We start from the raw sequence: 115,343 nt of genomic DNA on the forward strand, positions 1-115,343 counted from the left end.
TAGTCAAGAACAGTTAGAAGGTACAAAATATTTACAAATATTCGAACAGACTTTTGAGGATTTAGAAGGGTTACGTCCATTTGAATTAAAAAAAGAAGAAGCCCAAAAAATTTTGAGAGATATTACAACAGTTCCGTTCGTCGCAGGGCAAGAAAATTATGAAGTTGTAATTGCATATATTGAACAATATAATGAAGCGAAAAAATTGAAGCAATATAACCAAATGAAAAAAATTCAAATTGATATGGAACGATACTTGATTACAGTAAATCCGTATCGTTTAAAAAATCAAAAGAAAAACGAAAATTTTCAATTAAATAAATTTGCCTATCGAGATTTTGAACATATTTATTTTTCAACAGAAGTATCTTATTCAAAAGAACAAGGATTAGACCTAGTGTTAGATGAGAAAGTAAATAAAAGTTGTGAATAAATAGAATCAAGACTCTTTATATGTAAAAGAAATTCAAAAATTACGTGAAGGAATTGGAAATGCGAAAAGTGTAGCGCAATTAATGGGATTAGAAGGTATGATGAGACAAAACTATTACCGAACATTAGATGAACTAATTCCAAAAGAGTTTTCCTTTATGGAACGCACAAAACGTCCACCTAAAGATGCTTTTAATGCACTCATATCTTTTGGTAATACAATGATGTACAAGACTATTCTAAGTGAAATTTATAAAACGCAACTGAATCCAACGATTAGTTATTTACATGAACCTTCCCAAAAACGCTTTTCATTATGTTTGGATTTAGCCGAAATTTTCAAACCTCTTTTTGTAGATCCTTTAATCGTTGCTCTTGTGAATACTAAACAGATTCAATTAGAACATTTTGATTTTGAAGAAGGTTTTGTCTACTTATCTGAACAAGGACGTAAAATCTTCATTCAAGCATTCGATAAAAAATTAAAAGATTCAATTCAGCATCGTCAATTGAAAAGAAAAGTAACCTATCGCTACTTTATTCGTTTAGAGTGTTACAAATTAATTAAGCATGTCATTGGTGATACAAGTTATAAACCGTTGAAAGCGTGGTGGTGAAATGTTTGTCATTATCACATACGATGTAAATGTAAAAAGAGTAGGGAAAGTTTGCAAAAAATTAAAGGAACATCTTACATGGACACAAAATTCTGTATTTGAAGGAGAAATTACAAAAACACAATTTTTAAAGTGTAAACAAGCAATCGAGTCTATTATTGACCCTGCACAAGATAGCTTATATTATTATGTGGTAGAAAATCCAAGACATATAAAAAAAGAATTATTTGGATATGAAAAAGGAGATATGGATTTATTTTTTTAATTGGTGCATTCTGGTATAATATTAGCAAATGCGAATGAAGTGTTGATATATTAGTGTTTGTGATATTGTTTTAAGAATGTTACTTTACACGACTAGAGGTTCACTGCAAAACCGCTCTTAAAAACATTGGTATTATCATGTTTTGGGTCGGTATTTTATCTGAACATAGAGGGATTTAAAGGTTACAACAGACCCAGAACCACAAGCAGACCCAGAACCATTTTATCTGAACATAGAGGGATTTAAAGTTAATGGGTGGAGAATCGCACGCTCAACCGTACGAATTTTATCTGAACATAGAGGGATTTAAAGACAGATACATTCATAGAATCAGAAAATGTATGGCAATTTTATCTGAACATAGAGGGATTTAAAGTGTAGAATTGTAAGTTTGGTACTGTTCCTAATACATATTTTATCTGAACATAGAGGGATTTAAAGTCGGTTGAATCAGATGATTTGTAGTTTTTCACATAATTTTATCTGAACATAGAGGGATTTAAAGTTTGAGATTGCGTTAATAACATTCGCTAAACCGATTTATTTTATCTGAACATAGAGGGATTTAAAGGATCATATTGTTAATGAAGATTTTATTAGTGTTAGTATTTTATCTGAACATAGAGGGATTTAAAGTTAATTACTAATGCCATTAAACCGACGATTACTGCATTTTATCTGAACATAGAGGGATTTAAAGTTTGGTCGAGGTTTAGTTATCACTTCGGGGCATAGAATTTTATCTGAACATAGAGGGATTTAAAGACAATACACACATCAAAAAGCAAACGTCATTGATCCGATTTTATCTGAACATAGAGGGATTTAAAGAAACTAAGTAACTTGCAAGAAGTTGTCTATGCTGTTATTTTATCTGAACATAGAGGGATTTAAAGCACTATCCTTAGCGCTTTTTACAACTGACAATTCATTATTTTATCTGAACATAGAGGGATTTAAAGTTGAAAATTTCTATAAAGCGTTGACGGTGAAGCACAAATTTTATCTGAACATAGAGGGATTTAAAGTCATTTCAATTGTATCTTCAGAATCAATTTTAACGATTTATTTTATCTGAACATAGAGGGATTTAAAGTCGCTCTTTTTTAGTTCGCTCGGTTCTTGACCGAATTTTATCTGAACATAGAGGGATTTAAAGTACTCTGTTCGTAAAGTTGCTTTTTGAAACTCCATTCATTTTATCTGAACATAGAGGGATTTAAAGCCCATTGATAAGCCGCCTTGCTCATCGCCGTTGGAATTTTATCTGAACATAGAGGGATTTAAAGTTTAGAGTGATTTTCACTAGTGTCGCATAAATTTTGACTGAATTTTCTGTTTTCTTGTTTTTTACTCATGAGAAGAAAAACAAAGACATTTGAATAGAGGTAGTTAACATCCATTTTTTTACTATAACCTTTGACGAGTGCAACAGACCTGTGAAATTCTTTAGGGCACGGTTTTCCCTACGATTTTTCGTAGCCATAAATGAGCGGATTTCCATGGAGCCGCTTTGAGTAAGCGACTAATTTGTAAGTAAGTCCTTGAACTATTCGTGTTCAGCTGTGCCAGTACATGTAGGCAATATACAATCATTGCGATATACACTTGATTATGTACGCCTTGTTCGCTCTGTGCGTAGAACTTTTTGATGTTCAGGTGCTGCTTCAACCATTTGAAAAATAACTCGATTGCCCAGCGCGATTTGTACAATTCAGCGATATCATCGGCGCTTACATCAAATCGATTCGTAACTAGATGCAGTTCGTTACCTTTTGAATCGAGCACTTTGATGAGGCGAAAGACGTTTTCTGCACGATTTTGTGTGGTGCCAATCAACATCATCTCATCAGATAATACAGTTGAATCATTTGGTAGTTCAAACGGCTCGATAACTCGAGTGACAGCGTTTTTTCGTAAGCGTGAGACAAAGAAATAGCCGTCATCTGTCATGCGGTCAAATCGCTCATAATCTAAGTAACCACGGTCAAAAACGTACATGCATTCTTTGTCGTCAACGAGTACCTCTAGTTGGCCACGATCATGTTCTTTCGCGTTTGTCAGCACCGCTTTGTCTGGATACGAACACCCTTTCTCTGCGTATACAAGGCACAAATGGAGCTTGATGCCCGACTTTGTTTTGCAGAATTCAGCCCATTTGTGATTATTCAAATTGAGTGGCAATGTACTCGAATCAATGATTTTCAGCGGTGTTGTCGTTTTCCGGCGATGCTCATATTGAGATTTCTCATGAATCTGAGCGACTAAATCGAGAAAAACTTGCTGGAACACGTCTGTTGGAATTTGATTTAATCGGCGACCTAATTGCGAAAAGCTAATCGATTCTAAATCCGTTGCTTTTTGAAGGTCGTCTGAAAACAATGTCTCACTGACAGCACGTAAACTTTCGATTTCGTTGAGTTGTGCAAACAGCAGTAATTTCAAGAAGGAAGCGATCTGTAGCTTCTTTGTATAGTAATTTAATTGATGGGATTCTACCAATTCCTCTAATTTTGTCGAGGATATCGGTAAAAACCATTGTTCAAATGATGTTTTTCGTGTAAACTTATCCATGCTTATGTCCTTTGTTTTGGATTTGGATGGTTTACTACCGCTCAACCAGTATAAAGGATTTTTTTATGCTTGGATTATGTTACAGAAAATTCAGATTTTTAGAAAGCGTTGAATTATTTTAATGCGACGCTAGTGAGTGATTTTGATTGTTGAATTTTCTTGTGAAATTTTATCTGAACATAGAGGGATTTAAAACACTCTTTATGAGTAAGCGGATTGAAATATATCATTCATTCATGCTAACGTAATTCTTTCCGCTTCACCAAAACAAGCAGGTAAATCAATACGATTTACCTGCTTGTTTATCACATACTCATATGAAGTTTTTCACCTCCACTACATCTCGTCATGTAGTGGCTTTTTTGAGTTGTTCGAGCTGTGTATAGAGCTTGCTTGCGATGGCGCTGTGCGTGTGTGTATTCAGCCAGTCGCACCAAGCGATACCTGCTTCATATAACGCCTCCATCCATACATTCATTTCTGCTTCCACTGTTTGTTCGTCGATCGTGCAGCGAATCATACGTGCACGTTGTTGTTCCATCTTGATCATAACCGGTGTATTTGGAAAATATCTTTCTGCTGTGCCGCGTTCTATACATTCAGCAAAACCATCTACGATATATTGCCAGAGTGTATGTAATTCATCGGGTGCATGTTCGGTTGAGAGGTGTTTGGTAGCTGTTTGAATGGTGAGAAAGCCTTCAGCATTTGAAAAGCCACCTTGCAAACGAACATGATGCGCCTGATGAAGCAGTTGTGGTTGATTTTCTTCATCATAGACATATGTTTGGATCTGCATTCTCTGTACCTCCTACACGAGCATGGTTTGTCGTTTCATCTTCTCCCATAATTGTACACGACTACGCGGGTAGTCGGCGAGGTTCTGAATGCCTAGTTCTTTCGCTACTTCAAAGAGTAGCGGGCGTTCTAAGTGTGCTGCTTGTAAAATCGCCTGTTCTTCAAAGAGGGCGACAGGATCCCCCATATACGTCATCTGTCCGTCTTGCATAACGAGTACGAGGTCAGCCCATTCATATGCGAAGTCTACGTCGTGCGTCGATAAAATAATCGTCCGTTCTTCCGTATGAAAGTCATTCAAATGTTTCATAATTTGATTGGCATAGTAGCGGTCGAGTCCTGCAGATGGTTCATCTAAAATTAAAATATGGGGTTCCATTGCGAGAACACCTGCAATCGCCACGCGTTTTTTCTGTCCCAAACTTAAAAAGTGAATGGGCTTTTTTCGTAATGATTCGAGTTCAAGTTGCGTAATTATGTGTTCAACCTGTGCATGTATTTTGTCAGAAGACCAGCCGAGGTTGGTCGGGCCAAATGCGATGTCTTGTTCAACCGTTCCAGAGAAGAGCTGTGCGTCTGGATCTTGAAAGACGATACCGACCTGTCCACGTAATGCTTGAAGTCCTTTTCGGTTATATTGATAGGGCATATCATGCATAAAAATTGTCCCAGTCGTTGGTTGAAATAAGCCATTCAGATGTTTAAATAGTGTGGATTTTCCCGCACCATTATTGCCAAGCAGTGCAATTTTTTTCCCTTGCGGTAACGTGAATGATAGGTCGTGTAATGCGATTGTACCGTCAGGATATTGGTACGATACATGGTCAAATGTAATCATAAATAAAAACCTCCTAGATAAACTGCGCCGAGTAGGCATAAACTAACGCCAATACCAAGCCAGTTTCTGCGTTCGGTTTGGTACGTTACATAATGGCTTGAAATATCTTCGTTGTAGCAACGAGAAGCCATCGCCTCATGAAGTTGTTTTGAACGTCGAAAAACATCTTTAAACATGGCCGTCACTAAATAACCGACAGATTGAAACCAGCGGCGCTTTTTTTGATAGCCAAGACGGGATTGCTGGGCTTCATAAATGGCCTGCATACTTTGTAAAAAGACAAAAATAAAGCGATATGTGAGTTCACATAGTTCAATAAAAATAATCGGTATTTTTAATTGACGCATCGCATATGTGATGGCACTAATCGGCGTTGTGAGTGCAATAAAATAAAGACAACTAATACTTGCGAGCACCGAGAAGAAAAGGTGAAACGCTGTATCGACACTCGCTTTTCCGATAAAAAGTTGTACACTTCCAAATGACATACTCCAATAGTGAGGGGGAAGTGTAGACGTTGTAAATGAAATAAGAATCGAAAAAATACTTGTCAGCAAAAAGAAACCAGGCAAAAGAAGTAATTTACAATAGAGTGATAATGGTATTTTAGCGGCAAATAAAATAAAAGTACTCATTACGAAAAACGTAATGAGTGAAATAAGTACATCCTTTGTGATGACAGCGAATAGCAAAAAACTCAGTGCCAATACCATCTTCTCTAAAGGATGTACGTTGCTTAAACGATTCGTATAAGCATATTGATCAATTGGAATCATGCGAAACCTTTTCTTTTTTCGTACGACCACGCATTAAACCGAAGAAGTAGCCGATAAAACCTGCACCAATTGCCGCTTGTAGTGCAAATAATAAACTTTCGATTTCGCCACTTGGTGGTTCCCAAATGCTCGAGAACCATGGTTCATAGCTTTTGTCGATTTCGGTAATGGCTGCTTCTGCTTCACCATCCGCACCGCCAAATTCAGCACCCTTTTGAATAAATAAAGGGAAGATGGCAAGGGCGATGACGATGAAAAGGAAGAATAGGTTCTTTTTCATTATTCAGCTGCCTCCTTTTTCTTCGTAAAAATATTTAACATACGTAACTCTGCCACATTGTATTTTCGTAAGAAGTTCATAACAATGACCGTTAATAAACCTTCACTAATCGCAAGTGGAATTTGTGTGAATGAGAAAATACTTGCGAATTTTGCGAATGAAGCAAGCATGCCGCCCGCTTCTGATGGGAAGGCAAGTGCTAATTGGAATGATGTAATTGTATATGTACCGAGATCACCAAGCATTGCGGCTAAAAAGACAGCAACGGAGAATGACCAACCTGCTTTTTGAGCGCCTTTGAATACATACCATGCGATAATTGGACCAGCAACTGCCATTGAGAAGGCATTCGCGCCAAGTGTTGTAAGTCCGCCATGTGCAAGTAGTAATGCTTGGAATAGTAACACGATTGAACCGACAACACTCATCGCCAGTGGTCCGAATAATACAGTACCTAAGCCGACACCTGTTGGATGTGAACAACTACCTGTAACCGATGGGATTTTTAATGCGGATAAGACGAAAGCGAAAGCCCCAGATAATCCAAGCATCATCTTCGTTTCAGGATGTTCTTTTACAGTTTTTCGAATCGAACGAATCCCCATAATGATAAATGGTAGGGAGATGGCCCACCAAAAAATCGCCCACTCAATCGGTAAAAAGCCTTCCATAATGTGCATCGCATTCGCACGATTTGGCACGATTAAGAGAATGGGTAAAAAATAAACTAGCTTTAATAATTTCTTCAACACGTTCAAACGTCCTCCTTTTTCTTTGAGAATGTGCACAAAAAAACCTATTCTACAATATAGAATAGGTTAAAAAAGACATAGCAAAAAAAGCTGTCTTTCATACGCCTATCCTCGTAGGGTGAAATCAATCTTCGGTGGCAGGTCTCCTGGCTTCGCCTCATCATGTATCAACACCTTCCCGTTCATTGAACAGTGGCATATCGTTCATACACTCCGCTTCACAGTTGCGGGACAGCATCGGATTTACACCGATTTCCCTTTTAAGTAAGTTCATCAAAAACTTACACCATCGAATCGTTAAAATTATTTGATATTTCTAAAAAAGCTTATCATAAAACGCTAAATTTTGACAATACGTATTTTTTTTAACAAAAATTTTTTATGTAAGAATACTGGATAAATGCAGAGATTTCAGTGTTTTTTCAAGGTAAATAAACTTTAATAATATTCTATCAAAATGAATTTTCAGAAAAGTGTCTTGAAAGTTAGACAAATTATGGTTATGATTATAACCAAGATTTTGAAATTACATATAACGATTGTATTTTAGGAGTGCCTATTATTTTTAGGTTAAAAGGGAAAATGGTGAGATGCCATTACAGCCCCCGCTACTGTATAAGTGTCGAAACAGTCAGATCCATTGGCGAATTGCTGAGAAGGGACTGCGTTCGGATACACTTGAGTCAGGAAACCTGCTTCTAAAATCGGACAAACTTTTCGGTGGGAAGAGATTTGGACAAACTAGTAGTTGGGCTACGTTTATTTCGTTATGCTCATTTTTAGGATGTTCAACCTCTATTCGCCTAGAATAGAGGTTTTTTGTTTGCGCAAAAGCGGATCGTTCGGATACATACGAGGGGGATGTTAGACATGACAACTTGGAATTTGAATGGTGTGCAATCACACGTATTAATTTGTAATGGTAGTAGCTGCATGCGTAAAGAGGGAGAAGAGATTACACAAAAAATTCGCGCGGAAATTACAGCGCGTAACTTGGATGAGCAGATTCATACATCACGTACACGTTGTAACGGACGTTGTAAAGATGCATGTGTCGTTGTGCATTATCCAAAAGGCGATTGGTATAGCATTACGTCGGAAGAAGAAGCGACACGTTTTGTAGCGCAACTTGCAGGTGAGCAAAAAACGGTTGTACCGCGTATTACATTTGAAAATGGCGCGTTCGTTCGTAATGAAGATACACCAGCGATTAAGGGGATTTCAAAAGTGAAGGAGGAAGTTTAATGACACAACAAGGAAAATTGTATGTCGTTGGCTTCGGTCCTGGAGACTTTCAGCATATTACGAATCGTGCAGTAGAAGTATTAAAATCATGTGACGTTGTCATCGGTTATAAAACCTATGTCGATTTGATTCAAGATTTAATTACAGCGACAGCCGTAATTAGTACAGGGATGACAGAAGAAGTGTCGCGTGCGCAAGAAGCAGTAAAACAAGCAGAGGCAGGTAAGTCTGTTGCCGTTATTTCAAGTGGCGATGCAGGTGTGTATGGTATGGCAGGACTTGTGTACGAAGTGTTAATTGAACAAGGTTGGACGGAGAAAACAGGTGTACCGATTGAGATTGTGCCAGGAATTTCAGCTATTAATTCATGTGCATCATTACTAGGCGCACCCGTCATGCATGATGCTTGTACGATTAGTTTGAGTGACCATTTAACACCATGGGATCTAATTGCAAAACGAATTGAAGCAGCTGCGATGGCAGACTTCGTTATTGCTTTTTATAACCCGAAAAGTGGTCGTCGTACACGTCAAATTGCGGAAGCACAGCGCATTTTACTGATGTATCGTCATCCAGATACGCCTGTAGGTCTAGTGAAAAGTGCTTATCGTGAGACGCAGCAAATTCAGATGACGACGCTACAAGAGATGTTGGAATACGATATTGGGATGTTGACGACCGTTGTCATTGGGAATTCGTCGACATTCATGTATGACGGGAAGATGATTACACCGCGTGGTTATCAGCGTAAATATACACTTGGTGAAGAAAAACAACCGTTAAAGCCGCATCAGCGTTTGAAAAAAGAAGCAGAACCATGGGCGATGGATCAGGAAACAGGAAAGTCATACGCGCCACAAGCGATTGCTACAGTGGAGCCGAAAAAGCCTGAAGTAGATACGTTAGCACTTGCAGAGGAAGCGCTTGGCTATCTTGGTGGAACCGTTGTTGAACCGAAACAATATGTTCACCAGAAGATGGAGGCAATTTTCGAGTTTGCGGTCAGCCCAGGCGTAGCGAATAAGAAGATTACACCACAGCAAATGCTTGTGTTAGCCGAAGTAGTGGGTGAAAAAGGTTCGATGGAATATACGCCAGACCATGAATTTATTCTTCGTATTCCAACCACATCACCTGAACGTATTACCGATCGTTTGCGAGAAGTCGGTCTCATAATCGCACCGGTTGGCGATGTTGTGAAAATGAAGGCATGTGATTTCTGTGACGGTGAAAAAGCCGATGCGATTCCATATGCAGATGCACTGCAAGAGGCATTTGGTGGAATGAGCTTACCGAAAACATTAAATATTGGTTTTAATGGCTGCGGAATGGCTTGTTATAAAGCAGTGATGGATGATATCGGAATTGTTTACCGAAAAGGTGCATTCGATGTCTTTATCGGCGCAAAACCTGTCGGACGGACAGCGCACCCGGGTCAACCTGTAGTTGAGGGACTAGACAAAGAACAGTTAGTACCTCTTGTAGAATCGATTATTCAAGAATACAAAGCAAATGCGCATCCGAATGAGCGCTTATTCAAATATTTTAAACGTGTGAAGAAGATTGGAAACTTTATTTATCAAGATCTCACACCAAAAATCAAAATTGCCCCTGCACCTTGTGGGGATTAGGAGTGTTGAAGATGAAAACAGCAGTATTAATCGTAGGTCATGGTAGTCGTCTACCAGCAGGAAATGAAGAAGTACGTCAATTTGCAAAGCGTATTGAAGCGCAATTACCAGAGCAACTTTTAGTGGAAACATGTTTTTTAGAATTTGAAAGTCCAAATATTGCACAGGGAATGAAGGCGTGTGTCGAGCGCGGCGCAGAAAAAATTATTACGATTCCAATTATGCTTTTACAAGCAGGGCATTCAAAAATTCATATTCCAATGGCGATTGATGAAGCGAAAGAATTGTATCCACATGTATCGATTACATATGGTCGTCCATTAGGCATTCACCCAAGTTTAATTGATATTTTAGAGTACCGTTTAGCAGAGAGTGGTTTTGTAAAAGACGAACAAGATGAAGATACGACGGTCTTATTAGTAGCACGCGGCGGTAGTGATTTAGATTCAAATAGTGATGTTTATAAAATCGCGCGCTTATTGTCAGAGCAAATTGGTGTGCGTAATGTAGAGCCTGCGTTTATGGGTGTGACCTATCCAACAGTGGATGAGGGGATTGCACGTTGTGAAAAATTAGGTGCGAAAAAAGTATATATGCTACCGTACTTCTTATTTACAGGTATCTTAATGGAGCGCATGACTGATTGGAAAGCGCGCTATGATACGGAATACGATATGGATATTACATTATGCGAATACTTTGGCTACCATTCATTACTTGAAAAAGTGGTGATTGAGCGTATTGAAGAGGCGTTAGCTGGCGATGTGAAAATGAACTGCGATACGTGTACATATCGTATTAATGCATCTGAATTTGTCGACCATCATCACCATCACGACCATGATCATGGGCATCACCACCATCATCACAATCACGACCACAGTCATGACCATGCGCACGAACATAAGGAAGTGCATCAATAATGTTTTTTCTAGCAGGAACGAGTGATGCGCGTGCGTTAGCTGTTCGACTGAATAACCATCACGATGTTTTAGCAACAGTAGTGACAGATTCAGCGGCTGCGAGTTTGCAAGCAGAGGGAATTGCGACACATGTGGGGCGCTTAACAGCAGAAGAGATGGCTGAAAAAGTGACAGCACGCGGTGATCAAATCATTGTCGATGCAAGTCATCCCTATGCAGAAGAAGCATCAAAAAACGCACAACAAGCGGCACAGTTAGCAGGTGTCCCGTATTGTCGCTACGAACGGATGTCTGAAGATTATGAAAATGACTTGATTACAGTTGTTGAAACATATGAAGAAGCAGCGCTTGAAGCGAAAAAGCGTAAAGGGAATGTGATGTTGCTGACAGGGAGTAAGACGCTACAGATTTTCACGAAGCATTTACTTGGTGAAGAAGAGATTACATTAATCGCACGCATGTTACCGCGCATTGACAATATGGAAAAATGCGAAGCACTTGGTTTACCGCAAAAGCAGATTATTGCGATGCAAGGACCGTTTACAGCAGAGCTAAATACGGCGTTATACAAACAATACGATACGACATTGATGATTACGAAAGAGAGCGGGAAGGTTGGTTCGGTTGATGAAAAAATCACGACAGCTTTAGCACTTGGAATTGAAGTGATTTTGATTGCACGTCCGAAAATGGATTATCCGAATATGTTCCGTAACTTTGATGATATTGAGCAATTTATAGGAGGCATTTGATCATGACAAATGAGCAACAAGAAAAAGAATTATTTATTAATACCGACAACTTTAATACGGATTTCACACCTTTAACAGTAGAGCCGAACCGTATTTATGAATATAGTTTTGAAACGATTTTAGAAGAATATGGTCCGCATGATTATTCAGAAGATGAGTGGTCAATTATTCGTCGTATCGTGCATGCATCAGCCGATTTTGAATTAGGAAAAAGTGTCATTATTCATCCAGATGCGATTCGTGCAGGTATTGAATCGATTCGTGCTGGACGACCTGTGATTGCAGATGTACAGATGATTCAAAGTGGTTCAGGTCGTAAACGATTCCAAAAACATGGTGGCGACCTATATTGTCACATTGCAGACGAAGATGTATCGAAAATGGCGAAGGAACATAATACGACGCGTGCGATTATTTCGATGCAAAAAGCAGCGCGCTTACATGAAGGTGGTATTTATGCGATTGGGAATGCACCAACTGCACTACTAGAACTAATTCGTCTCATTCGTGAAGGAATTGCAAAGCCCGATTTAATCATTGGTATGCCAGTTGGTTTCGTGTCAGCAGCTGAATCAAAAGAGGAATTATCGAAAGTGACAGAAGTGCCTTTCATTACGAATTTAGGTCGTAAAGGCGGTAGTACGGTAACCGTTGCGGCACTAAATGCAATCTCGATTTTAGCTGATCGCCAAGACTAATGGAAAAGAAGAAGAAAAAAGACCCGAAAGATATGCGCCATGGCTATACGACAGGCGCATGTGCCACTGCAACAACGAAAGCAGCTCTAATTGCTTTACTTTCGGGTGAAGAACAAGAATCGGTGACGATTTTTTTACCGGTTGGAAAATATGCCACATTTACGATGGAGCATACCGTACGAGAAGGAGAGGCTGTTCGTTGTGGCACGATTAAAGATGCAGGAGATGATCCTGATGTGACGCATTTAGCACTGATCGAATCGACTGTATCTTTTATTGAAGGTGATGCCATCGTTTTAGATGGTGGTGTCGGTGTAGGACGTGTAACAAAACCAGGGCTTCCTGTGCCTGTTGGAGAAGCAGCGATTAATCCTGTACCGCGTAAAATGTTAGAGGAAGTTGTGAAAGAGACACTCGAACATTTCGGCGTGAAGCGAGGTGTGAAAGTCGTCATCTCGGTTCCAGCTGGTGAGGAGTTGGCGAAAAAGACATTGAATGGTCGCTTGGGAATTGTCGGTGGTATTTCCATCTTAGGAACGAGAGGAACCGTTGTACCGTTTTCAAGTGCAGCTTATATGGCGAGTATTGCTGAAGCTGTTAGTGTTGCACATGCAGCAGGACAAAAACATTTGATTTTAACGACAGGTGGACGGAGTGAGCGCTATGCGATGGCGCTTTTTCCTGATTTAGCTGAAGAATGTTTTATTGAGATGGGTGATTTTGTCGGTCATGCATTGAAGCACTGTAAAATACATGACATTCCGCAAGTGACATTGGTCGGTATGATGGGGAAATTCTCAAAAGTGGCACAAGGGGTCATGATGGTTCACTCGAAAAGCGCGCCAATTAACTTTGAGTTTTTAGCAGACCTTGCAGCAGAGAGTGGTGTACCGCCCGCATTACAAGAAGAAGTGAGGCATGCGAATACGGCTTCGCAAGTAGGCGAGATTATGCTAGAACATGGCTATCAAGCCTTTTTTGATCGTCTTTGCATGGCGTGTTGCCATGCGTCGATTCAACATGTGAAAGGAAACATCAATGTGAGTACCTACATTTATTCAATGAAGGGCGAGCAATTAGGAAGGGCTGAACAAATTGACAGCATCGATTAAATTAATCGGGATTGGTGATGGGGGAAAAGCAACCTTAAACCAGCAAACAACCGAATGGATTGAACAAAGTGATGTATTAGTCGCAGGTGAGCGTGTTCTTGCCTTTTTCGATACATATGAAGGACAAAAAATCGTCATTAAAGGCGGTTTAAAACAAGTTGTGGAACAGATTCAAGCAGCTACAGGTAACATTGTCGTACTAGCTTCAGGCGACCCTCTTTTTTACGGAATTGGGCAATATCTTTCGAACAAAATGCCATTAGAGATTTATCCGCATGTGAGTTCTGTTCAACTTGCCTTTGCACGTTGTCAAACGAGCTGGCAAGATGTAAAAGTCATTAGCTTGCATGGGCGTTCAATAAAAGGGCTTGCTCAAAAGATGAATGGTGAAAAGAAAGTGGCGCTTTTAACAGATGAAGTGAATTCACCGAATGCCATTGCACAGTATTTACTTGATTTTGGCTTCCATGAATATCGTGCTTTTGTCGCTGAAAATTTAGAAGGTGCAGAGGAGCGCTGTCGTCATTTCACATTAGAAGAGATGAAAGAAGCAGCATTTTCGCCACTGAATGTGGTCATTTTAATCGCACAGGAAACACCGCACGTATGGCCGCTTGGTATTGAAGATGAGGAATTTTCACAGCGCAAGCCAGATAAAGGGCTGATTACGAAAAAAGAGATTCGTGTATTATCCATTCAACAATTAAATGTGAAGCCAGATTCGATTATTTGGGATATTGGCACATGCACAGGTTCGATGGCGATTGAAGCAGGGCGTATTGCAAAAGAAGGAGCAGTCTATGCAATTGAGAAGAATGAGCCTGATTTAGCAAACTGTCTTGAAAATCAGAAGAAATTCCGCGTAGATGTGACGGCAATTCATGGGAAAGCACCTGAGCGTTTAGACGAATTTCCGAATCCAGATGCGGTCTTTTTAGGCGGTACAGGCGGAAATATTCGTGATTTATTGACGATTTGTTCAGAGCGCTTAAATGAAGGTGGGCGCATCGTTTTAAATGCGACAACAATTGAAAATTTAGCAAAGGCCGTTGAGATCTTTAAAGAATTGGGTCTACACGTACATATTATCCAAGCGCAAATCGCACGCAGTAAGCCGATTTTGGATATGACACGTTTTGTTCCACTCAATCCAATCTTTATTATTACAGCGAGCAAGGGGGAAAATTAAGATGGCAACATTGTTCGGCTTAGGGGTAGGTCCAGGAGATCCCGAATTAATTACAGTGAAAGCTTTTCGTGTGATGAAAGAATCACCTGTCATTGCCTATCCAAAGAAAATGAAGGGCAAAAAAAGTTACGCACAGCGCATTGTTGATGTCTATGTGAATGGCATGGATAAGGAGATGCTTGGGCTTGTGTTCCCAATGACAAAGCATCAGGAAACATTAGACCGCGAATGGAATAAAGCAGTTGATGAAGTATATGCGCGTATTGCGGAAGGAAAAGACGTAGCATTCGTAACAGAGGGCGACCCAATGCTCTTTAGTACGTTCATTCACTTGATGACATTGATGCAAGAACGTCATCCAGATGTCGACATTCAAATGGTTCCAGGGATTTCATCATTTAATGCCTCTGCTTCAAGATTAGGTATTCCACTTGGTGAAGGAGACGACCATATCGCGATGATTCCAGCAGTCGACGATTACGATGCGATGCGTCGCGCGATTGAAAATCATGATGCCATCGTCTTTATTAAAGTGGCAAAAGTGATTGATTTAATGCTTCAAGTGTTACGTGATTTAGACTTATTAGACCGCGCACATGTGGTCACAAAAGTAACGTCCGATGAAGAAATCATTTGGAAAACATCTGAACTTGATGGTGTCGAGCTTGAATATCTTACATTAATGGTGGTGCGTAAATAATGAAAAAAATTTATATTGTGGGCGCAGGTCCGGGAGATCCTGATTTAGTAACAGTAAAAGGATTACATATTATTCAAACAGCTGATGTTGTGATGTATACAGATTCTTTAGTGAATCAAGAATTAATTGCGAAGGCTAAGCCAGAAGCGGAAGTTGTGAAAACAGCAGGTATGCATTTAGATGAGATGGTACAAGCGATTGTTGATCGTGTAAATGAAGGGAAAGTGGTGGCACGTGTTCACACAGGAGATCCAGCGATGTACGGTGCAACCATGGAACAGATGGCGATTTTACAGCAACATGATATTACATGCGAAATTATTCCGGGTGTGAGTTCTGTATTTGCGTCTGCTGCAGCAGTAGGAGCCGAGTTAACAATTCCTGATTTAACACAGACACTTATTTTAACGCGTGCAGAAGGTCGTACTCCTGTACCTGAATTTGAAAAATTACGTGATTTAGCAAGTCATCATTGTACGATTGCACTATTTTTAAGTGCGACATTAACGAAGAAAATCGTGCGTGAATTACAAGATGCAGGTTGGTCGGATGATACGCCAATCGCAGTAGTACAACGTGCAACATGGCCAGACCAAAAGATTGTACGTACGACATTAGTGAATTTAGATGAAGCGATGCGTACGAACGGAATTCGTAAACAAGCAATGATTTTAGCTGGTTGGGCATTAGATCCACATATTCATGAAAAAGATTATCGTTCGAAATTATATGATAAAACATTTACGCATGGTTTCCGTAAAGCGGTGACAGAGTAATGGTCATCGAGTTACGTGATGATGTATTAGCGCCAATTGAAGTGAAGCATCCGTATGCGATTGTCGCAATTACTAAGCATGGTGTGGAGATTAGTCGTAAACTACACGCGGCATTGCCAAACACAGATGTCTATTATATGAGTAAGTTTGAACGTGGTGATGAGCGCGCGCATAATGTTCAATTATTTAGTGGTAGCGTGCGTATGTTATTCCCAGCATTATTTAAGCATTATCAAGGTATTATCACCATTATCTCACTCGGTGCAGTCGTACGCATGATTGCACCTGTGTTAGTCGATAAAAAGGTCGATCCAGCTGTCGTTGTCATCGATGACCGCGGTGAGAATGTCATCAGCATGTTATCAGGGCATCTTGGCGGTGCAAATGCTTTAACGCATACGGTAGCAGAAGCTCTACAAGCGAATGCGATTATTACAACAGCATCTGATGTTCAAAAGACCATTCCAGTTGATTTATTCGGTGCGAAATTTGGCTGGCAGTGGGATTCTGATACACATTTGACACCTGTATCGGCTTCAGTTGTCAATGAGGAACATGTGGCGATTGTACAAGAGACAGGTGAAAAAGATTGGTGGATGCATGATACACCGATGCCGACGAATCTAAAACAATATGACACGATTGCAGAAGCGATGGATGCAAAACCACAAGCAGCACTCGTAATTACACATCGTCTCTTACAACCAGATGAATTGATTGAAAATGCGGTCGTCTACCGTCCGAAATCATTAGTCATTGGTATGGGGTGCAATCGTGGTACATCAACAGAAGAAGTAGAACAAGTCATTCAAGAAACATTACAAGAACTCGGCTTATCCATCAAAAGCGTGAAGGCACTTGTGACATTTGAATTGAAAAAAGATGAGCCTTGCTTCCATGAGGTTACGTCAAAATATGACTGGGAATTTAAGTGGTATTCAAAAGACGAGTTGAATGCAGAACAAGTGACAGCACCTTCGGATACGGTTTTTAAATATACAGGTGTTTATGGAGTAAGTGAACCAGCTGTACGTCGTTATAGCGGGAACAGTGAACTATTATTAGTGAAGAAAAAATCAGGAAATACAACCATTTCGGTTGCGGAAATTGTTTATGAGGATGTGAGAGAATGAATCGTTTTGTCATCGCAGGGACGAATAGTGGTGTAGGAAAAACAACACTTACAATTGGTTTAATGGCAGCATTACAAAAAAGGGGGTTGACGGTACAGGGATTTAAATGTGGCCCCGACTATATTGACCCATCATTCCACCAAGCTGTAACAGGTAGAACATCGCGTAATATTGATAGTTTCATGTTTGAAGAAGACGTTGTAAAAGACATCGTCATGCGTGCAACTGCATCAAGTGATGTCGCGATTATTGAAGGTGTTATGGGATTTTACGATGGGAAAAATCCATTGTCAGACGTGGGTTCAACAGCGGACATTGCAGCGATTACAGAATCGCCTGTTATACTCGTTGTGAACTGCGCTGCGATGGCAAGAAGTGCAGCAGCGATTGTGAAGGGATTCCAACTTCTATCGAACCAACCGAAGATTGTTGCGGTCGTTGCGAACCAAGTGGGAAGTGCAAGTCATTTTCAAATTGTGAAAACAGCAATCGAAGCAGAATGTCGCATACCGGTCATTGGTTATATGAAGAAACAGCCTGATTTACATATGCCAAGTCGCCATCTAGGGCTAATTCCTGCTTTGGAACGCGGTGAGATGCAAGATTATTTTGATCAATTAGCTACGCTTGTAGAAGAAACGATTGATCTCGATCAATTATTAGATGTAACGAAGGCCGCGCCATTAGCTGTAACATCTTCTGTTTTTACAAAACAAACTGAACAGACTTGTACCATCGCAGTTGCAAAAGATGCAGCATTTAACTTTTACTATGAAGAAAATTTAGAGCTTTTACAGGCAAATGGGGCCAAGCTTGTTTATTTTTCACCTTTAGCAGATGAGGAAGTGCCAGAAGAAGCAGATGGTTTATATATTGGCGGGGGCTTCCCAGAAGAATTTGCGGAGAAACTTTCAAAGAATGAACGCGCAAAACAATCCATTCAATCATTCATTGCTTTAAAACGCCCAACCTTTGCTGAATGTGGAGGCTTTATGTATTTAACAGAAGCGATTGAAACATTGGAGGGAGAACGTTTTGACATGGTCGGTGCCATTCCAGGATGTACGAAGATGCAAGGAAAACGTGTGGCACTCGGTTACCGAGAAATCTATGGCAAAAAAGATAACTTTTTAATTAAAGAAGGTATGGTTGCAAAAGGACATGAATTCCACTATTCAACATATGAAGGGGAAAGTGAAAACCATGCATATGATACGAAGGGAAAATTCAAAGCAAAAGGCGAAGGTTATTTACGTGACAATATCGTTGCGGGCTATACACATTTTCACTTCGCATCAAATCCAGCAGTAGCAGCACGCTTTGTTAGCGCATGCTCGGAAAGGAAGGTCTTATGTACGGAAAAGTCTATTTAGTAGGTGCGGGGCCTGGCGATTTAAAGTTAATTACCGTAAAAGGGCTGGAATGCGTACAGGAAGCAGATGTCATTGCATATGACCGACTAGTAAATAAAGAGTTATTGAAATATGCTAAACCAGGTGCTGAATTGATTTATTGTGGTAAAGAACCTGGTCGTCATCATTTTATTCAAGAAGAAATTCATGCATTACTCGTTGAAAAGGCGAAAGAGGGAAAAGTAGTGACCCGTTTAAAAGGCGGTGATCCATTCGTATTCGGACGTGGTGCAGAGGAAGCGCTCGTACTAAGACAAGAGCAAATTCCATATGAAGTCGTTCCAGGTATTACAGCGGGAATTGCAGCGCCAGCTTATGCAGGAATCTCAGTGACACATCGTGAAATGGCATCAAGTTTTGCGATTATAACAGGGCATGGGCGTGATTCAAAAGGACAAGACACGATTCAGTGGGAACATATCGCAACAGGTATTGATACACTTGCTTTTTATATGGGTGTTGGGAATTTACGTTATATTTCCGAACAGCTAATAAAACATGGTCGACCTGCTACAACACCGGTTGCCATTATCGAAAAAGGTACAACAGCTGAACAGCGTACGATTGTATCCACATTGGAATGTATTGCAGATGAAGCAGTCGAACAAAATATTAAAAATCCAGCGATGGTGCTCATTGGTGAAGTAGCAAGCTTACATGAAACACTCGTATGGGTAGAGGAGGAACAACAATATGTCAGTCATTCAGTCTATTAAAGAAAGACGTGCGATTCGAAATTATACAACACAACCTGTAGAACGTGAAAAAATCGAACAATTAATTGAAGTGGGAACATATGCACCAACGGATCGTTTGCGCGAACCATGGCATTTTTATGTTTTTGGTGAAGAAAAGAAACAAGCATATGAACAACTAGCAACAACATACTTAGAAGAACGTTTTCCAACGAAGCCACATTTAGTTGAAAGCTCACTAAAAGTCGTGCGTACAACACCGGTTGTCATCGTTGTAACATCGAAGGCTGTTGAAGGCGATGCAGATGCGACAATGGACGACCTTTGTGCAACAAGCTGTGCCATCCAAAATATGTGGTTAGCGGCATCTGAACTCGGTCTTGGGTTTGTATGGCGTACACGTGGTGTCGGTCTTGTACATGATGAACGTTTACATACATTTATTGAAGCTTCGTCTGATGAACGAATCATCGGGACGATTTTTATTGGTTATCCAGAAGGCGATACACCAGAACCGACAAAACGCACACCAGCTGTAGAAAAGACGACGTGGTTATAATGGCAAGACAGGGATTATTCTTACTCTATACAGGTGATGGCAAAGGGAAGACAACCGCCTCTTTAGGTGTGACATTACGTGCGATTGGTCGTGGATTAAGCGTTACGTATTTACAATTCATTAAAAATCCAGACCGTACATATGGCGAAAAGCTCGCTTTAGCGAAGCTGGGTGTTGAGATGAAGCAGATGGGCATTGGTTTTACATGGACGAAAACACCAGAAGAACATCGCGAAGCACTGAAAAAAGCATGGGCTTTAACAAAAGAGAAGCTACAAGATGATACAATTGATGTACTCGTATTAGATGAATTAAATAATGCACTCGCAATTGACCGTTTTCCGATTGATGACGTACTACCACTTGAAGAAGTCGTCGAAGCCATTCGAAATCGTCCGAAAACGATGCACCTTGTCGTAACAGGTCGCAGTGCAAAGCAACCATTAATTGATTTAGCTGATCTTGTATCTACAATTGAACCAACAAAACATTATTATGATGAAGGTATTCCAGCAGTGAAAGGACTTGAATTTTAAAGGGGGAATGACGATGCCAGCAAAAGCAGTCATGATTCAAGGAACGTCATCGGATGTGGGAAAAAGTATGTTGGCGACAGCTCTCTGTCGTCATTTTTCAAATGCAGGTTATCGCGTCGCACCATTCAAATCACAAAACATGGCACTGAATTCCTATGTAACTGTGAGTGGTGGCGAGATTGGTCGTGCGCAAGGGGTGCAAGCAGAAGCAGCGCGCGTCGAAGCGACAACGGATATGAACCCAATTCTGTTAAAGCCAAAGCAAGATATGATGTCTGAAATTATCGTACATGGAAAACATCATCTCAATATGACAGCTAAGTCGTACCGCAATGACTTTGTTGATGAGGCATTACCCATTGCAGTAGAAGCAGTGCAACGTCTAAAAGAATCCTATGATGTTATTGTTTTAGAGGGTGCTGGAAGTCCAGCCGAAATTAATTTAAAAGCACGTGACATTGCCAACATGAAGATGGCACATGCGGCAGATGCAGCTGTCATCTTAGTGGCTGATATCGACCGCGGTGGTGTATTCGCTTCAATCGTCGGAACACTCGCATTACTTGATGAAGACGAACGTGCGCGTGTAAAAGGTATCATCATTAATAAGTTTCGTGGCATGAAAGAATTACTAGATGATGGTTTAGAATGGCTAGAGCAGTATACAGGCATTCCTGTCCTCGGTGTCGTTCCATATATGGATGTACAGATTGAAGCAGAAGACTCTCTTGCACTCTCGGCACTACGTTTAAAACGCCCGAAAGACAATGAATTCGACTTAGATGTTGCAGTCATTCAATTACCACGCATTTCGAATTTCACAGACATCGACCCGCTCATGGACGAACCAGGTGTTGGCGTACGTTTTGTGAAAACAGTCGCAGAATTGAAAAATCCCGATGTCATTATTATACCGGGGACAAAAAATACGATTGACGACCTCGCATGGCTGCGTGCGCAAGGTTTTGAAGAAGAACTGACGACGCGTGATGTCGCCATTGTCGGGATTTGTGGTGGTTATCAAATGTTAGGGCAGTCTTTATATGACCCTGATTTTGTGGAGGGGAATGTAGACTATACAGAAGGTCTTCGTTTATTACCGATTGAGACGACTTTTGTCGGTGAGAAGAAGACCGTTCAAAATAGCGGCATTCGTTTTGGCACAAATGAACGTCTAACAGGCTATGAAATTCATCTCGGACGTACAAAACATACACATCTCTGTGAGCCATTTCTTCTATTAAATGATGGACGAACAGATGGCGCAGTTGTTGGACGTATTCTCGGCACATATTTCCATGGAATCTTCCACAATCGCACATTTACACGCCAAATGGTCAATGAATGGCGAATTTATAAAGGACTTGCGCCACTCGATGCAACTGTAAAATCAGAAAAAGAATTACGTGAACACGCCTATAATGTAGCAGCCGAACAATTTGAACAAGCAGTCGATTTAGAAAAGCTGTATGAAATAATGGGGTTAGAACGTGTTGCTACAATAAGTGAATAAAGATGTAACCAGAACAAAGTTTAATATGTTCTGGTTTATTTTTGTTAGTATTTTGATTTATTTACGTATATTTAAATGAAAAATGGTATGATGTATGAGGTTTTAAAAGGAGGAAGAAATAAATGATTAAAAAAATAGGTTTATCGATGGTTTTATTCATCATGGCTACACTTATTTTTACACCAAAAATATTTGCTAATGAACAAGACTATACATATATTATTGAAGATGATGCTATTACAATTACAGGATATATAGGAAAAGAAAAAAATATTCAAATTCCATCAAAAATCAATGGTATGCCTGTAAGGAAAATAGGGGAATTAGCTTTTGCACATAAAAATATAGAAGCAGTTTCTTTTCCAAGTACAGTAGAAGTTATTGAACGTGCAGCGTTTTTTTCGAATGAACTTCAGACATTAACGCTACCGAATACTATAAAAGAAATAGGCGAAAGTAGTTTTGATTATAATCATATAGCGGAAGTGAAATTATCAAATCAATTAAAAGAAATCCCAAAAAGCGCATTTAGTTCGAATCGTTTAATAAAAGTTGATATTCCTAATTCAGTAAAAATAATTGGTTCGTCTGCATTTGAGCGTAATCGATTGACAACAGTGAAATTGTCTAATCAGTTAGAGATAATTGGTGATCGAGCTTTTAAATCAAATTATATGAAGCAAGTACAACTACCAAAGACTCTGTATAAGATTGGGAATTTTGCATTTGAATATAATCAACTAAAAAGTCTGATTATACCTAGTAAAGTCACAACAATTGGTCGTAATGCATTCAAATTAAATCAATTAGAAACAATCTCACTTTCAAACAGCGTTCAACAAATTGGAGAGTCTGCTTTTGCAAGTAATCGATTAAAAGAAATAACGCTTCCTCAATCACTTCAAGTAATTGAGAAAAGTGTGTTTCATAAGAATCAACTTACAAAAGTAGTTATAAATGAACATATTAAGACAATTCAGAGTGGTGCTTTCAGTGACAATCACCTTACGATATTTGATTTATCGCATGTTCAAGAAATAGGTGCAGGTGCATTTAGTAGTAATAAATTAAAAACAGTTAATTTAGCGCATATGACGTCTGTTGGTTCACATGCTTTTGAAAAGAATCAAATTGTTAATTTCATCTTACCAACTAATATGACGAAAATACCGGACTCTTTATTTGAAAATAATAAATTAAAAACCCTTCAATTGTCTGAGAAAATCACAGAAATAGGTGCAAGTGCATTTGCAGCGAATTATTTATCGCAAATTCAGTTAAGTAACGAAATGCATACGATTGGTTCTCGAGCATTTAAAGATAATCAACTTACAAATATAGACTTACCATTAAAGCTTAAAAAATTAGGTGAAAGCTCATTTAAAAATAATCATTTGACTACAGTTGTGGTACCAGAAGGGCTTCAAAAAATTGGATCTAACGCTTTTGAAGATAATCAGTTAAAACATGTTACATTACCCGATAGTTTAGAAGTCATCGATTATGCTGCTTTTCAAGAAAATTTAATAGAAACCATACAATTGCCAGAAGGAATTAAACAAATTGATTCATATGCTTTCTCAAATAATCAATTGAAAAAGCTAAAAATCCCATCTGCAATGATTAAAATTTCTTCAGATTCCTTCTCGAAGAATCAGCTTAAGACTTTAACAATTCCTAAAAATATTCAAGTCATAGATTTAAGAGCTTTTAAACAGAATCAACTACAGAATGTGACGATTGAAGAAGGCATAAAAGTATGGGGAGAAGAAGCACTTTCACAAAACCCTATTGAAAAAATCACATTTTCAGCAGACGAAATGCCTACATTTGAAAAAGCAATGTCGCAACAGAATCAGATGACAAAAATGGATGGGAACATGTTAAAAGGTCATATTGCTTGGATGACGGATGAACAGTTAACAACGAAGTGGGATGGCAAAACTGCGAATACAACTATTTATCGCAAATGGGGTTATTTACCAGAAATCAAAGGGTTAGAAGATGCCTATGTGACAATAGGAGAAGATTTTGATTTCCTAAAGGATGTTGAAGCTTTTGATGTAGAGGATGGCAATCTTACGCAAAAAATCACGTGGGACGTAAACAGCCTATATAAAAGTAAAATCGGCAATTATACCATTCAATATGTTGTTAAAGATTCAGATGGTCTCGTTCGCTTTTATAATCGTAAATTGAATGTTGATACGAACACAAAACCAGTGATTACAGGTAAATCAAAAGAGATTATTCCATACAATAAGTATTTTGATCCGTTCGAAAATGTACAAGTAACTGACCAAGAAGATGGGAATTTACAAGAAAAAACGACTGTGACAGGGTGGGACTTTGACACAACGAAGCCGGGTATTTATAAACTCACATATCGTGTGAAAGACGCACGTGGAAACGAAGCTGTGTTTTATAAAACGGTTCATGTTAAGCCGTATAAAGTGTATTGGAATAAACAAACATCAGCAACAGCGAGGACGATTCCTGTAGCTTGGGATCAAGTAGTCGGCGCAAGTGGATATGAGGTGTTGTTATATGATCGTAATGGAAAGTATTTACGAAAATATGATACCAAAAAAACAGTTTATACATTTAAAGAATTAGAGCCATTAACTTACTATTCCTTCCGCGTGCGTGCATATAAACAAGTAGGATCACAGCGTATCTTAGGTGATTTATTTATAAAAGAGCGTATTGTCACAGCGCCAAGTGCACCAAAGATTCAATGGAAGAAGTTAAAAAATGATTATCGAATTACATGGCCCCGTAATGCAAATGTTTCATTATATAAAATACAATGTAGTACATCGAAAACATTTAATAAGAAGTATACAAGAACGTTAAATTCAAATAAACCGCTTGTGTATGTAGGTGATCCAAAGAATAAAAAAACGTATTATGTACGTGTTCAAGCTATCAAATATTATAAAGATCGACAATATACTAGTGCGTGGAGTCAAGTAAAGGTATTAAAATAGAATAAGTTTTCAAAAATTATCATAATGAATAGAATCCCGTATAAATCTAATCGTTATACGGGATTTTTATATATAAAAATATGATGTTAAGAACTTTTAAAGTCATAAAAATACTATATAAAAATAGGTATAAGTTGAAAATGACTAAAAAAAGAAAAAGTTTTCAAAAATGAAACAAATAAAGGTTTAAAAACGTTATATAACAGGTATAAAAAAACAAAATAGTAAAAATATTAACTATATGAGTATAACAAAAAGTTCGTTTTCCAATACATAGTTGTAAAGAGAATGTAATATAAATGTAAAAATGTTCTACAGATTTTCAATTTAATAATGATATAATATGATGGATTAATTATAATCTTATATAATTATTAATTTTATATGTATGGAAAAATGACGTTTTGTTTGAAAACTAGGAGAGATTAGATGTTTATATTAGAGCAAAATAAAAACACCTTTCATATTACATTAGAAGAATTATCACAAGGTGCTTATCAATATATACTTTTAAAAAATCGTGAGTGTGTCATCACGATTCCAATCACTTCTTTACAAGTGACGATTGAAGAAAGATATTTTGAACAATGGTTTGAACAATATGGCACAACAGATGCTATTTTAACAATTGCATATTTATACCCTTTAGAAGACGAGGAACAGGCTTTACGTAAAGATCGTGTGGTTGAAGTAGATGGCGAATTATTTGAACAACGCTATCGTTTATTTAAACCTCATCGCATGCAATTGGAGTTAAAAGACTTACATACATTTCAGTTGAATGGACATACAATCGATCCGCACTTTACAAAAGAAGGTTACTTGGTCTTTTCTTTTGATGCAAATAAGCGTGCAACAGATTATTATGCAGCGCGTAAACTAACAAAAATTCACCCAACAAAAGATTATTTACATTTACAAGCTCAGCTCTCTGTTCGTAACTTACCACTGACTTCGATTGAATTAGAATTACAGTCGCGTAACACAGGTGAGAGTAGTTTTGTAGGTGTGGAAGCAAAGCTTGTAAAAATGCAAAAGAAAAAAAGTGGTTATGTCTATCACTATGAATTAAATGTGAAGGCACAAGAGAGTATTCGAACTCTTTTAAAAATAGTTAATGCGCAGTTTGATGAAGATGTATGGGATTTATGGTGGGTGTTACGCCAAAAAGATGTTCAAGATGTAGCACGCGTACGTTGTGGTATGCCACGAATTATTGTAGAACAGTTGATGAAAGGGCAAATTAATATTGCAGATAGTCAATATGTACATAATTTCGTCCCATATCTAACAGTAAAGGGACGCAATCTATCGTTCTTTTATAATCAATATACAAAAGAAGAATTTGAGATGTATCAAAAAGTATTGAAAAAAGGTCGCGTAAAAAAAGCGAATGAGCGTCCAATTTGGATTGTTGGGGAGCGTCCGTACAAAGCACAGGATAATGGTTTACGCTTCTTCGAGTATTTGCGAACACAGCATCCAGAGATTGATGCGTATTATATCATTCGAGAAGATTCGCCAGAACGCGTGAATGTAGAATCATATGGTAATTTACTTGACTATCGTTCAAAAGAACATTTTGATTTACTTGTAAAAGCAGATTATATTTGTGGAACACATCATCCAGATTTCTTGTATCCAAATCGTTCAAAAGAGTTTATGAAGTGTATTCGTGCAAAGCAAATCTTTTTACAACATGGTGTATTAGGTGTGAAAAATATTTCAGGATTTTACAGTAAAAAGATGAAAGATTTCCAAACCGATCTATTTATTACATCATCTGAACGTGAAAAAGATATTGTAGTACGCGATTTGAACTATGAAGAATACGAAGTAGCTGTAACAGGCTTACCTCGCTTTTCACGTCTTTTTACAGATGATATTGAAGTGAAAAAACAAGTACTAATCATTCCAACTTGGCGCGATTGGCTGACGACGAATGATAAATTTTTAAAATCTGAGTATTTAGAGCGCTATACAGAACTACTTCATAATGATCGACTACTTGCACTGAAAAATCAGGGAGTAGAATTACTATTCTGTTTACACCCAAATATGCAACAATTCGTTGATTACTTTGATATACCAGAAGAAATTACAGTTATTCGTCAAGGAGACCGCTTAGTACAAGATTTATTAAAAGAGAGTGCGCTATTAATTACCGACTATTCGAGTGTAGCATTCGACTTTAGTTTCCTTCATAAACCTGTTATTTATTATCAATTTGATCGCGATCATTTCCTCGGAAAGTATCCATCGCATCTAGATATTGATGCGACATTACCGGGATTTATTACAGATGATGGTGAAGAAGTAGTAAATGAAACATTGCGTTCATATGAAGCTAATTTCAAAATGTCAGATCATTATAAAGAGTTAGCCAATCAGTTTATTGCAAATCGTGATGTGTACTCGAATGATCGAATTTTTGAAGCGATTCAAAAAATGCCAAAGAAAAAACCAATCTATGACACGCTTAAACATCATCAAGTATATGATGCGAGTATGAGGAAATTTAGAAAAAGTAAGAAGTATTTTTCAGCAATGCGCAAAATGTATAAAGTGATGTCGAAAACACTGAAAAAAGATCCGAAACTCATTTTATTTGAAAGTGGTGTAGGAAAACAAATTTCAGATAGCCCTAAAAATATTTACGATGAGCTGGTAAAACGAAACTCAGATTATCGTTATATCTGGGTGTACAATGGTAAAGATGAATTTAAAAAATCACATACGAAAGTGATTAAACGTCTAAGTCCTGAGTATTTTTATTACTTAGCGAAAGCGAAGTTTTGGATTAATAATCAGAACTTCCCGAGCTATTTAAAGAAAAACTCAAAACAGACCTATATTCAGACATGGCATGGTACACCACTGAAAAAAATGCAAAATGATGTAGAGGACTTTAAAGGCAAAGATCCTGGTTACTTAGCACGTGTAAACCAAGCGGTGAAGCAGTGGGACTATTTAATTTCGCCAAGTCCATATGCGACAAAAGCTTTCCGCAGTGCTTTTCAATTCAAAAAAGAAGTTTTAGAGGTGGGTTATCCACGTAATGATATTTTTTATCATCCAGAGGAGCAGAAACAGTATATTGAACAAGTGCGTTTGAAATACAACATTCCAAAAGATAAAAAGGTATTATTATATGCACCGACATTTAGAGATGATGATTTAGATGAGAATGGTAAACATATATTTAATATGCAGCTAGATTTGCAAAAACTATACGAACAGTTTGGCGATGAGTATGTTATTTTAATGCGTACACATGTTATTGTAGGGAATCGTTTACCAATCCCACTTGAATATCGTCATTTTGTTATAAATGTATCACGTTATCATGACATTCAGCATTTGTATTTAATTGCAGATGTATGTATGACAGATTATTCTTCTGTTATGTTTGATTTTGCTCATACACGCCGTCCACTGCTATTCTTTACGTATGACTTTGATCATTATAAAGAGAATTTACGTGGTTTCTATATGGACTTTGAAAAAGAAGCACCGGGTCCTTTACTACGTAATACAGATGATTTAGTAAATGCACTATCGAATATAGAAGAAATGACGAAAACGTATGCAGAAAAATATGCAGCTTTCCATGAAAAATATTGTGGTCTAGAAGATGGACATGCAGCAGAGAAAATCGTAGATCGTTTTTTCCCAGATGCACGTAAATAATAAAAACGGAGATGAGCTTAATCGCTCACTCCGTTTTTTTCTGCCTCTAATGCGAGTAAATATTTTTTGCGTTCGATGCCACCACCATATCCACCGAGATCACCATTTTGTTGAATAACGCGATGACAGGGGATGATGATGGCAATTTGATTTGCACCGTTTGCATTACCAATCGCTCGAACACTTGTGGGTCGGTTAATGTTATGTGCAATTCCTGTGTAAGAAGTCGTCTCCCCGTAAGGAATTTGTTCAAGTGCATGCCAGACCTCTTGCTGAAAAGGTGTACCACTATACATGAGTGGAACAGAAAATTGTGTACGCTGTTCATTAAAATATTGCTCTAATTCTGTTGTGGTTTGTTTATGAATAGACGTGTTTCCAACCAAAATACGTGCGTCGTATCGCATACGAAGACGTTCAATTTCCTTTTCTAAACCGCGTCGATCGATAAATTCTAGTAAATAGAGTGCTTCTTCTGTAGAAATGGCAATCATACGCCCAATTGGTGTTGCAATCATATTCATATAGAGAATGATTGAATTTGCTTTTTTAGGTGGGTTCCCCATAATTTTTGAGAACGCATCGTGGAATGCGCTTGAGGATTCATAGCCTGTTGCGAGTTGTTGATTTATAACTGTTTCACCGTGTGTAATTTCTTTGAACGCAATGCCCATACGGCGTGCGCGTGCATATTGTACAAAAGTCATACCATATACTTCTTTGAATTTTCGTCTTGCAGTTGCCGAGTGGACACCAAGTGCTTGAAAGTCAGCTTCTTTCCAGCGACGTGCAGGATCAGCTTCTACTGCTTCAACCAGATTGCGCACTTCTGCTGGAATCTGTTGTGGATAGAAGAGCGGATGACACCTTTTACAAGGACGATAGCCAGATAGAAGTGCTTCTTCAGCTGTATGAAAAAATGTACAGTTTTCAAATTTCGGTTTTTTCGCTGTACATGTCGCATGACAGAAAATACCTGTTGTACGAATGCCTGCAAAGAAAATACCGTCATATGCAGGATTTTTATTTAATAAAGCTTCATAATACTCTCGTTGTAAAGTAGGATCTGTAATCATTTAACACGCCTCTTTTCGATAGAAGATACATTCATTATAAAGAAAATGAATAGAAAAAACGTCCGAAAAATGAACAACTAATTTTAAAATTTATATGGAATGGATAATAGAAGTGGATTTTTAGGGAATAAGAAAAATAAATTCAAGAGAAGAAAGGAGAAATGGCAGATGAATAAATATGGTGTTTTCTCGGTCGTTCTTTTTATTATCGCAACGCTTGTTTATCTTACGTCAATTTTCGTTTCAGATAAACTTTTCCCTGATCCTGTGCTTATTCTATTAACAATTATTGTCCCTTTCATTGGAATTTTGTGCGCATTAAAAGATACGAACAAGACACGAGCATTTGGTGTCGTAGCAAATTCACTTGTCCTTATATTTTCAGGCATTATCCCTGCACTTGTCACATTGTTTAAAACATTATTTTAAAATGGGAAGGGGAGTGGGCTTCGTCCCAACCTTCTTTTTTTCTGTATAATAGATGTGAGGTGAGGAAGATGTACATAAGACAAGTAGAAGAAAAAGATTTATCCATGTTAGTAGAGATTGAACAACAAGGCTTTACACCAGAAGAAGCTGCAACAAAAGAAGCCTTTATTCAGCGCATTCAACAAATTCCAGATACATTTTTAGTAGCAGAAAGCGCTGGAGAAATTGTTGGCTATGTGAATGGACCCGTCATTTCGAAACGGTATATTACAGATGATTTATTTACAGAAACGATGCATAATCCACATGAAGGCGGTTATGCGAGTATTTTGGGTTTAGCTGTTTCAAAAAAAGCACGCAAACAAGGAATTGCAGCAAAGCTATTGAAGGTATTTGAAGAACAAGCAAAGAAACATAAGCGACAAGGTGTTACACTGACCTGTAAAGCAGAGTTAATTCCATTTTATGAGCATCTTGGTTACACAAATGAAGGTATTGCAGAATCAGTGCATGGTGGTGTTGTTTGGTATAACATGGTGAAAGAATTTGTATAGTATGAAAAATTAATTTGAGTATAAGAAAAGCAGAAATCTCCTTTATTGGACGATTTCTGCTTTTTGTTGCAAACTTTAAAAAGAGTGAAACACGGCTCTATTCACATATTATTAAAAACGCTTATAACCTACAAAGTGTGATTGCCAGTAGCTATTTGTAATATCATCAATTTGAACATGGTCACCAGAAGCGCTAACCATTTTTCCACCACCAATGTAGAAACCTACATGTGAAATACCTGATTTATATGTTCCTTCGAAGAATACTAAATCACCGTATTGTGGTGTTGTTACTTTTGTGCCAAGTGTATAATAACCAGCAGCAGAAGTACGACCATAATTGAATCCAGCTTGTTTAAATGCATAATCAATTAAACCAGAACAATCAAAACCTTGACTTGGAGAAGAACCGCCGAATACATATGGAACACCAACTTGTGTTAATGCCGCTTTAGTTGCAGCAACAAGTGTACTTGATTGGCTTGGTGCTTGTTGTGTTTGTTGATTGTTTTGCTGTGTATTTTGTTGCGTATTTTGTGTTGAAGTTGTTGGATTACTTGTTTGTACCACTTGATTAGATGGTGCTTGTGATGCTGAAGCACCACGTACTTTTAATGTTTGACCTACATAAATCATTGTAGAAGATAGATTATTATTTTCCATTAATTGTGTGTAAGTTGTATTGTGTGCTTGCGCAATTTTAGATAATGTATCACCTTTTACAACTGTGTACGTACCAGAAGTTGTATTTGCTGGCTTTGAAGTAGTTGTTGTTTGGTTATTCGTTGTTGTTTGATTCGTTGTAGTCGTTTGTTGTTTTGAACCACTTACTTTTAACGTCTGACCAGGATAGATCATTGTAGAAGAAAGATTGTTTAACGACATAATTTGTTGATATGATGTACCGTATTTTTGTGCAATTTTAGATAATGTGTCACCTGATACAACTTTATATGTATCTTGCGTTGTTGTTTTTTGAGCCGTTGTTTGAGCTTGCTTCGATGGAAGCGTTTTAGAAAGTTCGTATTGTAATGCTTGTTTTTGAACTTGTTGTTGCTGCTCTTGTTTCATTTCTTGACCGCTATTTGCCATTGCATTTGCATCAGTTTGACCTGTTAGTGAAGATATAAATAAAGTTGAGCCTAATGTTAAAGAGGCTACAATTGTTTGCTTTTTCATTGAAAATAAACACTCCTACTTATTCATTTTTTGGAACAACTCTATCTTAACAGGTAAATATAACAAATAGATGATGTAAACATGTTATTTTCATAACTATTATATTAAAATAAGACGGAAATATAAAAAATATAACAAAAATATATCTTTTTTAACAAATAATACATGAAAAAAGCAATATAAAGTTATTTAAATAAAATAAAAAATCATCTGCATAAAGAGCCAGATGATTTTTTTAGTTATACAAGTGTTTGTTGTGCATCTTCTTCATCAATTGTTGTTTCAAATAGTTCCATATCATCGTGAGAAAGTGCCACAGGTTCGTCGTCTAAACTCGCTTCTTTTTCTGTTTTACCACCTAAATAGTTACGTCCATATGAAGCATTTGTTTCGAGTAAGTCTTTAATGTCGATCCCAGTGGTTTCTTTTAATGATTTTTGTACCATCGACATAACGCCAACTGTGTTTCCAGCAACGCCTTGCACACCGCCACCTTCACCGCCAAAGTCCATTACTTGTACATTTTTAATAGAAGCAAGTGGTTCTGCAACTGCGCGAGCAAAATCAGGAAGGGCTTTAATGAACATTTCAGCAATTGCCGCTTCACCGTATTCTTTCATGGCTTCAGCTTTCTTTTTAATAGCTTCCGCTTCCGCAATACCTTTATCACGAATCGCATCAATTTCAATTTGATTTTTACGTGCAATGGCGTCGTTTTCTACTTTTAATTGTAACTCTTTTGAACGAGATTCGGCTTCCGCTTGACGCTCTGCAATACGTGCTTTTGCATCATTAGCGATGACTTCTTTTTCAGAAGCAATTTGTGCGTCAATAATTGCTTGTTGCTTTGCTAATTCTTTTAATTCTAGTTGTGCTTTTTCACGTTCACGCTTCGCCTGTGTTTCTTTTTCAATTAAGTCCAGTTCTAGTTCAGCTTGTTTTTTCTCATAGGCTTGTTTTGCAATCGCTCGCTGTTCGTTTAGTTCACGTTCACGTTTTGTTTTTTCTAATTCTAAGTCGTTTTGTGATTTCGTCTGTTCTAATTGTAAATCGGTGTGTTGACGCGTGATTTCAATGTTTGATTCACTTTTTGCACGTTCTGTTAACTGAGCATTTGTCGCCTTGTTTTCTTCAATTTGACGTTCTGCATCTGAGCGTGCGTTTTGTGCTTGTTTAGAAGACTCTGCCAGTTTTGTAATTCCTAAATTCTTTAAAAAACCGAGTTCAGAATCATATTCGTCTGCATCGAGTACGCGGTCAAGAGAGAAATTGACCACATTAAAGCCCATAGATTGTAAGTCGGATTCTGACTTTTCTTGTACAACTTGAATAAAGTTTTCGCGTGCATTGTTTACTTCAAGTGCACCTTGTTCTGCTACTGTTGTGCGCAATTTACCTTCTAAAATAACACGTAATTCTTTAGAAATTTCGTCAGGTGCTTTTCCCATGAACTGCTCAGCAAACTTAATGACAGCTTCTAGTTCATCGGCTACTTTAATTGTAGAAGTTGCATGAACGGTAATAGGTACTTCGTCTTTTGTGAGAATACCTTCTGCTTTTAATGGAATTTGGAATGAATTGAGAGAAATCGTATGTGCAGATTGAAAAGGAGTAACGAGAACAGTGCCACCACGTACAACACGCAAGCGACGTCCATCTCTTATGTAGACACCAGGGTCGCCTTCTTTTCCGACGTTTTTCCCTGAAATAATGAGTGCTTCATTTGGTGCAACTTTTTTATAGCCAAATTTAAAAACCATACAAGAACCTCCATAAAAAGTTTTTTAAGGAAAAAATATCCTTACTATAAGGTTAGTGTAAGAAGAGGGAGGCGTCAACATGAAAAAAGGCACCTTTTTACAGAGTGCCTTGTATTGTTATGATTGTGTTTGATGATAAGCTTCTAAATCTGCGATTGCTTGTTTGTAAAGCTCTTTTGTAATGGGGTATGGTGAGCAAGCGATATCAACCGTTGTCAGTGCTTTATCTAAAATACGCTCAACTTCTTCTTCATTTTTCACACCAATTTGTTCAAGTGATACAGATAAATCAACACGACGCATAAAGTTATATAGACGATTACGTGCTTCAATTTGTCCATCCATTGTTAAAAGAAGTAATACACCATAACATACGATTTCACCATGTAAGTGTGATTCACAGCCTTCGACCACAGTAGAACCATAGTAGAATGAATGGGCTGCATTTGAATTGTAGTCGTTGTCGACTAATACCGATGTTAAAGCAGTTGTCATTAAGATATCCAAAGCCACTTGTTCTAAAGCGAAAGATGTTTTGTTTTCTGTACAAGAATCAAGTGCATCTTTGCCATATGTCATTAAGCGATCCGCACTATTTTGTGCCACTTGAACGCCAAGTGCATCGGTATAAGCAAGTGTTTTACCGCGCGAAGAAAAAGCAGATTCATATTCTTTTGAAATGGCATCTGCAATTCCAGCCCACAAATAAACGCTAGGTGCTTCTGCAATAATCTCTGTATCAATGAAGCAATGTTTTGGCGGGGCATTTAAAAAGAATAGTCCATCCATTTCACCAGTTGCTTTATACATCACTGATACAGCAGTATTTGGCGCGCAATTTGAAGCAATCGTTGGGAATGTGAAAACAGGTTTTGCCATACGTTCAGCAAGCGTTTTTACAGTATCTACTGCACGCCCCCCACCAACTGCGAAGATCAAGTCTGCTTCTTGTACAGTCGGGATTGCTTGTAACCGCTCGACATGTTCATAGGTTGCATCGTCACCATAAACTTGTACATCCGTTAAAATAAAGTCAGTTTTTGCTAATGAAGCTTTGATTTTGTCGATACTTTTTTCTAAAGCCGTTTGACCACCAATAATGACGACCTTTGTTCCAAATGTGTGACAGATTGCACCAATTGCATCATATGCATCTGTTCCAATCGTATAGTTTGGTAAAAATACGCTATTTGCCATCTGAGTTGCACTTCCTTTTTTATTAAGTTATATCATCATAACATAAAAACAATTGAATTTTCAGTATTTTTAAAAAATAAGATCTATATTTCAACTCATGGGTATAGTTTATTTTAGCTTTAAAAGACCGATATAAATTTTGTAATACCAATATTATACGAAAGAAAGAGGAGAGCATATGAAGAAATTTTTAGCAGTTGGACTTGCAACAACGTTATTATTATCAGCAGGTGCACAAGTAGATGCCAAACCAAAATTTATTGATAAAAACAAAAATGGCATCGAAGATAAGTGGGAAAAGAAGTACAAATTAAAAGGTGAAAATGTCGCAAAATTAGATACAGATAAAGATGGTCTAAACAACTTTGTTGAGTATAAGTTAAGTTTAAATCCAACGAAAAAAGATACGAATAAAAACGGTGTAGCAGATGCGTTAGAAGATACAGACCGCGATGGAATCAGTAATGGCACGGAACTTGAACTAGGTTTAAAACCTTATACAGCTTACAGCAAAAGTAAAAAAGTAAAAGATGGTAACTTAAAAGATACAGATGGTGTGAAATGGTCTGAAAAAGTACGTGAACTTGAAATTTCTGTTGAGTCAGGCAAAAAAGAATTTGAGCTAGAGTACGAAAAGAAAAAAGGCAAAGCGAAAATCAAATTAAAACAAAAAGGTTATAATTTAGATCAAGCGACAGTTCGTGCACTTGTAACAGATTTACAAAAAGCAATTGACGATAACTTAACAGAAGATCAAATTTTAGATTTAATCCAATCACGTTTTGAGTTAACAGACACATACGAAATTGAAGTAGAACTTGAGTACATGAATGGCGATGAATTCGAAATCGAACGCGAAGTTGAAGTGGATGATGAAGACGACGCAGATGATGAAGAAATGATTGATGAAGATGACCAAGACGATGAAGATCAAGACGAAGACCAAGATGTAGTGGTAGAAGTACCGGCTGTTTAATAGAAGATAAAATAGGGGTTGCATATATTGCAGTTCCTGTTTTTTAAATTTTCGCAATAATTTTATTTGAAACGATAAAAGAGTGGTACAGAGATAGTAAGCGCTTTAAAGTAGTTAATAGTACATATTTGATTTTTTAGATGGATATTTTGAGCAATAAAATGTTTTTTTACTCAAAAATCCGATATACTATAGATATTAAATAAGTACAGTTGGAAAGAAGTGTTATAACAGATGACAAAAGAAATTTTGAACTTTGTTGATGAAATTCAAAGTCAATTGATGTATGACTTAGTAGACGGTGAATCGAATTTAGAACAGATTGCACAGCGTTTAATGGAGTGTCACCAAACGAGCACACGCGATATTTGCCAAGCTTATGAAGTCGTAAAACATGAGTTAGTCGGTACATTATAAGTACGTCGAAAAAGCAATTTCAAATGAGATTGCTTTTTTATTATGCTATGATTATAGTACGAATTGAAAATATACAATGAAGGTGAATCAAATGCCAGCACTCACGATGGAACAAGTTTTAACATTGGATGCACATCAAGTGTACACAGTAGAACCCAAAAGAACACTTTTTACATTAGAAAGAATTCGTAAAGAGTTTTTCCAAGAGGAACTGGGTGAGTTGATGCAAGGAATTACAGAAGCCTCTTCAAAAGCAGCAGCGATTTCGCATCTATCTAAAAAATATGCACAGTTTATCGCGATGCAATTTTATATGCTGACAGCGTATGATGAGATTTGGGACGGAGATGAACGTGATTTACAATTTGATGTAACAGAGGGGAACGGGGTCTTCACTGTCTGCATGTTCGCAAATCCTAATGATTGGCGCTATGTACAAGAGGGCGACCGAGCATCCGTAATGAAATGGATTTTGTGGAAACAATGCTATGAAATTATTCAGGCGCTACGTAATACGACAAGCATTTCACCGAAAGTATTGTGGGACAATCTGTTTGTCCAATTAACGATTACATATGCAAAATTACTGGAAGACCCGATGCTAGCTGATCGTGCAATGGACGATTTAGAAATGCTAGAAAGCGCAGAAGTATGGTCCATTTTCACAGACCACTCACTTTATTTGGATTATACCAAAGGACGAGCACCACAAGATTTAGTCGGACAACCGATTCGCAAAAGTTGTTGTCTGTCAAAAGATATACCGGGTGTAGGAGAATGTGGCTATTGCCCACTTGCCAATTAAAAGGAGCGTAACTACATGATTCGTAAAGAGAAAAAACAAGATGCAGAACAAATTAGTGTCTTATTGCAACGAGCATTTCAAACAGATCCACATAGTAATCAGAAAGAGCATGAACTCGTTGAAAAGTTGCGTGTAACGGATGCCTATATCGATGATTTAGCACTCGTGTATGTTGAACAAGACAAAATTATTGGATTTATTATGTACACAGAATGTTTTATTGGTGATTTTCCAGTACTCGCTTTAGGACCGCTCGCTGTTTTACCAGAGAAACAAGGACAGGGCATTGGTACACAGTTAATGGAAGCATCTATTGAACGTGCGAAATGGAGTGGGTTTGCAGCAGTTGTTGTATTGGGACATGCTGATTATTATGCGCGCTTTGGTTTTGAACGCGCCGATCAATACGGCATTCAAGCACCATTTGACGTACCACTTGAAAATTACCGTGTGCTGCCACTATATAAAGGCGCATTAACGGATATATCAGGTGTTGTAAATTACGCGCAACCATTTTATGAAGAATGAAGAGTTGGGGAAACCCAGCTCTTTTGTTTTGGAAAAAATGAAAATTAATATTGCTGAAAGGGACAAACTCGCGTGCGAAAGGGAATCGCCGCTGTTGAAAGGGACAAACTCGCGTGCGAAAGGGAATCGCCGCTGTTGAAAGGGACAAACTCGCGCGCGAAAGGGAATCACCGCTGTTGAAAGGGACAAACTGTCGCGCGAAAGGGAATCGCCGCTGTTGAAAGGGACAAACTCGCGCACGAAAGGGAATCGCCGCTGTTGAAAGGGACAAACTCACGCGTGAAAGGGAATCGCCGCTGTTGAAAGGGACAAACTCGCGCACGAAAGGGAATCACCGCTGTTGAAAGGGACAAACTCATGCGTGAAAGGGAATCGCCGCTGTTGAAAGGGACAAACTCACGCGCGAAAGGGAATCGTGCCCATTGAAAGGGAATCCCACCTGTTAAATGGGGTATCTTGCTCTAGTACTCGACATAATAAACAAAGAAAATTAAATATTTTCTGAAAATTGGTTGACTTTGCTTTTTTAATGGTATATTATTCTAAACAATCAGATAATTCAAACAAGCAAAGATTGAAAGTAGTAGAGAAATGTTCCATCTTTAGAGAGCTAACGGTTGGTGAAAGTTAGTGATGCGCATTCTTGAACTCGTTCATGAGCACATAACCTGAACAATCGAGTAAGGTTATACGGATTCCTCCGTTATCAGGATTAAGGTGAGAATCTTAAATAAGTGGGATTGTGTGATGCAATCCAAGTAGAGTGGTACCGCGAGTAATGTCTCGTCTCTAGTAGCTAGCGATAGCTATATAGAGGCGGGACTTTTTTATTATACAGAAAAGAGGGAAAAATTATGTCGAAAAAAATCTGGCTATTTGATACAACATTACGTGATGGAGAACAAGTTCCGGGAGCGAAATTGAACTTATACGAAAAATTAGAAGTGGCACATCAATTAAAAAAATTACAAGTAGATATTATCGAAGCAGGGTTCCCCGCTTCATCAGAAGGTGACTTCAATGCAGTAAAGCAAATCGCACAAAAAGTTGGAAATACAGATGATATTATGATCACAGCTTTAGCGCGTGCAGTGAAAGCGGATATTGATTCAGTTTACAATGCTGTAAAATACGCAGAAAATCCAATGATTCACATGGTACTTGGTACATCGGATATTCACGTAGAGAAAAAATTCTCAAAATCAAAAGATCAAATTCTACAAATTGGTGTAGATGCAGTAAAATACGCAAAAACACTTTTACCACAAGTACAATATTCAACAGAAGATGCATCGCGTTCTGATTTTGAATATCTATGGAAAACAATTGAAGCTGTTATGAAAGCTGGCGCAACGATGATTAATGTACCAGATACTGTTGGTTATGCAGTACCAGAAGAATTCGGTGAAATGATTGGTAAATTAAATGATCGTATGAAAAACTTAGATGATTCTGTATTACTAAGTGTTCACTGTCATAACGACTTAGGTATGGCGACAGCGAATACACTTGCGGCAATTAAAAATGGTGCGGATAAAGTAGAGTGTACAATTAATGGAATCGGTGAGCGTGCGGGTAACGCAGCACTTGAAGAAGTCGTGATGGCACTATCAACACGTTCAAATTATTTCAATGCACATACCCGAGTCAACAAGAAAGAGATTATGAACACATCGCGCATCGTTTCGAGCTTAATGGGACTTGATGTACAAGTAAATAAAGCAATCACAGGCGACAATGCCTTTGCGCATTCATCTGGTATTCACCAAGATGGTCTATTAAAATCACGTGATGCTTATGAAATCGTGAGCCCAACAGAGGTTGGTTTAGACGATATGGAATTAGTATTAACAGCTCGTTCTGGTCGTCATGCGGTGAAAAATGCACTTGAAAACTTAGCGTTAGGCAACTTAACACCAGATCAATTTGAAGAGGTTTTTGCGGATTTCTTAAAGTTGGCTGATACGAAAAAAGAAGTGTATAACCATGACCTATTCATTTTAGTAGAAAATTATTTCAAACGTACAAATGAAGATGCAAAAGTTGCGCTTCATAGTGATGCTTTCTACCACTTAGAAGACATTCAAGTGATTTCGAATCAAATCTTCCCGTCTGCAAGTGTGAAGGTACGTCGCGGTGAGGAAGTACTGAAAGCAGCGACAGTTGGCTCAGGTTCAATTGATGCATTGTATTCAGCGCTACAAGAAGTAACAGCATTCGAAGTAAAGCTACTTGAATACAAAATTTCAAGTGTGACACGCGGTAAAGAAGCTATCGGTAAAGTGAAGTTACAAGTTGAATATGAAGGCGAAACATATATTGCAAAAGCTTCTGATACAGATGTCATTAAAGCGAGTGCACTTGCTTATATTAATGCGATTAATACGATTGTTGTCGATCAGTTCATCTCGATTCCAGAACCTGTTTAAAAAATCGCTTGACTTTCCAATTGTTGTCATAGATGATAGGTGTGTACTAACAATTAAATACACAAACAATCACTACTAGGGGTGCCATATAGAATTGGCTGAGAGAGCAGTAGCTTAACCCTCTAACTTGATACAGTTCGCACTGTCGTAAGGAAGAAGTGACATTTTTAGCATATTATTTGCAGGTCATTCTCCGTCTTTTACGATTTTCGTAATGCGGTGAGTGGCCTTTTTGTTTCCTTCGTGTTTGTGAAAAGGGAGAGAAAAAAGATGAAGTTTTCAGAGCAATTAATTGAGGAAATTCGACCGATTTGGCGTGCAAATCACGCACATCCATTCGTACAAGGAATTGGTCACGGAACATTAGAACCAGAGAAATTTCGTCACTACATGATTCAAGATTATTTATATTTAATTCAATATGCAAAAGTGTTTGCGATTGGGATTCAAAAAGCACGCGATTTAGATGTTATGACACGCTTGTCAGCTTCAGTCCATCATACGCTATCAATTGAGATGGCACTGCATCGTAAATATGCAGAGCGTTTTGGGATTTCAGAGCAAGAGATGCGTGAAGCAAAAGAAGCGCCGACAACGATAGCTTATACTCGTTATATGTTATCAGAAGCGCAGAATGGCTCACTTGCGCATGTGATCGCAGCTATCTTACCATGTGCTTGGAGCTATTTAGAGATTGGACGTGAACTCGCACAAATTCCTGGAGCTGTCGATCATCCACTTTACGGTGACTGGGTGCGTATGTATAGTGAACCGGCATTTGAACATAGCGCACAAAATATGATTGATTTGATGGATGAGTTAGCAGCTGATTTAACAGGTGATGAACTGGCACATGTTAAAGAAATTTTCTTACAAACAACTCGCTTTGAATATTTGTTCTGGGAGATGGGGAACACAATTTCTCACTGGCCTCAGGAACTTCAAGCTGACAAAATCAGTTCTATATAATAGAATGAACACCCACTGAAATTTATTCGGTGGGTGTTTTTTTATGAATAAGTAGTAATTTTATAAGAAAAAGGGAATAACTAACGGATGTAAAGGAGGGGCGTAAATGAAAAAATGGTTTGTATCACTTTTATCATTCTGTATACTTTTTATGACGTACGCTCCGATGAGTTTTGCTACCACAATGACAACACATGATTTTCGTCATTCAAATTACGATACTTTTTATGAAAATTTAAATGGAAACTGGAACTTTATACGTGGTGAATTGTTTGATCCACAAGACATGAAAGAAGAAATTAAGCTTGGAAACAGCGATATTGTCAAAGTACCTTATATGCTAAATCAGCGTTTAAATATTGATTCTGATCGTGCGACTTATAGTACAACGATTAAAGTTCCTGAATCTTTTGTTGGCCGCTATTTAAAATTTTATATACCTTTTCAATATAGTAGCTATAATTTATATGTAAATAATGTACTTATCAAAGAGAATGGAAGCCTCCTAAAAAGTAATAAGACAGCTGTACAACAAATGAAACCACAAATACCTGGTTTTCTTGTAGATCAAACGACGTTGCAAATTACGTTTCAAATGATTAGTTTTGAGAATGTAAGTGGTGGTTTGAGGAAAAGTATATCTATCGGTAATGAACAAATTATCGTGAAAAAGCAACAGCAACATGAGTTTTGGCAAGTCTTTTTAATTGGCTGTATTACATTAACTGCATGTATTTCATTACTTTTTTATGCATTTAGAAGAAAACAAAAGGAATTTTTAGCTTATGGCATGTTTTGTGCAGCAACAAGTCTATGGGGTTTTTTCACGGACTATTATTTATATACAGCCTTTTTAAACCAACTAGATTGGAGCGTGGCTCTACGTCTAACATTTATTATGCCTCAAATTGTTATGTTGTTCTATGTAGGCTATGTATATAAAATGTTTAGCGAAGCGGTCCCGAAAAAATTCATTACTTTTTATAACTATATAATGATTGTAATTATTTTCTTTACGGCATTTTCTTCTACGGTCATGTATCAAAAATTATTTAATATTATTTTGATTTTTATGTATGTTTTTTATATCTTTTTACTTGTAAGTGTTATTAGAAAAATAAATTGGCATGATTTGACACAAGTGATTACACTTGGGGGGATACTATTAGTATTTGTAGGGGCCATACATGACATGATTCGCGTTTCGGCAGCTGGAAATTCAATTCATCTTACTTTTATCATGCTAGGCATTTTTATTAGTATCCAGTGTATACTATTTTGTCGGAAATTTGCTCTACAATGGTTACAAGTTGAACAACTGAATAAAGAATTGATTTCCCTCAATGAATCTTTGGATGAAAAAATTCGCATCCGAACGAAACAATTGGAAGAAAGTAATGAAAAATTACGTGAACTAGCTTTATTAGATAGTCTTACAGGAGTTTTTAATCGTCATTATTTAAGTAGTAGTTTAGAAAAGTTATATAAACACTATAAAGACACGAAAGTACCTTTTGCTATTTTAATTTTAGATGTCGATGAGTTTAAAAAATATAATGACTATTATGGTCATATTTTAGGTGACCAACTATTAAAAAACCTTGTAAAAATTTTAACAGATGCGTTACCTGCTCGTGCGGAATTAATGCGTTATGGTGGAGAAGAGTTTGTTGTTTTGTTAGATGCTACGACTTATAGCGAAGCTTTCGATATTGCAGAGTATATGAGGAATGCAGTTGAAAAAGCAGAGCTAGAACATTTAGGGCGTGAATGTAAAGTTGTAACAATTAGTGTAGGAGGAGTTGCGTTGACAGAAGCGCAATTTACTAATACAACTGAATTTGTAAAAATAGCAGACCAACAATTATATGAAGCAAAAAATGCAGGGCGCAACTGTGTTCGAGTAAAAAATTTACATTAGCAAACACAACTTATAGTGTGAGAATTCATGCTGTAAGTTGTGTCTTTTTTAATTGACAGTATTTTTAATCCATGTTATCTTTAATTCAAGATATTTTAATTCGAGATAAAAGGAGTGGATAAAATGTCAAAAGAATTATCGCTAAAAGCATTGACGGTTCTACTTCGAGCGTCTCAGACAGTTGAAGAAGTATTGCGAAAGGACATGCAACGCTATCAGCTGAATTTAACAGAATTTGCGGTATTAGAATTGCTTTATCATAAAGGAGATCAACCGATTCAACGCATTGGTGAGAAGATTTTAATTACGAGTGGCAGTATCACATATGTTGTTGATAAATTACAACAAAAAGGCTATGTCGAGCGCGTAGCCTGTCCAACCGATCGACGCGTCACGTTTGCAGCACTTACAGAAGAAGGATGCTCATTTATTGAACGTATTTTTCCACAACATGAAGCATTAGTTGAAAAGCTATTTAATGTTGTAGATGAACATGAAAAACAGCAACTCATTACAGCTTTAAAAACAGTAGGATTACACGCCAAAAATATGTAATTAACGGAGGAAATAATCATGAATCAACAATTAAAAGGTATCCATCACGTCACAGCTATTACAAGTAGCGCAGAAAAAAACTATGAATTTTTTACGAATGTATTAGGTATGCGTTTAGTGAAAAAAACAGTCAATCAAGATGATATTCAAACATACCATACATTCTTTGCGGATGATCGAGGTTCAGCTGGAACAGATATGACATTCTTTGACTTCCCAGGAATTCCAAAAGGAACACATGGTACAAACGAGATTTCACGTACAGGTTTCCGTGTACCAGATGATGCAGCACTTGAATATTGGGCAAAACGCTTTACACGTTTAGGTGTAAAACACGACGGTATTCAAACACAATTTGGTGTAAAAGTATTACCATTTACTGATTTTGATGATCAACGATACCAACTTGTATCAGATGAACATAATGAAGGGATTAAAAGTGGTACACCATGGCAAAACGGTCCAATCCCACTTGAATATGCGATTACTGGTTTAGGACCAATCGAAATTACCATTGCTGATTTTAAATATTTTAAAATGATGCTAGAACAAGCACTATTATTTAAAGAAGTCGCACAAGAAGGAGACTTTCATCTATTTGAAGTAGGAACAGGCGGAAATGGTGCGCGTGTTATTGTGAAACACGATGAAACATCACCAAATGGTCGACAAGGTTTTGGAACTGTTCACCATGCGGCGTTCCGAGTAGAGGACCGTGAAGTGTTAGACTACTGGACAAAACGAATGGAAGAAATCGGATTTAATACATCGGGTTATGTGAATCGTCACTTCTTTGAATCACTTTATGCACGTGTAGCACAAGGCATTCTATTTGAGTTCGCAACGGACGGTCCAGGATTTATGGGAGATGAACCTTATGAAACATTGGGTGAAAAATTATCACTTCCACCATTCTTAGAACCAAAACGTGATTATATCGAAAGTGTTGTTCGTCATTTTGATACAGTGCGCTCAACAAAAACATTTGAAAAAGAATACGAATAATGAACAAGCGAGAATCATCTTTATAGGTGATTCTCTTTTTTTATATTAAATTTCTTCTGAAAGGGTAAAGGTATAGCAGTTATAACCAAATAGCGTTTTAATCCCGAATCCAATCGGGTAAAAGGTTATAGATTAGAGTATTAAAAAAGAGATGGAGGGGGGATTCGATGATTTATACTGTTACATTTGCACCGTCAATTGACTACATTCCATATGTAGATGATTTTCAAGCGAATACGTTAAACCGTGCAAAAGAAGTAAGTTATTACCCTGGTGGTAAAGGCATTAATATTTCACGTGTACTCAAACGAATGGAAGTAGACGCTACAGCACTCGGTTTTGTCGGAGGCTTTACAGGTGATTATATTCAACAGTTTTTACAAAGAGAACAAGTACCTTCTGCATTCATTCAAGTAGATAGTGTAACGCGGATTAATGTCAAAATTAAATCACAGCAAGAGACGGAACTGAATGGCCCAGCACCCACACTGCAAAGTCAAGAAATAGAGCAACTACTACATTTTCTACAATTACACGCAAAAGAAGATGATTGGGTTGTAGTATCAGGAAGTATTCCAGAAACAGTGACAAATGGCTTCTTTGAACAACTTCAAAAAAGTTGTGCATTAACCGGTGCAAAGTGGGTACTCGATACGTCAGGACCACGCTTAAAACAACTTTTACAATATCAACCGTACTTTATTAAACCGAATCAGCACGAGTTAGGTGAATTAGTAGGAGATACAATCGACACATTGGAACAAGCTGTAGCACATGCAAAAAAATTAACAGAACAAGATGTATCACTTGTAATTGTATCGCTTGGTGGTGAAGGTGCAGTATGTGTGAGTAGTGACACACAATTTCTGGCAAAAGCTCCTAAAGGACAAGTTGTCAATACAGTAGGAGCTGGCGATTCACTTGTGGCAGGTATGGTTGCTCAATTAGCACAACAGCAAAGTTTACAAGATGCATTCCGTTACGGCGTTGCTTCAGGTAGTGCTACAGCTTTTAAAGAAGATTTATGCCATAAAGAAGAAGTAGAAAAACTCGTTCCACAAGTCGAAATTCAAACAATTTAAGAGGTGAAACACATGAAAATTACAGAATTGATGCCTCTCGATACGATACAATTATCGCTGTCAGGTGGCACAAAAGGAGAGGTACTTGCAGAATTAGCAGATGTACTCGATCATGCAGGAAGGCTAAATAATCGAGATGACTTTTTAGCCGCAATTTTAAAGCGTGAAGAAGAAAGTACAACTGGTGTTGGTGATGGTATTGCGATTCCACATGCGAAAACAGCCGCTGTAAAAACTCCGACAATTGCTTTTGGGCGTAGTGAAAAAGGTGTGGATTATGCTTCGTTAGATGGTAAAAATGCGGACTTATTCTTTATGATTGCAGCGACAGACGGTGCAGGACAATTTCATTTAGAAGCATTATCTCGCTTAGCAGGGTTTTTAATGGATTCTAACTTTACAACTCGTCTACGTGAAGCGAAAACGAAGGAAGAAGTTTTATCGATTATTGAAGAAAAAGAAACAAATGAAGAAAAGCCCAAGCAAGCGACTACTACTTCAAGTGAACAACAAACAACAGGGAAGAAGGTTAAAATTCTTGCTGTAACAGCTTGTCCAACAGGTATTGCGCATACCTATATGGCAGCTGAAAAATTAGAAAATGTCGCAAAAGAAAAAGGAATCGACATTAAAGTTGAAACAAACGGTTCAAGTGGTGCACAAAATGTACTTACAAAAGCTGAAATTGAAGAAGCAGATGCGATTATTGTAGCAGCGGATACAAAAGTCGAGATGGCTCGTTTTGACGGTAAAAAAGTAATTCAAGTACCTGTTTCAAAAGCGATTTATGAAACAGATCAATTATTAGAGCGTGCAGTAGAAGGAAATGCTTCTATCTTCCATTCTGACTCAGGAAAATCAACAGATGAACAAGACGGCGATGAGAAAAAAGGAATTGGATCTCAAATTTATAAACACTTAATGAATGGTGTATCGAACATGTTGCCATTCGTTGTCGGTGGTGGTATTTTAATTGCTTTATCTTTCTTCTGGGGTGTTAATTCTGCAGATAAAGATAGCTCACAATTTAACCAATTCGCCTATATGCTAAAAACTATTGGTGGCGATAATGCCTTCTATTTAATCGTTCCCGTATTAGCAGGATTTATCGCAATGAGTATTGCAGACAGGCCAGGTTTTGCACCAGGTATGGTAGCAGGTTTACTTGCTATCACAGTTCAAAATAGCGAAGGAGCCAACTCAGGTTTCTTAGGTGGTTTGATCGCAGGTTTCTTAGCTGGTTATGTAGTAGAAGGCTTGAAAATTGTATTCAAAAAATTACCGAAATCTTTTGATGGATTAAAGCCAATTTTGCTATATCCAGTGTTTGGTATAGCGATATCCGGTATTGTTATGATGTTACTAAATCCACAATTAACGAAATTATATACCGCATTCTCGTCATTGCTTAATTCGTTGAATGGTTCAAACGCGATTATTTTAGGAATGGTTTTAGGTGCGATGATGGCATTTGACTTGGGTGGTCCACTTAATAAGGCAGCCTATACATTTGGTATTGCTATGCTTGAGGCAGGGAACTATGAAATTATGGCAGCTGTAATGGCTGGTGGTATGGTTCCGCCACTTGGCGTCGCTTTAGCAACAACAATCTTTAAAAATAAATTTACAAAAGCGGAACGTGAAACAGGTAAAACAAGTTATATTTTAGGTGCTTGTTTCATATCAGAAGGTGCGATTCCTTTCGCAGCGAGTGACCCACTACGTATGATTCCATCGTTCGTTGTCGGTGCAGCGATTACAGGTGGTTTATCGATGGCATTTAATATTGGATTACCTGTACCACATGGTGGGATTTTCGTTATTCCACTCGTTGAAAATGGTGTCGGCCAAATGTTGTTATATGTAACAAGTATCATTATTGGTGCAGTTGTATCTGCAATGATGATTGGACTATTAAAGAAAAAAGCAAAAACAGTTTAATAAAAAAGAGTGGAATCATTAGGGTTACCCCTATCTGATTTCACTCTTTTTTTATTCTTGTCGCCACAGTGTCCCTGTTACCAGTGGTTGAAAACAAGCGATATTCCTATGAAAATCTTCTTCATTTTTTTCATGTAAACAATGAGCAAGTGTCTCTAAATAAGGGGTCGGCTGATCGACTAAAGTAGCTACTTCTAATAATTCATCAATCAAATAAGCATCTTGATTGGAAGGTATTTTTTGATAGGGAAGTAATAACTTTTCAATAATTAGCATCATTTCGGTTTTTTTGGTATCAGAATCAATTATTAATGCGGCATAATCCAGTTCGGATGTCTTTGCTAACGTAATGTTGTATTTTTTAGCTATCCGTACAATTTCATCTACTAAATGAATGGAGGATTGTAAAGCAATAGGATGATGTAAAATATCGCCATATAAACAATTTAAAGCACTGGCTAATCGGTCGATTGCTCCAGAGAAGATAGCTTGTGTCCATTTAATATCAAAAGCAGTACGTACAATTTGTGTACAGCCTATGGTGTCTAATACACTTTTTACTTCTTCTGCGTAATAAAAGTAAGATGGATGACTATCATATAAGTCAAAAGCAACTTGGTTGAGAGAAGTGTGCGGTGAAGTGACGACAACTTGGTGATGCTGTTTGACATAAGTTTCAAATTTACAAACAGCTGAAAGGACTGGAAAGTTTTGAAACGATTGAATTAACTCCCAATCCGAAAGATTTTCTTGAAATGATACGATAAAGCACCTTTGCTGTAGCGTAGACTTTAGAATAGGTAAAATATTTTTATTATAAAAGGGATGAGCAAATAAAAATACGAAATCATAATCAGAGGCACATGCTTCAATTGGTTTCACAACGAAATTTGTAAGAAAAGTTGTACTTGAGTAAATCGTAACTCCACGTGACTGAATTTGCTCAAGCGGTTCCATCGGCACATCGAGAATTGTCACGTCTGGATAAATTTTTTGTAAATAGGCTGCAACAGTTAAACCTTTTCCTGTAGCGCCAATGATCGCAATTTTCATCTAAAATCTCCTTTATCGCTTCATTAATTAGAGAAAAGAAAAACTGCCTGAGCAATCAGTGCTGCAGGCAGTTTTTTAGAGCGGTGGGTTATCATTGAGTACATCTTCACTAACGCCTTCGTATTCCGCTTCTACATTATCTTCCGAATCGTCGTCACTTACGACGTCATCTAGCACTGTATCATATAGTTCCGTATCTTTATCATATACGCGTTGTGGATTTTCTTTTAAAATCGGTTCGTCTGGTAAAATATCTTTATCTTTTTTCATGATGAAAACTCCCTTCATATAGAGTAATTCCCCAAAAATTTAAAGATAAGCCCTGTATTTGTTGTTTTCCTTTGATATAATATAAGAACAAATATTCGGAAAGGTTGGCGTATATGCAAGTAGAAGAATTATTAAATGATTTAACGATGCGCGCGATGAATAATCAACAGCAGCGTGTCTCCATTAAATGCCGTACATTTATGAAAAAGCTCGGCTACCAAACACGTTCGAAAAAGCGAGTGGAAGAAGTAGAACAGGCAATTCGTTCTTCTAAGTTGACATTACGTTTACCAGAAGAAGTAGAGAGTTGGTCAGCCATTTCTCCAGATGATTCACTTCATTTTTACATAGAAAAACAAGTACAGATGATTCGAAAAGCGCAGCACACACCACCACTTCCATATGCTTTTCAGGCAGAAGCTATTCACCGTTTACATCAAATGCGAAAAAAGACTTCTTTTAAAGGACTTGTTGTACTACCAACAGGTGGAGGGAAAACGACGACTGCGGTTCGCTGGCTATGGGAAGCAGCATTAGTGAGAGGGAAAAAGGTATTGTGGCTTGCGCATCGCCATGAATTATTAAATCAAGCCTATGCGACATTTTGTCAATACGCACAGTGCGATATAACCTATCGAATAGTGTCGGGTGTACATGATTCAGCTCGTTTAATTCAAGATGAACAATTACTCATTGCGAGTAAAGATAGTTTAGTACATCATGAAGCAATTTTAAGTAGTTGGTTAGCCGACGAACAAGAGGTCTATGTCGTAGTCGATGAGGCACATCATGCGACCTCTACAACATATAAAACATTACTCTCACATATAGAACGTCAAGGTGCTCGCATGTATCTACTTGGGCTTACAGCGACACCATTTCGAACAGCCGAAAGTGAACAAGGTGCATTACGTGCTTTATTTACAGATGGTATTTTTTACAAAAAAGATTTGAAACATTTAATTGCCAATGGTATTTTAGCAGCACCACATTTTCATTCATTGCAAACAGATGTGGTAGTTCAAACAGTATTGAACGAAGAACAGTGGCGAACGCTTCAACAACTAGATCAACTACCTGAATTAATTATGCAGCAACTTGTAGCGAATCAACCACGAAATCACATGATTGTACAACAATATGTTCAGCGTCAAAAACAATATGGTAAAACCATTCTATTTGCGATGAATCGATTGCATGCTTTAACTCTTGCACAAGTTTTTAAACAATATGGTATAGATGCACGTGTCGTCATTTCAAATCATGAAACATCCATAGAAAACCAACAGACCATTCAAGCATTTAGAGAAAACGTATTTCCTGTTTTAATTAATGTGGCGATTTTAACAGAAGGAGCAGATTTTCCAGATGTTCAGACTGTCTTTTTAACACGTCCTACTGTATCTGCAATTCTGATGACACAGATGGTTGGAAGAGCGTTACGAGGTGTTGCAGCAGGTGGAACAAAAGAAGCGTATATTGTTAGTTTTATTGATGAATGGGCTGAGAAAATTGCATGGTCTAATCCGCGCGTATTACTGGCTGGCGAAAATTTAGAGCCGATTCCATCTGAGCAGCTACCACTTCAAATGACACAAATGATTTCAGCAAAAATGGTGGAACAAGTGGCGCAGAGACTACAAGATCAAGCGCCAATTGAAGAACGAACATTTGAGCAAAGTGTGCCAAAAGGTATTTATTCATTACGTTATATCCATGAAGAGCGCGCGATTTCAGAAAATATTTTAGTTTATGAAAGTGATGTAGAAGACTACGAAGCGATGTTTCGATTTTTACCTACGTATTGTGTACAGCAGGGGCTACATGCAAATTTAGAACGCCGCGCATTACGTGCGTATGCTGAAGAATTAGAAATGCAATTTTTCATTCAAGACCAATTAAGTCCGATGTATGATATTTGGGACCTTGTCACGCTCATCCATTACTATTTAGTAACAGGTGAATGTCCGAAACTACTAGTATTTAAAGAGCGACAACAAATTAATGTGACGGATTTAGCTAAAAAAATTATGAAACAAAACATGAGCTACAGAGAACAGCAGCAGTATGTTCTTGAAAATTGGGAGCAGCATCCATTCTTGCGTATTTTTTTCGATGATCAATTTTTATACTATAAAAAATGTATTCAAACCGAGCTTATTTTATTAGAACATACCCAACAAAGCTTAGATGAAGAAGCCTTTCGAGACACACCACTCAACCAATTGGAACGACAGCATCATGCCATTTGGCGTAAAATCGTCTATCGCGTTTTTGAAGAAAATCAAAAACGATATGGTCAATATACATGTGTGAAAACAGGTTATACAAGCAATGAAAAAATCGATTTTCATATTGCATATAAAGTTTCATTAAAAAGAGGCGGCACAACAACCGTTGATAATTTAACGCTCGTTTATAAAAAATATATACAAGAAAAAAGTTCGAGACGCACGTGAAAACGTTGCTCGAACTTTTTTTATTTGGTGAATGACCCGTTTGAGTGGACGAGTGAACCGTTTTCGCGCTCGAATGTCCTCTTTTGACGAGTGAATGTCCCGAATCGAGTAGCGAGTGACCCAACAACTTCATCGAATGTCCCGTTTCGCCAGTCGAATGTTCGATTTCACACAAACTAAGTCAAATGAAGTCCTTAATTTCTCAAAGCCATGTGAAAAATTCTTTTTCCGAGATAATCTGAATGGGGAATCCTTGTTGTTGTAAGTGAATGGCTTTTGTCCATTTGGAACTTTGTTTTTGTGTGCCGTCATACTGTTGTTGGCTTCGTTCACTCACAACGAGTACATCCACTTTTTTTGTCATCGTATTACTAAAGAATCCACCTGCTTGCATGACTTTTCTAGCAGCTTCTGATCTTGTCATTTGTTCTAAAGCGCCTGTGAAAACGACTGTTTTTTGAACAAGAGATTTGGTTGCAACTGTTTCAAGGTGCGTGAGAGCTTGTTTGTTTTCGAGAGCCTGCGCAATTTGTACAATGCGTTCTGCATCATTTAGTGCCTCTTTCGTCTGTACTTTTACATGAACATCATAGAGGGTATAGGAAGAAAGGGTAGGCCACTGCGCTTTCATATCGCTCAATAAATTTTTATGTGTAAAGAGCGGCATTAATTTTCCGCAAGCCTCAAAACTTTCTTGTAAGCAGAGGTGATCGTACGGTGCGAAATAAGAGATGACAGTTTGATGTTGAAGCCATCGTTCAAGTATGGGAATCAGTGATTCAAATGTAGGAGCTAATTGTACATCATTTGCTTCAATTCCATGGATACTTGTATAAAAAGGGTCAAACGTTTGTAGCGTTTGGACATATGTACTAAAAGAATCAACGATTGCATTTTCTTCTATTCTTATTAATTCAATTGCACAAATACTATCAGGCCATTGATTGGCTGCTTTCACTGATAGTGTCACATAATTCATGTGAATCAACTCCTTGTTCTTTCATTAGTGTAAGGGAATAGAGAGAAAAAGTACAAACGTATAAATGGGTAAAATAGTCGTTATATGGTAAAATAAACAAATCAACCATTAGGAGGGTTTTTTATGATTTCAGAAAAACTTCATGCAGCATTAAATGATCAATTAAACTTTGAATTTTATTCAGCACATGCGTATTTAGCAATGGCAGCTTATTGCACAGATCAAGATTATGATGGATTTGCAAATTTCTTTTTAGTACAAGCAGAAGAAGAGCGTTTCCATGCGATGAAATTTTATAATTTCCTAAGTGACCTAGGTCAACGCGTTACAATTAGCGAATTCCCAAGTGTTAAAAATGATTTCACATCGCTATTAGATGCTTTTGAAACAGCATTAAAACACGAAAAAGAAGTGACACGCCGTATCTACGAATTAGCAGATATCGCATTAGATGAACGTGAACATGCGACAATGGCATTCTTAAAATGGTTCATTGATGAACAAATTGAAGAAGAATCAACATTTGATACATTAATCACAAAGATTGCACGTATCCAAAACGATGCAAATGCTATTTTCATGTTAGATGCAGAGCTTGCGACACGCTCTTTCAAAGCACCAGCAGAATAGTAAAGTAGTGATGTAGGGGTTGTTTTATAAACAATTCCTGCATCTTATTTTTATTTTAAAAAATATTTTAAAAAAATAGTTGACCATATTCGATATTCTATGATAATATATTTTTTGTCAGTAAGAGATGCGGAAGTAGTTCAGTGGTAGAACACCACCTTGCCAAGGTGGGGGTCGCGAGTTCGAACCTCGTCTTCCGCTCCAAAATGGAGATATACCCAAGTCTGGCTGAAGGGATCGGTCTTGAAAACCGACAGGCGGGTCAAACCGCGCGGGGGTTCGAATCCCTCTATCTCCTCCATTTTCAATTTTATACGTTTTTGCGGAAGTAGTTCAGTGGTAGAACACCACCTTGCCAAGGTGGGGGTCGCGAGTTCGAACCTCGTCTTCCGCTCCAAAAACGGAGGTATACCCAAGTCTGGCTGAAGGGATCGGTCTTGAAAACCGACAGGCGGGTCAAACCGCGCGGGGGTTCGAATCCCTCTACCTCCTCCATTTTTAATTTTATATTTTGCGGAAGTAGTTCAGTGGTAGAACACCACCTTGCCAAGGTGGGGGTCGCGAGTTCGAACCTCGTCTTCCGCTCCAAAACGGAGATATACCCAAGTCTGGCTGAAGGGATCGGTCTTGAAAACCGACAGGCGGGTCAAACCGCGCGGGGGTTCGAATCCCTCTATCTCCTCCATGAAGGGTCGGTAGCTCAGTTGGTAGAGCATTAGATTGAAGCTCTAAGTGTCGGCGGTTCGATTCCGTCCCGACCCATATTAAGCTCGTAAGTAGTATGACTACTTATGAGCTTTTTTCTATGCCTATAAACAGAAAAGAGACTGGATGTATTTCCAAGTCTCTTTCTTTTTACATAAAATATAAAGTTTCTTCGACTAACTTTCGTGTTTCGAGTAATTGTTTAGTCAGCCATTCAGTTCGTTCTTCTGTTAGTGAAAAAGCTAGAACACTTAAACTAATCACATGTAACAACTCTTGATTCTTCGTAACAATCGGTGTCGCAAAAGAGACTGTCTCTTTTTGTGCATCGTCCATTAAAACAAATCCATCTACAATGATTTTCTGTAAAAATGAAGTATCCACATTAAATACATTTTCTTTTTTCTCTAAAATAATACGATGCGCCAAAATGATATGGTTAGCAGCACCTTCTGGCATAGCAGTTCGTAAACCAAGTCGATCAACAATATGTATACGACTATTCGGACTATCCAAACGCTCAACAATCATTGATTCGTCTTCCATTGGTTTATGCATATACACACTTTCTTGTGTGAGCTCGGCTAAGTCATCTAAAATCGGACGAATTTTCGATACATAATCAAATTGATCATATACTTGTAATCCGTATTGCATCCATGCATCACCTAATGTGTAACGCTTCGTTGTTGCATCGAATTGAATAAGACGATGTTCCACAAGTGAGTGTAAAATGCGATGTAATGTAGCAAGTGCGAGTTCGGTATGTTCTGTTAATTGGCTGATGGTAACGCCTGTCTGGTTGTGTTCAGAGATGGCCTTTGTGATCATCATCATGCGATCAATGGCTTGCATATGAAACACTCCTTTTAAAAAATAATAAAATACATCTATTGACATTATAAAGTATGGCGATTATATTTGGAATATAAATTTTTCATATAACGGAATTGTTTTCCGTCTAGTGAAAAAATAAAAGGGGTGTAGCAGTTGTTTACAGACACAATGTACAAAAAACTTGAAAAAGTGATTGTAAAACATCCGAAAGATGCTTTTATTAGTCAAGAACATCTACGAGAGAATTGGATGAAATATTTTTATTTATCTGAACCAACCTACGATGAGGCATTAAAAGAGTATGAGAATTTTTTAACGCTTTTAAAACAGCATGTAGGGGAAGTTTTGTTTTTAGAACAAGATGAACGTGTCGGTTTAGATTCGATTTATGCGCATGATCCGGTGAAATTTACACCGCAAGGCGCAATTATTTTAAAATCAGGTAAAGCATTACGTCAGCCAGAAGCAACAGTGTATCGTGAATTTTTAGAAAAGTATGACATTCCGGTTATCGGTCAATTGCAGGGGGATGCAGTATGTGATGGCGGCGATATTGTCTGGTTAAATGAGAAAACGGTTGCAATTGGTCGCGGCTATCGTACAAATGATGAAGCGATTCGCCAGTTAACAGAGATGTTAGAACCGATGGTAGATGAAATCAAAGTTATTCAATTACCACATGATCTAGGGGAAGAAGCATGCCTACACCTGATGTCCTTCATTAGTATCGTCGACAAAGATTTAGCTGTCGTTCATTCGCGTTTAATGCCTGTCGCACTTAGACAGTGGTTATTAGCACAAGGTTTTACACTTGTGGAAGTACCAGATGATGAATACGATGCACTGGGTTGTAATGTATTAGCATTAGCGCCGAGAGTTTGTATGATTCCTGCTGGAAATCCTGTAACAACAGCGCGATTAAAAGAAGCAGGTGCAACAGTTTACACATATAAAGGTGATGAAATTACTGTAAAAGGTACGGGTGGACCAACTTGCTTAACATGTCCAGTCGTTCGTATATAAAAGGGGGAAAAGGAAATGTTCAATCATGTCATCGTTAAAAAACCAGGTAAAAGTTATGTAGAAGGTCTTACAACATCTGATTTAGGTGTTCCAAACTATGATGAGCTATTAGTACAACACGAAAACTATGTTGGTGCATTAAAACAATGCGGTGTGGAAGTAGTTTATTTGGAAGCAGATGAGCAATTCCCAGATTCGACATTCGTAGAAGATACAGCCGTTTTAACAAAAGAATTTGCGGTCATTACAAATCCAGGTGCAGACAGTCGTAATGGGGAAGTTGAAGCGATCCGTCCAGCTGTATCAACATTCTATGACAAAATTTATACAATTGAATCGCCAGGCTATTTAGATGGCGGTGATGTATTACAAACAGACAACACATTCTATATTGGTATTTCGGAGAGAACGAATGAAGAAGGCGCGAAACAACTACAAGCCATTTTAGAAAAAGAAGGCTATACAGCGCATATCGTACCATTAAAAGAATTCTTCCATTTAAAAACAGGAATTGCGTACTTAGGTGATAATACGATGGTATTAGCAGGTGAATTTTTAGAAAATTCATTATTCGATGAATATAAAAAAATCATTATTCCGAAAGAAGACGAGTATTCAGCGAACTGCATCTTAATGAATGATTATGTCATCATCCCAGATGGTTATCCAAATACAAAAGAAAAATTAGAGAAAAATGGTTACCAAGTGATTGCGTTACCGATGAGCGAGTTCCAAAAGCAAGACGGGGGATTAAGCTGTTTATCATTACGATTTTAAAAAGGTTGTCCACTGCGTGAGTGCGCGGTGGACAACCTCATTCGCATAGAACAAAGGGGAGCGGATTACAATGCATAAACAAGACACAACACCGCAATTAAATCGGACGATGAAAAGTCGTCACTTAATGATGCTATCACTTGGTGGCGTTATTGGAACAGGGCTCTTTTTAAATGTTGGTTACACGATTAATCAGGCAGGACCTGGTGGAGCGATTATCGGTTATTTAATCGGAGGCTTTATTTTATACATGGTTATGACTTGTTTAGGGGAGCTGGCAGTTCATATGCCAGTGACAGGTTCATTCCAAACATATGCGACCAAGTTTATTCATCCAACAGCAGGATTCTCATTAGGATGGATGTACTTCGTTGGGTCAGCTGCAACTGCAGGGGTGGAGTTTACAGCTGCTGGTATTTTGATGAAGCATTGGTTTCCAGATATGCCAACATGGATTTGGTGTGCGATTTTCATCGTATTATTATTCTCGCTAAATGCTCTTTCAACAAGAGGTTTCGCAGAAGCAGAGTTTTGGTTTGCAGGCATTAAAGTATTAGCTGTTGTCTTCTTCATCATCGTTGGCGCAGCAGCTATTTTCGGTATTGTACCAATGGCGGATCGTGTTGCACCACATTTGACTAATTTAGAACCGACCTTACTGTTTCCAGCAGGCATCATTATTATCTTTGTGACGATGATGAATGTTATTTTCTCGTATCAAGGTTCTGAATTGGTTGGGATTGCAGCAGGTGAGACAGAAAATCCACAAAAGACGATTCCAAAAGCGATTCGCACAATCTTAGTTCGAATCATTGTCTTTTATATTGCATCAATCGTCATTTTATCAGCGATTTTCCCATCATCTGAGCTTGGATTATTAGAAAGTCCGTTCGTAACATTACTTGAGTTAGTTGGGATTCCATATGCTGCAGATATTATGAATTTTATTATTTTAACAGCGATTTTATCCGTTGGGAATTCATGTTTATATGCGTCAACACGTTTACTTTGGGCGATGTCACTTGAAGATATGGCACCGAAAATTTTCAGTAAAACAAGTAAACGTAACATTCCGCTTAATGCTCTATTATTCACGATGGTCTTTTCATTACTTTCTCTATTAACAAGTGTTATGAAGGCAGATGCGGTATTTGTACTTCTTATGTCGATTGCAGGTATTTCCGTTACAATCTCATGGATGGGGATTGCACTATCACAGTTTATGTTTAGACGAAAATATGTAAAATCTGGTGGACGTTTAGAAGACTTACAATATCGTGTGAAATGGTATCCATTCATTCCGCTATTTTGTATTACATTCTGTAGTGCTATTCTCATCTTCTTACTATGGGATGAAACACAACGGGCAGGTGTATTGTATGGAATTGGTTTCTTACTATTATGTATCGTCTTTTATTCAATTAAATTAAAAAGACAAAAGAGAGAAGCAGTTCAAGTACCTGAAGTGAATGAAGATTTATAAAAACTTTCCATAAGGGGATGGGGGATTTTATGACAAATAAGCAATTGATGGAACCACAAAAACAGCAACCAGAGCCAGAAGAACCGAATGTGAACGACACGAAAGTAAAAGGCTTAAATGCTTTTGTATTGATGTTTTTAATTATTATTGTAATGACGATTTTGACGTATATTGTACCAGCTGGACAATATGAACGCGTTGAAAAAGATGGTAGAACGATTGTGAATCCAGAGAGCTTTCAATTTGTAGACAATACACCAGTCAGTTTTCTTTCAATGTTTACCAGTGTCCATCTTGGATTAGTTGAAGGGGCGCAAATTATCCTCTTCGTTTTCCTATTTGGTGGTGCACTCGGTATTATGCAAAAAACGGGTGCGATTGATTCGTTCATTCGTGTGATGGCAGCGAAGTTTGGAGAGAAGCAGTATATTTTAATTCCATTACTCGTTCTGATTTTTGCATCACTCGGTACACTAATTGGTTCAGCGGAAGATACGCTCGTTTATATTGCGATTATTATTCCACTAACAATGGCACTTGGTCTAGATGCCATTACAGGTTTTGCGATTGTTATGCTCGGTACACTTGCGACGGGCTTTGTGTCAGGCATTACGAATCCATTTAATGTAGGCGTGGCACAGTCAATTGCAGAGTTACCAATCTATTCGGGTATGTGGCTGCGAATTATTGCATTTATCGCTTTCTATGCACTTACGGTTTTCTATATTTTTAGACATGCGAAAAAAGTTCGAAAAGATCCGTCAAAAGGAATTTACGGGAAGTTCAATCCAAAAGAAGCGATTCAAATTGATTTGAATTTTAAAATGAGTACACGTCATTTAATCGCACTACTTATTTTATTACTCAATTTTGTGGCACTTGTTGTCGGTGTAATTAAATATCAATGGTACATTAGTGAAATCGGAGGCATCTTCTTATTAAGCGCAATTTTAATGAGTCTGGTGTGTCAAATGCCTGTGAATGATATCGGCGCAGGATTTGTATCTGGTGCACGTGATATGACAGAAGGCGCATTAATTATTGGTTTTGCACAAACGATTTTAGTTATTACACAGAGTGGTGGATTAATTGATACGATTTTATATTACATCTCTAATTTAGTGAGTATTTTACCAGCATCTATTAATGCAATTGGTATGTTTATTTTACAACTCTGTTTGAATTTCCTCGTGCCATCAGGGAGTGGTCAGGCAGCTTTAACGATGCCAATTATGGCACCACTTGCAGATTTAATCGGCGTATCAAGACAAACAGCCGTACTAGCTTTCCAATTTGGTGACGGAATTTCAAATATGATTATTCCAACAAGTGGTGTACTATTAGCAGGTCTTGCAATTGCAGGTATTCCATTTACGAAATGGTTTAAATGGGTTCTACCTTACTTTGTACTTCAAACAACGATTGCGATTGTTCTTTTAATTATTGCGCACTTCACAAATTATGGACCATTTTAGGAGATGATGTATATGAAAACAGTAACAGAATCAAAAGCTAAAGTAGAAGAAAAAGTGATCGCGTGGCGTCGTCATATTCATGAGCATCCTGAATTATCGCGTCATGAGTTTGAAACATCACGCTATATAGAAGAACAATTAAAAAATATGCAGCATATCGAACTGAAAAAATTAACTGAAACAAGTATTTGCGGCATTTTAAAAGGGAATCAAGAAGGTAAAACGATCTTATTACGCGCAGATATTGATGCACTACCAATCCAAGAGGAAGCAGATATATCGTTTAAATCAAAACATGATGGCGTCATGCATGCGTGTGGTCATGATGCCCATGCAGCGATGCTACTTGGTGCAGCACAAATACTAAGTGAACAAGGAATAGACTTTGCAGGTGAAGTCCGTTTTGTCTTCCAACATGCAGAAGAAGTAACACCTGGAGGAGCGCTTGAGCTTGTTGAAAAAGGTATTACAGAAAATGTGGACTATGCATTTGCACTTCACGTATATCCGCATTATCAAACAGGGGAAATTGCCATTCGTGCAGGCAAGATGAATGCTGCAGGAGATGATTTTGAAATTACAGTGATTGGTAAAGGAGGACATGCTTCGACACCTGAATTCACAGTGGATCCGATTATTGTTGGGACGCAAATTGTTAGTACTTTGCAAACAATTGTGTCGCGTAAAGTACCCGCTATCCATGCACCTGTTGTAACGGTTACACAATTCCACTGCGGCGATGCATTAAATATTATTGCGAATGAAGCCTACTTAGGTGGAACCATTCGTTCGCATAATGAAGAAGTACGTGTTCAAGCACGAGAAGAACTAGAACGCATTGTTCAATATACAGCTGAAATGAATGGGGCAGAAGCAAAAATCAAGTGGGATATTGGCTGTGCAGCGGTGATCAATGATGAATACGCGACGAGTCTATCTATTGAAGCGGCAAAAAAAGTAGTAGGAGAAGAAAAGGTTGTCGCGATTCCAGAGCCCATGTTTGGAGCAGAAGATTTTGCAGCTTATAGTGAAGTTGTGCCAGCATCTATGCAATTTATTGGTGTTCATAACGAAGCCTTTGGTGAAGCTTACCCACTTCATCATCCTAAATTTAAAATTGATGAAGCAGCTTTAGTAAAGGGTTCTGAGTACTTTGTAGAACTTGTCACAATGATTTGTAAAAACGAACAATAGAGGAGGAATAAGATATGAATTGGCAAACACCTGAGAAATTGCGCGCGTTATTATGTGAGGTGGTAAGCTTTGGGAGTGAGACATTTACAGAAGGTGAGCGTTTATTTTCGCGTAAACTAAAAGAAAAACTAGAAACATTAGCTTATTTTCAAACGAATCCGTCGCAATTGCAACTTGTCGATGTCGATTACGGACGCCAAGTCGTATCTGCTTTTTACCATGCACCACATTGTCGAGATACGGTTGTACTCATCAGTCATTTTGATACGGTCCAAACAGAAGAATACGGTGAAATTCGTCACTTAGCGACACAACCAGAAGAACTGACAGCACTTTTAGAAAAACAGCCACATTATGTCAATGAAGCGGCACAGAAAGATTTACAAAAGGGCGAGTATCTATTTGGACGTGGTGTTATGGATATGAAAATGGGGCTATGTTTACACATGCAGTTAATCGAAAAAGCGATTGAAGAGCAGTGGCCGATTAATTTACTACTTATTACAGTACCTGATGAAGAAGTAAACTCAGCAGGTATGCGAAAAGCAGTGGAACATATTGCAGCTTTACGTGATAAACATGATTTACACATCGAGTTATTTTTAAATAGTGAGCCATCTTTTTCACAAGGTCCAGAAGATGTCAAAGAATATATTTATTCAGGTACAATTGGAAAAATTATGCCCGCAGCTTTATTTTACGGAAAAGAAACGCATGTCGGTGAACCATTAAAAGGCATTACAGCACCGTTTATGAGTGCCTTCTTAACAGCTGAGATGGAATTTAATGATCGCTTCGAAGAGACGGTTTACGGCGAGACAACACCACTCCCTGTATCACTTCAGCTAAAAGACTTAAAAGAGCAGTATTCAACTCAAACACCGTACCGAGCAGCAGCGCTTTATAACGTCTTTTTAATGAAGCGCAGTGCAAGTGAGATTTTTGACATTTTTGAACAAGTAACAATAGAAGCGATGGACAAATGTAATGCACAATACGAAAAAATTTGTGCGAAAAAGAATGTAAAGCCTGTTGGCACGATTCGTACGATTCGCTTTAGTGAATTGAAAAAGTATGCCCTTGAAAAATTAGGTGAAGCGAAAGTGTCAGAGTTAGAAGAGGGAATTTATACGAATGATACATGGGATGACCGAACAAAATCATTGAAGATTGCGGATGAATTGATGATTCATTGTAAAGAGTTAGCACCAGCGACGGTTATTTTATTTGCGCCGCCGTATTATCCACCAGCGAATTCATCAGAGCATCCGTTTATGAAACAAGCTGTATCATACTTATTAGATGCAGCAAAACCATATGATATTCCACTCGAACAAATTCATTACTTTAATGGTATTTGTGACTTGAGTTATTGCCAATATGTTTTAGATGATGGTTGGCAAAGCTATGAAGAAAATACACCAGTATGGGGCAAGACATATGAAATTCCTTTCGAACAAATTGCGACATTCGACGCACCAGTTTTAAATGTAGGGCCTTTTGGAAAAGATGCACATCAAATTTCAGAACGACTGCATACGAAGAGTGCATTTGAAGAAATGCCTGAATTAATTCAAGGGTTGATTCAGCAAATGATTGTGTGGAAACAACAAAATGAAGCTGTATAAGTAATGTTGAAAGAGGCTGGATTGTCAGCCTCTTTTTCGTTTATAGTAGGAAGAGGAGGGGGTTATATGAATAAACGGACATGTATTATTGTATTACATGAAATTTATGGTGTGAACAATCATATGGCGTATTATCACCAAGTATTTGAACAACAACAGATGGATGTCTACATACCAAATTTATTAAATAGAGCAAAAGTTTTTATGTACGATGAGGAAGAAAAAGCCTATGAATATTTTATGGAAGCAGTCGGTTTTGAAAAAGCAAAGAAGATGGTTGAAGAGTTAATAGATGCACTGGCAAAACAATATGACTTTATTCAATTAGTCGGTTTTAGTGTCGGTGCAACAGTCGCATGGTTATGTAGTGAACATCCTGCTGTACAGAAAGTATTATGCTTTTACGGTTCACGTATTCGCTCCTATACGAATGTCATACCAAAAGTACCTGTGCAGATGGTCTTTGGAAAGAATGAAAAAGCATTTAGCCCAGAGAATGTAAGAATAGGATTAAGTGAGCACCCTCTAGTAACTTTTGAAATAGTAGAAGGTACACATGGTTTTGCGAATCCTTATGATCAAATGTATCGTGAACAGACTACGAAGCGAGTATTACAACAATGGTTTGATTTGAAATAAAAAGTAAGAAAAAATTTCAGATAATAGTTGTCAACTTGTAGTAGTTATGATAATATAATTATTGTCAGTAACAATAAATCACTTAATACAGTGTGATTTATACATCCATGCCGGGGTGGCGGAACTGGCAGACGCACAGGACTTAAAATCCTGCGATGAGTGATCATCGTACCGGTTCGATTCCGGTCCTCGGCATCTTTTTTATGCTTAATTTGCGGAAGTAGTTCAGTGGTAGAACACCACCTTGCCAAGGTGGGGGTCGCGAGTTCGAACCTCGTCTTCCGCTCCAAAATGGAGATATACCCAAGTCTGGCTGAAGGGATCGGTCTTGAAAACCGACAGGCGGGTCAAACCGCGCGGGGGTTCGAATCCCTCTATCTCCTCCATAAAGGGTCGGTAGCTCAGTTGGTAGAGCATTAGATTGAAGCTCTAAGTGTCGGCGGTTCGATTCCGTCCCGACCCATACTAATCGCGCAAGTAGTTATACTACTTGCGCGATTTTTTATAGTTTTTTGTCACATGAAGTTAGTTAGAAGCACCAATAAAAAGAATTGAAATTTAGTACGAGTTACGTTTCATTTATGAAATGTAACTCGCTTTTTTATATGAATCGTCGAATTTTTTTGTTTAACATAAAGATAAGTATTCTCAAATTATTAGTGAGCGATCATCTCGTGTGCAATAGTATGTCCATTCATAGAAGAAGGGTAAAATGTTGGCCAGTTCGTTACTTCTTTTAATAAATTTGCACGATTATTTCCTAAGTAAATATGATAGTGAGAAGATGCAGTAGGTGAAATACTGTGGTCACTGAATTGGATATATGTTGGCAAATTTGAATCTTTTTCTACTAATTTAAAGATATAACGGACACCACGATTACCTTTTTCATATGTTAAAATTTCATATCCATTTTCTTTATAAGTACCTGTTGCTTCTTTTCCTTTTTCTGTAAAAGTAACTTGGTTTCCTTTAATTTTGATATGTTCAATAGATGTTTTATATCCTTTTTTATAATATTTTTTGTATGCTTCTGCAGTCATACTATTATCTTTTTTTGCTTTATAAGTAAATACTTCATCTAATGTACCATCAAGTAAATAGGGATAGACCGATTGCCAATCACCAGCCCAATCGCTTAACTTACGCGATTTTACTTGTTCATCTTTAAAGTAACCTGCATAAATTTGTTTTTGTGTTTCACTCAACTTTGTATGATTATGATCGTGTTTCTTTGTTTCTTCTGTTGGTTTCTCAGCTTTCGCTTTCTCTTCCTCGGTAGTCCCGTTGCATCCTGTTAGTAATAGACTAAGTGCTAAAATACTACCCCATGTTTGCTTGTTCATTTGTAAGTACGCTCCTTTAAATAGTAATGATTACACTTTAGAATTATAAAGGGATTATTTGTAAGTGTCAATATAAATAGTAATGATTACTATTTATAAAAAATAGAACAAACTAAATCACAAAGGTTGCAAATGGTTTCCAACAGATGTACAATGAAGTCAAGTTAATAATTGGTTTGAGTGAATGAGAGACCTTTAAAGAACACATGCGATAGCTATGTGCTTTTTAAAGGTCTCTTTTTTCGCGTCTAAAAATAGGAGGAATTTACGTATGAGAGCAGCATCAGCATTCAATCGTCAACAAACAATCGAGGAATTACAACAAACATCATATGATTTATTAGTAATTGGTGGAGGAATCACAGGTGTCGGTATCGCACTAGATGCTGTTACACGTGGTTTGTCTGTGGCATTAGTTGAAATGCAAGATTTCGCGGCAGGTACGTCTAGTCGTTCAACAAAATTAGTGCATGGTGGCTTACGCTATTTAAAACAATTCGAAATTAAAGAAGTTGCAGAGTTAGGTAAAGAACGTGCAATTGTATATGAGAACGGACCGCACGTAACAACACCTGTTTGGATGTTATTACCATTCCATAAAGGTGGTACATTTGGCAAATTCTCAACAAATATTGGTTTACGTCTATATGACTTTTTAGCAGGTGTTAAAAAATCAGAACGTCGTTATATGTTAAATGCATCGCAAACATTAGCAAAAGAACCACTTGTAAAGAAAGCTGACTTAAAAGGTGGCGGTGTCTATGTAGAGTACCGTACAGATGATGCACGTTTAACAATTGAAGTTGCAAAAACAGCAGTTGAAAAAGGTGCGACATTAATTAATTACACAAAAGCAACAGGCTTTTTATATAATGAGCAAGGAAAAATTAACGGGATTGAAGCACAAGATTTATTAAATAATCAATCTTTCAATATTCGTGCAACAAAAGTAATCAATGCAGCGGGTCCATGGGTAGATGACGTGCGTTCAATCGAAGGTAAAACAACAGGGAAACATCTAATTTTATCAAAAGGCGTTCACTTAGTATTTGATGAATCCGTATTCCCATTAAAACAAGCGATTTATTTTGATACACCAGATGGTCGTATGGTCTTTGCTATTCCACGTAATGGTAAAACATATGTGGGAACAACGGATACCTTCTATAAAGGCAATCCAAAAGATATGGAAATCACAAAAGAAGATCGTAAGTACATTTTAGATGCGATTCATTACATGTTCCCAGATGTGAACATTACAGAGCGTCAAATTGAATCAAGTTGGGCAGGGGTTCGACCATTAATCCATGAAGAAGGAAAAGACCCATCTGAAATTTCACGTCATGATGAAGTATGGGAATCTGAAACAGGATTAATTACGATTGCAGGTGGTAAACTAACAGGTTATCGTAAAATGGCAGAAGGCGTGATTAATCGTATTGCATCAAGCTATAATCGTACACTAGCACCTTGTCAAACGAAGCAATTGAAAATTTCAGGTGGTGATATTGGTGGTTCACAAAATCTTGAAAAATTCATCGATATGAAAGTGGCTGAAGGTGTAAAACATGGCTTAACAGAAAAAGAAGCGCGCCACCTTGCACATCACTACGGAGCGAATGTGAATCGAGTATTTGCTTACTTAGCAGAAGCACCAAGTAATTTACCAGCAGGATTGTATGCACAATTACAATATGGTTTAGCTTATGAGTTTGTACAACATCCAAATGACTTCTTCATTCGTCGTACAAGTGATTTATTCTTTAATATTCAAGAAGTAATTGAATACAAAGAAGTCATCTTACAATTGATGTCTCAACAATTACAGTGGACAGATGACCAAAAAGCATTATATACTGAACAATTGGAGTTAGAGATTACACGCGCAACAACAGCCAAATAATTTGCTTGAGAGGAGAGAACGACATGAGTTTTCAAAATCAGCGCATTATTCCAGCTGCCAAAACAATTAGTCAAGTCGATCGTGCTTTTTCAAGTCCATTTGAATATGTTGTATTACTGGAAACGCATATTAGCCAATTACGTCCATTAAAAAGAGAAGCAGAACGTGTAGGAAAGAAGTTAATTATACATGCTGATTTAATTAATGGTTTAAAGACGGATAATTTCGCAGCTGACTTTTTATGTAATGAAATTCAGCCAGATGGTATCATTTCGACACGTTCGAATATGATTATGAAAGCGAAAGAGCGAGGAATTTTAGCAATTCAACGTGTCTTTTTAATTGATACCATTGCACTTGAGAAAAGTTATTCTTTAATTGAGAAGAATGCACCAGATTATATTGAGTTATTACCGGGTATAATTCCAGAGATGATCCAAGAAGTGTATGAACGAACAAAAATTCCTGTTATTACGGGTGGATTGATTCGTCATGCGGAAGAAATCGAACGCGCTTTGGATGCTGGAGCAGTAGCCGTGACAACATCAGATAAAAAACTTTGGCGAAAATTCCAAAATAATATTGACGATTCACGTGATCCTATCTAAAATGAAAAATAAGATAATATTACGTGGTTGAGATTAGGAGTCCGCATCTATAGCTATTTTTAGTAGCTTATTTAGATGTGGACTTTTTCTGTTTGCCATACAAAAAACCCAAAGGAGTGAGTTTATGTCTACTTTTACAGCAGAATTAGTTGGTACAATGTTATTGATTTTATTCGGGGGTGGTGTAGTAGCAGGTGTCGTATTACACAAATCAAAAGCTTTCGGTGGTGGCTGGATTGTCATTACATTTGCATGGGGGCTTGCAGTAGCGATGGCTGCATATGCAGTAGGAGGAATTAGTGGTGCACACTTGAACCCTGCTCTAACATTATCGCTTGCAACAATTGGTGATTTTCCGTGGAAAAATGTACCCGCTTACATTTTAGCGCAAATGATTGGTGCATTCATCGGTGCAGTGTTAGTCTATTTCATGTACTTACCACATTGGAAAGGAACAGAAGACAAGGAAGCGAAATTAGCTGTTTTCTCAACAATTCCTGCAATCAAGCATCCATTTTCAAACTTAATTGCAGAAATGATTGGTACATTTGCATTAGTACTTGGTATTCTAGCTTTAGGAACAAATACGATTACAGATGGTATGAGTCCATTTTTAGTGGGTATGTTAATTGTAGTAATTGGTATGGCTTTAGGTGGACCAACAGGTTACGCAATTAACCCAGCTCGTGATTTAGGGCCACGTATTGCACATGCATTACTACCGATTCCAGGAAAGGGTTCATCGAATTGGTCATATGCATGGATTCCAGTTGTTGGACCGATTATCGGCGGTGTATTCGGTGCATTATTCTTCCAAAAAGTATTTGAGGGAGAAAATAATCCGTTATTTTGGGTATTTGCAGTGATTATTATCCTTATTTTTGTAGCTGCTCAAATGACTGTAAAGCATGTAAAAGAAGATTAGGAGGAAATTGATATGACAGAAAAGTATATTTTAGCATTAGACCAAGGTACGACAAGTTCACGTGCCATCTTATTCGATCATGAGGGAGAAATTTTTTATTCACATCAAAAAGAGTTTCCACAGTATTTCCCAGAAGCAGGTTGGGTAGAGCATGATCCAGAGCAAATCTGGTCTTCTATTCTATCGTGTATTGCAACTGTTTTAGCAGATAAACATATAGAGGCTTCACAAATTGCAGGGATTGGTATTACAAACCAACGTGAAACAACTGTTGTTTGGGACCGTCACACAGGTGAACCAATCTATAACGCGATTGTTTGGCAATCACGACAAACAGCAGGTATTTGTGAAGAACTAAAAGGTGAAGGATACGATCAACTTTTCCGTGATAAAACAGGTCTTCTAATTGACGCTTACTTCTCAGGTACAAAAGTAAAATGGATTTTAGATTATGTAGAAGGCGCACGTGAAAAAGCTGAAAACGGTGATTTATTATTCGGTACAATTGATACATGGTTAATTTGGAAATTAACAGACGGCAAAGTACATGTAACAGATTACTCAAATGCTTCACGTACGTTAATGTATAATATTCACGAATTAAAATGGGATGAGGAATTACTCGATATTTTAGGTGTCCCAGCATCTATGCTACCAGAAGTTAAACCATCGTCTGAAGTGTATGGTGTAACAGATGCAGCGAAATTCTTCGGTAGTGAAGTGCCAATCGCTGGTGCAGCTGGTGACCAGCAATCTGCTTTATTCGGTCAAACTTGTTTTGAACAAGGTATGGTAAAAAACACATACGGAACAGGTTGTTTCATGTTGATGAATACAGGTGAAAAAGCAGTCAAGTCAAATAATGGTTTATTAACAACGATTGCATGGGGGATTGACGGTAAAATTCACTATGCCCTTGAAGGAAGTATCTTCGTAGCAGGTTCTGCGATTCAATGGTTGCGCGATGGTTTACGTATGTTCCGTAATTCATCTGATTCAGAACAGTATGCAAAGCGTGTTGACTCAACAGAAGGCGTTTATGTTGTTCCAGCATTCGTTGGTTTAGGAACGCCTTATTGGGATTCAGATGTACGTGGTTCAGTATTTGGCTTAACGCGTGGTACGACAAAAGAGCATTTTATTCGTGCAACACTTGAATCACTTTGCTATCAAACAAATGACGTATTAAGTGCGATGGAAGAAGATTCAGGTATTCCATTTAAAACACTGCGTGTAGACGGTGGTGCGGTGGCGAATGACTTCTTAATGCAATTCCAAGCAGATCTATTAGATGTTCCAGTAGACCGTCCAGTTGTAAAAGAAACAACAGCATTAGGTGCAGCGTATTTAGCTGGTTTAGCAGTTGGTTTCTGGTCTTCAATGGATGAAGTAGCGGCACATTGGAAGTTAGAGCATAAATTTACACCAGAGATGGAACAATCACGTCGTGAAGAATTATATACAGGATGGAAAAAAGCAGTAAAAGCAGCACAAGCTTTTAAATAATTTAAAAATCGGAATCGCGCTATGGTGTGGTTCCGATTTTTTGTTGCGTACGCTTTTTAAAATATAAAAAGTATATTTGCAGAGAGAAATTAAGTCTGAAAACAGAATAAGTAGTAAGGTTCTTTATCATTAAAATAAAAAAGGTATAATTTTCTACTTATTGTTTGCTTTTCTCTCTTTCGTTCGATTATGATAGTTTCAAGATTTGATTAAGGGAGGCTATTTAGATGACGAAAATTGAGACAAATGCAGTTCGAGAACTTTTTAATGCACAAGAAGAAAACCAGTGGAAGGTGCGTCAGACAACTGCAAAAGAGCGAATTGCACAGTTGAATGCACTAAAAGATGCATTGATTGCACGTACACCAGAAATTATTGAAGCGGCACAAAAAGATTTCGCACGTCCAGAAGCAGAAGAGAACAGTCAAATTCAAGCCGTTGTAGAAGTTATTCAATATACAACAGCGCACTTAGAAGAATGGATGAAACCAGAAGTTGTACCGAGTGGCGAAGATGCAGAAGTACGTATTGTATATGAACCAAAAGGTGTTATATGTATTATGGGGACGTGGAATTCACCGTTATCGACTTGTATTCACCCATTAGTGGAAGCGCTTGCATCTGGGAACTGTGTTGTGCTCAAACCATCTGAATTGTCTCCACATTATGCAGATATTATTCGCGTTATCATCGAAGATGTATTTAAGGCAAATCATGTAGCTGTTGTGACGGGTGATGCGACAGTAGCGAATGAATTATTACAAATTCCATTTAACCACTTTTTCTTCACAGGAAGTCCGCGCGTCGGTAAGCTTGTAATGGAAGGCGCTGCCAAGCATTTAGCAAGTGTTACACTTGAGCTAGGAGGGAAGTCACCAGTCATTTTAGATCGCGGATATGATATGCAGCAAGCAGCGCAACAACTCGTATTCGGTAAAATTCTAATGGGTGGTCAACTCTGCATTTCACCTGATTATATTTTTGTTCATGAAGATGACGTGACGAATTTTGTCGTAAATTATGAAGGAGTCACAAAATATATGCTCTATGATGAATCAGGAAAGATTCGTTATGATGAACGCACAACAATTGTGAATGAAGCACATTATGAACGACTAAAATCACTATTTACCGATGCCATTGAAAAAGGAGCTACTGTATTAACTGGTGGGGATTTTAATGATGAAAAGCGTTTAATTGAACCAACTGTTTTAGGCAATGTAACAGAAGATATGCGCATTTCAGAAGAAGAAGTTTTCGGTCCGATTACATTTATAAAGCCTTATAAAACAGTAGATGAAGTCATTCATTATATTCAAAAACGTCCAAAACCACTTGCTATGTATCCATTCAGTAAAAATCGTGACTTCCAAGAAGCTTTATTACAAGGCACATCATCTGGTGGTGTAACAATTAATGGAATCATTATGCATAATGTTCATCCAGGTTTACCATTCGGTGGTGTTAATAATTCAGGAATTGGCAGTTTCCATGGTATTCATGGTTTCAAAGGGTTATCACATGCACGCGCTGTATATCATATTTTATAAATAAAATTTTATCATAAAAATAAAGCGAGAGTATGAACATTACATATGTCATACTCTTTTTTAATGTTGAAAGGGTTTACGCATGAAAAAGCGAATAGTTTATATACATGAATATTTTTTGATTATATAAATAATGGGTTATGGATAAATAAGAGAGGGGTATAAGACTATAAAATAAATATAAAGGGGTGGCAGTGTGAGAAAAGCGTATGTCGGAATCATACTTCTTATAGGCACGCTTCTACTGGGTGCATGTAATGAAACAACAACGTCACACTCTATTCAATACGGAAAAATCATTCAAAATGACGAAGTAGAATTAACACATACATTACGCAACGAGCAAGTATACGAAAAAATTCACGAAATTTTAAAAGAAGCTACAAATGTTGGGATGTCTGAAGATGAGCTCAGTCATTTTTCATCACAATACATTCAATTTAAAAATACACGACAAAATATGCTGATTGCGAATTATTATCTCTGGGAAGACCGAAAAAATCAGCGTTATATTTGTCGCCCTTTTTATGAATCCAAGTATTTATTTTATGAAGTAACGGCTCACAATTATCGAGAACTAAAAAAACAAATAGAGAAAGTGAAAAAGAGTAAAGAGAAATTAGATAAAGATGAAACGGTCACTAAAAAACAACCTGAGCAAACACCTAATTTATTAGGAGATTGAAATAATAAAATGAACTCTCCATTACGTTAAATCGTATGGAAAGTTCGTTTTTTTATTATTTGTGTTTAAAATATAGTCTTTTAGGGGTATATAAAAAACATACCACCTTAGATGTAATAGGTGTAGTAATTTTTAAAGCCAACTCCTCTTGCTTTAAAAATGCTACAGTCTCTTATTACCTCATAACTTATTTTGACCCTTGCTCGTAGGGTCCTTTTTTATGATTTAGACTGCGGATAGAGTGCATCGACTAACACATAGATAATGGCTGTTATAATACTCACGATTAAAATAGGTGAACCGATAAAAGGTAGTGTGCCTGCAATTAAATAAAGTAGCACACGGATCAGAATTTTCACGACTTGATAATCGAAAATAGCAGCGATTCGTTCGATGATATACGATGCAAGCAAGCCATACGTCATTAATAAAATCATAATGAGACAAAAAATAAACCACACACGACTCGGCTCCATTGAATTCCAATAATAAATCTTCGTTGCAATGGTTGATAAAATACTAGTAATAATCGTAATGATTATTCGCTCACGTAAAGAATGCAAGAGCATCAACCTCCCATCTTCTATTATACGATAGAATCCCTTCAGAATCACCACAACTTTATCTTCCATATTGTACTTCGAATCGTAAAAGTGTAAACTTATTTATTGTATCAGTTTACATAAAAGGGGCGCTTTTCATGATTCATTTAAGAGGACATCATTTACTTTGCTTAGTTGGCTACAGAGGAATGGGTTATTCAGAAGAATATGTAGAAAATATGACGCGCATTCATCGACAACTGCGTGCAAGACCGACGACACTTGTTCGATTAGTAAAAGGCATTGATCATCTATGCGAAAAATATCCAAACAGTGGTGAATATCATTGTTTAAGCGAAGAAATTTTTAATCAAGATGCATATATTGCAGAAAAGTTGGGCATTCAAATTGGACAACTCGTACCATGGTTCGAAGTTGAAAGAAGATTGAAAAAGTATATTCAACCGACAGACATTGCAACAATTTGTGAAAATTGTTCTTGGCGTTCCTACGGGGTTTGTGAAGAAGGAATGGAGCGGATTCATAAGGGAATTTCATTATTTGATGTATAAATCATAAGGGAATTAGCACTTGAATTATGGATAAATATTGTAAAACAATAGATTTCGAACTAGTCAAAAGTACTCTATAGAATAGAGTGAGAATATGCGATAATAGAATACGAACGTACGTTCATTTTCATATTATATTGGAGGTTTAGTATGACAACTTTCCTTTTCAAACGCTTAAATCAATTATTTGGACTGAAAAAATATATTGTTGTTGCAGTAGAAAAAGCCAGTGGACAATCAAAACAATTCGTTGTGGTATCACGTAAACAACACGCAGCAGTTTCAGAAGTGAGTAAGCAGCTTGATTTACAACAGTATGATGTAACAGCTTATACAAAAGTACAATATGCACATATGTTAAAGTTAAAATATTAAGAAAAAAGAGATTCTTTTAATTGGAATCTCTTTTTTGTTACATATAAAAAAAGAAACAATAATAGATGGTTTTTAGTGAATAGTGTTATGATACAGTGGGGTGAGAGTTATGAAGTGGGTGAAACGCTTTTTAAAATGGTACATAGGTTTAAATATTATACTCATTGTAGGACTAATTGTCGCGACAGAAGTATCACCAAAACCTGGTACAGCGATGATTCGCTATATTTTTAATCGAGAAGTACCGATTAAAGACGTCGGAAATTTTAAGAAAAGTGAAGAGGTAGTAAACGTACAAAAAAATATGCATTATGATTCGAAGTATCCGCGTAATACATTTGATTTATATACACCGAAAGATATGAAAAAGGGCGAGAAGTTACCTGTTTTAATTTGGTTACATGGTGGTGGTTACTTAGCAGGGGATAAGTCACTTGCAAAAGAGTTTGCGACATATGTTGTGACGAAAGAGCGAGTAGCTGTCATTTCAATGAACTATGAGTTAGCGCCTGAATTGCGTTATCCAGGGCAAGTGGAACAAGTGAATGATTTGTACAAAACACTGATTGCTTCACCTGAAAAATGGGCAAATTTAGATTTAACAAAACTTGCATTTGGTGGCGATTCTGCAGGTGCGCAGATTGTAGGGCAGTATGTTGCGATTCAAACGAATCCAACGTATGCAAAAGAGATGAACATGAAACAACTTGTACCGAAAGAACATTTAAAAGCCTTCATTTCCTATTGTGGTCCACTCGATTTGCAGCAAATGAAGGATTTACCGAAAAAAGAGATACTAATGAAATTTTTCGCTAAAACGGTAGCATGGGATTTAATTGGCGATAAAAATTGGAAAGATAGCCCGGTTGTGACACAAGCTTCATTGACTGAGCATGTGACATCTGACTTCCCACCAAGTTATGTAACCGATGTAAACGGTTTTTCTTTCTTACCGCAAGGGCAAGCGTTTGTAAAAGAGTTAGTGGAGCAAGATGTCCCTGTTCAGTCGTTATTTTATGCGAATGAAGAACAGCCGATTTATCATGAATACCAATTTAGCTATGATACAAAAGAGGCGCAGCGTTGTTTAGCAGAAACACTCGCATTTTTAAAAGTAACTTTAAAAGATTAAGAAAGAACAGAGACATAAGTGTATGAACACAAAAAAACGGAATCACGCTATCGAGCGGTTCCGTTTTTTTGCGAACTTTAAAAAGAGAAATGAATTATCTCTTTCATTTTATAATTCATCTGCATAGCCGAGTAAGACAATACCGACTAAGATAATGCCGATGACAAAATATTGACGCGTTGATAATTTTTCTTTTAAGAAAATGCGAGATAAGATAATAGAGAAAATACAGAATGACGAAATCAGTGGTGCAGCACCAATTGCATAAGCAGCAATGGCATAGACATAGAAGAATTGACCAGCTGTTTCGAGTAATGCCGCAATTGTTCGATCTCCTTGTTTGAAGATGTTGACAACTTCATTTTTTACAACTGCTAAGTACGCCCAGTAAATAACCGCTACAATGAAGAATGTATATTCATAGGCGATTAACGCTGCATCTTCTGATAATAGTTTCGTCTTGTCTAAGACAACACCATCTGCAAATGTTCCTAGACCATCTAATACAGCGTATAGTAATGGGAATAGTAAGGCGAAAAAGCCGAACTTATATTTTTTCTCGATGACAACGCCAGATTGATGGCGAATTAAATCATCTTGTTGTTTTTCAAGTACAGCAATCCAAATAACACCGATACAAATAATCGAAATACTTACATAGTGTAACCAGTTATTATCACTTGGATAGAAAATAGATAGTAAAATGACGGTAATTGCACCTGAAGAATTTTGAAGTGGTGCGACAATTGATAATTCCAAATAACGTAAACCAACATATCCAAACACCATTGAAGAAATATAAAGTGCAGAAACAGGTAAATACGTAATCATATCATCAAGATTTAATGATAAACCTTTAACAAGCATATAGATGGTTGCATGTGCACCCATGACAAGACCAACCATGATTGTAATTTTGGCATGACTATTGCGGTCGGCAGGATCTGACCCTTTTTTGTAGAACAAGTTGGCTGCGCCCCAACATGCCCATGTTAACATTGCATATAAAAACCACATAAATAAAAAAGACTCCTCTATCTCAATAAAATAAACGAATGCATGAGGAAAGTTACGACATGAATTGTTTTTTCAGTTCGACTGTTAATTCATCAATTGTTGTACAAACACAGCCATTTTGCTTAATTAAGCCAACAACGAATAAGTTGCGATAGACGAATTGATTTTCAACAGCGTCTGCTCGTAGTGCTTCAATTTTCTTCATGTTGTCGCGCCCTTGTTGTCTTGAATCTGTAAATACAGCGAAAATAGGACGATTTAACATTGAAAAAGCACCGATTTCTGCGGCAACACCACTGTCGATTTCAACACCATCAATGACTGCTATTAAAAAGTCACTCATTTTTAATGCTTCAATATCTGCGTATGCAATCTGCTCACTATTTGCAAATGCTGTTTTATCATTAATTGCATCATTTTCTTGTGGTACGTATAAATCGACGTTTGGTAACGTGTGACGAACTGCTTTTGCAATCATTTCGTTCACTAAACGGTCACCTAAACTAAATAATCCGTTCGCTAAATAACCTTTCAACATCTTGCATAACCTCCGTTCTGTTCTATTGTATGTTATTGTGTAATAGAAAAACAAGCGTCTATGTAAATTTTGAATTGAAAGAAAAAGAGAGACGCCAAAAATGAAGTCTCTCTGTTTTACTATTTGCAATTTAATAAAATCAAACCTTTATCTTGTGTGTGTAATTGGGCGTGAATCGTTGCTTTTTTTTATTTGCTCATCACTTCAGGCGATACGCCAATTTCATAACCTTCTACTTCGATAATATGATCCGTATCAATTAGCGTATCAATATCTGCTCCAATCGTGAAATCACCCGACTGATAAATACCATAAAAACGTAATTTTAAGGTTTCTTCATTTGCGATGGCTTTTTGAATAAATGCTTTTCCTGCCTCTGTCAATTTCAACGAGAAGTCACATTCCTTTCAAAGAAAAATTATTTTACACTCTTTTTCCACTGAAAAGATAGTAATAAACCTTATTTGCGTGTCAGCCATTCTGAAAAAATGAAAAATAGAATGATGAATGAAAAAGCGATAATGAAGAACCAAGTTGGAACACTACCGAACATTAATAACATATTGAACCTCCAAAACCATTGTTTTATCTAGCATAGCATGAAATGAAAAGGGCGTAAAAAAATTAACACATTTCTCTAAAAATGAGTTAGAATAAGAGAGTAAATGCGAGTAGAGAGGTTGTTTGAACATGATACATTTAAATTGGAAAGATGCACCAACAATTAAAACGGTCAAATGCGAACATACAAATGCAAAAAAATATTTAGTATCGAATATGCTAACAGTAGGTAAAGAGTATGAAGTGAAAAATGAAACAGACGAGTTTTATTTTGTAGTTGATAACTCAGGCCACGTCGGTGGTTACTACAAAGAATATTTCGCATAATTGAGCGATTTACAGAAAACAGCTCCTCCGTCTCATCGGGGGAGTTTTTCTTTTTTTAGAATAGGGGGAAGCGACGATGCACGAACTGATTGAACAAGAAATTGTAAAGCGTACGAAAGACCATGAAAATAATGAGTGGCAATCACTTATTCCAGAAGGTGGTTATAAATCACCAGATGCTTATTTATACGAAGATATTCTATTAAGTGTCGTACTGAAAAAAGCGATTTTACTAAAGGGTCCTTCTGGTTCAGGGAAGACGAAATTAGCAGAATCGATTGCGGCATTATTTGAACAACCGATGCATAGTATTAACTGTTCGGTTGATTTAGATGCGGAAAGTTTACTTGGTTTTAAAACAGTTGTACAAAAGGAAGGACAGACATGGATTGATTTTGTGGAAGGTCCTGTTGTAAAAGCGATGAAAGAAGGACATTTCCTTTATATTGATGAAATTAATATGGCAAAACCTGAAACATTACCGATTTTGCATAGTGTATTGGATTATCGCCGTATGTTGACGAATCCATTTACAGGTGAGGTTATTCAAGCGCATCCAAACTTTGGCGTCATTGCCGCAATTAATGAAGGATACATCGGGACAACACCGATGAATGAAGCGCTAAAAAACCGTTTTGTTTCTTTTGCGATTCCATATATTACAGGTGAACAATTAGCGGGATTAGTGGATGAATACTTCCCGACGATTCAAGCAACTTTAAAAAATAGTATGCTGTCACTTGCGACAGATTTGCGAAAACAAGCAGAGAATGGTTTAGTGAGTGAGGAAGCAGCGTCGATTCGAAGTTTATTAGATGCGATTGAGTTAGCGCAATACATGTCACCAATTCGTGCAGTGCGATATGCCATTGCAGAAAAATTAGATGATGCATCAGAAAAGCAGTTAGTTATTGAATTAGCAAAAACATGGATGGAGTAGGTGATTCGATATGGCAGAGATGAGTAGATTTATTCAATTTAATAATGAACAAATCGATGCAAGACAGATGATTACCTATGAGAATTTAGCACAGGCACTTTCGGGAAATCCACATATTCATCTAACAGAACGACAATTAATGGAATTCAATCCGAAAGAACAAACGATATCCATGTCTGTATTTTGGCGTCATCGAACAGCTGAACAAACGCATTTAGGCCGTTTATCTGATATTTATTTACTAGCAGAGGGGTTTTGGCGTCATTTTTCACAAAGAGCTTGGCATGAATTTCAAGAAGAAATAACAGAGCTGAACTATCCGAAGTTTTTCGAACAACAGCTTATTATGGCAGAAGAATTTCGTTTGATGGAGTCTGTCGCCAAAAAACGTCCAGGTACAAAAAAAGCTTTTCGATTGCGTGCACAAGCCTATTTAGCGACATACCAACATCAAATTCATGTGCATCATCAAAAAGGCTTTCTAGCAGAAGCATTATTAAATTATTTTTATATCGCTCTATATGAAGGTAGTTTGCGCTTACCGACAGGTGGAATATTCGACACATTTGGCGATTTACTATATAAATGGCAGCACGTATTCGATAGTCAATCGACAGAGGAAACGATTCGTATTATTTGGGCACTTGTACCGCAGATTGAAGAAATTCTAAAAAAAGATATTCAGTTGGATGTCTACGCTTTACTAGATCAGTTGAAAGCAGCACCTTTTATTCCAGATCATGAACATGATGGTGTTTGCGGGATGGAAGAAGGCAGTGATGAAGCTAAAGAAACAATCGAAGAAACTTTTAGAAGTTGGCATCGTGAATCACAAGATGATACAGGGACCCATTTACGCTTTGAGTTAGAGCGGGGAAACGAAGGGAAATCTTTATCAGATGAAGCAGTGGAAGGACAGGATGGTCAACCACCGACAGAAGTTGGAACGGGTGGCGACGTCGATGCGACTGCTAAACCACAAAAAGAAGAAAGCTTAGCAACAAAATCACTAAAAAAGAAATATACCAAGTCTGGTGAAGTATTTGGACGTGAACATGAACAAGTAATCTATCAAGAGAAGATGATTACTACACATGGAGAGGACATCACACCAAAATCGGTCATGGAAAAATGGCGATTACAACAAGAGCCGATGGTACGCGCACTTGTTCAAGAATTACGAAAACGCATGGCACAAAAGAAGATGAGTCGACGAACGCATCTTAGTTATGGTCGTTTAGATTCAAAACAACTTTTATCATTTGTTACAGAGAATCGCCCACGTCCTTTTTATAAAAAAGATGCACCTTCTAAACCTCTAGATGCTGTATTTGGTTTATTAATTGATGGTTCCGCTTCTATGATGGATAAAATGGATGAAACAAAACAGGCGGTTCTATTATTCCATGATGTACTGCGTTCACTTGAGATTGCGCATGAGATGACTTTATTTTATGAAGATGCTTATGAAGCGACAAAAGAAGTGCAGCCGAATACATTTGAATGGATTCATCGTTTAGAGGACGGGGCAGTGGATGCTAGTGAAAAAATTGCAGCGATGACATCGCATGAAGATAATCGAGATGGCTTTGCGATTCGCTGGATGACAGAGCGTTTAAAGAAGCGACCTGAAAAACATCGCTTTTTACTTGTTTTTTCCGATGGGGAACCTTCTGCTTTTGAATATGCACAGAATGGTATATTAGATACTGCTGAAGCTGTTATTGAAGCAGAGAAGCAAGGGATTACCGTATTACATCTATTTTTAAATACATCAGAACCGAGTGAAGAGCAACTTCAATTATTTTCAACGATCTATGGTAGACAGTCTATTGTCGCAAGTGATGTAGCGCAATTTTCAGATATGACACTTCGTACGTTACGAAAAGTTTTATCACTCGTTGTACAAAGTATGTAAAAAAAGGAGCCATTCCTCTATGACGGGGAATGACTCCTTTTTATCTTAATAGCCTTGTTGTTTCGTTTGAATCGAAAGTAAACGCTGTTTTAAATCTTCTTCCATACGACCAATTTCAATTTCAGCTTCACGACGTTTTTGACGTCCTTCTGCTTGAATTTGTAATGTTTCTTCGATTGTTGAAATTAAGTTCTCTTGTGTTGCTTTTAATGTTTCGATTTCTACGATACCGCGCTCATTTTCACGCGCTGTTTCAATCGTGTTCATCTTCAGCATTTCAGAGTTCTTTAATAATAAATCATTTGTTGTCGCAGTTACTTGTTTTTGCGCTTCGACTGCTTTACGTTGATTGTTCAATGTAAGGGCGATGGCAATCTGATTACGCCAAAGCGGAATCGCTGTCATAATCGAAGATTGAATTTTTTCAGCTAATGTTTGATTCGTTTGCTGAATCATACGAATTTGCGGAGCAGATTGAATCGTAATCTGGCGCGATAGCTGTAGGTCGTAAATACGTTTTTCTAAACGATCGACGAACTGTGCTAAATCATTTACTTCTTGAATCGCCATTTGATCATTCGATTTTTCAGCTTCTGCACGTAATTTTGGCAAAATATCGTTCGTGATTTCATCGCGCTTTAATTCAGCTGCAGCGATATAGACATTTAATGCTTCAAAGTACGTTTTGTTTTGTTCATATAATTGGTCGAGCATTTGAACATCATCTACAAGACCGCGTTTTGAATGTTCAAGTTGCACACCAATACGGTCAATCTGTGTACTCAGTTTTTGATACTTCGACATCATTTCTTGAATCGATTTTTGCATTTTACCAAAAAGTTTACGTAAGCCTTTTGGTTTGTCTTGATGTAATTCTTCAGGATCAAGTTCATTTAATTTTGTCATTAAATCTTTCAAAATATCGCCGACAGGCCCAATATCTTTCGCCTGTACATGGTCGAGCATTTTATTTGAGAAGCTCGATAAAGCATTTTGTGCATTTGCACCATACGTTAAAATTGCTTCATAACTACCTGTTGGAATTTGAGAAGCTAATTGACGTGCTTTTTCTTGATCTTCAGGTGTTAAACGATCTAATTGGCGAACCGGTGCATCTTTTTGAATTTCTGGTTGAATCGTTTGTTGCTGTGGCAGAGGATTCATCGTAAATGGATCTGCCAGTAAATCATCGACTGATTTATTTGACTGATTTTCTTGCATAGATTAAGACTCCTCCTTCGAGCTGCGCTCACTTCGTCGCGTCACAAAATCAAGCTCGACTTTTAATTCTTCGATATCAGCTGCTAAAATTTGACGAAGATCTTTTTCTAATGACACAAAAAGATCTTCAAGTGCATCACGTGTGCGTTGGAGTGCAAGATGCATCTCCGTATCTTTAATCGGCTGTTTCGATAAATAAGCATATTTCTCCGTTAATTCAGCAGCAGAAGGTAGGTGAGAATAGAAAAAGATTTCTGCTTGATAGAATTTCGGAGGGTTTGCACGCACAATTGAAATAATGCGTTTTGATAAACGACTCATCTCAAATAAATGTTTAAAACCTGAAATTGAACGAACGCGTGTCGCCATTCGGTTAAAGTTGTAAAGTGATTCTCGCGCCTCTTGAATCTGCGCTTCGATGTGATTATATTCTGATTTGGTAAGACCAAATTGCTTTCTTTTCTTGTATCGTTGATAGACTTTTATAATAAAGTTGCTCGCCATGTAAACGAGCGCGGCGATTACAAGACTAATCCAAAAGCCCAAATGGAATCCTGACATCGCAATCATAAATGTAACAGGTATCGTTACAAATGAAATGAAGTAGCGTAATGCTGTATGTCCAGCGTGTAACATGTAATTCCCTCCTTACACTCTTTTGTTAATATACGTTTTAAAATGTAGAAGGTTTCAATTCAAAATATTTTCTTTTGAAATAATTTGTCGAATTATTGACCACGTTGTAGTTCAATCTTGTGAATGAGTTCGTCAATTAATTCTATCACATATGATGATGCTTCTTCTAGTTTAGACAAGCACTGTTCAGCTGTACGTAAGTCGTTGTGTGAATAAGCAGTTGCAGCTTGTTTTGCTAGTTCATGTACTTGTGCATGATACGTATCTAATTGTTGATATGCGGGCTCATTCGCAAAACGAGCACGTGCTTTTTCTGAGTTGTACCATTTACCTAAACGACAATCCATGTGCGAAGACACATCTTCAGGACGGATATGTTCTAAACCTAAGAACATATTATATACTTTCCATTTCCATAAAATATGATCGGCTTTTGATAATTGCAACAGAGCATAGCTTGAAAGCTGTACATTTGCATTATTGACAACACTTAGACGGAATGCATCAATCTCTTTACTTAATTGATGTACACCAACAGAAGTCGATTGTCCAAGTTCACGAATATCTTGTTGTAAATCGGTAATCTGTACCATGCGATTAGATACGTCATCAATCGCAACAGACTGTTCTTCAGAAATTGAAGCAGTGGTTTTAACTGCATCGTTGATATCTGAAATCTCGTCGACAATTTGATTTAGAAGTGGAAGTGACTCTTTTGCTTCAGTAGTAGCTTCTTTAATAATTTTTGTTGTACTTGTAATCGATTCTTGAACCGTATTTGAATATGATTTTAAATGCTTCACATTCGTAGATACTTCTGTTAAAGCAGATACCGTATTTTCTGCAAGCTTACGAACTTCTTGTGCAACAACTGCAAAACCTTTGCCATGCTCACCTGCACGCGCTGCTTCGATTGATGCGTTTAGTGCTAGTAAATTCGTTTGATCAGCGATTTCATTAATCAAAGTGACAACGTGTTCAATGTCACCGACACGTTTTTGTAATTCGCTAAATGACTCAACAATTGTAGAGAATGTCTCACCTGTTTTCATAATTTCATTTAAAGCACCACCAATTTCATTTTGTGAATGAAGTGCATATTCAACTGATTGGTTTGTTTTTTCTGAAATTCGGGTAGAAGTACGTGCAATCTCTGCAATCGAAGCAGTAATCTCTTCAGTTGCAGCAGTAGAAGATTGAATCTCATCTGTTTGGCGATCTAGACTATAAATTAAGTCTTTCATATACATGATTTTAGAGTTTGTCTCAATTAAACGGACAATTTCAGATACGGATCTTTCAAGTGTGCGCTCTGTAAAAGATTCAAATAATAATTCTTGATCGACATTCACTGCAGATTGAAATGAGCGCATTAAGTCGAATGCTTTGGAAGGTTTAAACCCAAAGTTGTATAATACGTGTGTTGTCACATAGAATGCGAATTGATTGAAAATCACAATCGTTTTTCCAGGTTCAAATTGATGTTTTCGGAACTGATCAAAGAATCGTAACGTCTCATTTACATAGTGTTCGTCGCGATCAGCTGTAAAAAAGTTTACAAGATAATGTTCAATCATCTCATCAGCAATTTTATGGTGGCTATCAGGAGATAATTCTGTTAAATATTGTGTGAAAATTTCTTTCATAGATGGAGTTGAACTAGCCAATGTTTCATATAAATAACGTAAATTTTTTTCGTCGTTTGATGTAAAATGATTGAATGCGAGCGTTTTTTGAAAACGTTCAATTGTTTGAATATCAGTACCACGTTCTAATAATTGATTCATTTTAAGTTTTGGGCGAAGTGAAGAAAACATGTATAAACCTCCATTTTTTGGTTAAAGCTTTTTTAGTTATTTTAGCATATTTTAAGAGGATAGTGTAGTAAAAAAGATATATTGGCACATAAGTAATTTTTTTAGAAAGTAGGAATATTATGTATAAAGTGATTTACATGAAAGCAGACTACGAGCCATGGTGGCAGTTTGAAGGTTGGGAAGAACATGTCGTGACAGAAGTCACATATGATAATGAACAAGAAGCAAGTCAATATTTACAACAATTAATTGAAGAGTTTTCAAAAAAATATATGAATATGATGCATAAAAAAGAGCGTTTTTGGGCTTTTTGGTCTGATGATGAAAGAGAATACTGTGAAAACTGTGCAGATTGTTTACCTGTTTACCATGGGGTAATATGGGAAGTAGTAGAAGAAAATGTCAAAAAATGAAAGAAATTATTGTCAAATATATTCAAATTTATTGACAACATAAAGTGGTATGTTATAATAAATTTAACAAATGAAACTTGTATTACCGGTACTTCTATTCACATATTACAAAAAGTGATCGGGTTTATGTCGGTACTTATTGTAATATGTGAATTTTTGCAAAGGTATAATTAGATTCATATGTTCACTTTTTATTTTGGAGGTTTTTACACATGAAACAAGGTACAGTAAAATGGTTTAACGCAGAAAAAGGTTTTGGCTTTATCGAAGTTGAAGGAGAAAACGATGTATTCGTACACTTCTCTGCAATCCAAGGCGAAGGATTCAAAACTTTAGACGAAGGTCAAGCAGTTGAGTTCGAAGTTACTGAAGGTAACCGTGGACCACAAGCAGAAAACGTTGTAAAACTTTAATTTACAATTACAGAGGCTAGCTTCGGCTAGCCTCTTTTCTATTTCATTTTTTATTTTCTGAATTATTTGTTATTATGGATATAATGAATAGTATGGAGGTTAGATAAATGGAACAAGGTATAGTAAAATGGTTTAACGCAGAAAAAGGTTTTGGTTTTATTGAATCAGAAGAAGGAGCAGATATTTTTGTTCATTTTTCAGCGATTCAAGGTGATGGGTTTAAAACATTGGATGAGGGACAAGCTGTAGAATTTCAAATTATCGAAGGTGAGCGTGGACCACAAGCAGCAAATGTCATGAAAAAATAGTGTACAAGAGAAAATCTTTAAATTAAAAAGAAAACACATAAAAGCAATGTTGTTTTCTTTTTTTAATGTAAAAAAGAGAATTGAATATTATATCATCATAGTGATTAAAGGTATATTTTTATGACAATTAATAGTAGTTTATGATACAATTGGTTTTAGGATAGAAGTTATATGGGGGAATATACATGGGTGCAAAAACAAGAACGTCCAAACGACGTCGAAAGAGGCTGCTGCATGGTTCTTTATGGTTGTTAGTCCTTTGTTTAGCTGTTGTTAGTAGCTACCTGATTTATTCAGTGATATCTGTTAAAGGGGCATTGAACGATTCCAAAGTATCACTACAACGTGAAGCAAATAAGTCAGATTTGAGAGAAAAGGAAGTTTCATATAGTGATGATCCCTTCTCCATTCTATTGCTAGGCATTGAAGATTATGCGAAAAATACAGAAACTGCACGTGCAGATACACAATTAGTCGCAACATTCAATCCAAAAGAAAGTAAAGTGATTTTAACGACTGTACCACGTGATACACGTGTTCAAATTGACAATGCGGGCGAATATACGGGTGTACATAAAATTAACGCAGCAATGACATATGGACAGATTAATTCGTATGGTGGAGAGAAGTTACAGTTGGAAACAACCGAAAAATTATTGAATATTCCGATTGATGCTTTTGTAACAGTTAATTTTGATGGATTTCGTGATGTAGTGGATGCACTAGGTGGTATTAATATAGACATCAAATATCCTTTCTGGGAAACAAATGTCTATAATAAACAGCGCATTGATTTCAAAGCTGGCGAGACTCGTTTAACAGGAGAGGAAGCACTTGCCTTTGTGCGTATGCGTAAGCGTGATGTCAATGATGTTTATTCACGTGAACAGCGCCAACAACAGTTTATTCAAGCAACTGTTGAACAGTTAAAATCTGCGAATACATTATTAAAAGTAGGGGAATTAACAAAAATCTTCGGCAAAAATGTGAAAACAAGTTTATCGATTTCAGATTTATTTGCTATCCAAAATCAATATTTAAAGATGGAGAATCTAAAAATCGAATCAAAAGAAATTGAAGGTTATGAAACGCGAATTAATGGCGTTTCGTATTTTGTAGCAGATCAACAGAAGTTACAAAACTTAAGCAAAGAATTGCGTACAGAGTTAAACTTGAATCCAAATGAACCATTCAAGACAAATGCGTCATTTGGTGCTTATTAAATCAAATTTTAGAGTGCATACTTTCGGGTATGTGCTTTTTTTGTATAAAAAAGAAGAAACCACATCATTGTGATTTCTTCTGTATTTTAAATTAATCTAATTTATTTGTTGCTTTCCACTCTAGGAATTCATCATATGTTAATTGCTTATCTAAAATTGAACCGTCTTCGCGGATTTCAATTACACGATTTGCGATTGTTTGGATGAACTGATGGTCATGAGATGTGAAAATCATCGCGCCTTTAAAGCTTGTTAAGCCTTCATTTAATGCTTGAATTGATTCAAGATCTAAGTGGTTTGTTGGTTCATCTAAAAGTAATACGTTTGAATGTGATAACATCATACGAGATAACATACAACGTACTTTTTCGCCACCTGATAAAACAGCAGGTGATTTTTTCACTTCTTCACCAGAGAATAGCATACGACCTAAGAAACCACGTAAGAATGTTTCTGTTTCGTCTTCTGGAGAGAACTGGCGTAACCAATCAACTAATGTTTTTTCAGAACCTTGGAAGAATTCTTCGTTATCTAATGGGAAGTAACTTTGAGAAGTTGTAACGCCCCATTTGTAAGAACCTTCAAAATCTTCATCTTCACCAGCGATGATTTTTAATAAAGCTGTTTTAGCGATTGGATTACCAAGTAAAACAATTTTATCTTCACGATTCATTGAGAAGCGCATATCTTTAAATTGTTGTTCGCCATCTACAGTTTTACCTAAACTTTCAACTGTTAATACGTCATTACCGATTTCGCGTTCCATCGTAAAGTTGATGAATGGATATTTACGGCTAGATGGACGAATGTCATCTAACTCGATTTTTTCTAACATCTTTTTACGAGAAGTCGCTTGTTTTGATTTTGAAGCGTTCGCAGAGAAACGAGCAACGAATGCTTGTAATTCTTTGATTTTCTCTTCTTTTTTCTTGTTTTGATCTGATAACATACGTTGTGCTAATTTACTTGATTCATACCAGAAGTCGTAGTTACCTACATAAACTTGGATTTTAGAGAAGTCAAGGTCAGCGATATGTGTACATACTTTATTTAAGAAGTGACGGTCATGCGATACAACGATGACAGTGTTCTCGAAGTTGATTAAGAATTCTTCTAACCATTGGATTGCTTTTAAGTCTAAGTGGTTGGTAGGCTCATCTAGTAATAGAACGTCTGGCTTACCGAATAAAGCTTGCGCTAATAATACTTTGACTTTTTCAGAACCTGTTAGTTCAGACATTGTCATATAGTGCATTGAATCAGGAATTCCTAAACCTTGTAGAAGGATTGCTGCATCTGATTCAGCTTCCCAACCATTCATATCTGCGAATTCACCTTCTAATTCAGCAGCACGAATACCGTCTTCATCTGTAAATGGATCTTTTGCATAGATGGCATTTTTCTCTTGCATAACTTCATACAATTTTTTATGACCCATCATAACTGTTTCAAGCACTTGGAATTCTTCATATTCGAAGTGATTTTGTTTTAAGACAGCTAAACGTTCATCTGTCCCCATGCTTACATGGCCTTCTTGTGGCTCGATTTCACCAGAAAGAATTTTTAAAAATGTTGATTTACCAGCACCGTTTGCACCGATTAGGCCATAACAGTTACCAGGTGTAAATTTAATATTAACGTCTTCAAATAGCTTACGATCGCCGAAACGAAGAGCTACATTACTTACTTGAATCATGTAAGTACCTCCTTTTTCACAATACCTCCATTATAACACGTCTACATAGGTACGACTATAGGCTAGATGGAACTAAACAGGAAACTGACATAGTTTCTTAGAAAATATCGAAAGAAACGCGAAAATAAAACAAAAGGGGGAGGGCATAAAAAATACGAGCATCCAAAAGGATACTCGTATTTGAAGTGACTCTTATTCTACAGGTTGATTTTGTTTTTTCATTGAACCTGTTTTTTCAAGATTGTCGTACATTTCGAATGCACGGTTTAATAAGTGTGGAGTTTGTACATTGCCGTGTTTTTCAACTGCAGCATTGTAGTATTCCCATAATTGTTCACGGAAATCAGGGTGTGCACAGTTTTCGATGATTAATGGAACACGTTCTTTTGGTGCAAGACCACGTAAATCAGCAACACCTTGTTCTGTAACGATTACATCTACATCATGCTCTGTATGGTCAACATGTGTAACCATAGGTACGATTGAAGATACAGCCCCACCTTTAGCATATGATTTTGTAACGAAGATGCCAAGACGTGCGTTACGTGCGAAGTCACCTGAACCACCAATACCGTTCATCATTTTTGAACCTGAAACGTGCGTTGAGTTTACGTTGCCGTAAATATCTGCTTCAAGTGCAGTGTTGATTGAGATTAATCCTAAACGACGAATTAATTCTGGGTGGTTAGAGATTTCTTGTGGACGTAATGTAATCTTGTCTGCATATTTCTCTAAGTTACCATATACCTTTTGTTGTAATTCTTCAGTTAATGTAATTGAAGTAGCAGCTGCGAAGCGTACTTTACCTGCATCAATTAGATTGAATACAGCATCTTGTAATACTTCTGAAGCAACAACTAAGTTTTCAAATTCTGCGTCTGCGAAACCATCTAATACAGCATTTGCTACTGAACCAACACCTGATTGTAGAGGCATTAATTCATTTGTTAAGCGACCTTCTTTAATTTCGTTACGGAAGAAATCAAGTAGGTAGTTCGCCATTGTTTGTGTTTCTTCATCAGGAGGCACGATTAATGAAGGTGCATCAGGTTCTTCAGAAACAACGATTGCTTTAATTTTTGCTGGATCAACTTTAATTCCTTTTTCACCGATGCGTTGTGTTGCATCTGTCATAGGGATTGCTTCACGCTTACCTTGCTCACCAGGAATATAAATATCATGAATACCGATTAAAGTTTCAGGATGTGTAATATTTAATTCAATGATAATGTTTTCAGCTACTTCACAAATGATTGGTGAGTTACCAACTGAAGTTGTTGGAATGATATAACCATCTTCTGTAACTGCTACGGCTTCAATAATCGCATAGTTTACTTTACCGAAGATATTTTGACGGTATTGTTCAGCGTTGTGCGATAAGTGCATATCTGCATATAATACATCGCCCGAGTTGATTAGTGTACGGATTCCGCGGTCACCAATGAATGGTCCACGTTTACGAATACCACCAGCAGTTGCTAAGTAGTTATCAACTTCAGGACCTAATGAAGCACCTGTGTAAACATCAATTTTGAATGTTTCGTTTTTCGCGCGTTCTACAAGAGCCATTGGTACAACTTTTGCATCTCCAGCACGTGTAAAGCCTGACATACCCACTACGTCGCCATTTGAAATTAATTTTGCAGCCTCTTCAGCAGATACAACTTTACTTGCTAGTTCTTTTAACCCTAAACGTTTTTCGATTGTTGATTCCATTCATAATTCCCCCTAAAAATAATAATCATGTAAATAATTGTTTTGTAAGCGTTTAACAAAATAGGCACATGACGAGTGAAAAAATCGGTCGGTCATATAATTATACTAAATCACATTTCGCTGTACTATTACAGGGAAATGACAGCGCTTTATTATATTCCCATTTGAAATAGAATTTGGTTTCGATTTCTAACTATATTTTTACACGAAGTAGATAAATTAATCTAGTCTTTTCTCTTAAATTTTTTATTTTTTTTATTCTATGGAAATTTAAGGCTTGGAAAATGATAATTTTTTGATTGCAACTTATGCATAGTTTAAACTGAAAAATGAATGAAATCAAATGTTATGTGTTAATGAGGGTAAAAATACACATCAAAAAAGTATTTAATAAAAAAATAAAGACATAACTCGCTTATTCGCGAATTATGTCCAATATGTTCAAGTTATGCTTTTTTTTGTGCCTCGAAAATAGCCGAGATGAAGTCCATACCAAGTGCAGATAAGTCACATCCAGATGCATTTGGATGACCACCACCATTATATTCTTTCGCAATTTTTGATAAATCAAGTTTTTGCCCAATTGAACGTAGTGAGACTTTATCTTTTACTAAAGAGATAATGAAGACACAGTCGATTTCTTCTTCAAACTTCTCAGCTAAATGATTGCCAAGTTCGCTAAAGAATGAATCTGTTTCAACAACACCAATATTAATCGGTTCATCATGTCCTTTTAATGTGTAATTTTCAACGATAATCATTTGTTTTGATTTTTTCTTTAAAATTTTACGTAATTCATCTTTTGAAAAATCAAGATACTGTTGGTCAGCCTCTGTAAATAATGACCCATTTAAAATATAATTCATACGATCTTTTGCGAATTCGTGGCGACGACGTGCGTAGAAAATCGTATTCAAATCGGCAGCTTCCTGAATCGAAAGGGCGTGCCAATCCCATGTATCATATAGACGAACATTTTCAACAAAATGCGTAACACGTGTTAACATCGTGTCTTTTTCTTTTTGTGTATATTCAGGGATGGCGATCGATTCTTCACCATCTTCTTGTTCGATTCGTTGAAGAGGTGTCACTTCAAAACCAGCATCGAATAAATTTTTGAACATTAAAGTAGTCGCACTCATTTTAATGCCATTTTTTTCTGGAATAACTTCTGCCCAGTCATAATCATTTAAATAAAGTGCAGATGCATGGTGGTCAATTAAAATAATATGACGACCATTCGGTTCTTTATTGACAGCAGAAATCGCTTCAGCTGTTTCTTCGTTCACAGATAAATCTGTAATGATTAATAATTCTTGATCTTGCAGCTCAGCAATTTTTTCAATCACAGCTTCATCAATTTTACGCGTCTCTACATAATAAGGAATATGCGGAATACCAAAAGCATCTAATACAATTGAAGGACCGATTCCGTCCAAGTCTGTATGTGTAATTAAATGAATTTGAGCATATTGCGTTAGTTTTTTCGGTAATTTTTTAAAATTCATATCGTCAACGCCTTTCTAAAACATCGAACCTCATTATAGCACTGAGTGGTTTCATAAAAGAAGGGGAAAGCACGAATTTCTACATTTTACTTGGCTGAAAGGGAATCATATTGCGTTGAAAGGGACAAACCCACGCGCGAAAGGGAATCATCGCCATTGAAAGGGACAAACCCACGCGCGAAAGGGAATCATCGCCATTGAAAGGGACAAATCCACGTGTTGTAAAAAAACAAGGAAGCCTTAAAGGGCTTCCTTGCTTTGCTTTTATTTTGTTAGTTGGATAAACGTTTTACCTCGGTCTTTTGTTTGGATTAGTCCTTTATTCGGTGCGTAGTAGTACGTCATTTTACCATTTTGTGTCACAATGACATTTTTAAATGTGCCAGCTTTTGTTTTAACAGTTGCTTTTGTTTGCGTAATTTTTGTTTTTTGACCAAGTTCGCCAGACCAGATTAAATTCTTTTTAATTGGGTATTTGATAGAAAGGGATAAATATCCATCTTCTATATCACCTGTATAAAGTCCTTTGCTTGTATCGTATTCTGTAATACCGAATTGTGTTGGTGAAGATTTATAGAACCAGAAGTTTGTAACTGCTGGACTCGGTTTGTACGTTTTTAAGAAAGAAGCGGTAAATGTACGCGCATAAATCGAACCTGCATTCATTGGTACGTCGTAGCGATATTTTTTAGAAATATCTCGCGCGTAATGTGTGCCTGTTTTAGCAGAAACTTTTTTCAACGCAGATGTTTTTACATAGGCATATTGAAATTGATAACGAATTTTTGAGAATCCGTTCTTCGTTTGTCCTGTAACAACGACACCACTATTCTTCGGTAGTTTCACATATTTTTTTGAATTAGCAGAAGGTTTACTGAAAATATGAACGGTTTTATTCGGTTGAACTTCTCTGAATTGTTCAACGGAAGCCGTTTTATAGGTGCTTTTGGCTTGAGAAAAGGTAGGTGTTAACGTCAAAATACTAAATGCGACAGCAGTAATTGTGATGAATGTACCTGTTTTTTTGAATGAATAAGACATGATGAAGACCTCCTCTTTTCCACCTACAAGGATGAAACGTTATGTATAGGTTGGATATTAAGCTACGTATTCCCTAAAAAATCAGAAATAAACGGTTTTTTAATAAAAAAACCTCACGTATCTATTAGACGAAGCGTGAGGGTAAAAAGTTTTAAACTCCTAAGAAAAATAACACAATCGGAATACTGATGATACTCAGTAATGTTGTCACTAATGTTGTGAACGAAACGAGATCAGGCTTTGTATTAAATTGTAGTGCAAGCATTGTCGTATTTGCGGCAGCTGGCATCGTAGCTTGTAAAATTAAAACCGATTTTACAAGTGGAGGTAAAGGCATAAAATAAAGAATAGCTGCTGCAATAAGTGGTGAAGCGATAATACGAATGATCGTTGTTGCACCCATTGCTACATAATTGACACGTTTTCTTGAAATCACAGCTAACTGCATCCCTAAAATAAGCATGACCACAGGAATGGAAGCATCTGCGATTAAGTCAACAGCATTCATGACAGATTGATGTACTGGTACATGAATTAGTTGTAAAACTAAACCGATGACAGCACCCCATAAAACGGGCATTTTCAACGCTTTTTTAAAGGATGCGCTTAAGCTTGGGGAGTCGTCACTACCCACAGAAGCAATAAAGATACCAAGTGTATTCATAAAGAGGGAGTGAATAACCATAATAATGACAGCAATATGAAAGCCTTCGTCACCAAATGCAAATAATGCAACAGGCGCTCCGTAGTTACCACTATTCATGAAGACAGCACCAAGCATGACAGCAGATGTTTCTGAACGGTCACTATGTAAGAGGCGCGTAACAAGGAATGTTACGATGAACAGTAGAACACACAATAAAATCGCAAACGAAAAAATATACATGTAATCGATATTAATCGGTGTCATATAAAATGTTCGGAACGCTAATACGGGTGACATGACGTAAAGTGTTAAAGTGGAGATGTTTTTAATATTAAAATGGAGAATACGTTGACCAATAAAACCTGTCAAAAATACGAGTAGTACAGGTAATATAACAAGAAATAAATCCATAAAGTCACTTCTTTCTACCAAAAAAACAATGAAATAAAATGAGAACCTTTTTTATACAATAACGTCACATAGACGTATCTTCATCCCAATGTGATGAAATGAATTCATCGCGCCCAGATTGCGCACGGTCTTCTTTATATTCTTTTGGATTCTTTTTATAAAAGTCTTGGTGATAATCCTCTGCGATGTAAAATGTCTCAGCTGGTACAATTGGTGTAACAATCGGCTTTTTAAATTTACCAGACTTAGCCAATACTTCTTTTGATTGTTCAGCAAGTACACGCTGTTCTTCATTATGATAAAAAATCATTGCACGATAATTTGAACCGCGGTCTTGGAATTGACCTTCGTCGTCAGTTGGATCAATTTGTTGCCAAAACAATTCCAAAAGTTGTTCATAGCGGAATTGTGTAGGGTCATAAATGATTTCAACCACTTCTGTATGACCTGTTTCACCTGTTTTAACTTGTTCATATGTTGGATTTTCAATAGTTCCACCCATATAACCAGATATAACAGATTCGATTCCATCCCATTCGATGAATGGTTTAACCATACACCAGAAACAGCCACCGGCGAATGTTGCTTTTTGTAATGATTGATTGGACATAAAAGACCTCCTAAAAGAAAGATGTAAAATATTTTTTTAATATAATAACTACTCAAAAAACTGTAGAGAGCATGTTACTATTATAAAGAAGAAAACGATGAGACGAAAGGAGAATTTAAACGATATGGCACAAACACGAAAAAGAAGAAAAAAAGGTAAGTTACGTAAAGGAAGAATCTTTTTTACAGCATTATTTTTACTCGCAATCATCGGTGGCGTTTATTTTTACCTACAATATAAATCTGGAGAACAATTAGCTGTTGGAGAAGAAGCTCCTGAAAAAGCAACGTTGGAATTTAATGGTGACTCACAAAGTAATAAGGATATTGAGAATATTCTATTAGTCGGTGTTGATTCGCGTGGTGAAAAACAATCACGTTCGGATACAATGATGTTAGCTTCATGGAATAAAGCAACAAATGACGTCAAATTAGTTTCATTCATGCGCGATATTTATGCGGATATTCCAGGTTATAAAAGTTATAAATTAAATACAGCTTATTATTTAGATGGAGCTGATTTATTGAAAGCGACATTGAAACAAATGTTTGATGTAGAAATTAATCACGTAGCGGTGGTCGATTTTAAAAACTTTGAAAAAGTAGTAGATGTTGCTGCTCCGAATGGGGTAGAAGTAACTGTACCACATGACATGTCAAAAAATATTGGTGTCAAATTGAAAAAAGGAACACAACGTCTAAATGGTAAAGAACTACTTGGATTCGCACGTTTCCGTTATGATGCACAAGGCGACTTTGGACGTGTTGAACGTCAACAACAAGCAATTGAAGCATTGAAAAAAGAAGTTCTTCAAGTTGAAAATGTGAAAAATTATCCAAAATTACTTGGTGTTGTGCAAGGATCTATCCAGTCAGATTTAACGAAGGGTGATCAGTTGAAGATGCTATTAGGTGCTGTAAAAGGCGGCGATGTAAAAATCGAGAAATTAACGATTCCTGTTGAAAATAGTTATACATTTGCGAATGTACCCGGTTCAGGATCAGTCATCCAAATTAATTTAGAACAAAATATCCAAGCACTGGATAAATTCTTACGCTTTAACCAATAAAAGGTGTATACTGAGAACAATAGAGAAATAGAAAGAGTTGGAGGTGTGCTATGGAACCGAATAAAAGAGATTTTTTTAACACACGGTTTATTCAGTTTTTAGGCGGTAAAAATTTGCTTTTTGGATTAGTCACATTAATTTTAATGGGAATTGCTTTGTATCTTTACACAAAGGTCTCATTCATTTTTGAACCAATCATCGTATTCGTCCATACAGTACTGCTACCTGTTGTATTAGCAGTGATTGCCTTCTATTTATTACGACCAGTCTTAAAATTATTAATGAAGTGGCGTATTCATCGCGTATGGGCAATTCTCATCATTTATGTTGCACTCGCAGGGTTGATTACATTGCTTGTGACGCTTGTTGTACCATTTTTACGCGAGCAATTTATGAATCTAATTACAGAATTCCCGCAATATTTTGTTCAGTTCTTAGATACCATTCAAAAATTTGTTGAAAGTTCGAAAGTTGCAGCGATACTTGATAAGTATGACTTGCGACTTGACCAAGCGATTAATAATACAACAAAAGAAATTAGTGATTATGTAAAAGATGGGGCTGGTCAGTTAGGTAAAGGACTTGCGACAAGTATCACAGGTTTTCTAACAACATTAACAGGCATTGTATTAGCGCTTGTAACGGTTCCATTCATTTTATTCTACTTATTAAAAGACGGTGAAAAATTACCACGTGCTTTTATGAAATTATTACCACCATCTTTACGTGGCGGTACAGAGCATGTATTAAAAAATGCGGATCACCAAATTAGTAGCTACATTCAAGGACAAATTATCGTGTCCTTCTGTATAGGTACGATGGTCACAATTGGTTTTTTGATTATCGGACTTGATTATGCTGTACCACTTGGTTTTTTAGCTATGATTACATCTGTTGTACCTTATCTAGGGCCAATCATTGCGATTACGCCAGCAGCAATTATTGCAATTGTAACCGCACCTGTCATGCTATTAAAATTAGCAGTAGTTTGGACGATAGTGCAGTTAATTGAAGGGAAGTTCATCTCACCACAAGTAATGGGTAAATCATTACATGTGCATCCGATTACAATCATTTTCGTTCTGTTAACAGCTGGTTCATTATATGGTGTAGCAGGAGTTGTACTCGGTATTCCAGGATATGCAGTCTTAAAAGTAATTGTATCGCATTTATGGAATCTGTTTAAAAAACGCTTTAATAAATTTCATGATGATCACGAACAATATGAAGTGATGGAATGGAAAGAGGAGCAAGACGAACAACCAAAATCATAAATAGAAACATTGAGCGAATAAAGATACATGAAAATGTATATTTTAAATCGCTCAATGTTTTTTTTATACATAAATAAAAGAAGTATAAGAATAAGGAGGATGTGATATATAAAAGAACATAAGATATGAATTGCGTGAGAATCTCTTTTATAAAAATAAATCGCTTGTTTAAAACGGAATTTTCTAAAATTTTCAAAATAAATAAAAATACATTTGACATTATAAATATACATTTATATAATATGAATATCATATGAAAGAGGTGATTCGATGAAAGTGGGCATCATTGGTGCAACAGGTTATGGAGGGTTAGAACTGGTTCGGCTACTAAGCAGCCATCCAGCAGTCCAAGAGATTCAATTATTTACTTCTTCAGAAGAAGGAATATCATTCTCAGCAAAATACCCGCACTTAACAACATTATATGACCAACCGCTTGAAGCGATTACGAAAGAAGCCATAGCACAATTAGATGTAGTCTTTCTCGGAACACCTTCTGGCATATCGGGTCAATTAATTCCGGAAATCTATAATGAGCAAACAGTTTTTATTGATTTATCAGGAGATTTACGATTAAAGAATATTGAAAATTATGAAAATTGGTATGGCAAAAAAGCTGCCCCACAAGGTTTAGTCAATCGAAGTGTGTATGGTTTATGTGGTTGGAATGATGCAGCTATTAAAGAAGCGCAAGTGATTGCGAACCCGGGTTGTTATCCGACAGCGACATTACTTTCTATTCTACCTTTATTACAAAAGGGATTAGTAAAGCATCACAATATTATTATTGATGCAAAAAGTGGTGTATCTGGTTCAGGAAATAAGCCATCGCAAATGACGCACTTTACAGAAACAACCGAAGCTACAACCATTTATAAAATTAATCAGCATCAACATATTCCAGAAATTGAGCAAGCGATTGAATTATTTACAGGAAAAGTTGAGCCGATTACATTTTCAACGCATCTTGTTCCGATGATTCGAGGCATTATTACGACGAGCTATTTACAAGTTGAATCAGGGGTAACGGAAGAACAGTTATATAGGGCGTATGAAGATGTATATGCAGATGATCCATTCATTCGAATCGTACCAAGTGTACAAAAGTTAAGTACGAATCAAGTACGTGGAACGAATTACTGCGATATTACGATTAATTTAGATGCACGAACGAATCGCTTAACCGTTGTTGCGGTGATTGATAATTTAGTGAAGGGCGCAGCAGGACAAGCAATTCAAAACATGAACAAAATAATGGGATATGAAGAACAGGCAGGACTAAAACAAGTACCGCTGTTCATCTAAAAGGAGAGCAAAGTATGGCACAAATCGTTGAATCAGTAAAAAAGTTAACAAGTGAAAGTATTATTGCGCCAAAGGGATTTAGTGCAGCAGGTATTCATTGTGGACTAAAGCATAAGAAGAAAGATTTAGGCATGATTGTAAGTGAAGTACCAGCGAGTGTAGCAGGTGTATTCACAACGAATGCGATTAAAGCAGCACCGCTTGTATTAACGAAAGAGACAGTCTATACGAATGAAAAAATGCAAGCAATCATCATTAATTCAGGTAATGCCAATGCATGTACAGGTACACAGGGGATGGCAGATGCATTACAGATGCAGCAACTGACAGCAGAGAAGTTGGGGATTTCACCGCAACTTGTAGGTGTAGCTTCAACAGGTGTTATCGGTGAAATTATGAAGATGGACAAAGTAGTAACAGGCATTGATATGATTCAGCCAGGACATACACTTGAAAATGCGATTGACTTTGCACAATCGATTTTAACAACAGATACGGTGATGAAAAATACAGCGTATGCAGTTGAGATTGACGGACAAGAAGTTATTATTGCCGGTGTTGCAAAAGGTTCAGGTATGATTGAGCCGAATATGGCGACAATGCTTGGTTTTATTACGACAGATGCCAATATCGAACAAAAAGAGTTGCAAGCATTATTAAAGAAAACAACGGATACAACCTTTAATGCGATTACAGTCGACGGTGACACATCAACGAATGATACGGTTCTTGTATTAGCTAACGGTTTAGCTCAAAATAACCCATTAACACCAGAACATCCACAATGGTCGGTTTTTGAAGATGTTTTTGTCAAAGTAGCAGAAGATTTATCAAAAATGATTGCACAGGATGGAGAAGGTGCGACGAAGCTAATCGAGGTAACGGTTGAAGGCGCGATTACGGACGAAGAAGCACGTAAAATTGCGAAAACAGTTGTTGGATCACCACTTGTAAAAACAGCCGTATTCGGTTGTGATGCGAACTGGGGACGTGTCATTTGTGCTATTGGCTATAGCGGCTGCACAATTGATCCGACAAATATTCTAATCAAAATTGGTGATACAACGGTTGTTGAAAAGGGAGAACCGATTCCTTTCTCTGAAACAGAATTAACAGCGTACTTAAAAAATCATGAAGTGAAAATTTATGCGAACTTACATCAAGGAGATGGTGTAGGAAAAGCGTGGGGATGTGACTTAACCTATGACTATGTCCAAATCAATGCCACATACAGATCGTAAAAAAAGAATGGTTATCAAATTAGGTGGAAGTATGTTAGAAGGTTTGAATGAAACATTCTTTCACCACTTAAAAGAAGTGCAACAAACATATGATGTTATTATCGTTCATGGCGGTGGTCCAGCGATTAATGAGGCACTTGCGCAGGCAAATATAGCCACACATAAAATTGACGGTATTCGTGTAACAGATGAACAAGCCATTCATCTCGTAGCAAATACACTCATTGGTGAAGTGAATCCAATGCTAGTTGGTCAACTCAATCAAGCAGGTATCAAAGCGATGGGCTTAAATGGTCAAGATGCGAAGTTATTGCAGTGCCATTATTTAAATAAAGAAGTATTTGGCTATGTAGGGGAGATTGATACAGTCAATATGGCGATATTAGAGCAGTTACAAGCACTGAATATTCTACCTGTCGTTGCATGTATTGGCGCGACAAATACAGGGCAACTTCTTAATATTAATGGAGATACTGTAGCTTGTGATGTAGCACTTGCCAATCAAGCAGATGAACTGTTATTCGTGACAGATGTAGATGGCATTCGTATTGAAGATGTATCGATTCAGCAGACGACTGCACAGCAAATTCAAGGGTGGATTACGAATGGCGCAATCTATGGTGGGATGATTCCAAAAGTAGAAGCGGCGATGACCTGTGTCGATGCAGGAATTCCAGCAGTGAAAATTGTCGGTGCAACGCTACAAGGAACGACTATTTTAAAAGAGAAGGTGACACAATGAGTGCTTTATTTCAAAACTATAATCGAAGACCTGTTCATCTTGTGGAAGGTAAAGGGACGTATGTATGGGATGACCAACAAAAACGTTACGTAGATTTCACAAGCGGTATTGCCGTCTTAACGTTAGGGCATTGTCCTGAGGAATTAGTTCAAGCGATGAAAGCGCAAAGTGAAAAATTGTGGCATACATCGAATTTATATACAAGTCATGCACAAGAAAAGTTAGCGCATGATCTTGTGAAAGATACACACCTCGCTCACGCTTTCTTCTGTAACTCAGGAACAGAAGCGAATGAAGCTGCAATCAAATTGGTACGTAAACATACGAAAAAACATAAGATGATTACATTTGAACAATCTTTCCATGGTCGTACATTTGCGGCGATGAGCGCAACAGGACAAGCAAAGGTGCATAGTGATTTTGGACCGATTTTAGATACATTTGAATATGTACCATTTAATGATGTGGTAGCACTTGAAGCAGCAGTAGACGATGAAACAGCCGCAATCATGTTAGAAGTCGTACAAGGAGAAGGTGGTGTACACGTTGTCACACCTGAATTTGCCGAAGCGATTCAACATATTTGCGACGAAAAAGGGATCTTGCTCGTAGTCGATGAAGTGCAGACGGGTATTGCGCGTTCAGGAACACGCTATGCTTTTGAACAGACAGCTTTAAAACCACATATTGTCACACTCGCAAAAGGACTTGGTGGTGGGTTCCCAATCGGCGCTATGCTTGGGACAGCGGAATTATTCGATACATTCAATGTGGGGACACATGGTTCGACATTCGGTGGAAATCCGATGGCGATGGCAATTGCACAGACCATTGTAGATGTAACATTCAATGATTCATTCTTAGAAAAAGTGAAAGCATCTTCTAACTATTTTAAAGAACAACTCGCGATTCACTTACCAGAAGTAGAAGTACGTGGTATGGGATTACTACTTGGAATTGAATTAACACAACCGATTCCAGAAGTTGTTGCGGCATGCGAAGAAAAAGGTTTACTCGTTGTTGGAGCAGGTGCGAATACACTAAGGCTCTTACCACCACTAAATGTAAGCCAACAAGAAATTGATGAAGCAGTGCAAATTTTAAAACAAGTAATGCTTGTAAATGTCTAATTAATATACGTGAATTAATGTGTTCAGAGAATCACCATTCACGCTGTATACCTCTTAAATATCTGTGGTTTGTCATAGACGGTGCGGAACAGGGACCAAACCGTCTGTGAAAATCACACCTAATTCACTTCCTAATAAAACTAGGAAGATTTTTTTATGTATATATTTACCTTTTTATATGTTAAAATGGAAGAAAGTGGGGGTGTTAGAGTGACGGTACATACAATCGAGGGGAAAATAGAACAACTTCAGATGGAAAAAACATATATTTACCTACAAACGAAGGATTTTATTATGCATCTACCAATCACAACAGAAGTCATAGACTGGGAAACAGGTGACACTATTTCGCTACATAAAATACCTGCTCAAAGTTATTTTCGCCTCTATCGTTTATATGGACAATATGTATTATTCATTTCTGAAAAATCGACTTTTTATGGACTATATGAAGGAATCTATGATGAGGTGACATCGTGTATTAGCGACGTTTGTATGATTCGTCATAGCGCACAGACGAAAAAATACGGCGCATGTCTAACGGACGGAGCGTATGTCATTGCACTTTGTAAAATCACAACACGCAGTATCCCGCCGCAGTCGGCACCAACTGCCTTATTCGTATTCCGAAAAAACACATAGGAGCGTGAACAACATGAAAGCAAATCGTACGGTTTTAACGATTGTCGGTATCATTGTATTAGCTGTAATAGGTTGGGGCGTTTATATGATGAATGAAGTCGTTGTTGCTGAAGAACGTATTGAACTATCAGACAAGAACATCATTAAAAAAGATAACCATCAATACATTCAAATCGAGAGAAAAGACTATGAACTTACAGACTCACTCGCGAAAAATATCGATTCTACAACAGAACGCGAATACGTAGTAAGCTACCGCTACAACAAGCTATTCAAAAATAGCGGCGAAATGACATCAATTCGTAAATATGGTCTACAGAATTAGAAGGTTAATTTTAGATAGTAGTAAAACATTTTATCTCAATGTAAAAGACGATGATTATACAGTCGTCTTTTTTTAATTGGCAAGATATCTATAGGAAGCATTCATCCTTGATATGTTACACTATCTAAATGAAGTGAACTTCTAAAAACAAATGAAAAGAGTAAGATACTGATGAAACTAAAAGGTTTAATAAATGTCATTATTGTGATGTGGGTTGTCCTCAATTTAAAAGATATGCAGTGGGATAATCCACATATTTTTACAAAGATTGTTGTGATGGTAGCCGTTTTATGGCTATTAGGTCGTGATTTTTTACAATTTGAACAACAGCAAAAACATGAGAAAATCGGGCGTACGGTCTTCCTAGGTGTTCTGATTGGTTACCTTCTCTATGAGCTAGAAGGTTATATATTTACATACTTTCTTTGAACACTTTACACTTTGTCTAATTCTCGCTTTTGAATCATTACGCATCGTGCAATTTTCCTGTATCTGTTATATGGTAAATTATGTGTAAGTAAAAGATTACTAGCAGATGAAGGGGTGTTTTAGATGACAGTAGAACAAAAAGTACAGCAGTTACATCATTATGTGAACGGTGAAAAAGTTGCAGGAAAGAGTGGGAATTATGCATCGGTTTACAATCCGTCTAAAGGCGAAGAAATTGCACGTGTACCGCTGGCGACACGTGAAGAAGTAAGTGAGGCTATTGCGACAGCGAAAGCAGCGTTCAAAGGATGGCGTAATACGTCAGTTGGTAAGCGTGTTGAAATTCTCCATCGTTTCCGTCAATTACTTGTAGAAAATGAACAGGAATTAACAGAATTGATTTGTACGGAGAGCGGGAAAACACGTGAAGATGCAAAGGGTGAAATTACGCGTGGTTTAGAGTCAGTAGATATGGCAATTGCTGCACCGCAAATGTTAAAAGGAGAGTATTCTGTTAATGTGGGCGGACATATTAATGCCTTCTCTCGTAAAGATGCACTCGGTGTTGTTGGAACGATTGCACCCTTCAACTTTCCAGTTATGGTGCCGCTTGCGATTACAAGTATGGCTGTCGCGGTAGGAAATGCGGTCATTTTAAAGCCATCTGAAAAAGTGCCAATGTCGGCATTATTCCTATGTGAACTATGGGAAAAAGCTGGTCTACCAAAAGGTGTATGGACGGTAATTAATGGTGGTAAAGAAGCAGTAGATGAACTACTTGAGAATAAAGACGTACAGGCAATCTCATTCGTTGGCTCAACACCAATCGCAGAGTATATTTATGCGACAGGTACAAAACATGGTAAACGTGTGGCAGCATTCGGTGGCGGTAAAAACTTTATGGTCATCATGCCAGATGCGGATTTAGAACAAACAGCGAATGCGTTCTTAGGTGCTGCATATGGTGCTGCTTCACAGCGTTGTATGGCGATTTCAGGTGCTATTCCAGTCGGAGAAGACACTGCCAATCGCTTCGTCGCAATTTTAAAAGAAAAAATCTCACAACTCAAAGTCGGTGATTACCAAGAAGCAGGCGTTGATTTCGGTCCTGTCATCACACAGCAATCAAAAGATGTTGTCATCGAATCAATCGAGCGTGCCATTTCAGAAGGCGCAGAAGTTGTGGTTGATGGACGCGATTGGGATATTGTAAAAGAATCAAAAGGGTTCTTCGTAGGTCCAACATTACTTGACCATGTACAGCCGGGTATGCATGCATACGAACAAGAAGTCTTCGGTCCTGTTCGAATCGTGACACGCGTCTCAACTTTACAAGAGGCAATCGACTTAATTAATGCGCATGAACTAGGAAATGGTGTAACAATCTTCACGAATAATGGCGGCGCAGCTCGTCACTTTGAAGACGAGATTGATGTAGGTATGGTCGGTGTCAACGTGCCGATTCCAATTCCTGTTGGCTATCATAACTTTGGTGGCTTTAAACGCTCGAAATTCGGTGAAGGGCATATGTTTGGTCCAGATCAAGCGCGCTTCTTTACGAAAACAAAAACCATTTCTGAAAAATGGCTAACAGCGGATGAGCATGCGACAACAGCGTTCTCATTCCCAAGTAACCAAGATGCGTAAATAAATGATTGAGAGAAGTAGGTGTTCGTACCTGCTTCTCTTTTTTTCGAACAGAATTACTTTCTTTTTAATCGTTAAAAAGAGATAATAGAGAGAATAAATGGAAAAAGGGGTGGCGTGTACGTGAAAAAAGTTTGGATCAACGGCACAATTTACACAATGGAATCAGAAGGCGATACGGTAGAGGCGGTTTTAACGGAAGATGGGCGCATTATAGCATGCGGTTCTACCGAAGATTTAAAAAAAGAAGCGGATGAAATCATTGATTTACAAGGGGCAGTGATGTATCCAGGCTTCGTTGATAGTCATTTACATATGATTGGCGTAGGATTACAGTTAATGCGACTCGACTTATCGTCCGTCCAATCAAAAGAAGAAATGTTATATTTACTCACGATTGCAAGCCAAAATATACCTGAAGATAGTTGGCTCATTGCGGAAGGTTTCAACGAAAATCAATTTTTAGACCCGACGATTCCGACATTACAAGAACTCGATGCAATTCGTCAGGGACCGATTGCGATTAGTCGTGTATGTCGTCATGTCTATTTAGGAAATACAGCTGCATTACGCGCCGCTAACCTAGAAAATTATATAGATTCAGATAAGGGGTCTGTCGGACGCGATGAACAAGGGAATTTAACAGGACTTGTCTATGAAGCAGCAGCAGAACAATTGCGTGATGCTCAAATTCAAGAGGGCGAGCAATATGTGAACGAATTGAAAAAAGCTTTGAATGTCGCGATGGATACAATGTTATCAAAAGGATTAACAGCAGGTCATACCGAAGATTTCGCTTATTATGGACCTTACCAAGAACCGTATCGTGCATACCGCGAAGTTTTAGCTGAACGACAAGATTTTCGCTGTCATCTACTCATGCACTACTATGTATTTGAAGAAATGATGGAGGCGAATCTTACGTTTGATGAACCATTTATGGAACGCGGTGCAATGAAAATTTTTGCGGATGGTTCATTTGGCGGTTCAACAGCGGCATTAATTGAAGATTACGCAGATCAATCTGGTTGGAAAGGAACACTCATTCAAACAGATGAGGAGATGGCGAAATTATTCCAACTCGCACGAAAATATGATGCGCCGATTGCGGTTCATGTCATTGGTGACGCCGCAGCAGAGCAAGTTGTGACGATGATGGAGCGCTATCCAGCGGCTGAAGATGTGTGCGATCGATTGATTCATGCGTGTTTAGTAAATGAAGATTTATTAAAACGCATCGCAAAACTCCCTGTTGCAGTCGACGTTCAACCGACGTTTGTGACATCAGATTTTCCTTGGGTAGCCGAGCGACTTGGTGAAGCACGTCTACCATATGCCTATGCATGGAAGTCATTACTTGAACATGGAATCCCATGTGCAGGAAGCAGTGATGGACCGGTAGAGAGAATCGACCCACTACTTGGAATTGAAGCGGCTGTCACACGTAAAAAAGACGGTGTTGTATATGGTGTAGAACAATGCATCAGTCGTTTTGAAGCGATTCAAATGTATACACGTGGCGGCGCAGAGATTATTGGGAAGTCACATGAACGTGGAATGATTAAAGAAGGATTTGTAGCTGATTTTAGTGTGTTTGACCGAGATTTATTTAAAGGAACGATTTCAGAAGCGCAAGCAGTCATGACGGTTGTCGATGGACGCATTGCTTATCAACAAGATTGATTATACAAAAAGTTTAGGCGCATGCGTGCCTAAACTTTTTTATTTGAAAAATCTAAATTTTAAGAAATAAATCAAAAAAGTTATAGAATTCCGATAAAACTACATTATAATAGATAGCATAAAAGAGGTGAAAATGTGCAAAATTTACAATTACAATTAGCAGATATTTTACAATATGATCAATTTCAATCGGCAGAATTTATGGCAGGAAATACCAATCGGCTTGTGAAGTGGGTACATATTATTGAAAATTCAGCTGTAGGTCATCTTATGAAAGAACATGAACTCATTTTAACAACAGGAATGGGGATTCATAAAGATGTCGATACATTTGAACGTTTTTTAGATGAACTCATCGCCAAAAACTGTGCAGGGTTATGTATTGAATATGGTCGTTACATTCAGTCAATTCCAACAACCATTCTACAAAAAGCGAAAAAACATCAATTTCCGATTGTTGTTTTTCATGAAGAAGTGTCTTTTAGTGATATTACACAAGAAGTACATCGCCAAATTATCAGTCATCAGTACCAATTAATTGAGCGACTGGAAGCCTATACACATACACTGAGTAAGGCATCGCTCACATCGAATCGACCAGAAGCATTACTTGAAGTATTAGTCGAGGCAATTGGTGGACAGTGTATTTTACAACTAACAGATGAAAAAGCGGTCTATTATCCAAAATGTGACGCAACGAAAAAAGCGCTTCTTGAAAAAGAAGCGCCTTTAATAAAAGAGATTTTGTTATTATCTCAACAATACGGTCAATTGAAATGGTATGGATTACATAGTGGAATTGAGTCTTTGTTTTTAGAGAGAACCGCACTATTTATCGCACAAATTATTTTAAGGAAGCTGTATTCAATTGAGAAAGAAGCGGTAGCACAGCAACTTTGGAAACAGGATTGGCTTGAAGGACGACTATCGAAGTCGGAAATTTTGCAGCATCTTGAAAAAGAACATGATCGTATTCGTATAAAGCAGATGACGGTTTTATATGTGAATGTAGCGAATGGTCAGTTGGAAGGACAAGAAGGCTTTGATGATGTGTACTTTACATTATATGCTCGCAATGTTTTTGAAAAACGCGGCTTTACAATTTGTACAACGAATCATCAAGATCATTATTATATGATTATTTTCAATCAGCGCGATGAAGCTTCGATGATGTCGCGTTTGCGAGAAGCGGTTTTAAAAATCAAAAAGGTTTTTAAAACGGATACTGTTACACGTATTGCGACAGGTAAAACAGTTGAATCAGTGGAAGATGTACCGACTGCATATGAAACTGCCAGAACGACGATGTATATTCGAAAAGTACTGCAAACGACAGATTGTTTTTATGAAGATGTGTTATTGGGGCATATGATATTAAATTTACAACAAACAATGGATGTAAAGCAGATGATGACGCAATATCTCGGACCATTAATTGCCTATGATGAAAAACATTCATCAGAATTAATCCCAACATTGCGCACTTATTTAGCAACGAATTGCTCCAAACAGGAAACAGCTCAAAAATTATATATTGTGCGTCAAACATTATATCATCGTTTGAAAAAAATAGAAGAATTAATTGGAATGGATTCGAGTGAACCGCATCATCGTATGATGCTTGAGATGATGCTATACGCAAAAGAATTCATAGAAAAATCTTCGAAAATTCATGAATAAGCTAACTTATGTAAAAATATTCTGTTAATTGTTTTACATTATGTAACATACATTTCTTCCTTTCATGTCAGATAATACAAGTAAGAAAGACAACATGAATGAGAAGGAGTGGTTGATGTGTCTAAAACACAAACAGAAATGAACGCAAAAGCAGTAGATGAGCAATATCTTTGGCATGGGATGAAACCGTATAATCCGCAAGCAACAATGATTGTAGAAAAAGCACATGGTGCACGTATTCAAGACTCAGATGGTCATGAATACATCGATGCGATGGCGGGATTATGGTGTGTAAATGTTGGTTATGGTCGTGAAGAAATCGCAAAAGCTGCTTACGATCAAATGGTGAAAAATGCTTATGCGCCATTATCGCAATCACATCCACCAGCGATTCAACTCGCAGAGAAAGTAAATGAATTATTAGGTGGTGGCTATGTAGTATTCTTCTCAAATAGTGGTTCGGAAGCAAATGAAGTGGCTTTCAAAATTGCACGCCAATATTATGCGCAACAAGGAAAAGCATCTAAGTATAAAATTGTGTCGCGCTATCGTGCATATCATGGAAATTCGATGGGCTCTTTAGCAGCAACAGGTCAAGCAGAACGCAAATACAAATACGAACCGCTTGCGCCGGGTTTTTTACATGTTGCACCGCCTGATGAGTACCGTCAACCAGAAAAAGCATCTGAACCGACTGCACTTCCTTCTGTTCAAGCAGTCGATCATGTCATGACATGGGAGATGGGTCAGACGATTGCAGCTATGATTATGGAGCCAATTATTACAGGTGGCGGAGTCATTGTACCGAATGAACAGTACATGCGCGGTATAAAAGAAGTATGTGAAAAACATGATGCACTACTCATTGTTGATGAAGTAATTTGTGGTTTTGGACGTACAGGAAAGCCATTCGGTCATCAGCATTACGGTGTAAAACCAGATATTGTAACAATGGCAAAAGGGATTACAAGTGGTTACTTACCGCTATCTGCAACTGCTGTGAAGCGAGAAATCTATGAAGCATTCAATGGTAGTGAGATGTATGACTATTTACGACATGTCAATACATTTGGCGGTGCAACAGCGAGTTGTGCAGCAGCGCTTAAAAACATTGAGCTAATGGAGCAAGAACAGCTATTTGAACGCTCAGCTATTAAGGGAGCAGAAATCTTACAAACACTTCAAGAACAGCTTGAAAATCATGCACTTGTTGGCAGTGTACGTGGAAAAGGTTTATTAATTGGTATTGAGTTAGTAGAAAATAAAGAGACAAAACAACCTGTAGCCGTTCAGGTTGTGAATGACATCATCGCAGCGTGTAAACAACAAGGCGTCATCATTGGAAAGAACGGTGCAACTGTTGCAGGATATAATAATGTCCTGACATTATCACCACCACTTAATACAAGTGATGAAGATTTACAAACGATTGTCGATACCGTTGTGAAAGCCATTTGGGATAAATAGCAAAGCATAAAGGGGTGTTGTAGATGAATGAAGGTCAATCGTTACAAAAGGGGTTAAAAAAGAGACATATGACGATGATTGCCATCGCTGGTGTTATTGGTGCGGGACTCTTTATGGGGAGTGGTTCAGTTATTCACTTAGCTGGACCCGGCGCCATCTTATCGTATGTGATTGCTGGTACCATTGTTGTCCTCGTGATGCGTATGTTAGGGGAGATGGCAGCTAAAAACCCATCGAGTGGCTCATTTGCGATTTATGCAAGTCAGGCGCTTGGAAAATGGGCAGGATTTTTAGTTGGTTGGCTTTATTGGTTCTTCTGGGTAATTGCAATCGCGCTAGAAGCAACTGCAGCAGCCGCCATCATTCAATATTGGTATGATGGGATTCCGCTTTGGTTATTAAGTTTAATCTTAACTTTAACATTAACTGTTACAAATTTAGTATCGGTTAAGGCTTTTGGTGAATTCGAGTACTGGTTCTCATTAATTAAAGTAGTTAGTATTATTGCATTCTTAGCAATCGGTGCATTTATTATTTTTGGCATCGTACCAGGCTTTTCATCAGTTGGCTTTACGAACTTAGTAGGGCAGGGTGGGTTCTTACCGAATGGTTTTGGCGCAGTCATGATGGGTGTTGTCATTGTCATCTTCTCATTCATGGGTACTGAAATTGTGGCGATTGCAGCAGGAGAATCTGCTGAACCGGTGAATGCCGTACAAAAAGCGACGAATTCAATCATCTGGCGTGTACTGATCTTCTTCGTCGGTTCGATTACCGTCGTTGTGACATTGCTTCCATGGGATTCATCGAGTATTTTAACAAGTCCTTACGTTGCAGTACTCGACTATGTCGGTATTCCAGCAGCAGCGCAAATTATGAACTTTGTCGTTTTAACTGCTGTATTATCTTGTCTGAATTCAGCACTGTATGCAACATCTCGTATGTCTTTTGCTTTAGCAGAAGAAGGACAAGCACCGAAAATTTTCTTAAAGTTGAATAAGCGCGGCGCACCTGTTTATGCCATTTTAGCGAGTACATTCTTCTCGTATATTGCCGTAATTATGAATTATGTATCACCAGAAGCAGTCTTCATGTTCTTAGTCAATTCATGTTCAGCGATTACATTAATTATGTATTTCATCATTGCAGCTTCTCAACTTGTTATGCGTCGTCGTGCGATTAAAGAGGGGACAGAACATGAACTTGTATTACGCATGTGGTTATCCCCGTATTTAACGATTGGCACGATGATTATGGTAGGAGGACTTGCTGTAGCGATGTTCTTTATTCCAAGTATGCGCTCTCAAATTCTCTTTACAGCAGTCATTGTAGCGGCAGTCATGCTTATGTATTACTTTACACAACGTAAAAAAGCACCTGTTGACCTGTTACAACCAGAACCTGAAACACCGCTTGAATAATAAAAAGTCTGAATCCTTATTGATGATGGGATTCAGACTTTTTCTGTTTATAAAGTTGCGAGTCTTGAAACAGCTTCTTGTAATAGTTTTTCATCTTGAACGAGTGCGATGCGTACATGGTTTCTGCCCGATGCACCGAAGATTGAACCGGGTACAAGGACAACGCCTGTTTGTTCAATGACATGATAGACAAATTCTTTGTCATCCATTTGTTGTTGCGGATACTTCGCATAAACGAACATACCACCAGCTGATGGTGCGAGTTCCCAGCCGATTGCTTCAAGACCTTCTGATAGTACACGATGTCTTGTCGAAAAAATGGTACGCAATTCATCTGTAATTGATTCCGCATTGTCGAGTGCAACACATGCCGCATCTTGAATTGGACGGAATGTACCATAATCAAGGTGTGATTTGAGTTCGCCCAATGTTTCAATGACGGAAGCGTTTCCAACGATATACGCAATACGAGCGCCTGCAAGACTAAAGCTCTTAGAAAGTGAATTAATCTCGACACCCACTTCTTTTGCACCTGGTACTTCTAAAAAGCTAAGCGGCTTTGTACCTTCAAAATAGAATTCTGAGTAGGCGGCATCGTGAATGACGATTAAGTTATGTTTTTTCGCAAAAGCAATCGCCTTTTCAAAGAATGCGACAGAAGGCATTGCTGGAACGGGATTCCCTGGAAGATTTAAAATGAGCATTTTCGCACGTGCACAAATATCTTCTGGAATGGCATCAAAATCAGGTAAAAACTGATGTTCAGCTGTTAATGGCATCGCATACGCTTCACATTTTGCGAGATGAATGCCTGCTGCATAAGCTACATAGGCAGGGTCCGTTGTGAGTACAATGTCTCCTGGATCACAAAATGCGAGCGGTAAGTGCACAAGTCCTTCCTGAGAACCCATCGTTTGAATGATCTCTGTTTGTGGATCTAATTCCACGCCACTACGACGTTGATAATAGTTGGCAACTGCTTCATGAAATCGCTCCGTTCCACCGAGCGTATAGCCATAACTATCAGCCTTTTCAGCTTGTTTTGCTAATTCTTCTCGCACAATTTGAGCAGGTGGTAAGTCAGGACTTCCCAAACTTAAATCAATAATTTTTGTGCCTGTTGCCGCTTTCTTTTTTGCAGCAGCTTTTAAACTACCGAAAATGGCTTTCGGAAATTGATTCATTAATGTTGAACGATGCATCGTCATCATGTTGTGTCACTCCTTTAATTCGCTTATTTCTTCTTTATTTTACCATATTGTATTTGGCTAAAAACACTATTTACGTTTTTAAAAGAGAGATTTTATTGAATTATCAGAAATGTTTGCTATTAAAGTATGGTTCTGCTATGATAGTTAATAATTCAATATTGTCTTATCAAGAGAAGCCGAGGGAATGGCCCGATGACGCTTCAGCAACCTCTGTTTAAAACAGAAAGGTGCTAATTCCTACGGAAGCTCCATTATGCTTCTGATAGATAAGAGTCGGATACATATGTGTAGCCTCATTCTTATCAAAGAGTGAGGTTTTTTTATATTTAAAGGGGGAGTTTCATCATGCCAATCAATATACCAAGTGGGCTACCAGCAACTGAAATTTTAAAAGAGGAAAAGATTTTCATTATGGACGAAGTGCGTTCGACAAGCCAGAACATTCGTCCGTTAAATATTTTAATTTTTAACTTAATGCCTGAAAAAGAAAAGACCGAGTTACAATTACTTCGTCTTTTAGGAAATACACCACTTCAAGTAAATGTTACGTTTTTAAATACGGCGACACATGAATCAAAAAATGTTAGTAAAAATCATTTAGAGTCATTTTATACGACGTTTGAACATGTAAAACACCGTAAATTTGACGGTATGATTATTACAGGAGCGCCAATTGAATTATTTGAATTCCATGAAGTTGATTTTTGGGATGAGATGGTCGAGATTATGGAATGGACGAAAACAAATGTCACGTCTGTTTTGAATATTTGTTGGGGCGCACAAGCGGCACTCTACTATCATTATGGTATTGGAAAATATACATTACCTTCAAAATGTTCGGGTGTGTTCGATCACATCGTGCATGATAGTACCGTTAAGTTAATTCGCGGATTTAATGATGTATATACAGCACCACATTCACGTAATACCTCTGTTTCAAGAGAGGCTATTTTAAACCATCCTGATTTAGAACTCGTGTCTGAATCAGACGAAGCAGGGGCATTTATTATCGTATCGCGTGATGAAAAACAAATTATGATTACAGGTCATTTAGAATATGATGCAGATACATTAAAGCAAGAATATGATCGTGATGTTGCAAAGGGCATCGAACCGCAAGTACCAAAACACTATTTCCCGAACGACGACCCAACGAAAAAACCGTTGAATCGTTGGCGTTCACACACGCATCTATTATTCTCCAATTGGTTGAATTACTATGTGTACCAAGAAACACCGTATGAATGGGAATAAACAGCAAACCATCTTTTTTCGTGTATATTCGAAAGAAGATGGTTTTATTATTGGACATGATATAATTCATAGTAGAGACGCTTTGATAAGAAATGAGGAAAGACAATGAAGAAAACAATTGGTATTTTAGCACATGTAGATGCAGGGAAGACCACCTTTTCAGAGCAATTACTTTTTCATACGAAAAGTATTCGCACCATTGGGCGTGTCGATCATCAAAATGCACATTTAGATTTGCATGAGATTGAACAACAGCGTGGCATTACCGTTTTTGCGGAACAGGCAACATTTACATATCGAGAAAATGATTATACGGTGATTGACACACCAGGACATGTCGACTTCGCGGCAGAGATGGAGCGTTCGATTATGGCACTGGATGGGGCAATTCTTCTATTAAACGGAACAGACGGTGTACAGGGACATACAGAAACAGTTTATCGTTTACTAAGAAAATATCGTATTCCTACACTGTTTTTCGTTAATAAAATGGATTTAATTAGTGCCAATGCAGCAACAGTGACAGAAGAAATTCAACAAGAATTAATGGAATATGCACTACCATTTCATGACTGGGCAACAGGAATAGAAGAATTTGCAGGACGAGATGAGCAATATTTAGAAGACTATTTAGAAGAAAGTTTATCCGAAAGCGAATGGCAAAAAAGGCTTTCAAAAGCTTTTATGGTACAAGAACTTTCACCGATTTTATATGGCTCAGCATTAAAAGATGAAGGCATCGATTTTGCATTAGAAGTGCTAGATACATTGCTCCAGCCACAGCATAAATCGGGAGAGTTACAAGGAATGATTTATAAAATTCGTCACATTGAACAAAATCAACGTATGGCTTTTATAAAAATTCATCAAGGTTCGTTGAAAGTAAGAGACGATGTACGCTGTGGTGGGAATTGGTTTAAAATCACACAAATTCGTAAATATCACGGTAAAAAATTTGAGGAATTACAGCGAGCGGAAGCAGGTGATACGGTAGCGATAATTGGTTTGAAAGAAGCAAAAGTTGGTATGGGAGTAGGTGAATTTACGCCTTCTTATGAAATAGATTTGCGTCCAACGATGCGTACACAAATTGTTTATGAAGGCGCCTTACATCCAAAAGAGTTACTAGCATATTGTCGTTTGTTAGAAGCAGAAGATCCAGCACTTAGTGTGACGTGGCAAGAAGAAATACAGAAAATAACACTTCATATTATGGGTGAGATTCAATTAGAAGTGCTACAGCAAATTTTTGAAGAACGCTTTAGCGAGCAAATTGCATTTACAGAACCGACAATTATCTATAAAGAGACGATTCAACAGACGGTACGAGGATACGGCCATTTTGAACCGTTAAAGCATTATGCAGAAGTGCATTTACAAATCGAACCAAATGAACGTGGAGCTGGAATTGAAGTAATGAGCAAGTGCCACCCGAATGATTTAGCAATCGGACTGCAAAATATGATTCAGCAATCACTCATTGAAAAAAAGCATCGTGGTATTTTAACAGGCTCTGAAATCACTGATTTACGTGTAACGATTTTAACAGGACGTTCGCATCCGAAACATACAGAAGGTGGTGATTTTAGAGAAGCGACATTACGTGCCTTGCGTCAAGGATTAGAACAAGCTGAAAATCAATTACTTGAACCGTATTATTCATTTTCATTGAAGGTGCATCATGAACTATTTGGACGCATTGTCACAGATGTAACGAATCGTCATGCACAAGTAGATGAACCACAATTTATGGGTGAACAGGTGTATATGACAGGGCTTGCGCCAGTCGCAACGATGCGTGACTATCCAATTCAGTTTGCTGCTTCAACGAATGGTCGAGGTAGTCTGCAACTCCGTGTTGATGGTTATGATGTGTGTCATAATGCAGAGGAAGTAATAGAGCAAATGGCGTATCAAAAAGATGCTGACCCTGAGTACAGTTCAAATTCAGTATTTTGTGCAAAAGGAAAAGGCTATTCCGTTCATTGGACAGAAGCCAAAGAAGCGATGCACTGTCCAATTATTGAATAAAATAAAAAGACTTCATTCAGAATTATTAGGAATGAAGTCTTTTCTTTTTAGATTAAGAAAAATATAGCCATATATATATTAAAACTAAATAACTAGGAAAAATATATTATATCTTAAAAATCGCACAAAATTAACCTTAAATGAAGTATATCACCAAAAAATGTTGGATTATAGTAATTTGAATGTTTTCTGTAAATATGAATAGGGGAATACATTCTTAGACATTGTAAGTTAAAGAAATTTATGAAAGGGAGCGTTATGTATGAAAAAATGGCTCAGTATACTCTGTAGCTTATGTTTAATTTCGACGCTATTAATTAACCCCTATGTATTTGCAGCAGGAGATGATAATGCAACAAAGGCTGTTATATTTAATGGTGATCAATATGTTACAGATGTTGAAATGAGGACGCCCTCAGGAACAGTTATTGAAAATAACGGGACATTAGAAGTTGGAAAAACATACGATTTAGATTATCAGTGGAACTTACCTGATAATACGTTTGAAAAAGGAGATGTTTTAAACTTCTCAATCCCAAAAGAATTTATTATTGTGAATCAATTTGACTTTACTTTAAGTAATGATGGAAAAGAAGTTGCGAAAGCAAAAGTACTAGGTAACAAAGATTCGTATTATTATATACAGATGACTTTTACAACGGATTATATTTCAACACATTCAGATGTAAGTGGTGAGTTCAACTTACAATATAGATTGAATGAAAAATACGTGAAAGAAGGAAGCAATGAAATTCAAATCCCTCCTGGTGAAATCATTACTGTAGTTGTTCCACCTTTTGAAACAGGTGGCGGCGGTGGTGGTGAAGGTGCTGGTCATCCAAATAATAGTTTAAAGAATGGTGCAGTAAGAGATGTTACGATGAAGAACCCTGAAACAGGCGTGTTCGATATCCCAACAAGAATTATGACATGGGAAATCGGGTTAGGACGAAATGTACTGTTAGGGAAAGCAAGTTCCTTTGATGAAATCAGTTCGATTACTGTAGAAGATGCACCGATTGATCAAGAGATTATTGCTGTGTATTCTTTTGATAAATCTTGGCCTGATACTTTTGCGTTTTCAAAAGGTTTCTTTGATAAATCATCGTTTAGTATTGATGTAATAAAAGAGAATGATATGGGTTTAAAAAGAAATCCAACAGGCGGATATTATGAAAGTTTCAAAACAGAAATTTTACCCCAAGTAAAAGAATATGAAGAATATGCACAGAATAAAGGCGATGCATTCCGAGAATATGCCTTAGAATATTCGACACTTCCATTAGATGAAGTGGTAGAAGAGCGTGAATTTGAAAATAAAGCAAAAATCACCGTAAAATACAAGGATGATAAATATCCACCTAATTCATGGGTATTAGAAAAAAAGGTAGAATGGAATGTTGGATCAGGTTCAATCACAGGTAAAACAGCTAATGTTGAGATGAAAAAAGTAGATGAGCAATCACGTGGCTTACAAGGTGCTGTATTTGATTTATACAAACAAAGTCGATCAGGTGAATATACAAAGTATAAAGAAAATGTTACTTCTGATAGTAATGGTATTGTGCGTGTAGAAAAATTAACAACGGGTAACTATTATTTCCAAGAAGTAAAGCCACCAACAGGATATGAACTGACAAATGAACGACCCTCATTCATCATCGAAACGAAAGATTTAGGAACGACACAAGTGAAAAATGTAGGTCAGTTAAAAAATGGTTCTGAAAAAACATCCGTTTCAGTTGAAAAGAAATGGGATGATGCCAATAACCAAGATGGTGTTCGACCAGAAGCGATTAAAGTCAACTTGATTGCGGATGGTGAATT

104 protein-coding genes, 11 tRNA genes, 1 CRISPR repeat array, 4 riboswitches and 1 other annotated feature (2 of these 121 cut by a window edge) are annotated in these 115,343 nt (G+C 37.4%); of the genes, 86 read left to right on the forward strand and 29 right to left on the reverse strand.

All coding sequences use genetic code 11. The features are described 5' to 3' along the window. The 3 genes in view from cas3 to cas2 are tightly spaced (at most 31 nt apart) and all read left to right on the forward strand, a layout consistent with a single transcriptional unit that may run on beyond the window. Positions 1-433, forward strand: the 3' end of a protein-coding gene (gene cas3 / locus ACKVQX_RS06865; RefSeq protein WP_409136135.1) for a CRISPR-associated helicase Cas3'. The gene continues 1,880 nt to the left of window position 1, outside the view; the window shows 433 of its 2,313 coding nt (coding positions 1,881-2,313); its start codon lies off the left edge, out of view; it ends in the stop codon at positions 431-433. Positions 434-464: 31 nt separating this feature from the next. Then, positions 465-1,049 carry a CRISPR-associated endonuclease Cas1 gene (gene cas1 / locus ACKVQX_RS06870; RefSeq protein WP_325943847.1) on the forward strand — a complete coding sequence of 195 codons (585 nt, stop codon included), beginning with the start codon at positions 465-467 and terminating at the stop codon, positions 1,047-1,049. A gap of 1 nt (position 1,050) precedes the next feature. Next, the gene (gene cas2, locus ACKVQX_RS06875) at positions 1,051-1,314 is read left to right on the forward strand and encodes a CRISPR-associated endonuclease Cas2 (RefSeq protein ID WP_068453957.1); all 264 of its coding nucleotides are present in this window, start codon (positions 1,051-1,053) and stop codon (positions 1,312-1,314) included. Positions 1,315-1,466: 152 nt separating this feature from the next. After that, positions 1,467-2,603: a CRISPR direct-repeat array (repeat unit 29 nt; unit sequence ATTTTATCTGAACATAGAGGGATTTAAAG). A gap of 160 nt (positions 2,604-2,763) precedes the next feature. On the opposite strand, the gene ACKVQX_RS06880 is transcribed toward cas2, so the two are convergent. From ACKVQX_RS06880 to ACKVQX_RS06905, 6 genes are all read right to left on the reverse strand, one after another. Then, positions 2,764-3,888, reverse strand: a complete 1,125-nt coding sequence (locus tag ACKVQX_RS06880) for an IS4 family transposase (protein WP_409136136.1) — start codon at positions 3,886-3,888, stop codon at positions 2,764-2,766. 346 nt (positions 3,889-4,234) lie between these two features. Continuing rightward, the gene (locus ACKVQX_RS06885) at positions 4,235-4,687 is read right to left on the reverse strand and encodes a hypothetical protein (protein ID WP_409136137.1); all 453 of its coding nucleotides are present in this window, start codon (positions 4,685-4,687) and stop codon (positions 4,235-4,237) included. Between the two features lie 12 nt (positions 4,688-4,699). After that, positions 4,700-5,524, reverse strand: coding sequence for an ABC transporter ATP-binding protein (locus tag ACKVQX_RS06890; RefSeq protein ID WP_325943836.1), 825 nt, complete (start codon positions 5,522-5,524; stop codon positions 4,700-4,702). Beyond that, entirely contained in the window at positions 5,521-6,300 is a 780-nt protein-coding gene (cbiQ, locus tag ACKVQX_RS06895; RefSeq protein ID WP_068453948.1) for a cobalt ECF transporter T component CbiQ, read from the reverse strand. Before cbiQ ends, ACKVQX_RS06890 begins: the two co-directional genes overlap by 4 nt. Next, positions 6,287-6,580 (reverse strand): energy-coupling factor ABC transporter substrate-binding protein, encoded by a 294-nt coding sequence (locus ACKVQX_RS06900; RefSeq protein ID WP_068453946.1) that lies wholly within the window; start codon positions 6,578-6,580, stop codon positions 6,287-6,289. The genes cbiQ and ACKVQX_RS06900 overlap by 14 nt, the downstream gene beginning before the upstream one ends. Beyond that, a complete protein-coding gene (locus ACKVQX_RS06905) occupies positions 6,580-7,260 on the reverse strand; it encodes an energy-coupling factor ABC transporter permease (protein WP_087682538.1) in 681 nt (226 codons plus the stop codon). Before ACKVQX_RS06905 ends, ACKVQX_RS06900 begins: the two co-directional genes overlap by 1 nt. A gap of 190 nt (positions 7,261-7,450) precedes the next feature. Continuing rightward, positions 7,451-7,638: riboswitch (cobalamin riboswitch) on the reverse strand. A 227-nt stretch (positions 7,639-7,865) separates the two neighbouring features. Continuing rightward, a riboswitch (cobalamin riboswitch) is annotated at positions 7,866-8,047 on the forward strand. A gap of 155 nt (positions 8,048-8,202) precedes the next feature. Here ACKVQX_RS06905 and ACKVQX_RS06910 point away from each other — a divergent pair. The 17 genes from ACKVQX_RS06910 (at position 8,203) to ACKVQX_RS06990 (ending at position 28,886) form a co-directional block, all read left to right on the forward strand. Further along, positions 8,203-8,577 (forward strand): ferredoxin, encoded by a 375-nt coding sequence (locus ACKVQX_RS06910; protein WP_068453943.1) that lies wholly within the window; start codon positions 8,203-8,205, stop codon positions 8,575-8,577. Continuing rightward, positions 8,577-10,208 carry a precorrin-3B C(17)-methyltransferase gene (cobJ, locus tag ACKVQX_RS06915; RefSeq protein WP_409136138.1) on the forward strand — a complete coding sequence of 544 codons (1,632 nt, stop codon included), beginning with the start codon at positions 8,577-8,579 and terminating at the stop codon, positions 10,206-10,208. Before ACKVQX_RS06910 ends, cobJ begins: the two co-directional genes overlap by 1 nt. A gap of 11 nt (positions 10,209-10,219) precedes the next feature. Continuing rightward, the gene (locus ACKVQX_RS06920) at positions 10,220-11,131 is read left to right on the forward strand and encodes a sirohydrochlorin chelatase (RefSeq protein ID WP_409136139.1); all 912 of its coding nucleotides are present in this window, start codon (positions 10,220-10,222) and stop codon (positions 11,129-11,131) included. Then, on the forward strand, positions 11,128-11,883 hold the full coding sequence (gene cobK, locus ACKVQX_RS06925; RefSeq protein ID WP_285216417.1) for a precorrin-6A reductase: 756 nt from the start codon (positions 11,128-11,130) through the stop codon (positions 11,881-11,883). The genes ACKVQX_RS06920 and cobK overlap by 4 nt, the downstream gene beginning before the upstream one ends. Before the next feature lie 2 nt (positions 11,884-11,885). After that, positions 11,886-12,581 (forward strand): precorrin-8X methylmutase, encoded by a 696-nt coding sequence (locus ACKVQX_RS06930; RefSeq protein WP_068453937.1) that lies wholly within the window; start codon positions 11,886-11,888, stop codon positions 12,579-12,581. Continuing rightward, a complete protein-coding gene (locus tag ACKVQX_RS06935; protein WP_121176835.1) occupies positions 12,581-13,693 on the forward strand; it encodes a cobalt-precorrin-5B (C(1))-methyltransferase in 1,113 nt (370 codons plus the stop codon). The genes ACKVQX_RS06930 and ACKVQX_RS06935 overlap by 1 nt, the downstream gene beginning before the upstream one ends. Further along, the gene (cbiE, locus tag ACKVQX_RS06940) at positions 13,677-14,882 is read left to right on the forward strand and encodes a precorrin-6y C5,15-methyltransferase (decarboxylating) subunit CbiE (protein ID WP_409136140.1); all 1,206 of its coding nucleotides are present in this window, start codon (positions 13,677-13,679) and stop codon (positions 14,880-14,882) included. Before ACKVQX_RS06935 ends, cbiE begins: the two co-directional genes overlap by 17 nt. 1 nt (position 14,883) lies before the next feature. Beyond that, the gene (gene cobI, locus ACKVQX_RS06945; RefSeq protein WP_082701434.1) at positions 14,884-15,582 is read left to right on the forward strand and encodes a precorrin-2 C(20)-methyltransferase; all 699 of its coding nucleotides are present in this window, start codon (positions 14,884-14,886) and stop codon (positions 15,580-15,582) included. Further along, the gene (gene cobM, locus ACKVQX_RS06950; RefSeq protein ID WP_068453932.1) at positions 15,582-16,358 is read left to right on the forward strand and encodes a precorrin-4 C(11)-methyltransferase; all 777 of its coding nucleotides are present in this window, start codon (positions 15,582-15,584) and stop codon (positions 16,356-16,358) included. Before cobI ends, cobM begins: the two co-directional genes overlap by 1 nt. Next, positions 16,358-17,491 (forward strand): cobalt-precorrin 5A hydrolase, encoded by a 1,134-nt coding sequence (locus tag ACKVQX_RS06955; RefSeq protein WP_068453931.1) that lies wholly within the window; start codon positions 16,358-16,360, stop codon positions 17,489-17,491. The genes cobM and ACKVQX_RS06955 overlap by 1 nt, the downstream gene beginning before the upstream one ends. Further along, a complete protein-coding gene (locus ACKVQX_RS06960; RefSeq protein WP_409136141.1) occupies positions 17,488-18,864 on the forward strand; it encodes a cobyrinate a,c-diamide synthase in 1,377 nt (458 codons plus the stop codon). The genes ACKVQX_RS06955 and ACKVQX_RS06960 overlap by 4 nt, the downstream gene beginning before the upstream one ends. Further along, positions 18,843-19,619: a uroporphyrinogen-III C-methyltransferase gene (gene cobA / locus ACKVQX_RS06965; RefSeq protein WP_409136142.1), complete on the forward strand. Its 777-nt coding sequence runs from the start codon at positions 18,843-18,845 to the stop codon at positions 19,617-19,619. Before ACKVQX_RS06960 ends, cobA begins: the two co-directional genes overlap by 22 nt. Further along, on the forward strand, positions 19,597-20,157 hold the full coding sequence (locus ACKVQX_RS06970) for a nitroreductase (protein ID WP_068453927.1): 561 nt from the start codon (positions 19,597-19,599) through the stop codon (positions 20,155-20,157). The genes cobA and ACKVQX_RS06970 overlap by 23 nt, the downstream gene beginning before the upstream one ends. Then, the gene (locus ACKVQX_RS06975; protein ID WP_068453926.1) at positions 20,157-20,693 is read left to right on the forward strand and encodes a cob(I)yrinic acid a,c-diamide adenosyltransferase; all 537 of its coding nucleotides are present in this window, start codon (positions 20,157-20,159) and stop codon (positions 20,691-20,693) included. Before ACKVQX_RS06970 ends, ACKVQX_RS06975 begins: the two co-directional genes overlap by 1 nt. 13 nt (positions 20,694-20,706) lie before the next feature. Then, on the forward strand, positions 20,707-22,206 hold the full coding sequence (locus ACKVQX_RS06980; RefSeq protein WP_409136143.1) for a cobyric acid synthase: 1,500 nt from the start codon (positions 20,707-20,709) through the stop codon (positions 22,204-22,206). Positions 22,207-22,328: 122 nt separating this feature from the next. Further along, complete coding sequence (locus tag ACKVQX_RS06985) at positions 22,329-25,196, forward strand: leucine-rich repeat protein (protein ID WP_325943830.1); 2,868 nt, start codon at positions 22,329-22,331, stop codon at positions 25,194-25,196. Positions 25,197-25,625: 429 nt separating this feature from the next. Further along, positions 25,626-28,886 carry a CDP-glycerol glycerophosphotransferase family protein gene (locus tag ACKVQX_RS06990; RefSeq protein WP_325943829.1) on the forward strand — a complete coding sequence of 1,087 codons (3,261 nt, stop codon included), beginning with the start codon at positions 25,626-25,628 and terminating at the stop codon, positions 28,884-28,886. Between the two features lie 17 nt (positions 28,887-28,903). On the opposite strand, the gene ACKVQX_RS06995 is transcribed toward ACKVQX_RS06990, so the two are convergent. Then, a complete protein-coding gene (locus ACKVQX_RS06995; protein ID WP_121176858.1) occupies positions 28,904-29,962 on the reverse strand; it encodes a bifunctional transcriptional activator/DNA repair enzyme AdaA in 1,059 nt (352 codons plus the stop codon). A gap of 168 nt (positions 29,963-30,130) precedes the next feature. Here ACKVQX_RS06995 and ACKVQX_RS07000 point away from each other — a divergent pair, with 168 nt between their 5' ends. Together ACKVQX_RS07000 and ACKVQX_RS07005 are read left to right on the forward strand one after the other, a co-directional pair. Further along, positions 30,131-30,391, forward strand: a complete 261-nt coding sequence (locus tag ACKVQX_RS07000) for a hypothetical protein (RefSeq protein WP_068453917.1) — start codon at positions 30,131-30,133, stop codon at positions 30,389-30,391. Between the two features lie 68 nt (positions 30,392-30,459). Continuing rightward, positions 30,460-30,945, forward strand: coding sequence for a GNAT family N-acetyltransferase (locus tag ACKVQX_RS07005; protein WP_087682533.1), 486 nt, complete (start codon positions 30,460-30,462; stop codon positions 30,943-30,945). 111 nt (positions 30,946-31,056) lie between these two features. Here the strand turns inward: ACKVQX_RS07005 and ACKVQX_RS07010 are convergent, their stop codons facing one another. The 3 genes from ACKVQX_RS07010 to ACKVQX_RS07020 form a co-directional block, all read right to left on the reverse strand. Beyond that, positions 31,057-32,124 carry a LysM peptidoglycan-binding domain-containing protein gene (locus ACKVQX_RS07010; RefSeq protein WP_087682534.1) on the reverse strand — a complete coding sequence of 356 codons (1,068 nt, stop codon included), beginning with the start codon at positions 32,122-32,124 and terminating at the stop codon, positions 31,057-31,059. Positions 32,125-32,363: 239 nt separating this feature from the next. Then, a complete protein-coding gene (locus ACKVQX_RS07015; RefSeq protein WP_068453912.1) occupies positions 32,364-33,884 on the reverse strand; it encodes a flotillin family protein in 1,521 nt (506 codons plus the stop codon). A 117-nt stretch (positions 33,885-34,001) separates the two neighbouring features. After that, a complete protein-coding gene (locus tag ACKVQX_RS07020) occupies positions 34,002-35,081 on the reverse strand; it encodes an iron-containing alcohol dehydrogenase family protein (protein ID WP_368634040.1) in 1,080 nt (359 codons plus the stop codon). Between the two features lie 178 nt (positions 35,082-35,259). Between ACKVQX_RS07020 and ACKVQX_RS07025 the strand changes: the two genes are divergently transcribed. From ACKVQX_RS07025 to ACKVQX_RS07075, 11 genes are all read left to right on the forward strand, one after another. Beyond that, positions 35,260-36,057, forward strand: a complete 798-nt coding sequence (locus ACKVQX_RS07025; protein ID WP_409136144.1) for a hypothetical protein — start codon at positions 35,260-35,262, stop codon at positions 36,055-36,057. Between the two features lie 234 nt (positions 36,058-36,291). Further along, positions 36,292-36,474 carry a hypothetical protein gene (locus tag ACKVQX_RS07030; protein WP_068453904.1) on the forward strand — a complete coding sequence of 61 codons (183 nt, stop codon included), beginning with the start codon at positions 36,292-36,294 and terminating at the stop codon, positions 36,472-36,474. Between the two features lie 91 nt (positions 36,475-36,565). After that, positions 36,566-37,279, forward strand: coding sequence for a Fe-S oxidoreductase (locus ACKVQX_RS07035; RefSeq protein WP_068453903.1), 714 nt, complete (start codon positions 36,566-36,568; stop codon positions 37,277-37,279). A 15-nt stretch (positions 37,280-37,294) separates the two neighbouring features. Further along, positions 37,295-37,807, forward strand: a complete 513-nt coding sequence (locus tag ACKVQX_RS07040; RefSeq protein WP_087682537.1) for a GNAT family N-acetyltransferase — start codon at positions 37,295-37,297, stop codon at positions 37,805-37,807. 561 nt (positions 37,808-38,368) lie between these two features. After that, positions 38,369-38,601, forward strand: a binding site (T-box leader). A 60-nt stretch (positions 38,602-38,661) separates the two neighbouring features. Then, complete coding sequence (locus ACKVQX_RS07045) at positions 38,662-40,236, forward strand: 2-isopropylmalate synthase (protein ID WP_068453900.1); 1,575 nt, start codon at positions 38,662-38,664, stop codon at positions 40,234-40,236. Between the two features lie 67 nt (positions 40,237-40,303). Continuing rightward, a riboswitch (TPP riboswitch) is annotated at positions 40,304-40,407 on the forward strand. A gap of 99 nt (positions 40,408-40,506) precedes the next feature. Beyond that, a complete protein-coding gene (gene tenA / locus ACKVQX_RS07050) occupies positions 40,507-41,205 on the forward strand; it encodes a thiaminase II (protein ID WP_068453899.1) in 699 nt (232 codons plus the stop codon). Between the two features lie 106 nt (positions 41,206-41,311). Beyond that, a complete protein-coding gene (locus tag ACKVQX_RS07055) occupies positions 41,312-43,126 on the forward strand; it encodes a diguanylate cyclase (protein ID WP_409136145.1) in 1,815 nt (604 codons plus the stop codon). 123 nt (positions 43,127-43,249) lie between these two features. After that, complete coding sequence (locus ACKVQX_RS07060; RefSeq protein ID WP_068453892.1) at positions 43,250-43,681, forward strand: MarR family winged helix-turn-helix transcriptional regulator; 432 nt, start codon at positions 43,250-43,252, stop codon at positions 43,679-43,681. Positions 43,682-43,699: 18 nt separating this feature from the next. After that, positions 43,700-44,686, forward strand: a complete 987-nt coding sequence (locus ACKVQX_RS07065) for a ring-cleaving dioxygenase (protein WP_087680537.1) — start codon at positions 43,700-43,702, stop codon at positions 44,684-44,686. Positions 44,687-44,853: 167 nt separating this feature from the next. Next, positions 44,854-45,768 carry a 1-phosphofructokinase gene (gene pfkB / locus ACKVQX_RS07070; RefSeq protein ID WP_409136146.1) on the forward strand — a complete coding sequence of 305 codons (915 nt, stop codon included), beginning with the start codon at positions 44,854-44,856 and terminating at the stop codon, positions 45,766-45,768. 12 nt (positions 45,769-45,780) lie between these two features. Further along, entirely contained in the window at positions 45,781-47,709 is a 1,929-nt protein-coding gene (locus tag ACKVQX_RS07075; protein ID WP_087680536.1) for a PTS fructose transporter subunit IIABC, read from the forward strand. A gap of 51 nt (positions 47,710-47,760) precedes the next feature. On the opposite strand, the gene ACKVQX_RS07080 is transcribed toward ACKVQX_RS07075, so the two are convergent. Both ACKVQX_RS07080 and ACKVQX_RS07085 read right to left on the reverse strand, forming a co-directional pair. Then, the gene (locus tag ACKVQX_RS07080) at positions 47,761-48,762 is read right to left on the reverse strand and encodes a ketopantoate reductase family protein (RefSeq protein ID WP_409136147.1); all 1,002 of its coding nucleotides are present in this window, start codon (positions 48,760-48,762) and stop codon (positions 47,761-47,763) included. Positions 48,763-48,837: 75 nt separating this feature from the next. Further along, entirely contained in the window at positions 48,838-49,032 is a 195-nt protein-coding gene (locus ACKVQX_RS07085; RefSeq protein WP_068453883.1) for a hypothetical protein, read from the reverse strand. 113 nt (positions 49,033-49,145) lie between these two features. Here ACKVQX_RS07085 and ACKVQX_RS07090 point away from each other — a divergent pair, with 113 nt between their 5' ends. Further along, the gene (locus tag ACKVQX_RS07090) at positions 49,146-51,491 is read left to right on the forward strand and encodes a DEAD/DEAH box helicase (protein ID WP_068453880.1); all 2,346 of its coding nucleotides are present in this window, start codon (positions 49,146-49,148) and stop codon (positions 51,489-51,491) included. A gap of 202 nt (positions 51,492-51,693) precedes the next feature. Here ACKVQX_RS07090 and ACKVQX_RS07095 read toward each other — a convergent pair whose 3' ends face one another. Then, positions 51,694-52,470, reverse strand: a complete 777-nt coding sequence (locus ACKVQX_RS07095; RefSeq protein ID WP_068453878.1) for an exonuclease domain-containing protein — start codon at positions 52,468-52,470, stop codon at positions 51,694-51,696. Between the two features lie 123 nt (positions 52,471-52,593). Here ACKVQX_RS07095 and ACKVQX_RS07100 point away from each other — a divergent pair, with 123 nt between their 5' ends. From ACKVQX_RS07100 to ACKVQX_RS07135, 8 genes are all read left to right on the forward strand, one after another. After that, entirely contained in the window at positions 52,594-53,100 is a 507-nt protein-coding gene (locus ACKVQX_RS07100; RefSeq protein WP_068453876.1) for a ferritin, read from the forward strand. Positions 53,101-53,229: 129 nt separating this feature from the next. Continuing rightward, positions 53,230-53,304 (forward strand) — tRNA-Gly (locus ACKVQX_RS07105). 4 nt (positions 53,305-53,308) lie between these two features. Beyond that, positions 53,309-53,401, forward strand: a tRNA-Ser gene (locus ACKVQX_RS07110). Positions 53,402-53,422: 21 nt separating this feature from the next. Continuing rightward, a tRNA-Gly gene (locus tag ACKVQX_RS07115) sits at positions 53,423-53,497 on the forward strand. A gap of 5 nt (positions 53,498-53,502) precedes the next feature. Further along, a tRNA-Ser gene (locus ACKVQX_RS07120) sits at positions 53,503-53,595 on the forward strand. 18 nt (positions 53,596-53,613) lie between these two features. Then, positions 53,614-53,688, forward strand: a tRNA-Gly gene (locus tag ACKVQX_RS07125). 4 nt (positions 53,689-53,692) lie between these two features. Then, positions 53,693-53,785, forward strand: a tRNA-Ser gene (locus ACKVQX_RS07130). Positions 53,786-53,789: 4 nt separating this feature from the next. After that, a tRNA-Phe gene (locus ACKVQX_RS07135) sits at positions 53,790-53,862 on the forward strand. 93 nt (positions 53,863-53,955) lie between these two features. On the opposite strand, the gene ACKVQX_RS07140 is transcribed toward ACKVQX_RS07135, so the two are convergent. Then, positions 53,956-54,660, reverse strand: coding sequence for an IclR family transcriptional regulator (locus ACKVQX_RS07140; RefSeq protein WP_068453875.1), 705 nt, complete (start codon positions 54,658-54,660; stop codon positions 53,956-53,958). A gap of 150 nt (positions 54,661-54,810) precedes the next feature. Between ACKVQX_RS07140 and ACKVQX_RS07145 the strand changes: the two genes are divergently transcribed. From ACKVQX_RS07145 to ACKVQX_RS07195, 11 genes are all read left to right on the forward strand, one after another. Beyond that, on the forward strand, positions 54,811-55,665 hold the full coding sequence (locus tag ACKVQX_RS07145; RefSeq protein WP_082701566.1) for a dimethylarginine dimethylaminohydrolase family protein: 855 nt from the start codon (positions 54,811-54,813) through the stop codon (positions 55,663-55,665). 15 nt (positions 55,666-55,680) lie between these two features. After that, positions 55,681-56,442, forward strand: coding sequence for a dimethylarginine dimethylaminohydrolase family protein (locus tag ACKVQX_RS07150; protein WP_409136148.1), 762 nt, complete (start codon positions 55,681-55,683; stop codon positions 56,440-56,442). A 70-nt stretch (positions 56,443-56,512) separates the two neighbouring features. Further along, positions 56,513-57,925, forward strand: a complete 1,413-nt coding sequence (locus ACKVQX_RS07155; RefSeq protein WP_068453870.1) for an amino acid permease — start codon at positions 56,513-56,515, stop codon at positions 57,923-57,925. Positions 57,926-57,972: 47 nt separating this feature from the next. Then, a complete protein-coding gene (locus ACKVQX_RS07160) occupies positions 57,973-59,400 on the forward strand; it encodes a YfcC family protein (RefSeq protein WP_409136205.1) in 1,428 nt (475 codons plus the stop codon). Positions 59,401-59,412: 12 nt separating this feature from the next. After that, entirely contained in the window at positions 59,413-60,594 is a 1,182-nt protein-coding gene (locus tag ACKVQX_RS07165; protein ID WP_409136149.1) for a M20 family metallopeptidase, read from the forward strand. Positions 60,595-60,608: 14 nt separating this feature from the next. Continuing rightward, the gene (locus tag ACKVQX_RS07170) at positions 60,609-62,222 is read left to right on the forward strand and encodes a M20/M25/M40 family metallo-hydrolase (RefSeq protein WP_336663311.1); all 1,614 of its coding nucleotides are present in this window, start codon (positions 60,609-60,611) and stop codon (positions 62,220-62,222) included. 66 nt (positions 62,223-62,288) lie between these two features. Further along, a complete protein-coding gene (locus ACKVQX_RS07175) occupies positions 62,289-62,861 on the forward strand; it encodes a dienelactone hydrolase family protein (RefSeq protein ID WP_409136150.1) in 573 nt (190 codons plus the stop codon). A gap of 109 nt (positions 62,862-62,970) precedes the next feature. Beyond that, positions 62,971-63,056: transfer RNA gene (locus ACKVQX_RS07180), tRNA-Leu, on the forward strand. A 19-nt stretch (positions 63,057-63,075) separates the two neighbouring features. Beyond that, positions 63,076-63,150, forward strand: a tRNA-Gly gene (locus ACKVQX_RS07185). A gap of 4 nt (positions 63,151-63,154) precedes the next feature. Beyond that, positions 63,155-63,247: transfer RNA gene (locus ACKVQX_RS07190), tRNA-Ser, on the forward strand. Positions 63,248-63,251: 4 nt separating this feature from the next. Next, a tRNA-Phe gene (locus tag ACKVQX_RS07195) sits at positions 63,252-63,324 on the forward strand. A gap of 193 nt (positions 63,325-63,517) precedes the next feature. Here the strand turns inward: ACKVQX_RS07195 and ACKVQX_RS07200 are convergent. After that, positions 63,518-64,207, reverse strand: a complete 690-nt coding sequence (locus ACKVQX_RS07200) for a metal-binding protein ZinT (RefSeq protein WP_336663313.1) — start codon at positions 64,205-64,207, stop codon at positions 63,518-63,520. A gap of 271 nt (positions 64,208-64,478) precedes the next feature. Between ACKVQX_RS07200 and ACKVQX_RS07205 the strand changes: the two genes are divergently transcribed. The 6 genes from ACKVQX_RS07205 (at position 64,479) to ACKVQX_RS07230 (ending at position 71,384) form a co-directional block, all read left to right on the forward strand. After that, positions 64,479-66,110 (forward strand): glycerol-3-phosphate dehydrogenase/oxidase, encoded by a 1,632-nt coding sequence (locus tag ACKVQX_RS07205; protein ID WP_409136151.1) that lies wholly within the window; start codon positions 64,479-64,481, stop codon positions 66,108-66,110. Positions 66,111-66,133: 23 nt separating this feature from the next. Further along, on the forward strand, positions 66,134-66,718 hold the full coding sequence (locus tag ACKVQX_RS07210) for a glycerol-3-phosphate responsive antiterminator (protein WP_068453863.1): 585 nt from the start codon (positions 66,134-66,136) through the stop codon (positions 66,716-66,718). A 97-nt stretch (positions 66,719-66,815) separates the two neighbouring features. Further along, a complete protein-coding gene (locus ACKVQX_RS07215; RefSeq protein WP_276309723.1) occupies positions 66,816-67,643 on the forward strand; it encodes an MIP/aquaporin family protein in 828 nt (275 codons plus the stop codon). Between the two features lie 12 nt (positions 67,644-67,655). Beyond that, complete coding sequence (glpK, locus tag ACKVQX_RS07220) at positions 67,656-69,149, forward strand: glycerol kinase GlpK (RefSeq protein WP_121178224.1); 1,494 nt, start codon at positions 67,656-67,658, stop codon at positions 69,147-69,149. A gap of 227 nt (positions 69,150-69,376) precedes the next feature. Next, positions 69,377-70,699: an aldehyde dehydrogenase family protein gene (locus ACKVQX_RS07225; protein ID WP_087680526.1), complete on the forward strand. Its 1,323-nt coding sequence runs from the start codon at positions 69,377-69,379 to the stop codon at positions 70,697-70,699. 196 nt (positions 70,700-70,895) lie between these two features. After that, positions 70,896-71,384, forward strand: a complete 489-nt coding sequence (locus tag ACKVQX_RS07230; RefSeq protein ID WP_068453858.1) for a hypothetical protein — start codon at positions 70,896-70,898, stop codon at positions 71,382-71,384. A 218-nt stretch (positions 71,385-71,602) separates the two neighbouring features. Here the strand turns inward: ACKVQX_RS07230 and ACKVQX_RS07235 are convergent, their stop codons facing one another. Beyond that, positions 71,603-71,947: a hypothetical protein gene (locus ACKVQX_RS07235; RefSeq protein ID WP_068453856.1), complete on the reverse strand. Its 345-nt coding sequence runs from the start codon at positions 71,945-71,947 to the stop codon at positions 71,603-71,605. A gap of 137 nt (positions 71,948-72,084) precedes the next feature. On the opposite strand from ACKVQX_RS07235, the gene ACKVQX_RS07240 reads away from it, so the two are divergent. The 3 genes from ACKVQX_RS07240 to ACKVQX_RS07250 all read left to right on the forward strand — a co-directional run bounded on the left by ACKVQX_RS07240 (position 72,085) and on the right by ACKVQX_RS07250 (position 74,005). Beyond that, the gene (locus ACKVQX_RS07240) at positions 72,085-72,498 is read left to right on the forward strand and encodes a DUF1284 domain-containing protein (protein ID WP_068453854.1); all 414 of its coding nucleotides are present in this window, start codon (positions 72,085-72,087) and stop codon (positions 72,496-72,498) included. Between the two features lie 150 nt (positions 72,499-72,648). Beyond that, entirely contained in the window at positions 72,649-72,873 is a 225-nt protein-coding gene (locus tag ACKVQX_RS07245) for a hypothetical protein (RefSeq protein WP_068453852.1), read from the forward strand. Between the two features lie 109 nt (positions 72,874-72,982). Further along, positions 72,983-74,005 (forward strand): alpha/beta hydrolase, encoded by a 1,023-nt coding sequence (locus ACKVQX_RS07250; RefSeq protein ID WP_342302876.1) that lies wholly within the window; start codon positions 72,983-72,985, stop codon positions 74,003-74,005. Positions 74,006-74,113: 108 nt separating this feature from the next. Here ACKVQX_RS07250 and ACKVQX_RS07255 read toward each other — a convergent pair whose 3' ends face one another. The 3 genes from ACKVQX_RS07255 to ACKVQX_RS07265 form a co-directional block, all read right to left on the reverse strand. Then, on the reverse strand, positions 74,114-75,022 hold the full coding sequence (locus ACKVQX_RS07255) for an EamA family transporter (RefSeq protein ID WP_087680524.1): 909 nt from the start codon (positions 75,020-75,022) through the stop codon (positions 74,114-74,116). Between the two features lie 52 nt (positions 75,023-75,074). After that, positions 75,075-75,560, reverse strand: coding sequence for a nucleoside 2-deoxyribosyltransferase (locus ACKVQX_RS07260; RefSeq protein WP_087680523.1), 486 nt, complete (start codon positions 75,558-75,560; stop codon positions 75,075-75,077). A gap of 188 nt (positions 75,561-75,748) precedes the next feature. Then, the gene (locus ACKVQX_RS07265; protein WP_409136152.1) at positions 75,749-75,949 is read right to left on the reverse strand and encodes a hypothetical protein; all 201 of its coding nucleotides are present in this window, start codon (positions 75,947-75,949) and stop codon (positions 75,749-75,751) included. Positions 75,950-76,250: 301 nt separating this feature from the next. Here ACKVQX_RS07265 and ACKVQX_RS07270 point away from each other — a divergent pair, with 301 nt between their 5' ends. The 3 genes from ACKVQX_RS07270 (at position 76,251) to ACKVQX_RS07280 (ending at position 79,306) form a co-directional block, all read left to right on the forward strand. Then, complete coding sequence (locus ACKVQX_RS07270; RefSeq protein ID WP_068453836.1) at positions 76,251-76,448, forward strand: DUF6501 family protein; 198 nt, start codon at positions 76,251-76,253, stop codon at positions 76,446-76,448. Between the two features lie 76 nt (positions 76,449-76,524). After that, positions 76,525-77,388 carry a MoxR family ATPase gene (locus ACKVQX_RS07275; protein WP_068453835.1) on the forward strand — a complete coding sequence of 288 codons (864 nt, stop codon included), beginning with the start codon at positions 76,525-76,527 and terminating at the stop codon, positions 77,386-77,388. 10 nt (positions 77,389-77,398) lie between these two features. Further along, positions 77,399-79,306, forward strand: a complete 1,908-nt coding sequence (locus ACKVQX_RS07280; RefSeq protein WP_409136153.1) for a vWA domain-containing protein — start codon at positions 77,399-77,401, stop codon at positions 79,304-79,306. Positions 79,307-79,351: 45 nt separating this feature from the next. Here the strand turns inward: ACKVQX_RS07280 and ACKVQX_RS07285 are convergent, their stop codons facing one another. From ACKVQX_RS07285 to ACKVQX_RS07295, 3 genes are all read right to left on the reverse strand, one after another. Next, complete coding sequence (locus ACKVQX_RS07285; RefSeq protein ID WP_068453833.1) at positions 79,352-80,527, reverse strand: toxic anion resistance protein; 1,176 nt, start codon at positions 80,525-80,527, stop codon at positions 79,352-79,354. 3 nt (positions 80,528-80,530) lie between these two features. After that, a complete protein-coding gene (locus tag ACKVQX_RS07290) occupies positions 80,531-81,163 on the reverse strand; it encodes a 5-bromo-4-chloroindolyl phosphate hydrolysis family protein (protein WP_068453832.1) in 633 nt (210 codons plus the stop codon). A 92-nt stretch (positions 81,164-81,255) separates the two neighbouring features. Further along, positions 81,256-82,980 carry a methyl-accepting chemotaxis protein gene (locus ACKVQX_RS07295; RefSeq protein WP_409136154.1) on the reverse strand — a complete coding sequence of 575 codons (1,725 nt, stop codon included), beginning with the start codon at positions 82,978-82,980 and terminating at the stop codon, positions 81,256-81,258. Positions 82,981-83,099: 119 nt separating this feature from the next. Between ACKVQX_RS07295 and ACKVQX_RS07300 the strand changes: the two genes are divergently transcribed. The 4 genes from ACKVQX_RS07300 (at position 83,100) to ACKVQX_RS07315 (ending at position 85,337) form a co-directional block, all read left to right on the forward strand. Further along, positions 83,100-83,393 (forward strand): DUF1033 family protein, encoded by a 294-nt coding sequence (locus tag ACKVQX_RS07300; protein WP_068453828.1) that lies wholly within the window; start codon positions 83,100-83,102, stop codon positions 83,391-83,393. A gap of 212 nt (positions 83,394-83,605) precedes the next feature. Continuing rightward, entirely contained in the window at positions 83,606-83,806 is a 201-nt protein-coding gene (locus ACKVQX_RS07305) for a cold-shock protein (protein WP_068453826.1), read from the forward strand. 107 nt (positions 83,807-83,913) lie between these two features. Continuing rightward, positions 83,914-84,114, forward strand: a complete 201-nt coding sequence (locus ACKVQX_RS07310; protein WP_068453824.1) for a cold-shock protein — start codon at positions 83,914-83,916, stop codon at positions 84,112-84,114. Between the two features lie 185 nt (positions 84,115-84,299). Then, entirely contained in the window at positions 84,300-85,337 is a 1,038-nt protein-coding gene (locus ACKVQX_RS07315) for an LCP family protein (RefSeq protein WP_068453822.1), read from the forward strand. 91 nt (positions 85,338-85,428) lie between these two features. On the opposite strand, the gene ACKVQX_RS07320 is transcribed toward ACKVQX_RS07315, so the two are convergent. The 6 genes from ACKVQX_RS07320 to msrA form a co-directional block, all read right to left on the reverse strand. Beyond that, entirely contained in the window at positions 85,429-87,033 is a 1,605-nt protein-coding gene (locus ACKVQX_RS07320) for an ABC-F family ATP-binding cassette domain-containing protein (protein ID WP_068453821.1), read from the reverse strand. A 192-nt stretch (positions 87,034-87,225) separates the two neighbouring features. Further along, positions 87,226-88,749, reverse strand: a complete 1,524-nt coding sequence (locus ACKVQX_RS07325) for a succinate CoA transferase (protein WP_068453820.1) — start codon at positions 88,747-88,749, stop codon at positions 87,226-87,228. A 446-nt stretch (positions 88,750-89,195) separates the two neighbouring features. Beyond that, on the reverse strand, positions 89,196-90,257 hold the full coding sequence (locus ACKVQX_RS07330) for a DHH family phosphoesterase (RefSeq protein ID WP_068453818.1): 1,062 nt from the start codon (positions 90,255-90,257) through the stop codon (positions 89,196-89,198). A 264-nt stretch (positions 90,258-90,521) separates the two neighbouring features. Beyond that, the gene (locus tag ACKVQX_RS07335) at positions 90,522-91,298 is read right to left on the reverse strand and encodes a hypothetical protein (protein WP_325921111.1); all 777 of its coding nucleotides are present in this window, start codon (positions 91,296-91,298) and stop codon (positions 90,522-90,524) included. Between the two features lie 151 nt (positions 91,299-91,449). After that, positions 91,450-92,355, reverse strand: a complete 906-nt coding sequence (locus tag ACKVQX_RS07340; RefSeq protein WP_325943187.1) for an AEC family transporter — start codon at positions 92,353-92,355, stop codon at positions 91,450-91,452. Positions 92,356-92,419: 64 nt separating this feature from the next. Continuing rightward, positions 92,420-92,965, reverse strand: a complete 546-nt coding sequence (gene msrA / locus ACKVQX_RS07345) for a peptide-methionine (S)-S-oxide reductase MsrA (RefSeq protein ID WP_285216270.1) — start codon at positions 92,963-92,965, stop codon at positions 92,420-92,422. A 124-nt stretch (positions 92,966-93,089) separates the two neighbouring features. Here msrA and ACKVQX_RS07350 point away from each other — a divergent pair, with 124 nt between their 5' ends. The 14 genes from ACKVQX_RS07350 to ACKVQX_RS07415 all read left to right on the forward strand — a co-directional run bounded on the left by ACKVQX_RS07350 (position 93,090) and on the right by ACKVQX_RS07415 (position 109,020). After that, positions 93,090-94,034, forward strand: coding sequence for an LCP family protein (locus ACKVQX_RS07350; protein WP_368634053.1), 945 nt, complete (start codon positions 93,090-93,092; stop codon positions 94,032-94,034). A gap of 50 nt (positions 94,035-94,084) precedes the next feature. Further along, positions 94,085-95,308, forward strand: coding sequence for an AI-2E family transporter (locus tag ACKVQX_RS07355; RefSeq protein WP_068453806.1), 1,224 nt, complete (start codon positions 94,085-94,087; stop codon positions 95,306-95,308). A 270-nt stretch (positions 95,309-95,578) separates the two neighbouring features. Then, the gene (gene argC / locus ACKVQX_RS07360) at positions 95,579-96,613 is read left to right on the forward strand and encodes an N-acetyl-gamma-glutamyl-phosphate reductase (RefSeq protein ID WP_336663323.1); all 1,035 of its coding nucleotides are present in this window, start codon (positions 95,579-95,581) and stop codon (positions 96,611-96,613) included. Between the two features lie 14 nt (positions 96,614-96,627). Continuing rightward, complete coding sequence (gene argJ, locus ACKVQX_RS07365) at positions 96,628-97,854, forward strand: bifunctional ornithine acetyltransferase/N-acetylglutamate synthase (RefSeq protein WP_068453799.1); 1,227 nt, start codon at positions 96,628-96,630, stop codon at positions 97,852-97,854. Then, complete coding sequence (argB, locus tag ACKVQX_RS07370; RefSeq protein ID WP_343175550.1) at positions 97,817-98,596, forward strand: acetylglutamate kinase; 780 nt, start codon at positions 97,817-97,819, stop codon at positions 98,594-98,596. The genes argJ and argB overlap by 38 nt, the downstream gene beginning before the upstream one ends. After that, positions 98,593-99,726, forward strand: coding sequence for an acetylornithine transaminase (locus tag ACKVQX_RS07375; RefSeq protein ID WP_409136155.1), 1,134 nt, complete (start codon positions 98,593-98,595; stop codon positions 99,724-99,726). The genes argB and ACKVQX_RS07375 overlap by 4 nt, the downstream gene beginning before the upstream one ends. Positions 99,727-99,936: 210 nt before the next feature. Further along, positions 99,937-100,368, forward strand: coding sequence for a hypothetical protein (locus ACKVQX_RS07380; protein WP_409136156.1), 432 nt, complete (start codon positions 99,937-99,939; stop codon positions 100,366-100,368). A gap of 13 nt (positions 100,369-100,381) precedes the next feature. Next, positions 100,382-100,693, forward strand: a complete 312-nt coding sequence (locus ACKVQX_RS07385) for a hypothetical protein (RefSeq protein ID WP_068453792.1) — start codon at positions 100,382-100,384, stop codon at positions 100,691-100,693. A gap of 171 nt (positions 100,694-100,864) precedes the next feature. After that, positions 100,865-101,122: a hypothetical protein gene (locus ACKVQX_RS07390; RefSeq protein WP_068453789.1), complete on the forward strand. Its 258-nt coding sequence runs from the start codon at positions 100,865-100,867 to the stop codon at positions 101,120-101,122. A 123-nt stretch (positions 101,123-101,245) separates the two neighbouring features. Next, complete coding sequence (locus tag ACKVQX_RS07395; RefSeq protein WP_121177902.1) at positions 101,246-102,769, forward strand: CoA-acylating methylmalonate-semialdehyde dehydrogenase; 1,524 nt, start codon at positions 101,246-101,248, stop codon at positions 102,767-102,769. Between the two features lie 123 nt (positions 102,770-102,892). After that, positions 102,893-104,452 carry an amidohydrolase gene (locus ACKVQX_RS07400; RefSeq protein ID WP_409136157.1) on the forward strand — a complete coding sequence of 520 codons (1,560 nt, stop codon included), beginning with the start codon at positions 102,893-102,895 and terminating at the stop codon, positions 104,450-104,452. A gap of 135 nt (positions 104,453-104,587) precedes the next feature. Then, a complete protein-coding gene (locus ACKVQX_RS07405; RefSeq protein WP_409136158.1) occupies positions 104,588-106,132 on the forward strand; it encodes a PucR family transcriptional regulator in 1,545 nt (514 codons plus the stop codon). Between the two features lie 117 nt (positions 106,133-106,249). Then, complete coding sequence (locus tag ACKVQX_RS07410; RefSeq protein WP_276309719.1) at positions 106,250-107,599, forward strand: aspartate aminotransferase family protein; 1,350 nt, start codon at positions 106,250-106,252, stop codon at positions 107,597-107,599. Between the two features lie 23 nt (positions 107,600-107,622). Further along, the gene (locus ACKVQX_RS07415) at positions 107,623-109,020 is read left to right on the forward strand and encodes an amino acid permease (protein WP_409136159.1); all 1,398 of its coding nucleotides are present in this window, start codon (positions 107,623-107,625) and stop codon (positions 109,018-109,020) included. Positions 109,021-109,067: 47 nt separating this feature from the next. On the opposite strand, the gene ACKVQX_RS07420 is transcribed toward ACKVQX_RS07415, so the two are convergent. Continuing rightward, positions 109,068-110,228, reverse strand: coding sequence for an aminotransferase class I/II-fold pyridoxal phosphate-dependent enzyme (locus tag ACKVQX_RS07420; protein ID WP_285216419.1), 1,161 nt, complete (start codon positions 110,226-110,228; stop codon positions 109,068-109,070). 163 nt (positions 110,229-110,391) lie between these two features. Further along, a riboswitch (SAM riboswitch) is annotated at positions 110,392-110,504 on the forward strand. Positions 110,505-110,576: 72 nt separating this feature from the next. Between ACKVQX_RS07420 and metA the strand changes: the two genes are divergently transcribed. The 3 genes from metA to ACKVQX_RS07435 form a co-directional block, all read left to right on the forward strand. Continuing rightward, positions 110,577-111,485 carry a homoserine O-succinyltransferase gene (gene metA / locus ACKVQX_RS07425; protein WP_068453781.1) on the forward strand — a complete coding sequence of 303 codons (909 nt, stop codon included), beginning with the start codon at positions 110,577-110,579 and terminating at the stop codon, positions 111,483-111,485. A 105-nt stretch (positions 111,486-111,590) separates the two neighbouring features. After that, the gene (locus ACKVQX_RS07430) at positions 111,591-113,516 is read left to right on the forward strand and encodes a GTP-binding protein (RefSeq protein WP_409136160.1); all 1,926 of its coding nucleotides are present in this window, start codon (positions 111,591-111,593) and stop codon (positions 113,514-113,516) included. A 262-nt stretch (positions 113,517-113,778) separates the two neighbouring features. Further along, on the forward strand, positions 113,779-115,343 hold the 5' portion of the coding sequence (locus ACKVQX_RS07435; protein ID WP_409136161.1) for a Cna B-type domain-containing protein. Its footprint extends 1,318 nt past the window's final position; the window shows 1,565 of its 2,883 coding nt (coding positions 1-1,565); the start codon lies at positions 113,779-113,781; the stop codon falls past the right edge of the window.

Source organism: Kurthia sp. ISK08 (assembly GCF_046159805.1).
GTDB lineage: Bacteria > Bacillota > Bacilli > Bacillales_A > Planococcaceae > Kurthia > Kurthia gibsonii.

Bases quoted from the DNA above. Each gene is read 5' to 3' on its own strand.
- ACKVQX_RS07015 (WP_068453912.1), bottom strand. From the start codon at position 33,884: ATGGTTTTTAAATTTGGCTATAAAAAAGTTGCACCAAATGAAGCACTC.
- tenA (WP_068453899.1), top strand. From the start codon at position 40,507: ATGAAGTTTTCAGAGCAATTAATTGAGGAAATTCGACCGATTTGGCGT.
- argJ (WP_068453799.1), top strand. From the start codon at position 96,628: ATGGCACAAATCGTTGAATCAGTAAAAAAGTTAACAAGTGAAAGTATT.
- ACKVQX_RS07155 (WP_068453870.1), top strand. From the start codon at position 56,513: ATGCATAAACAAGACACAACACCGCAATTAAATCGGACGATGAAAAGT.
- ACKVQX_RS07375 (WP_409136155.1), top strand. From the start codon at position 98,593: ATGAGTGCTTTATTTCAAAACTATAATCGAAGACCTGTTCATCTTGTG.
- ACKVQX_RS06975 (WP_068453926.1), top strand. From the start codon at position 20,157: ATGGCAAGACAGGGATTATTCTTACTCTATACAGGTGATGGCAAAGGG.
- pfkB (WP_409136146.1), top strand. From the start codon at position 44,854: ATGATTTATACTGTTACATTTGCACCGTCAATTGACTACATTCCATAT.
- ACKVQX_RS07275 (WP_068453835.1), top strand. From the start codon at position 76,525: ATGCACGAACTGATTGAACAAGAAATTGTAAAGCGTACGAAAGACCAT.
- ACKVQX_RS06900 (WP_068453946.1), bottom strand. From the start codon at position 6,580: ATGAAAAAGAACCTATTCTTCCTTTTCATCGTCATCGCCCTTGCCATC.
- ACKVQX_RS07200 (WP_336663313.1), bottom strand. From the start codon at position 64,207: ATGAACAAGCAAACATGGGGTAGTATTTTAGCACTTAGTCTATTACTA.
- ACKVQX_RS07010 (WP_087682534.1), bottom strand. From the start codon at position 32,124: ATGAAAAAGCAAACAATTGTAGCCTCTTTAACATTAGGCTCAACTTTA.
- ACKVQX_RS07145 (WP_082701566.1), top strand. From the start codon at position 54,811: ATGTACAAAAAACTTGAAAAAGTGATTGTAAAACATCCGAAAGATGCT.
- argC (WP_336663323.1), top strand. From the start codon at position 95,579: ATGAAAGTGGGCATCATTGGTGCAACAGGTTATGGAGGGTTAGAACTG.
- ACKVQX_RS06935 (WP_121176835.1), top strand. From the start codon at position 12,581: ATGGAAAAGAAGAAGAAAAAAGACCCGAAAGATATGCGCCATGGCTAT.
- ACKVQX_RS06955 (WP_068453931.1), top strand. From the start codon at position 16,358: ATGGTCATCGAGTTACGTGATGATGTATTAGCGCCAATTGAAGTGAAG.
- ACKVQX_RS06910 (WP_068453943.1), top strand. From the start codon at position 8,203: ATGACAACTTGGAATTTGAATGGTGTGCAATCACACGTATTAATTTGT.
- ACKVQX_RS07030 (WP_068453904.1), top strand. From the start codon at position 36,292: ATGACAAAAGAAATTTTGAACTTTGTTGATGAAATTCAAAGTCAATTG.
- glpK (WP_121178224.1), top strand. From the start codon at position 67,656: ATGACAGAAAAGTATATTTTAGCATTAGACCAAGGTACGACAAGTTCA.
- ACKVQX_RS07240 (WP_068453854.1), top strand. From the start codon at position 72,085: ATGATTCATTTAAGAGGACATCATTTACTTTGCTTAGTTGGCTACAGA.
- ACKVQX_RS07270 (WP_068453836.1), top strand. From the start codon at position 76,251: ATGATACATTTAAATTGGAAAGATGCACCAACAATTAAAACGGTCAAA.
- ACKVQX_RS06995 (WP_121176858.1), bottom strand. From the start codon at position 29,962: ATGATTACAGATCCTACTTTACAACGAGAGTATTATGAAGCTTTATTA.
- ACKVQX_RS07260 (WP_087680523.1), bottom strand. From the start codon at position 75,560: ATGTTGAAAGGTTATTTAGCGAACGGATTATTTAGTTTAGGTGACCGT.
- ACKVQX_RS07060 (WP_068453892.1), top strand. From the start codon at position 43,250: ATGTCAAAAGAATTATCGCTAAAAGCATTGACGGTTCTACTTCGAGCG.
- ACKVQX_RS07325 (WP_068453820.1), bottom strand. From the start codon at position 88,749: ATGGAATCAACAATCGAAAAACGTTTAGGGTTAAAAGAACTAGCAAGT.
- ACKVQX_RS07390 (WP_068453789.1), top strand. From the start codon at position 100,865: ATGAAACTAAAAGGTTTAATAAATGTCATTATTGTGATGTGGGTTGTC.
- ACKVQX_RS07175 (WP_409136150.1), top strand. From the start codon at position 62,289: ATGAATAAACGGACATGTATTATTGTATTACATGAAATTTATGGTGTG.
- ACKVQX_RS06980 (WP_409136143.1), top strand. From the start codon at position 20,707: ATGCCAGCAAAAGCAGTCATGATTCAAGGAACGTCATCGGATGTGGGA.
- ACKVQX_RS07225 (WP_087680526.1), top strand. From the start codon at position 69,377: ATGACGAAAATTGAGACAAATGCAGTTCGAGAACTTTTTAATGCACAA.
- ACKVQX_RS07305 (WP_068453826.1), top strand. From the start codon at position 83,606: ATGAAACAAGGTACAGTAAAATGGTTTAACGCAGAAAAAGGTTTTGGC.
- metA (WP_068453781.1), top strand. From the start codon at position 110,577: ATGCCAATCAATATACCAAGTGGGCTACCAGCAACTGAAATTTTAAAA.
- ACKVQX_RS06930 (WP_068453937.1), top strand. From the start codon at position 11,886: ATGACAAATGAGCAACAAGAAAAAGAATTATTTATTAATACCGACAAC.
- ACKVQX_RS07350 (WP_368634053.1), top strand. From the start codon at position 93,090: ATGGCACAAACACGAAAAAGAAGAAAAAAAGGTAAGTTACGTAAAGGA.
- ACKVQX_RS06970 (WP_068453927.1), top strand. From the start codon at position 19,597: ATGTCAGTCATTCAGTCTATTAAAGAAAGACGTGCGATTCGAAATTAT.
- ACKVQX_RS07335 (WP_325921111.1), bottom strand. From the start codon at position 91,298: ATGTCTTATTCATTCAAAAAAACAGGTACATTCATCACAATTACTGCT.
- ACKVQX_RS07395 (WP_121177902.1), top strand. From the start codon at position 101,246: ATGACAGTAGAACAAAAAGTACAGCAGTTACATCATTATGTGAACGGT.
- ACKVQX_RS07250 (WP_342302876.1), top strand. From the start codon at position 72,983: ATGAAGTGGGTGAAACGCTTTTTAAAATGGTACATAGGTTTAAATATT.
- ACKVQX_RS07430 (WP_409136160.1), top strand. From the start codon at position 111,591: ATGAAGAAAACAATTGGTATTTTAGCACATGTAGATGCAGGGAAGACC.
- ACKVQX_RS07330 (WP_068453818.1), bottom strand. From the start codon at position 90,257: ATGAATTTTAAAAAATTACCGAAAAAACTAACGCAATATGCTCAAATT.
- ACKVQX_RS07420 (WP_285216419.1), bottom strand. From the start codon at position 110,228: ATGACGATGCATCGTTCAACATTAATGAATCAATTTCCGAAAGCCATT.
- ACKVQX_RS06920 (WP_409136139.1), top strand. From the start codon at position 10,220: ATGAAAACAGCAGTATTAATCGTAGGTCATGGTAGTCGTCTACCAGCA.
- ACKVQX_RS06880 (WP_409136136.1), bottom strand. From the start codon at position 3,888: ATGGATAAGTTTACACGAAAAACATCATTTGAACAATGGTTTTTACCG.
- ACKVQX_RS07160 (WP_409136205.1), top strand. From the start codon at position 57,973: ATGGAACCACAAAAACAGCAACCAGAGCCAGAAGAACCGAATGTGAAC.
- ACKVQX_RS07075 (WP_087680536.1), top strand. From the start codon at position 45,781: ATGAAAATTACAGAATTGATGCCTCTCGATACGATACAATTATCGCTG.
- ACKVQX_RS07100 (WP_068453876.1), top strand. From the start codon at position 52,594: ATGATTTCAGAAAAACTTCATGCAGCATTAAATGATCAATTAAACTTT.
- ACKVQX_RS07040 (WP_087682537.1), top strand. From the start codon at position 37,295: ATGATTCGTAAAGAGAAAAAACAAGATGCAGAACAAATTAGTGTCTTA.
- ACKVQX_RS07340 (WP_325943187.1), bottom strand. From the start codon at position 92,355: ATGGATTTATTTCTTGTTATATTACCTGTACTACTCGTATTTTTGACA.
- ACKVQX_RS07205 (WP_409136151.1), top strand. From the start codon at position 64,479: ATGAGAGCAGCATCAGCATTCAATCGTCAACAAACAATCGAGGAATTA.
- cobA (WP_409136142.1), top strand. From the start codon at position 18,843: ATGTACGGAAAAGTCTATTTAGTAGGTGCGGGGCCTGGCGATTTAAAG.
- ACKVQX_RS07290 (WP_068453832.1), bottom strand. From the start codon at position 81,163: ATGTTACACGCTGGACATACAGCATTACGCTACTTCATTTCATTTGTA.
- ACKVQX_RS07255 (WP_087680524.1), bottom strand. From the start codon at position 75,022: ATGTGGTTTTTATATGCAATGTTAACATGGGCATGTTGGGGCGCAGCC.
- cobI (WP_082701434.1), top strand. From the start codon at position 14,884: ATGGCAACATTGTTCGGCTTAGGGGTAGGTCCAGGAGATCCCGAATTA.
- ACKVQX_RS07310 (WP_068453824.1), top strand. From the start codon at position 83,914: ATGGAACAAGGTATAGTAAAATGGTTTAACGCAGAAAAAGGTTTTGGT.
- cbiQ (WP_068453948.1), bottom strand. From the start codon at position 6,300: ATGATTCCAATTGATCAATATGCTTATACGAATCGTTTAAGCAACGTA.
- ACKVQX_RS07245 (WP_068453852.1), top strand. From the start codon at position 72,649: ATGACAACTTTCCTTTTCAAACGCTTAAATCAATTATTTGGACTGAAA.
- argB (WP_343175550.1), top strand. From the start codon at position 97,817: ATGACTATGTCCAAATCAATGCCACATACAGATCGTAAAAAAAGAATG.
- ACKVQX_RS07090 (WP_068453880.1), top strand. From the start codon at position 49,146: ATGCAAGTAGAAGAATTATTAAATGATTTAACGATGCGCGCGATGAAT.
- ACKVQX_RS07000 (WP_068453917.1), top strand. From the start codon at position 30,131: ATGAATAAATATGGTGTTTTCTCGGTCGTTCTTTTTATTATCGCAACG.
- ACKVQX_RS07140 (WP_068453875.1), bottom strand. From the start codon at position 54,660: ATGCAAGCCATTGATCGCATGATGATGATCACAAAGGCCATCTCTGAA.
- ACKVQX_RS06985 (WP_325943830.1), top strand. From the start codon at position 22,329: ATGATTAAAAAAATAGGTTTATCGATGGTTTTATTCATCATGGCTACA.
- msrA (WP_285216270.1), bottom strand. From the start codon at position 92,965: ATGTCCAATCAATCATTACAAAAAGCAACATTCGCCGGTGGCTGTTTC.
- ACKVQX_RS07025 (WP_409136144.1), top strand. From the start codon at position 35,260: ATGAAGAAATTTTTAGCAGTTGGACTTGCAACAACGTTATTATTATCA.
- ACKVQX_RS07005 (WP_087682533.1), top strand. From the start codon at position 30,460: ATGTACATAAGACAAGTAGAAGAAAAAGATTTATCCATGTTAGTAGAG.
- ACKVQX_RS07285 (WP_068453833.1), bottom strand. From the start codon at position 80,527: ATGCAAGAAAATCAGTCAAATAAATCAGTCGATGATTTACTGGCAGAT.
- ACKVQX_RS07165 (WP_409136149.1), top strand. From the start codon at position 59,413: ATGAAAACAGTAACAGAATCAAAAGCTAAAGTAGAAGAAAAAGTGATC.
- ACKVQX_RS07170 (WP_336663311.1), top strand. From the start codon at position 60,609: ATGAATTGGCAAACACCTGAGAAATTGCGCGCGTTATTATGTGAGGTG.
- cas2 (WP_068453957.1), top strand. From the start codon at position 1,051: ATGTTTGTCATTATCACATACGATGTAAATGTAAAAAGAGTAGGGAAA.
- ACKVQX_RS07300 (WP_068453828.1), top strand. From the start codon at position 83,100: ATGTATAAAGTGATTTACATGAAAGCAGACTACGAGCCATGGTGGCAG.
- ACKVQX_RS07280 (WP_409136153.1), top strand. From the start codon at position 77,399: ATGGCAGAGATGAGTAGATTTATTCAATTTAATAATGAACAAATCGAT.
- ACKVQX_RS07080 (WP_409136147.1), bottom strand. From the start codon at position 48,762: ATGAAAATTGCGATCATTGGCGCTACAGGAAAAGGTTTAACTGTTGCA.
- ACKVQX_RS07295 (WP_409136154.1), bottom strand. From the start codon at position 82,980: ATGTTTTCTTCACTTCGCCCAAAACTTAAAATGAATCAATTATTAGAA.
- ACKVQX_RS06990 (WP_325943829.1), top strand. From the start codon at position 25,626: ATGTTTATATTAGAGCAAAATAAAAACACCTTTCATATTACATTAGAA.
- ACKVQX_RS07355 (WP_068453806.1), top strand. From the start codon at position 94,085: ATGGAACCGAATAAAAGAGATTTTTTTAACACACGGTTTATTCAGTTT.
- ACKVQX_RS06905 (WP_087682538.1), bottom strand. From the start codon at position 7,260: ATGCACATTATGGAAGGCTTTTTACCGATTGAGTGGGCGATTTTTTGG.
- ACKVQX_RS07095 (WP_068453878.1), bottom strand. From the start codon at position 52,470: ATGAATTATGTGACACTATCAGTGAAAGCAGCCAATCAATGGCCTGAT.
- ACKVQX_RS07385 (WP_068453792.1), top strand. From the start codon at position 100,382: ATGAAAGCAAATCGTACGGTTTTAACGATTGTCGGTATCATTGTATTA.
- ACKVQX_RS07020 (WP_368634040.1), bottom strand. From the start codon at position 35,081: ATGGCAAATAGCGTATTTTTACCAAACTATACGATTGGAACAGATGCA.
- ACKVQX_RS07150 (WP_409136148.1), top strand. From the start codon at position 55,681: ATGTTCAATCATGTCATCGTTAAAAAACCAGGTAAAAGTTATGTAGAA.
- ACKVQX_RS07085 (WP_068453883.1), bottom strand. From the start codon at position 49,032: ATGAAAAAAGATAAAGATATTTTACCAGACGAACCGATTTTAAAAGAA.
- ACKVQX_RS06885 (WP_409136137.1), bottom strand. From the start codon at position 4,687: ATGCAGATCCAAACATATGTCTATGATGAAGAAAATCAACCACAACTG.
- cobM (WP_068453932.1), top strand. From the start codon at position 15,582: ATGAAAAAAATTTATATTGTGGGCGCAGGTCCGGGAGATCCTGATTTA.
- cobJ (WP_409136138.1), top strand. From the start codon at position 8,577: ATGACACAACAAGGAAAATTGTATGTCGTTGGCTTCGGTCCTGGAGAC.
- ACKVQX_RS07315 (WP_068453822.1), top strand. From the start codon at position 84,300: ATGGGTGCAAAAACAAGAACGTCCAAACGACGTCGAAAGAGGCTGCTG.
- ACKVQX_RS07320 (WP_068453821.1), bottom strand. From the start codon at position 87,033: ATGATTCAAGTAAGTAATGTAGCTCTTCGTTTCGGCGATCGTAAGCTA.
- ACKVQX_RS07415 (WP_409136159.1), top strand. From the start codon at position 107,623: ATGAATGAAGGTCAATCGTTACAAAAGGGGTTAAAAAAGAGACATATG.
- ACKVQX_RS06890 (WP_325943836.1), bottom strand. From the start codon at position 5,524: ATGATTACATTTGACCATGTATCGTACCAATATCCTGACGGTACAATC.
- ACKVQX_RS07210 (WP_068453863.1), top strand. From the start codon at position 66,134: ATGAGTTTTCAAAATCAGCGCATTATTCCAGCTGCCAAAACAATTAGT.
- ACKVQX_RS07035 (WP_068453903.1), top strand. From the start codon at position 36,566: ATGCCAGCACTCACGATGGAACAAGTTTTAACATTGGATGCACATCAA.
- ACKVQX_RS07045 (WP_068453900.1), top strand. From the start codon at position 38,662: ATGTCGAAAAAAATCTGGCTATTTGATACAACATTACGTGATGGAGAA.
- ACKVQX_RS06960 (WP_409136141.1), top strand. From the start codon at position 17,488: ATGAATCGTTTTGTCATCGCAGGGACGAATAGTGGTGTAGGAAAAACA.
- ACKVQX_RS07055 (WP_409136145.1), top strand. From the start codon at position 41,312: ATGAAAAAATGGTTTGTATCACTTTTATCATTCTGTATACTTTTTATG.
- ACKVQX_RS07065 (WP_087680537.1), top strand. From the start codon at position 43,700: ATGAATCAACAATTAAAAGGTATCCATCACGTCACAGCTATTACAAGT.